Genomic DNA, 115,343 nt, shown 5'->3' with positions numbered 1-115,343 from the left:
GGAATTGGTGTTGGAGTTTTCTTTGCTGCATCCGGAGATCCCCAAAATAATCGCTGTCAGGAAAAGAACGGGAAAAAGAATAGTTCGTTTCATATCTTAATACATTTAGGAGTTAAAAAGACAACGGACAAATTACACTTTCAACTGATGGCCTTTTGATGGATAAGTAACAATGATGCACGCCGTTGTAACAAAATCAGAGGATTGGGAATTATGATCCGGAATTGGAGTTGTATCCTGAAGGGGAAACCCCGAACTTGGCTTTGAATATTTTCGAGAAATTGGAAAGGCTGCTATACCCAACAGAATAAGCTGCTTGTGATACCATTTCACCTTTTGCTAGAAGTTGTGCTGCTTTTTCCAGACGAAATTCCCGCATAAACTTATTTGCTGAGTGACCAAGCAAGGCGGTTATTTTTCGATGCACCTGCATCCGACTCATATTCATCTCGCGAGCTAACTCTCGAACGCCAAATTCTGATTCGTGAAATCTTTGTTCCATAACCTCCATTAAACGTAGTAGAAAATTTTCTTCTCCACTGAGAGTGGATGTTTTTCGGGGGTGAAGTTCGATGATCTTTTTGAATTTTTCACGAAGTAAAACTCTTTGCCTGAGAAGGTTTTTTATCCGGCTTAGTAATTCCTTCGAATGAAAGGGTTTTACAAGATAGTCATCAGCTCCGGTGTGTAACCCCTTCAATTTGCTTTCCATATCGGCCCGTGCCGTTAACAGGATTACCGGGATATGATTGGTCAATGGATCTGTTTTTATCTTTCTGGTTAATTCAAGTCCGCTTATTCCTGGCATCATGACATCACTGATGATCAGGTCCGGAATCAGATCTTTAGCTTGCTGGATTCCTGAATTGCCTTCATAAGCCAGGTGCACGTGATATTTTTCTTTCAATAACCGGACCAGTAAATCAGCCACTTCTACGTTATCTTCTATAAGGAGTAACTGGGGTTTGTTCTTGATATATATGGCCTTTTCTGTAGTTGGTTTCCGGGTAGAATCTGTGGATTTTAATGAAGATATAAGTTCTTTATCACTGCGATGGAGCGGAATATTTAATTCAAATATGCTCCCGAATTTTTCTGAACTTTGAAGGGAAATATGACCTTGGTGAAGTTCCACCAGCTCTCTGGTGATGGCGAGCCCAATTCCTGTTCCGGATCGATCATTCCCGGATTGGTAAAATCTTTCGAAGATGCTCTTGTGTTCTGTCTTAGGTATTCCGGGTCCCTGATCTGAAACTTGTACACGGAGGCTGCCTTTTGCATACGATGTATGGATTCTGATGATCGTTCCTTCACGCGTGAATTTTACGGCATTGGAAAGGATATTGTAGAATATTTTTTCGAGCGCATCCCGATCAAAATTGAGGTATAATGGTGTAAGGAGGCCCTCGTGATCTATGGACACATTCTTAGTCGCGGCCATAGGTGTGAACAAGGCAACCGACATTTTGAAAAATGCAGATATATCACCCGGTGCCGGGTGTAGCAAAAACTGTCCGGATTCCAATCTGGTTAGGTCCAATAATTGGTTGATCAGCCGGAGAAGGCGGTTCGTATGAGTATTCAAGATGGCCCAATCACTGTTATCTGCAGCTGGTAGATGGTTGTCGATCGTTCCTTTGATCAGTGTCAGTGGCGTGCGAAGTTCATGAGAAATATTTGTGAGTAATTTGGTCTTTAGGTCATCTATCGCCTTGATCTTCTCCGCTTCAATTTGGAGCAATTTTGTTTTTTCTGCATCGGCCTCTGCTTGGGCCCGGATCACTTTATTAGCACATAGCGCGGCTATGGTTTGCAGGAGTCGGAGATGTCGTTTTGTGAAAAAGTTTTTCTTTGAATGTTCAGAATCAATGACTCCGATAACGGTGTCGTTGTAGATCAACGGAACAGCTAACTCTGAAAAACGGAAAATATCGTCTTCAATATAGCGAGAATCTAAAGTGGTGTCTTCCACCAGTTGAGGTGTTCCAAATTTGGCTACGTGACCCACAATTCCTTCTCCGATTGGAATTTCTAAAGGGTTTTTAATTTTGAATGCATCAGGGTTTTTGGCTCCAAAGGCTGCTTTTTGAACCAAAACATTGTTATCCGCATCCACTAAGTAAATTACGCAATCCTCAAAACCCAGTCTGCTAATGCAGTTCTTTGCAACATCCCATAAAATTTCTTCGACCGTATTCTGACCAAATAACGAGGTCGAAAAGTAATTTATAGTATCTTCTATTTCCAAGCTGACGGAGATCATTTCTCTTGTTTTGTGCAATTGATTATTGTATAACCTGCGGTGAAACAGAGCAGCGATCGTGGATGCCACCACGGCAACACTCAGATTTCCATAGTAATACTTCAATTGGATTTGCGGACTGATTGATTGTGTCAATATGGAGTATTCCGTCCATTCCAGGAGAAGTAGAGTCATCAACGTGAGTGAGATGGCAAACATCATGCTCCACTTCTCCCGACTATGAAATACCAAAACACCACCGAACAACACCGGAAGAAGGATCAGTTGCTCACCGGCTGCCCGCCCAAAAGCGGAAGCAGATAGAAAAATGGCTAGGTGGATCAGGGTATAAAGCCAGAGTTTGGCAAAACGCGTCCGTCCGATCGTATTGAATATCATGGTGGCTGAAAATCCAAACATGAAAAATATATTCAGGTAGAAAAACAAACCTTCGTATACAAATAAATAACTGAAAGTAGCTAGTGTGGCCATCATCGCAAATATATTGACCATGGTCACCCGGATCGACTTTTCAAAACTTGACCCGGACACCGCTTTCGATGCGTTTGTGGGTGAAAATTTCATGATTGATTATTTAAAAAATGTCGTATCTGTACAAGACTAGATGTTATGGTAGTGTTACATTTAGGGTAATATATTTAATTAAAAGCTAAAATACCTTAAAACATGAAAAGATTAATTTGGACTCTAGTTATTGTTTTGGCTGGTTTGCCAGCGGTTATTGCTCAAATGGAAGAGAATGGGACGGTTTATATTGAACATCCTGCTATAGATGTCATAAAGAGCCTCGACCAGGCCGTGGTGGCCGGGGATTCCGCTAAAATAGCTGCGTTGCTGGCGGATGATTTCAATGGTTACAATGGGGTTTCCCGGACCCTTGACCAGAAAGGAACCACGAAGGAAAAGTATATTGCCGGCTTGTTGCGCTGGTCCCGGTTATTGGATTATTTTTCCATTTCTGATTTACACGGATCTTATCCGGATGCCATTCGGTACGAAAAGGACAACGATGATGATATCGTCTGGGTTCAAACCTGGGATATGGTCAAAGGCGTCCACAAAAAGACTGGTGTGAAACTCAATTCCTTGGGCCATCGTTTGTTTCAAATCACCAATGATAACAAGATCAAAACAGCTATCGGTTACTTCAATGAATCAATTTTCAAAGAAATAGGTGAAAGTTTTTCAACGCTTCCAAATGGCACAATCTATAAAAACCACCCCAATATTAATAGTGTGCGTAAGATGATGTACAGTCTGGAAAATGGAGATATAGAACATTCCTTAAGTTTTTATAGTCCGGAGGTCCAGTTTCATGACGTTAATGATGAAGATCCCGCTACAACGTTTTCATTGGGGGAGAAGAAAAATATTCTTGAAAATGTACTAAACTCTTTTGATATCACAGATATAGAGGTGGTAGGTTATCCCGATTATCTGGAGTACGACCTTAGTAATGGTCGGTCTGTCTTATCCTGGTGGAATATTCACATGACCCGAAAGTCGGATGATAAAAAGATCACACTTTTTATGCACCTTAATGATGACTTTGATGAGAATGGAAAGATTGTCAGAGAGATATCGTATTACAATCGGTCGTTGCTGGAGCAAGAGTAGTATACTAGGAAGTATCTGTACAGTAACTATTTTAGGTTCGAGCGGACTGATGACTTGCACCAGGTTTTGGAATAAATGAAGGTCCGGTATATTAAGAATTGATTAGGTGTGGTTTTTTCTATTAAATCAGGAATCGGCCACGCTTGGAATCAGGGACCGGAAATGATGGGTAAGCTTCGAGCTATTTAGAAAGCAGCACCATAAGTTCATGGGACAGTTCCCCGATGGCATCAGTCCTTTTACTGAACGCTGATAAATTGGATAATACAACAACACTGTTTCTGTTCTTGACATCAACGATCATGGACGAAGTATAACCGCCTGTCCCTCCATTGTGCCAGTACCATGCTGAGTCTTCTTTTCTAATGAGAATCCCCCAGCCCAATCCTTGCCGCATTTGGTCTGATACCTGATGGGTGGATGTTCTGGTCAGCGCCAGAGCTTTGTTTTCAGTATCAAATTGAGCTCTTGCAAACTTGGTGAGATCTTCCACACTTGATAAAATCCCCCCGGCACCTTGCAATACATTCATATCCCAATTGGAAACAATTTCACTCTGATCATTGATCCCTCTGATTAATTGGTCTTGTACTTTTCCTTGGATGGTCGTGGAATGAACCATCCCATATTTATTGAATATTTTGGTTTGCAGCAGATTTTCATAACTGGTATGTGCTACCGAACTTAAGAGGTACCCCATTAAACCCACTCCGAGGTTGGAATAGACATACTTTTTACCGGGTGGGGTGGATAATTCCATTTGACCGGACAGGTATAGAGTTAACTCTTCTTCGCCGTATGATTCATATGGATTGTTGGGATTTACCTTGCTGAGATCGAGATTTGTTGGCATTCTGGGTAATCCCGACGTGTGATTGGCCAACTGAATAAAGGCGATGCGTTGATCTTTATTAAGTTCGAAAGGGAGGTAGTCATTGATGTTGTCGTTCAGATGTAGCCCGTTATTTAATACAAATTCTGCCAACAAGGTACTGGTAAATACTTTTGTGATGGAACCAATTTCGAAAATAGCCTTTGAAAGATCACACATCAAAAGGGTGTCTTTGATTCTTCGTATGCCAAGATAGTGAACTGAATCATTTTTGACCAGGCCTATGGAAACTTGGGTGTCTTCAGGCAGCTGTGCTGCTTTTTCAAAGATGAGATCAATTGTCTGGGAAGAAAAGAAGGGATCGGGTGTGAGGGACTGGTCTACGTTCGGTTTACTTTGGCCAGTTAGATTAATTAAAAATGTCAGATGGAGAATAATCCATAAATAGTGATTCATGTTTATCTTTTATAGATCTTTATTAGCGCCGCATAAGTATGTTTTAAAAAAATATAACTATATTTATGCTGCCTAAATATAAATTACGCCCCATTTGACAAGTAAAATATTTATTTAAAATGATATTTAATTTGCTTTGTCAAATGTTAGTTTGTTTTTTACTGGTTGTGAATGAACGAACAGGCATCTAAGCTAAACAATACTAAACCCACAATGAAAGAACCAGCTACTTATTTTCCTGATGCCAGGCTTCAACGATTTATAGCTTGTTATGGAGTTCTTGAAGTACCTGCAGGGATTTCTGAACCATATTTTTCACCGCCCCTGGGGTTGAGCGGGATCATCATTCAGACCATATTCGATCACGAACCGATGCTGGCTCACATTGACGACCGTATTTTCTTTAAAGAAAGAGCGGTAGTAACAGGCCAGGTTACCAAGCCCGTGTATGGAACACTCCAGGGCAGAATGAAGGCGTTTTTAATATTTTTTACGCCCCTAGGAATGTATGAGCTTTTTGGAAATGATATGGCCGAATTGACAAACAAATCCATACCTCTCAAACAGTTTCTGGGTGAACCCACTTGTGCAACTTTAATCCAAAATTTAACCGCTGATCAGAGCACGGATCATCAGATAAAGATTTTGGATCAATTTTTCATAAAAACCAACCCGGCCGGGAAAAACTTTGAAAAGCTGAGGAAGGTCTTGAATTTTATTCATGAACGACAGGGTGGTGTCACCGTGCATGATCTCGAAGTAAACGGTTGTTATCACCGCAAAACCCTGGAACGTCATTTTCGTAAAATGGTTGGTCTTTCCCCAAAAGTTTATGCCCAAATTTACCGTTTCAAATCATTGATACAATTAATACAGAGCCAACCCGACATTACATGGACCCAGCTTGCTGATCAAGCAGGGTATTATGACCAATCACATATGTCCCGATATGTCAAAGAGTATCTTCAGGTTTCCCCGAACAGCCTGGTTCAGCTCGATATGGATTTTGTAAACTATTTGCTGTCCAGGTGAGAGTGGAAACATCCTTTTAGTTTTTCTTAATGACAGATATGTCTGTGGTTAGCGGGAGGCACGACTACCGTTATGTCCCGATGATTGATAAATCGGGTTTTCTGTGCCAGGTGCTGAGTTTTTTTTTTAAATGTCGCATTTGTACAAGAAATACTGTTATGTAAATGTTAATTTGCACAGTCAGTACAAGGTAGGGTCAACGGGTGTGCTTAAGCAATTGGATTGGAGCGATGATTTGATGGATAATGCGTCACTATACAATGAATTACATATGAATGCAACAAAAGATTTTAGTTCTGATCCGGTGAAAAAAGCGATTGATGAAAGAACTCGTGCTTTTGAAAATGCTATGGCTAACGCCGATGCAGCCGGGGTAGCTGATTGCTATACAGAAGATGGAGAATTTATGGCTCCGAACGGACCGGCTGTCAAAGGGAAAAATGCTATTGAGAAGACCATCGCAGAATACATTGACCAAGGATTTACACAGTATAAGGCCACGACTACGATCGTATATGGAGATGAAGGCGTGGTGGGGGTGCAGACGGAATACAACCTCAGTCAGGAAGGCGGCAAGAATAAAGACTTTGGTAAGTCGATCCAGCTTTGGAAGGAAGAAAAAGGTACCTGGAAAATATTCAGAGATTGCTTTAATTCAAATTTGCCAGAACAACCGCAATAGCTTTATCTGGTCACAATTTTTATACATTTCTTGTCCGTCGTTAGCATCAGTAATGCCGGATGGACCATTTGCCAACAGGCATTAACCTCTAATACAGCTCCATGCACCAAATACCCAAACACCATGCGGATCAATTTGCCCGGGATTTATTACACGCCCATTTAAATCTTAATGAAGAAAATCGCATTGGACTCCAGGGAGTCGGTGCAGAGAAACTGGAAGCTTTGTTTCTGGGGACACATGGAGGCAATGCGATCCATTTACACGATATGCTTGACCGGGCACTGCGGGGACATGTTGAATTTAGAAAGAATTATTTTCCGGACGACCCGGATTATCTTAACGAGACCATTCAAAATAGTCCGGCGTTTGAACGAACCATGCAAATGATGAAAGAGGAATACGACAAACTTATTGCACAATTGCAGGAGTCGGGTACCTTTTTTAGTATGCGTTCGATCGGACATATGTTATGGGATACTACACTTCCCGGAATAGCCGGGTATTTTGCCGCGCTTTTGTATAATCAGAATAATGTGGCTGCTGAAGCATCTCCTGTAACGACATTGATGGAGATGTATGTGGGGAACGATCTGTGTAAAATGCTGGGATATTCGGTGCAGCCGATTGGGCATGATTCAACTGAAGATGCCCTGCCGGATGACCTGATCACAGGGTGGGGGCACATCACCTGCGATGGTTCGGTGGCCAACCTGGAAGGATTGTGGATGGCGAGAAACTTAAAATTATATCCGGTCAGTGTTCGCGCTGCATTTCAAAATGAAGCAGTGTTTGAAAACGCTCAGAGCTTCCAGGTCACACTTGCCAATGGAAAAATGGAAACTCTTGCAACGCTTGATGATTGGGGTGTTCTCAATCTTTCTATCGATGGGGTGTTGGATATTCCTAAGCGTATAAGTACCGAATATGGGATTGAAATAGCTGCAATCAATGAGGCTATTTCTCATTATTCTGTCCAAGAGATTGGATATCTTCAGATATTGCAAAAATACCTTCCCGAGATCCAAGAATCTCCCGTGTCGATTTGTTCCGGAACTCGTCATTATTCCTGGCCCAAAGGAGCAGCTATATTAGGCATTGGCGCCGCAAATATGTGGAATATCCCGGTGGACTTAAAAGCGAGAATGGATATAAGTAAACTTCGGCAATCGCTGGAGCTGTGTCTTGAAAAAAAGATTCCGCTGATGAATGTGGTTGCCATAGTGGGTACCACGGAAGAAAGTGCCGTCGATCCACTGGCTGATATTCTGGAAATACGAAAAGAGTACCGGACGCGGGGCCTCGAATTTGCGCTTCATTGTGATGCCGCCTGGGGTGGGTATTACAAGACAATGTTGAACAGCCATGATGAAAGCAAATCCCATACTTTTACTCACATTAATGAATCCGAAATGGCTGCTCTACCGATGAGCGAATATGTAACCAATCAGTACAAGGTGCTTCAGGAGGCGGACTCCATCACCGTTGATCCCCATAAGTCTGGTTATGTACCATATCCCGCCGGCGCGCTGTGTTATCGTAATTCAGCGATGCGAAACCTCGTTTCTTTTACAGCGCCGGTGGTCTATCATGGCGGTGTAGATCCTACGGTAGGCGTGTATGGGGTGGAAGGGTCGAAACCCGGAGCTGCAGCCGCTGCTGTTTATTTGAGCCATAAAGTGATCCGGCCCAATGTGGATGGTTATGGTCAGCTTTCGGGTGAATGTTTCTTTAATGCCAAACGACTCTACGCCGCATTGGTTTGCTTGAATATTACCGATATTCCTTTTTTTGTGGTTCCGTTAGTTCCCATACCTGCCATACAAGAAGGGAGGTCTGAAGCAGAGGTAAAGCAACAATATGAGTTTATTCGAGACCGGATTGTTAATAAGACCAATCAGGAATTATTGGAAGATGAAGAGGCTTTTCAACTGTTCAAATTGCTTGGTGGGGATCAGACCATCATAACGTATTTGTATAATTATTACGACCGGGATGGGAAGCCGAATAGTGATATGGCCAAAGTGAACGAATTGAACAATAAAATTTACAGAAGGTTCAGCTATAAACCTTACGAGGATAATACGAAAAGCACGGAGCTCGTAGTCACTTCTTCCGCATTTAGTCGTCCGGTTGATGGCGATGTATTAATTGACAATTTACGCCAGCGGTTGGGTGTGGATACCCATGTGAATGCACCTGTTCATTTTCTCATATCTACGATTATGAATCCTTGGCTCAGCCACACCGTCGATGGGTCGTTTATACCTCAAATCATATCCATTATTATCAAGAATGTAACTCAAATTGCCGCAGAGATTGAGTCAGAATAACAGTATGTAAAAATAAATTAAACTAAAACAAAATATTTCCCTATATTAGGGATGCCCTAATTATTGAGGGATTTGGTTGTCAATGTCCGTTGTTTATTGAAATTTAGGGCCGTGAAATAGAAATTTATGAAAGCTAGATCAATCAAAGGAAAGTCAACCGCAGAACTAAAAGAGAACCTAACCAAGATCTTGTCCGTTCAGGAGCAGTCCGGGGAAGAGATGTTTCGGCCTACCCTGGCCATCGTATTCGCATCTAAAATCATGGATCGGGATGCCATTGCCACATTATTGGATGACAGGGATATTGAAATATTTGGTTGTACTACCAACGGAGAATTTATTGATGAAAAGACTGAGAAAGGATCAGCAGCCATACTTCTGCTCGATTTAGCCAAAGACTATTTTCAAATCTATTTTGAGGAATACCCGGATAAAAATTATAAAGAAGTTGCATCGGGCATTGCTCATAGAGCTAAATCTCAGTTTGGAGAACCCGCATTTTTATTGTCCATCAGTCATATGGAAGCAGACGGGGAAGAAATACTGCATGGATTTGAAGAAGTGATAGGTGAAGACGTGAATGTCTTTGGTGGTAGTGCAGGGGATGACTACGCCTTTGAAGAGACCTTCGTTTTTACCAATGATAAAGACAGTAATAATGGAATGGTTTGTCTGGCCCTGGACCAATCGAAAATAGAATTCAAAGGCATCGCCACCTGTGGATGGAAAGCTGTGGGAACCGAACGCACTGTGACCAGAAGTGAAGGCAACCATGTCTATACGGTAGATGACATCCCGGTGTTGGATATAACCACAAAATACGGTGGCCTGGAAAATATCACTCCTGAAAACGATAGCTTGCTTATGGAACTGGCCGCTAATTTTCCATTGCAACTGCAACGGGAGGAAGGAGATCCAGTCATGCGCCCTGGCTTGGTTGTAGATTGGTCCGATCATTCATTCTATACGGGCGGTACGGTACCTCAGGGGTCCAAAGTGCGATTTTCTTTGCCCCCGGATTTTGATGTGATGGAAAAAGTCGTTACCCATTTGGAAAAATTAAAAGCCCTGGAAATGCCATCGGCAGATGCACTGATCGTATTCAGTTGCGCCGGCAGGATATTGTCATTGGGACCTTTGATGACGGAAGAAATAGAAGGTGTCAAAAACGTGTGGAATGTGCCCATGGCCGGGATGTTTAGTAATGCAGAATTTGGGCGTGCCACAGGAGGAAACCTTGAATTGCATAATCTGACCACATGCTGTGTGGTTTTAAAAGAGAAAGCGGATTAGAACTTCAGATTGGCTGGTGTTCGTACAGATGGGAGTCAATCTCTGATCTCTTAATAAAGGAGGCGGAGTGCTGCCAGTTTTTATCGTCGTGCTGCTCGGCTTTATTCAAGACGCTGCTTTGCCCGTTTCCGCTCGTGCCATCCGATATACCGCTCGTCGGCCTAACACATAAACGGAGTTTATAAGTAATGAATCCCGAACTTGAAAGCATATTAAATTTTATTACATCATCAGACGGTATTTCAGCCTGTGAAAAAGAAAAACTGTCCGGATATTTAAATAAAGTGGACCGATCACTGGCTGTTTCTGAGTTCAAACTGGAACGGACTGAAAAAGTAAAACGGACTACTGCTATTCTTTTGGAAGAAACGATCGAAGAATTGGAACAAAAACAAAAGGCCGTTGAACAGCAAAATCGGGATCTTGAAATAGAGGCCGCGTTGGAACGAGTTCGGTCCAGGAGCATGGCCATGCAGACCAGTAGCGAGTTTGTTGAAGTATCTGAAGTGATGCTCAATGAAATTACCAGCCTTGGTATTAAAGCGCTTCGTACGGAGGTTTGCATCGTCGATCCCGATACAGAATCCATTGAAATATGGTCGGGGGCAGAACAAAATAGGAATACAGGGAATAAAGTCCTGGGGGTCCTGCCATGTGGTGTGCATCCGTTTTTTAATGGGATGGTTACCGCCTGGAAAGACCAAAGTCCTTATTTTATCCAAACCCGGTCGGGCGGTGAGGTGTCCGAATACTATGAAAATATAGCACCATATCTGTCCTGTGAACTGCCATCCGGATTCAGTGACCATGAAACTACCTCAGCGTTCCTTTATGCAGAAGGATCGCTTAATGTAGTTTCTCTTTTTCCGTTGACGAAGGAGGAATGTCATATTATGGTCCGGTTTGCCAATGTTTTTGGTCAGATATACCAACGGTTTATCGATCTTAAAAATGCAGAAGCCCAGTCCAAAGAAGCTGCGCGGCGTGCCTCTCTGGATCGGGTGCGTGGTCAGATAGCGTCCATGCGAACTACAACAGATCTGGGAAGAATTACGCCTCTAATATGGGATGAACTAACCACACTCGGTGTGCCCTTCATAAGATGTGGGGTTTTTATTATTGATGAGGACAAGCAAAATGTAGAAGTATATTTGTCAGCACCCAATGGGTTGTCACTGGGCACACTGAACATGGCTTTCGGATCCAACGCCCTGACCAATCATGCCGTGGCCGCATGGAAATTAAATGAAGTTTATCATACGCATTGGGAAGAAGAGGACTTTGTAGAATGGACAAATTACTTATTGGATATCGACCAGATAACCAGCGCTCAAGCTTATCAAGGAGCGGCTTCACCACCACCGTCTTTGGATTTGCACTTTATCCCTTTTTCGCAAGGTATGCTGTATGTCGGTAATACAAGTCCGCTTACTCAGGATGAAATCAACTTAAGCGATTCACTAGCGGAGGCATTTTCCATGGCGTATGCCAGGTATGAAGATTTTATAAAACTAGATGAAGCAAAACAAAACATAGAGAAAACACTGCATGATTTGAAAGCAGCTCAAAAGCAGTTGATTCAATCAGAGAAAATGGCCAGCCTGGGTGAACTAACCGCAGGGATTGCACATGAAATTAAAAATCCGCTCAATTTTGTTAATAATTTCAGCGAAGTGAGTAAGGAACTTCTCGAAGAGATGATTGAAGAACTTGATGACGGTCATCTGACTGAGGTGAAAGAGATCGCTGATGACGTCATGAGTAATTTGGATAAGATTATGCATCACGGACGTCGGGCTGATAGTATTGTTAAAGGCATGTTGCAACACAGCCGGACCAATTCTGGTGAGAAACTGGCGACCGATATTAATAATCTGGTTGATGAATACATTCGGCTGGCCTATCATGGGATGCGAGCCAAAGACAAATCTTTTAACGTATCCCTGGAAACTGATTATGATGATTCTATTGGTAAAATAGAAATTATTCCACAGGATATGGGGCGAGTGATCCTGAATCTGATTACCAATGCGTTCTATGCCTGTACAGAGAAGAACAAGCAGTTCAGGCGTATGTCGGATGGTTCAGAGGAACGTGTTCACACCAAGGAAAATCCCTATCAACCTACCGTAACTATCAGTACAAAATTATTCAACGCTCAATCAAGAAAGCCTGGAAGTAAGGCAAAGGGGAGGTTCCATGAAAATAACGGAGACTTTATAGAAATTGCGGTCTCTGACAACGGTCCGGGAATTCCTTCTCGAGTTCTCGATAAAATATTCCAACCATTTTTTACGACCAAACCCACCGGAGCGGGGACCGGCCTGGGACTTAGCCTGAGTTATGATATCGTAAAAGCTCATGAAGGTGAATTGAAAGTACAGACCGATGAGGCTCACGGGACCACGTTTATCATTCAATTACCTGTTAAAAAATTAGTTCGAAAAGAGACAGGGAAATGAAACGTCGAAATATTATTATTGATCCAGGATCAGGAAGTGGAAAAATCTACTAAACTGTGTAAATATTGTGTTAAATTTAAAGGTATGAACGCATCAATAGCTAAGCAACATTCCACCATATACGAGACCTTGGTTAGCGGACGATCGTCTTTAGGACTACCATTTGAGGCTGTGGTGGATTACGTGGCGGTTATTTGAGCTGGGTGCTTTATGCCTCTGATAAAACCGTTAGTTTTAAAATGGTAACAACGAAACTCAAAAGATTAATGGCATGACCAAGTTACTCGTAGTCGATGATGAAACGGATCTGGAAGTCTTGATCAAACAAAAATTCCGTAAACAAATTCGTGATAAAAAATACGAATTTTTGTTTGCTGTAAATGGAGTGGATGCCTTGAAAAAACTCGAGAACGAGCCCGATGTAGATGTCGTGTTAAGTGATATCAATATGCCCGAAATGGACGGCCTAACGCTGCTCAGTAAGCTCAATGAAACAAAACCGCTTCTTCGATCGGTGATTGTCTCTGCGTATGGGGATATGGAGAATATTCGTACCGCTATGAACCGCGGTGCTTTCGACTTTGTGACGAAGCCCATTAACTTTAAGGATCTGACTATTACCATCGAAAAAACGATTGAATATACCCGGCAAATCAAAAAAACATTACAGGCGATCAAAGAGAACAATATCCTCAAAATGTATGTCGACGAAAATGTTTTAAGCTTCATGGGGAGCAAGGAATATGAGTCTGTATTGTTGCGTAGCGAAACCATTGAGGCCACCGTCATGTTCATCGATGTGTGTGGCTTTACCAGGATAAGTGAAACAGCACCGCCGGACACTGTGGTGCATATGATCAATACCTACTTTGATGTGATGGTCAAGGAAATCATGGATCAGGATGGGTTTGTCGATAAATTTATCGGGGATGCGGTGATGGCTGTTTTTCGCGGAGATTACCATTTGGATAGAGCGGTCGACGCCGCCTTGTCCGTACGACATGAAATCAATAATTTGCCGAAAATAAAGGAACTGGAAGATTTTAAACCAAAAGTTTCCATTGGCATCAAAAGCGGCGAAATGATCTGTGGAAACATCGGCTCTGAAAGTCTTAAGCGTCTGGACTTTACGGTGATTGGGGACAGTGTCAATACAGCAGCACGTCTTCAGGATGCGGCAGAAGAAGCGCAAATACTAATATGTGAAGAATGTTACAATCAAATAAAAGAAGCTTTTAGATGTGAAAGAATAGGTGAGATCACTATGAAAAATAAATCGATACCACTCGTGGTCTATGAAGTTTTGGAATAAAATCTCTGAATATTTTCGATAAAAATGAATCAATATGACAATGGATGAAACACCAGGTCAAGAACCACTCGAAACCAGATTTACCGAAGAACTTGTCGATCATTATTGGGGGAGTATCAATTATTTGCAAGGCCTGATACGGGCCTCCGAGTTGAAAGCAGGATTGATCCTTTCCTTTTACGGCATTTTGCTTAATTTCGTGTACCAGAGCATGCGGATAGCTGAGGTGCATCATTCTGTACTGATTGTTCTTTACCTGTTGCTGGGTGGTTGGTTCATATGTACGGTAACTTCCATTTATTTTGCGATTCGTTGTTTTATTCCCCGGCTGGAAATCTCTTATGATAAGAATATCTTTTTCTTTAAGGATGTTATATCCCGGTTTGGGTCCATCAAGCAATTTTCAAAGACCTTTCACGAAATCAGCACTAATGAAGATGCTTTGTTTGATCAGTTGGGGCAACAGATTTATATTATTTCGAAAATCGCTGCGGTTAAGTTTAAGAACGTGCATCGATCACTCTTGTTCTTGGCTTATGGCTTAATTGCCCTGCTGCTTATCGTGGTGTACTATGCGATGGTGTCATTTTGAGGATGTATGTACTGGATCGATCGGCAGGAATGATGCTGCAAATACCATTTTTCTTACCTTTATCTATGTAGTTATTTTATTTGAGATTTCACCCGTCCCCGGGTGGTGAAACTGATAGCATATGAAACCTTACCACAGCATAAAATTTCTTTTCCTTATTTTCAGCATGATGGTGACCATGTCCGCTATGGCACACGTAAACCTCAAAAGTCCAAAAGGGGGAGAGACGCTTGATCCCGGTGCAACGGTTAAGATCGAATGGGAAGAAACGATAGCACAAGTCACCCAAAATTGGGATCTTTATTTTTCTACTGACGGGGGTAAGACCTATGAAGCTTTAAAACTGGATATTAATGTGAAGACGTTGGCCTATGATTGGATTGTTCCGTCCACCGCCACCAAGGAGGCCCGGATAAGGGTGGTGGAGGACAATGCCGGAGATGATTACAGTGATGAAAGTGGAGATTTTACCATTGCAGGAACTTCTACCGCATCGGAAAAGGTGCTGGAGCATATTGATATCACACTTTATCCCAATCCAGCCACGAACTATGTCCATATTAATACTTCTCAATCGGCACTCCCGATTGAAGATGTTTTGGTGTCAGAAAATTTGGGGCGAAAGGTAAGCGCACAGATATCTGTCCGGGAACATATCACAAACGAGTATTATTTAGCGGTGTCAAATTGGCCTCCCGGTATCTATTTTATATCTATTGTAGTGAGTAACGGCGTGGTAGTACGGAAATTGGTGATTCAGTAAAAACAAGAAGGATGCCCGATTTTAAGGCAGACTCTTATTCCATCCATCGAAATGGGATCAGAGTATGGTCATTCCAAATGATTTTCTATCTTTGACGCCAGTCAAAACCTATAATGTGAAGTCACATCTTGTTATCATTCCCACGTACAATGAAAAGGAGAATATTCGCTCCATCATATCCGCTGTAAAAGAATTGTCAGTTTCTTTTGATGTATTGGTCATCGATGACGGATCCCCCGATGGAACTGCAGATATAGTCCGTGATGTGCAGAAAGTCACGCCCGGGTTGCACTTGGAAGAAAGAACCGGGAAGCTTGGATTGGGTACGGCGTATATTCATGGATTTAAATGGGCATTGGCTCATAATTATGACTTTATTTATGAAATGGATGCGGATTTTTCACACAATCCGAAAGATCTGGTACGAATGGCTGGGGTGCTGACGCGTGATCAGGCTGATGTCGTAGTTGGCAGTCGATATGTGGAAGACGGTGGGGTCATTGACTGGCCTCGCAAACGACTGTGGCTGAGCAAGGGAGCCTCTTTTTATGTGCGGATGATTACGCGGATGCCTGTCCGCGATGTGACCGCGGGTTTTGTAGGGTACAAAAATGAAGTGCTGAGCGCGCTCAATCTGGATAAAATTCGATTCGTTGGGTATTCGTTTCAGATTGAAATGAAATTTGCCTCCTGGACGACCGGATTTAGAATCAAAGAGATTCCCATCCTATTTAAAGACCGGGAACTGGGAAAGTCAAAAATGTCTACCAACATTGTTCATGAAGCTATTTTTGGGGTTCTGAAAATGAAATTGGATTCTTTTACCAAAGATTACAAGGTGAATGAAAATGGCTGATGTTTGGGATCGCTTTGGTTTCTGATGCATTCATCCTTGGAGAGGAGCCTTCCGTTTACTCACCAAATGTAGGTTCTGGTCATTCGATGACAGTGGCACGGTTGTATATCGCTTCGCTCCATCAAAAGCGAATTGGGCGTCATCGGTCTGCCTGGCACTCCGACCAGAGCCCGCCTAGACTGTGAGAGGGCTCTGTCCCGAGGATAATGTATGGGTCAAAAGTCAAACGTCACTCAATAATGGGCTATGTAATATGCCCAATTTTGGGAATTAAGCAATTGATGTACTGGAAATTAGGCAGCATAAAAGATTGACGTGGTGAATAAAGCGGGTTAATCAGTCCTTCCTGGCATCTGCATCTGACTAGTTGGCATTAAAACCATTTGAATTCATAATTGCCGCCTATATTGCAAAATATACTTCGATTCGCTTCGTCAAAAACACTCGGTGTAACTCCAGTTATACCTCCGTTTTATTTCTCGACAATCTTTGAATATTTACAAAATTTTATACGGCATTATCAAATACATGTGGTATTAGTACCACGCCAGGCTGGTACATCCAAAGCCCTAATATACTCCGATCATGTATGCATAATGTAAGATTCTCCTCCGTTGATGTATTTACATTTATCTGTAGATGAGCATCTGGATAAACCTGTCTGCTGCCCCGCTATTCAATATTCAGCTCCAGGATAAAACAAAGTCACGATTTTCCCGCTGTGATCCCAGGGCGACCCATTTTACTCCAATTTTTCTCGCTTTCTCCATTTTATTTCAATTAGCATCCCACAATCTACCACTTTCATATTATGTAAAATGATATATATTAGAATGTATAAAATGCTGATAAACAGATAAAAATGTATAATAACTAATCTGTTTAACTAATTAGATTATAGTATGTTGTCAAAATGACTACATTTGTTGACGATTCTGGGGGAAGGAGTGGGAAATATATACTTTTTTTATATGTATCGTGTTAAAAGGTGGAGGAATGTGGGAGGAATCTTTACTTTTGAGTTACAAGCTTGAAATAAAATGTATGGTTCAGCTCTACGGTGAATATGAATGTCGTCTGGATGGCAAGGGTCGGTTGAAAATGCCGGCTCAGCTGCTCAAGCAATTGGGCGGACTCTCTCCGTCGACCTTCTTTGTGAATCGGGGGTTTGAGAAGTGCATTATGATGTATCCTGAAAAAGTTTGGGATAAAATCGTCGAAGGAATCAATGATCTGAATGTGTATCGCCAAAAGGATCGGAATTTTATCCGGTATTTTTTTCGAGGGGTAAACAGTGTAACTACAGACTCAGCTGATCGGGTATTAATCGGTAAAAACTTATTGCAATACGCAGATATTCAAAAAGATGCTGTTCTTTTTGCTTATCTGGATCGGATTGAGGTGTGGGACAAGGAGATTTATTATGGAATGTTGGATGCGGAGCCTGATGAATTTTCTCAGTTGGCTGAGCAGGTGCTGGGTGGTGCCGGACCGGATGAAAGCGAGCAGGAATGAGTCATTTTTCTGTACTTCGGGAAGAGGCTGTCAGCGGGCTGAGAATCCGGGAAGGTGGAGTGTATGTGGACGGAACGTTTGGAGCAGGAGGGCATAGTCGCGAAATTCTGGGCCAGTTGGGAGGCGGGGTGTTGTATGGATTTGATCAGGATTTGTCGGTATTGCAGGCGGCATACGATGACTCTCGATTGCGATTGCGGCATAACAATTTTGCAGACATGGTTGATGTGTTGAAGGCTGATGGTATTGGATCTGTGGATGGGGTTCTGGTGGATCTTGGCGTGTCGTCCATGCAGTTTGATCAGGGTGAACGTGGGTTTTCCTATCGGTTTTCGGCACCGCTTGATATGCGGATGAATCAGAACGCAGCACGTACAGCCAGACAGGTGTTGAATGATTATTCGATGGAGCAGTTGTGGTATATGTTTTCTGATTATGGAGAAATACGAAATTCCAAAAATTTGGCTGAAGCTGTGGTGGATGCCCGTAAGGTGCGACCGATCGAAACTACGCTGGATTTGGTGGCTATTGCGGAATCAAATGCCCGGGGGAGTAAGATGCGGTATCTGTCCCAGGTTTTTCAGGCTGTTCGTATTGAGGTGAATGATGAGATGGGGGTGTTGAAGAAATTTTTGAAACAACTTCCGGAGATAGTGGCCGTTGGGGGGCGGGTTGTAGTAATTTCGTTTCACTCATTGGAAGATCGGTTGGTGAAAAATTATTTGAAGCATGGGTCTTTTGACCGACAGGAGATAAAGGATAGTTATGGGAAGTCCATTCGTCATTGGCGAATGATAACCAAAAAGCCGGTGTTGCCGGATTCGGAAGAGGTTAAACAAAATAGTAGATCACGTAGTGCAAAAATGAGGATTGGAGAAAGATTGGGATAGATGAAATTGAAGCAAAGAAAAATATCAAGTAAAGTAGTGTATGAGTGGCTCGGAAATCATACGGTGTATGTGCTGTTTCTATTTGTGCTTTCTTTTGTGGCGATCATGAACTCACACATTGCTGAACAGAAGATTCGTAAAATCACCCACTTGAAAAAGGAAGTTAAGGAATTAAACTGGAAGTATCTGACGCTCAAAGCAGAGTGGATGAGCGAAGCTTCTTTGTCAAGCCTGGAAGGACGATTGGATGAAAATGCGATCGGGAAAGAAGGTTCAAAGCCAGTGATTATTAAATCCCGGAAAAAACGATGAGTATCCGAAAAGAAATATTGAGCCGGGCCTACATTACCTTCTATGTGTTGGTATTGGTTAGCGTGGTGATCATGGGGCAGGTCATAAAGATTGATACGGTGGAACGGGCTTATTGGATACAGCGTGGTGAAGATTATTCGATCCGCAAACAAAACGTAGAGGCTCAGCGCGGGAATATATATGCGGATGATGGAAGCTTGTTGGCGACCAGTATTCCTTATTTCGATATTCGGATTGATTTTGGATCAGAAGCTATGCGCGATGAGTATTTTAACCAGCATGTAGATTCGCTGAGTATTTATCTTCAGCGCGATATATGGCCAAAAAGAAGTGTAGCTCAGATCAAGCAAAAATTGGTTCGGGCGCGGAAGGATCGGGTGCGTTCCTTTTTAATAGCCCGCAATGCCGATTTTACGGTAGTGGAAAAAGTAAAGAAGTATCCATTGTTGTCCTTGGGCGGCTACAAAGGAGGATTGGTGCTGGAGCGCAAATCCAGTAGATTGAAGCCCTATGGAAATCTCGCGAGCCGTTCGATTGGTCGGATGGCGGGGGATCGAAAACCACTGGGACTCGAGATGTATTACGATGACTTGTTGGGGGGGAAAGACGGATTGCGTTATGTGCAGCGAATTGCCCGGGGAATTGATATACCGATACATGATCTGACCGAGATTGATGCACAGGAGGGCCATGATTTGCAAACATCCATAAATGTGAATTTGCAGGATATTGCAGAATACTCGCTGCGTCAGGTGTTGACTGAGCATGAGGCTGAGTGGGGGACTGCAATCGTTATGGAGGTGAAATCAGGCCATGTCAAAGCTATTGCAAATCTGGGGCAAACGGCTTCAGGCGGGTACTATGAAAATCTGAACTATGGGGTGGGTCGGTTGTATGAACTTGGTTCTACTTTTAAGTTGGCAACGATGCTTGCATTGTTTGAAGATCAGGATCTGGAATTGGATGACCCGGTTAGTTTGGGACCAGGATACATGCGGGTGGGATCCGGAATCATCCGGGATTCAGAAGGTCATCCATTTGATACTACAACGATCGAACATAATTTTGCTATATCTTCAAATGTGGGAATGGCCAAACTCGCCATTAAATATTTTAGAAGTGATGACGGGCCCGACCGTTTTTTTAAATACATGAAGCAATTTCATCTGAAATCTAAAACAGGTATTGAAATTCCCGGGGAGCCAGAGCCCGATATTTATTCCAAAGAAGAGCGAAAAAACATTCCCGGGAAGAAAGGAACGTGGAGCTCTGTGATGTCAATACCATATATGGCGCATGGGTATGAGTTGCGAACCACGCCACTGCAGATACTGGCTTTTTACAATGCGGTCGCGAATGACGGGTATTATGTGCCGCCCCGATTGGGTGAAAAAGTGATGAAGTCTGGGTCTCTGGTTCGGATGATCCATCCAAATATGAAATCAGTACGAATTGCGTCTGAATCATCGATAAAAAAAGCACAGCATCTACTAAAAGAAGTGGTGCTGAATGGAACTGGAAAAAATCTGATCAGTCCAGATTATAGTGTCGCTGGTAAGACTGGTACGACACGCATAAATTATGCTGATAAAGATGCCAAAAGAAAAAAATATATAGCGTCGTTTGTTGGGTACTTCCCGACGGATCAACCCAAATATTCTTGCATTGTGGTCGTCAATGATCCCAAAAAACATGCGTATTACGGCAGTAAAATTGCCGCACCTGTGTTTAAGGAGATTGTAGATTATTGCTATGCAACAGATCCTAACCTTATGAAGGTACTCAACGACAAGCCTATGCTCGCCTCTGCACAGATCCAACTGCCCGTTTACGAAGTCGGATATTCCAAAGACTTCGAAACCGTCTTTGGCTACTTAGGTCTCAAAACAAGAAAGTCCACAGAAAGCGAATGGACAGTGATCTTGCAGGATTCAACCGATTTTACCCTGGCACCTCGTGCTGTTCGAGAGAAGGCCATCCCAAATGTGGTGGGCATGGGCTTGAGAGACGCTTTATATTTATTGGAGAATCTGGATGTGCGAGTGGTTGTGCAGGGTACCGGTAAGGTGACCAGACAATCTATTGAGCCAGGATCTCCCATTAATAATAAAAAAATATTTTTAACGCTGGGATGACGAACCGCACTATAAAATCTATGTGCTCTGCCATCGGTTTCCTTCACGTCATTGGAGACGAAAGCAAGGAGATCAAGGGCATTGCTATAGATAGTCGTGAAGTGAAGTCGTCTTATGTTTTTATAGCAATAATCGGTACGGAAGTGGATGGAAATGCATATGTGGCACAAGCAGTCAATAATGGCGCCACCGTGGTCGTTTCCGAAAACGCACCGGACTTAACTGACCTCCCAGAAGCGGTCGCCTGGGTTCAGGTGGCTGATGCCCGCAAAGCAGCGTCTTCCATTTCAGAATGGTTTTATGGTTATCCGAGTCGTCAGCTGAAATTGATCGGAGTGACCGGAACTAACGGGAAGTCTAGTGTGGTGTATATGTTGCACCAGCTTTTTGGATACCTGGGATACCGGGCTGGGATGTTTTCGACCATTATCAACAAGAGTCATACTACCGAGTTGCCTGCCCGCCTTACGACGCCGGATCCCGTGTCGTTAAGTAAAGGATTGGCGGAAATGGTTGACCAGGGATGTGATTATGTATTTATGGAAGTCAGCTCTCATGCCCTCGATCAGAAAAGGGTGGAGGCGCTTGATTTTGATGGAGCCGTATTCACGAATATCACGCACGATCACCTGGATTATCACCTTACATTTAAAAATTATCGGGACGCCAAGAAATCGTTTTTTGACCGATTGAAGTCCGATGCCTTTGCGCTCGTTAATGAAGATGATCGCAATGGAATGTTTATGATTCAAAACACCCAGGCAAGGACACAGACCTTCGGGCTTCGATCCATGGCTGATTATACCTGTCAGATTTTGGAAATGGATTTGATTGCCATGACCATCCATTTGGATGGACAGGATGTATTGACTCGGATTACGGGGCGTTTCAATGCATACAATCTTTTGGCCGTATATGGTGTGGCTGATCTGTGCGGGATGAATAAAGTGGAAGTGTTGCAAGGGCTGTCTATGTTGCAGGAAGCACCCGGACGCTTTCAGCGGGTTAAACTTCCGGTAGAAATTGAGGCCGAAGCTCCTGTGGGGATTGTGGATTATGCACATACGCCGGATGCGGTAGAAAAGGTAACCCAGGCTGCTCAGGATATCATCGAGCACAATGGCCGGGTGATTATAGCTCTGGGATGTGGAGGGAACCGGGATCGGGATAAGCGACCGGCCATGGGTTGGGCTGCTGCCCAAAATGCCGATATCGCGGTGTTTACTTCGGACAATCCCAGAAATGAAAATCCACAGAAGATCATTGATGAGATGTATGATTCGTTGGATGCTCCATTGAAAGCCAAGGTGTTCAAAATCGTAGATCGCCGGGAAGCTATTCGATTGGCTGTATCATTGGCTCGAGCCGGTGATGTAGTCATTGTCGCCGGTAAGGGGCACGAACAGTATCAGGAGATTGATGGCGTTAAGAATCCATTTGATGACCGTGTAGAGCTGAAAAAAGCGCTGACGCAAAAAATAAAATGGTGATCTATGCTGTACGCCCTGTTTGAATATATCGAGACGCAGTTTGATTTACCGGGAGCCCGGTTGTTTCAGTATATCTCGTTCCGATCGGCCTTGGCAGTAATCATATCTTTGATCGTTACCCTGTTTTTTGGTAAAAAAATTATTCGGTTTTTAGCCCGGCAGCAGATTGGAGAATCAGTTAGGGATCTTGGATTGTCTGGTCAGAAATCCAAGGAAGGAACACCGACGATGGGAGGGGTGATTATTATCCTGGCCATCTTGGTGCCTACTTTATTGCTCGCTGATCTGTCCAATATCTACATTCAGCTTATGATATTCACGGTCGTATGGATGGGGTTGATCGGTTTCATAGATGACTACATTAAAGTTTTTCGAAAAAATAAAACTGGACTGAAAGGAAAGTTCAAGGTGATGGGGCAGATAATTCTGGGGTTGGTGGTTAGTATCACGATGATGACACAACAGGATATTACGGTTCGGATCGATAAAAAACTGGCCAAGCCTTCCCAGTTGGAGCAACAAAATACGACGTCTGCTGAATTTCAGGATAACGCCTACGTTGATGTGCACAATTATCTGACCAATGTTCCTTTCCTGAAAGAGAATCAACTGGATTACAGTCAGATTATACCGGTGAGTTCACACAGCCGCACCAATGCCGCATTAATTTTTATTCCGTTGGTTGTATTTATCATAATAGCGGTATCCAATGCCAGTAATCTGACCGATGGTCTGGACGGGTTGGCTACTGGTGTTTCGGCGATTATCGGCGCCACTTTGGGTATCTTTTCCTATGTGTCGGGAAATACAATTTTTGCCGAGTATCTGAATATATTTTACCTGCCTGCCACGGGCGAACTGGTGGTTTTTACAGCGTGCTTTGTTGGTGCTTGTGTTGGTTTTTTATGGTACAATGCCTATCCTGCCACCATTTTTATGGGAGATACCGGAAGTCTGACACTGGGTGCGATTATAGCCAGTATGTCCATATTGCTGCGAAAAGAATTGTTGATCCCGATCTTTTGCGGGATCTTTTTGGTGGAAGCATTGAGTGTGGTCTTGCAGGTGAGTTACTTCAAGTACACCAAGAAAAAATACGGCGAGGGACGACGTATATTTCAGATGTCTCCTTTGCATCACCATTATCAGAAGCTTGGGTATCACGAATCAAAAATTGTTTCCCGATTTTGGATTGTAGGAGTGATGCTTGCAGTGATAGCTGTTATAACCTTGAAAATAAGATGATTAAATCGGCCGTTTAGGCATATATTATTGATTATCAATATCTTTATTTTCCTAATAATGAAAGAAAAATGAATAAAAATAATTTTAAATATAAGATTTTTTTTATATTTGTTTAGTCAATAGAAGTAATGCGAAAACAATGACAAAATTTCTACTAAGGTTTCAATGGAATAGATTGTCCGTAGGGGCATAAAATTTGTCATTCAGGGCGCACCGAAGTGTTGCGCCCTGTTTTCCTATTCATGTTGACATTATTGAATTGAAAGAAAACTGTGATGACTTTTGTCCAAACAATTCTCAAAAATGCACGAGGCGACCGGTCGATCTGGATCGTATTTGGATTGTTGTGTCTCGCTTCGATGTTGGCCGTGTATTCTTCGGCCGGGATTATGGAATACCGGTTCGGTGGTTCTGGTGCGGGCTATCACATTATGAAACATTTTTTGGTCATTATGGCCGGGTGTTTTATTGTGTATGTGGTACATCAAATTCCATACCAGTTTTTCAGTGCCATTGCACCTTCCTTTCTGGTATTGACCATTGGGTTGCTGATACTGACGATGTTTGTGGGGGATGAGGTCAATGATGCCCGTCGTTGGTTATCCATTCCGTTGATCGGACTGACCTTTCAGACGAGTGATTTAGCCAAGGTGGCCATCATCTTGTTCTTAGCACGAAATATATCGACCAAACAGGCGGTCATCAAAGATTTTAAGACAGCTTTTATCCCTTTGTTGCTCCCCATAGTAGTGATCTGTATGTTGATTGCGCCAGCGGATTTGTCTTCGGCAATGATACTGTTTGCGACTTGTCTGGTGATGCTTTTTGTGGGTCGGATAAAAGTCAAGTATATTGGTCTGATATTCTTATGCGGAATTATCTGTCTGGCGCTCTTGGTTTTGGTGGGCCAGGTACTTCCGGACTTTACGCGATTTGATACCTGGATGAGTCGGATTAATGATTTTGTGATGGGCGAAGCAAGCCGGGATAATATTCAGGCAAAAATTGCTATCGCTCAGGGCGGCTGGCTTGGTCAGGGACCAGGAAACAGCATTCAGCGTAATTTTATAGCGTATCCCTATGCCGATTTTATCTTTGCGATCATATGTGAAGAGTACGGTGTGGTGGGTGCTTTCGGTATATTATTTTTGTATATACTGTTGTTGTTTCGATGTACAAAATTGTTGACCCGTTCTCGAAAAGCTTTCGGCGCCTTGTTGGCTTTTGGCTTGTGTATGAGTATCGTATTGCAGGCGCTGGCTAATATTGCGGTGTCTGTTCATCTGGTCCCGGCGACGGGCTTGACCCTCCCTATGGTTAGTATGGGAGGCACATCATTGTTTTTTACAGCATTGCAGTTTGGTATTATTCTGAGTGTGAGCCGGCAGGTTGAACGGGATGGAATTCATTTAAAAGAAAAAAGCGATGAAGATCATGATTAGTGGTGGCGGAACAGGGGGACACATTTTCCCGGCATTGGCGATAGCCGATGCGATCAATCGGTTGCATCCTTCGGCAAACTTTCTTTTTGTGGGTGCCCAGGGACGCATGGAAATGGAAAAAATACCGGCAGCTGGTTATCCGATTGAAGGACTGTGGATTTCAGGGTTCGATCGTCAGAAGATGTGGCGAAACTTTTCTTTTCCTTTTAAATTAGTGAGTAGCCTGGCCAAATCATATCGCTTGTTGAAAAAATTCAAACCCGATGCAGTCGTCGGCGTGGGTGGTTTTGCAAGTGGCCCGATCCTGGAGGTGGCTCATCGGATGGGAATCCCCACCCTGATTCAGGAGCAAAATTCGTATCCGGGGGTGACCAATAAGTTATTGGCCCGAAAGGTCAATCGGGTGTGCGTGGCTTTTGAGAAAATGGATGCCTATTTTCCAAATGAGAAAATCGTGATCAGTGGGAATCCGATTCGCCAATCTTTACTGGCGTCCAACTGGAGCCGGACTTCAGCGCGCAAGGATTTGGGGATTGCAGAGGACCAAAAAGTGGTTCTGGCATTGGGTGGTAGTCTGGGCGCACGAACTTTGAACCAAATGTTTGCTCAGAATACAGCGGCGATTGAAGCCCGGCCCAATATTTTTTATATCTGGCAGTATGGTGCATTGTATGAAGAAGAATACAGTCAATCTAAAACCGCCCAACTACCCAATGTGAAGGCGGTCAAATTTATAGATGATATGGCCAGAATGTATGCAGCTTCAGACCTGATCGTGGCACGGGCTGGAGCGTTAACTTTGACAGAGTTGGCTGCATTGGGTAAGGCCGCTCTTTTGATTCCCTCGCCAAATGTGGCGGAGGATCATCAGACCAAAAATGCCCGGCGGCTTACCGAATCTGCCGCCGCGGGGTTGTTAGAGGATAAGAACGCAGTTGATGGGGGTATTGACCGGATTCAAGAATTGGTCGGACAAAAAGAAGTTTTGGAAACATATGAGCGAAATATAAAATCATTTTACCGGGCCGATGCTGCAGAACGCATCGCCACAGAAGTTATTAAATTAGCCCAGGAAGCATGACAGATCGGAAGAAACATATCAACCGGTTGATCGGATTGGCTGCCTCAGTACTGGTTATTGCAGCAGTTGTCGGGTTGTATACCTCTTTTGGCTTTTTGGAAAAACGAAATCTGAGTGGCGTTGAATTCACCGTATTGGATCAATCCACAGAAAACAGTCTGTTGGATTCTGTAGACGTTCAGTATCCGTTGGCTGAATTGTATTCGGGTGGGTTGCAGAACATCGCTGTGGACTCTGTTTCGCTGGCTGACATTGAGGAAAAATATCGATCAAACCCTTTTGTGAAAGATTGCCGGACTTATATTGATAAACATTCTGTGCTGCAGATCGAGCTTGTGGAACGCATCCCTCAGCTTCGGATTTTAAGTCAAAACGGTGGTGATTACTACATTGATCGGGATGGGGTGGCTATGCCTGTCTCTGATCATTATACACCACGTACGATGTTGGCGACCGGAGCTATTCCATTATTGCCATTGGAGGAGAATGTGGATTCTAGCGCAGTGCATAAAGATCTGTTCCGGTTGGCGCAGGCGATCGAATCGGATCCGTTTATGACCAGTTTTGTCAGCGAGATCCACGTGAATAAAAAAGATGAAATACATTTGTATCCGTTGGTTGGGAATTTTACCATCCGTCTGAGTAAAACAAACGACCTGGATAAAAAATTTGAAAATTTGAAAATATTCCTGCGAGATGGTTTAAGCCGTCTTGGTTGGAACACATACAGTGAGTTGGTGATCGATTATGAGAATCAAATCATTGGAAAGAAAATCGTAAATCCGTGAAATATACACCTATGAAATCAAAAAATTACAAACCTGAAGATGTCGTTGTCGCCGTGGACATTGGCACGACCAAGGTCTGCGTTGTGGCCGGTGTCCAAAATGAGCATGGCAAGCTCGAGATTCTTGGACTGGGTCGTGTGGCCTGTGATGGTGTCATCCGTGGCGTAGTCTCAAACATTGAGAAAACCGTAAAGGCGATCCGGGAGGCCGTGCAAATTGTGGAACGACAGATTAAGGCTAAGATTAAAACGGTGCACGTAGGCATTGCCGGACAGCACATCAAGAGCCTGCATCACCATGGTATCCTGACCCGGGACAACGCACATGATGAGATCAGTCAGGAGGACATTGACAAATTGATCAATGATATGTACAAACTGGTGTTGCCTCCGGGGGATAAGATTTTGCATGTGATCCCTCAGGAGTATACGGTGGACAACGAACGGGGTATTACTGAACCCATTGGGATGTCTGGCATCCGTCTGGAAGGGAATTTTCACATCATCACAGGACAGATCACGGCCTCCAACAATATCCTGCGGTGCATCAAAAAAGCCGGGCTGGAGGTCGCCGATATTACTCTGGAACCCATTGCTTCGAGTACAGCCGTGCTCAACCAGGAAGAAAAAGAAGCCGGCATTGTGCTGGTCGACATTGGTGGTGGAACAACGGATTTGACGATATTTTACGAAGGCGTAGTGCGTCATACTGCGGTTATTCCATTTGGCGGCTATGTCGTGACGCGCGACGTCAAAGAAGGATGTACGATCATGAATTACCAGGCCGAAAAACTTAAGGTGAAGTTTGGGTCGGCATTGGCAGAGGAGGTATTGGAAAATAAAATTATCACGATCCCGGGACTGAAAGGTCGGGCACCGAAAGAGATTTCCGAGAAAAATCTGGCGCTGATCATCCAAGCCCGGATCGAGGAAATTCTCGAATACGTGATGTATGAAATCGAAAAATCGGGGTATCAGGACCGGTTGATTGGAGGAATTGTGTTGACCGGTGGCGGGTCCAAGCTCAAAAACATTGAGGAATTGGTGGAATACCATACGGGCATCCATACCAAGGTGACCTATCCGATCGAACACCTGGCACACGGATACATTAAAGATTTGAGCAGTCCGGTTTTCTCTACTTCGATCGGTTTGCTGCTCAGTGGCCTGCAAAACCGAAACTACGAATGTGCGATTGAAAAAGAGATCGAAGAAGAAACCGTTCCGCAGGAACAAGCAGCCCCGGCTTATACTGCTGCCCGTGAACACCGGGCAGAATCTCAGGAAAAGCAGGCCGGAAGATATGTCGAAGACTACGACGAATCCAGGGACGACGAGGAAGAGGAATCGCAGCGACCTGAAAGAGAGCCAGAGCTGCCGTCTTTTTGGAACAGAATGTTTCATAAAACCAAAGACTGGTTTGAAGCCAGTCCGGATTCGGATCTAAACTAAGGAGTCAACATTCAAAACAATTAAATTACGTCATTTTAAAAAGATAAATTATGGAGTTTGATATACCATCACGAGAAAAGTCAATTATTAAAGTCGTCGGTGTCGGAGGCGGTGGTTGTAACGCCGTCACACACATGTACCGGCAGGGGATCGTCGGCGTCGATTTTGCGTTGTGCAACACGGATCACCAGTCCATGGACCTGAGTCCGGTGCCCATTAAGATCCAGCTGGGACCAAACCTTACGGAAGGGCGAGGTGCCGGTTCCAAACCGGAGGTGGGTAAAAAAGCCTGCCTGGAATCTCTGGATGAAATTGAGTCCTTTATGGCCGATGGCACCAAAATGGTCTTTGTGACCGCCGGCATGGGTGGTGGAACAGGAACTGGTGCGGCCCCTATTATTGCCAAGACAGCCCGGGAGCAGGGAATTCTAACCGTTGGAATTGTGACCTTGCCGTTTAGTTTCGAAGGCAAATCAAGAATCCAATACGCCGAAGAAGGGTTGGCAGAGCTTACGGATAATGTAGATGCGTTGATCATCGTTTCCAACAATAAATTGCGAGAAATTTACGGAAACCTGCGGGTGTCCGATGCGTTTAGTCATGCGGACAACATTTTGACCACAGCGGCCAAAGGGATTGCAGAAATCATTACCGTTCCGGGGTATGTGAACGTGGATTTTGAGGATGTCAATACCGTCATGCGGGAAAGTGGCGTAGCCATTATGGGTATCGCAACCGGTGAGGGCGAAGACCGGGCAAGTGTAGCGGTTCGTGAAGCATTGGATTGTCCGCTTCTTGAGGAGAACGACATCCGTGGCGCAAAAGATATTTTATTGAATATTGCTTCCGGGACCAAGGAGATTACGATGGATGAGATCTTTGAGATTACAGAGCATGTTCAGGAAGCAGCAGGGAATGATACCAACCTGATCTGGGGGAACTGTTACGACGAATCGCTGGGTGAGCAAATCTGTGTGACCGTTATCGCGACCGGGTTTAACCGAGGTTCCTCAGACGAAAAAGAGGAAGAACCAGCCAATGAATCGGTACAGGCACCCAAAGCCCAGCCCACGCCGGTGAAAGCTGCCCCGGCCCCCGGGGAGATCGATTTTGAGGTTGCTACACACGACCATGCTTCCACGGTTATCTTCGATGAGAAGAAGGAACGACCTTCCATGGATGAAATTGCTGGAAATCACAATTCCATGAAAGAACCTTTCGTGGAGCAAAAGCCCGTTGCCCGGAAGAATGTGTCTATTAGTGAGCGATCCTTCAAACCATCCCGATTGGATGAGAAAAAAATGTATGCCCACAAAAATATCGTAGAGCTCGAAAATGTACCGGCTTACAAACGACGCCGGGTACACCTCGATGATCCGGTAGATTCGAGCCATGAGGAAGGGCCAAGCTGGACATACAATCAGGAAGATGATGAGCCGGAGATCAGACGCAACAGCCCGTATTTGCATGATAATGTGGACTAACACCCCACACATGACCGTTGCATTAGCTATATAAAGACAGGAGCTTTAGCTTCTCAAAAATCAGCGTAGTTGCTTTGGGATCTCGATAAAAATAAAATCACTTTGGGGATCAGTGCATGGCATTTCATTCCCGGGTGCAGATGAATTTCTTTCAATTCATATTGTATAAAGGTCATTGGCGTGTGCCAATGACCTTTTTTAATAGCTTGTCCATAAACCGTATGATTGTCTGGCTCACAAGGGATTTCCATTGACTTGGTGTTTCTACCTATGGGCCGTACCTGACCGCACGGAGGTGGTGGAAGAACCCACGCCGGATGTGTGGCAAGCTCTGTGGTCGGACCTGGTTGGGGGAGCGGCAGGAATTGCATGGATTAACATCTGCGAAAATATGAGTAATCTGCGGGAATTTAGTGGAAGAATCCACGCCTGATGTGTGGCATGCACTGTGGTCGGATCTGGTTGGGAGAGCGGCAGGAATTGCATGGATTAACATCTGCGAAAATATGAGTAATCTGCGGGAATTTAGTGGAAGAATCCACGCCTGATGCGGGACAATCTCTTTGGTGCGTATCGGGCGGGAGTAGCTTACACCTTTCCAACGGGGCGGTTTGCATTGGTAAATATCTGCCCCATCGGGACCACCATGTGGCGGGAAATACTGTATGTATTTCCTGTCATTCATTTTCAACCGGTGAATCGAATTGGCCGATGCGAAGTTGGTCCCTGTATGCCGTTTTCTTACCATAGCCTTATTGAATCCTTATCTCTCGAGGAATACGACCGTATCTATAGCGTGGTATGCTCCGAAAACCCCATATCCTCCGGTGATATTGGAATAGACCGGGCTTCGGGTCGCAAATGGTTCGTTGAAACTTTGTTCTGCCTCCTTTAATTCTTCGAAGAAAAGCATCATTCCTGAGGAGAAATGGCTGACCTTTACCGAAACAGCATTGATGTAAATGCCAGGCTCCCCGGGCTCAGGTCGGAGAAAAGTAGCCGTTTTAATCGACGTACTTAAGGTGTCCGGGCTGCTTTCTGTTGGCTTCAGGAGCGATCTGAATCTGAATATACCATAGATGGAATCGCGGGAGTTTTGGAAGGTCGTGCCGGAATCAATGGAATAAAACGTGGACACATCAAATCCATGGTATTTATTGATGGGGTTGGCCAACTCCAATCGTAAGACATTGGTCTCCGGTATCGTAGTAGTATCCTGGACGTATCGGACAGAAAGGATCTTGGGAACTGCGGGCAGCTGATCTGATCCTGATTCTAAGACCAGACGACCTGTCTTGTCTTTTACATGAATGGCGTAATTCTGCTCTGTTTCGAAGTCCATCGAATCCAATCTGTAATAGCCTTCACCTTTAGCCGATAATTGATGAGACGCCTGTCCGTTTCTGGTCAACCACACCTCCAGTTCCGGTAGGTCGGGAACGTCTTGTGCTTCCAGGGTGTCCCGGGGATGGGTGTAGCTGACCACCGCCTGGATGTCATGCTGTGACATAAACGCGTGGATGGACAAGGTGGGTTGATAGAGGGGTGCCCGATCGATATCTGAATAGAGTTCACAACTGATGAGGATAAGCGTTAGCAAGATGAAGGGAAAAAACCTTTTAATGAGATGCATAGTCACTGTTGATTTATAATTCAAATCCAAAATTGATCGAAGGAATGAGGGGAAAAACAGACCGGATTTTCCATTGGCCTCTTTGGCGAACCAGTGCATACGGATTCTTTTGAAAGTACGCATTGTAGACATTGATTCCGAACCATCTTCTTTTATTATTTTGGTCGGAAAGTCGTTCCTTTTTCAATCCGATATCCATCCGATGGTATGCGGGGAGGCGCTCGTTGTTGATTCCAGGCAAGGCTTCATAACTGGTTCCGGTGAGTGGGTTGGAGCGCACTTCTTCGTTGCTCCAGGTAATGGGTCTTCCGGTTTGGTAGGTCCATTGGAAAGATAATTGGAGGTCATGCTTCATGTGGTAAATAAATAGTGTGTTGATCAAATGTCTGTAGTCAAAATCACTGGGGAAGCTTTTCCCCTGATTGAGGGTAGGGAATGTAGATTTTGTTTGAGACCAGGTATAGGACAGAGAACCATGGAAGGGGTCTGACGTTTTTTGAACCATCATTTCCAACCCATAGCTTTTGGTCTCGCCATTGCTATGAAGGTGGTCCTGGAATTTCAGGATGTTCTGGATGTCGGACTGGGGTAAAAAGTATTTTAGAATATTATCTTGTTTTTTGTAAAAGGTTTCCACAGAAAAATTGTCGATTCCTTCGTCAAAGGTTCTGAAGTATCCCAGTGACCACTGATCCGATGTAGAGGGACGAATGTTTTGGTCCGAAGTCAGAAAGTTTTCGATGAAAAATCCCTCCAGGTTATAGGCGATCAGATGAACCGGCTGAGCCTGATGATTAAAGGAAGCATTTAAAGACGATCGTGGAGATAGATTCCATGTCAACATGCCTTTGGGTTCCGGGAGCCATTGGTTGAAGTTTTCGGATGAAAAATTTGAAAGTCGCAAGCCACCTTTCAGGATCAGGGAAGGAACCAGTTGGATTTCGGAATCGAAGAAGGTGGCGAAGGTGAAGGAAGGATCTTGTTTTATACGTCCGGTAAATGAATCTTCGGTCTCAGTCCATTGGGATTGGATCTGCTCCGTGCGGTCGAACCGAAACTGATACCCAATGTGTTCTGCTTCCAGTCCATAGCGGAATTTCATGTTTCCGGTGCCATAATAACGACCGGATGCCCTGGCTTTTACCGAATAGATGTCATTGTTGGACGCCCGGGCTGTATGTATGGTTGATATGATGTTTTGTTGAAAGTCTGTATCGGCATATTCATTGGTGCCCTTGAGGTAGTTACTGTGATCGGAATAACTCATATGAAATTGAAAGCTGTGCTGAACATTGCGGATCCAGTAGTAATTCAGGGAGGATGTCCAGTTTCGTAATCCATACTTTTTAATGCTTTCATTTGGCGCTTTATTGACGAATTCATAGCTGTGTCCCAGCTGTATATCACTACCATGGTATAGTGACCAGGATAGTCCCTGATTCTCATTGATTTGGTGATCGATCTTGGCATTGAGGTCATAAAAGGTGTATCCCGGAATATTCCCGTGCGTTTTATGATTGGCGATGCGGATCCGTCGGGGAAGAAAGATAAGATCAATAAAAGTCGTCCGTGCGCCTACGCTGAAGGAGGTCTGTCCATTGGTGGAGAGTGGCCCGGAGATGCTGGTTTTGGCAGTTAACAATCCGATGTCAACTTCTCCTTCGAAGTGATCTTTGTTGCCGTTCCGGGTGGACACATTGAGGACGGAGGACAGGCGTCCACCATAGGCAGAGGGCCAGTAGCTTTTATAAAAATCAACATTCTGAATAATTTCGGTGTGGAATAAGGAAATAAACCCACCCAGATGATTGATATTGAACAGCGTAGCGCCATCGTACAGGATAAGGTTTTGATCCTGTTGACCGCCCCGTACGAATAAGTGAGCGTATCCTTCCTTACCACCGGAAACGCCGGGTAGAAACCACAGGGATTTCAGTATGTCCGATTCCCCCGTGAGTCCCGGTACGCTGGTGAGGAACTTCATGGGAGTACTTTGCAGACCCTGAGCCGCCTTTTTGTGCAAGCTCTCCGATACGATGAGTGGAGCCAGCACCATTGGATTTAATGAAGCTTTGTAGCTGGACACCTTTTTCTCAATGATGATGGTCGTGTCCTTATACCCCAGGCAATGCACTTCCACAGAATCTCCGGATAGCCCGTGGATATGGATCAACCCCTGCTCATCGGCCAGTCCATACTGACCAGTGCGCTGATTCTGGGCAAGTGCCGCAGAAAGCACTTCTTTATCTTTTTCATCGGTAACCCTGATCTGGATATTCTGGGCTCGTACGAACGATAGTGAAGTATAAAAGACTATAGAATACGCCAAAATTAACGCTAATCTATAGGCAATACATTCTAACATAAACTTTTTAATTTTCTATTTTTAAATCAATAAAGGTTGTAACCTAGCTGTCATCGCCCAATCGTTGAAATACATCTTTTTATAGTCATATACTTTCGGTGAATTCTACTTGTTTTCTATGGATTCCATAAATAAGACATCCGCAGCATAAATCCATAGTCAGCATAGGTGCCAACCCCTACTTTTTTACCTTCCGAATCGATGTAATATTCATCAAAAAAACGCTCTTTCAAGGATTTAACGGCATTAGCCGTGATTACCAATCGCTTACCAACAGGAAAGAAGAGGCCGGCCTCTCCGACGGGAACGATTTTGGTGTAGTTCAAATACCGGCTTTTTTGATCAGAACCTGGAAGATCCACATAACCATCTGCGAGGTAAGACCCTCGGACACCCACTACCACTCCCATGAAATCAAATGCATTGTATTTTACTCGAAGCGGTATTTCGACGGTTCGGAGATGATGGACATATTGCTTTGATTTGTCCAGTGGTCTGCCGTTATTCACACCGGAAGAACCACCGCCAGCAAAGTCATAATATCCGATGCGACCTTAATACCCTTCCAGTCCGGTCTCAAGGGAGAGTCTTTTTAGTTTTCTAAAATTATAGGCCGTTTGAAAACCAAGATGAAGTTGCACACCGGATCGGTAATTATCATAAAATCCGTCCATAAATAGGGGGCCTCCGCCCACAGAGGAGCTATACCTGAAACGCTTGGTTTTAGCCGATTTCTGCGGGGGAAAATGGTCCATCTCTTTATCATCAAGCCTCGCCATAGCTATGGCTATACCTGCGTTTGCTTCTTCGACCTGAACCATTTTCTCACTCACATCGAACCGGCCAAACCAAGACGTCCCAGGTATGATGGATACTTGCCCCAAACTCGATGTTACCGTAAACAAGAATAAAATGAATCCTGTTGTTAAATGTAAATGCTTCATTTCTCAATTTTTATGTTTTAGTTTCTAACTTTTTCATTCCTTTCAAATCTTGCACAGCCTCTAAACCAAAAAGACGAAATTTGAAATTTCACCTGGAATACATTGAATTATGTGTTTTACCGCAATAAATAAACCGTTCCTACTTTTTGGATCGTTTCCTCCTCATTCCTTTTTTGAGTGGTAGCTGTCAATCGAAAGGTATATACACCAGGGGGCAATTCCTCGCCATCTGAACTTTGCCCGTCCCATTGCACTGATTGACCCAACTCCTGATAGACCATTCCGCCCCATTGATCATACACCTGGAACGACCCCAGTGACCATTTCCGGAACCGGCACTGATCGATGATCGTGAAGATGTCATTTCGGTTGTCTCCATTGGGCGAAAAAGCGTTGGGAAGATCCAGTTCACAATCACAGACTTTTTCTGAAACCTGATAGGTGAACTGATAGGTGCCGCAGGTGTTTTCCACGGAGAGCTGATATGTGCCCGGTTCACGGATCGGGATCACAGGGGAATTACCGCCATGGGACCACTGAACTCGCCCGGGGGCCGGTGATCCGAGAATAAGCTCCGAATCTGTGCAAAAAAAAGTATCGATCGTGGTGTGATTTGAAAAGTCATCCATATAAATCACAACGGTGGAATCCTCAAAAACGAGGGTGTCAATCGTGGCCTGTACCGTGTATTTGCCGCTCCGACTGACGCTGATGGTTGAATCCCGGTCTCCGGTGTTCCATTGATAGGTAGCATCATGAAACCCGGCATTCAGAACCGTTGTTTGAGATGCACAAAATAGCATGGTGTCCGGCAGTGGGTCAAAAGCCTCGATCAGTATATCGTCGATAAAAACATAGGCCAAATTGGGAACGGCAAGGGGACCAGGCTTGGTATATTTATAGTTTGACTCTTCATCCGATCTGAAATTCCCAATAATGGCGTATTTTTCACCCCCACGAGCGATGTACTTCCCCTGAACTTTGTACCAGCGATCATAATCCTCGAAGAAGGTGCCCTTACGCTCTATCTGGGCAGTGAATGGAAGGGTGGTAATGATATCTAGCTGGACTTTTTCGGGAGTTAAATACATCCCCGCTGCATCCGCCACTATATTGGGAAGTTGACGATTGTACTTTTTGGGGCTGATAAAATAACGCACATAATAAGCTTGATCCTTTATTAAAGGTATGTATAGTGGGGAAGCAATATAGGACTTTGACTCTGATTTTAGGTCTGACAGCAATGTTATTGACATCATTCCATTTCCGATTTTTGGGAATTTCCTATGTTGGTCCCCGGCAGGAAAAAATGGGATATTACCATTGCAAATATGATAGACATGACACTGGTAATCAGTAGGACAATACCAATATTGAACAAAATCATCCTTGGGTGGGGCTGAACAATTTCGTAATTGATTGAAATAGGGATCGGGGATGAGGTTTTGCCCGTATCCCTGAATTAAAAGCAGAATAAAGCCAAGTGTCAGATGTGATTTCAAAATAATTGGTTTTATCGCGTGCCCCGGGTACTGTTATTTAATGGTGAATTGGGTTTGTGGTTGGTTTATTTATATATAACGGGGGGGGGAGGTTATTGTTGGTTAAGTTTATAACTATTCAGAAATTAATCCCATCAATCATTATTTGTTTATAAGTGATCTTCTTAGGCTTTCGATTGGAGTGTTTATTTGGTTTAGTGATTTTGAAAGTAGTGCCTCGTCGTATAGATAAGACCGGCTCGGGGCAGACTCCCAAAAGCAAGATGCTTTTGCTACATTATTCCAATTGCGCTTAATATTGTTTCCTTATATTTACCCACCAAAATTCAATCCAATGAACTCCGAATCGGAAATTATAGACCGGTATGCTGCCATGGAACTGGACCCGGAAGCAGAAACCTATTTGCATACCCATGCCCGGCGCTTTGCCTACCTGTGGCGGATGGTACAGAAAGTTCGTTCAAATTTTGGCAATGGTCCGATCCGGGTCATGGACATCGGACCGAGCTTTTTTACCGATATCCTCCAAAGTAATCTGGAAGATGATGACCTCTATACATTGGGGTTTGCGCACGAAGCCAGCCGGGGCGGGCATTTTCCGCCGGTTATCAAAATAAACAAAGATCATTTTCATGCTTTTGATCTGAATGATGCCCAATATCCCGAGAAATGGATTGCGCCGCCCAAAATGGATATCGTCGTCATGGCCGAGGTACTCGAACACCTGTATACCAGTCCCGTACATGTCTTCCGGTTTATTGCTTCCATCATGAATCCGGGTGGCTTTCTGATTATCGGTACTCCGAATGCAGTGGCGCTTGAGCGTCGTCTGAGACTCCTGGCCGGATCCAATCCGTATGAAATGATACGGGAAACCCGGGATAATCCCGGCCATTTTCGCGAATATACGGTCCCTGAACTCCGGCAGATGGCCGATCAGGCGGGTTTGGAAACGGTTGATTTTGAGATAAAAAATTACTTTACGCGCAATACACGGGCCGGGGTATGGTATGATAAACTGGTGAGCCTTTTCTTACCGGCCAGCTTCCGGACAGGGATTAACATTATTTTTAAAAAGACGGATTGTTTTCTACCCATAGACCGTACCTGACGGAGGTGGGGGAAGAATCCTGCGGTGTAAGCCTGTTGAGAGAGAAAGGACGCTTACACCTTCTCAGCACTACCTGGACAGTTTGTAAGGGTAATCCTCTGCGAAAATCTGTCGTATCTGCGGGAACTACTGATTGTTATTTCCATATATCATTTGTCAACCCATAGACCATACCTGCCGGCACGGAGGTGGGGGAAGAATCCTGTGGTGTAAGTCGGGTGGGAAAGGGGAGACTTACACCTGTCCCCCAGCACGGTTTGCATGGATTAATATCTGCGAAAATCTGCGAGATCTGCGGGAAACATTCTGCGTCTTACCGTCTTTGCGAGAAATAAAGTAATCTTATTTCACCCGGAAATAACTCAACACCGGGAAGTGGTCCGAGTTAAAGTGTCCGTCGATCCAATGGCTCAAAATAGCGGTTTTCAGCACCTGAACATGGTCATTGGTAAATATATAATCAATGCGTTTGTCGTTTTGGGCATTGATGTTGAAGCCTTGAAAGGTGGTGGCTGGCCCAAAAGCGGGTACCCGGGAATGGGTGTAGGTGTCGTTAAACGCTTTGGACATGTGCTGAATCGGCTTGGAGTCCGGTGTGAGATTGAAGTCCCCCGAGATCAGAACCGGTTCTTTGGAGTTGGCCAGTTCGTGGACTTTTTTGATGATTAGTTCGACGCTTTTTTCACGGGCTTCTGTCCCCCGGTGATCAAAATGCGTATTGAAATACCAGATTTTATCTTTTTTTCCTTTCTTGTATTTAAAATGACCGTAGGTCACAATCCGGGGTAGAGCGGCATCCCATCCCTTCGATATTTTATCCGGTGTCTCGGAGAGCCAAAACGTTGAACCGGTCAGCAATTTCACCCGATCTTTGTGATAAAAGATAGCACTGTATTCACCCCGGGTCTTTCCATCATCCCGACCCACCCCGATATAAGCGTACTGTGGGAGCTGCTCATCCAGGTATTCCATCTGCGAATGCAAAGCTTCCTGAACGCCCAAAAAATCAGGTTCATAAAAAGCGATTTCCTGAACCAGGCTTTCTTTGCGATTGTCCCAGATGTCTTCGCCGTCATTGGCATTACTATTACGGAGGTTGTAGGTCATGACACTCCGATCCTGTGCCGTCAGTTCCGTATTGGTTCCCATAACGACAAGCATGGTGAGAAGTACTGGTAGGAAAACCAGCCGAGTTCTTATTTGATTTGTGACGTGATTCATACGAATATGATTGAATAGATTTTTGAAATCGAAAGGTGAATATACACTATTTGTCAAAATAAGCGGAATGTACAGCCGGGCTTTCTTCGGGCATGTGAGTGGATGTATTTACCTTCATCACCAGGATTGTCAAACCCTGGTGATGAGTTATTATGAAAATTAAGTCTATGTTTCGAAAGCCAAACAAATTGAGTCAATCCATTTCATGCTAAAAATATTTTAAGATATTTGTCAAAATATTAGGAGTTTGGAAGAGAAGGTTCAAATACCTATGTTCATATTATTTGATGTAAATACTAATTCATATACCTATGTGGCGAAATGAAATGATGCACCGGATAACCAAAGCAGACGGACCCGTTGATGTGGTCGTCATTGGTGGCGGAGCAACTGGTGTTGGGATCGCAGTAGATGCTGCCAGCCGGGGGTATTCGACGGTGTTGTTGGAGCGTGATGACTTTGCCAAGGGGACATCCAGCCGGAGTACCAAGTTGGTCCATGGTGGAGTTCGATACCTGGCACAGGGGAATGTTCGACTGGTGTTGGAAGCCTTGCGAGAGCGCGGCATCATGCGTAAAAATGCACCGGCACTGGTGCGGGATTTGCCCTTTGTAGTGCCGGCTTATCAGTGGTGGGAGATTCCATTTTATTACATCGGCCTGAAACTATATGATCTGCTTTCAGGAAAGCGGAGTCTGGGTCGTTCGACGTATATCTCTTCGTCATCGGTGGAGAAATTTTTACCGACCATTCGAAAAAAGGGGTTAAAAGGAGGAATTGTTTATTACGATGGACAGTTTGACGACAGTCGGATGGCGGTTTCACTGGCCAAAACAGCTGAGGAGCACGGTGCTGCGGTGCTGAACTATGCGGAGGTCAATCAAATTGATAAGGACGAAAAAGCAGATGTTTTTCATTTGAAGTTTAAAGATCACATTTCAGATCAGGAAATAGCTCTTTCTGCCAAAACGGTCTTCAATGCCACGGGGGTGTATGTGGACGATATTCTGGGGATGGAACAAGAGCAGACCCGGCCTTTGATTGCACCAAGCCGAGGTGCACACATCGTGGTAGATGGACGGTTCCTGAAAAGCCGACATGGCATTATGATTCCGAAGACGTCCGATGGACGTGTCCTTTTTGCCATTCCGTGGTACGACAAGACTTTAATCGGGACGACGGATGCACCTGTGGAGGAGACGAACAAGGAGCCGCAACCCTCGGACCAGGAAATTAACTTTATTCTGGAAACGGCTGATGCGTACATGACACCTTCTCCCAAGGCGTCTGACATCCAATCTGTATTTGCCGGATTACGCCCTTTGGCGGCCCCGGAAGAGTCCGGACATAAAACGAAAGAAATTTCCAGAGGGCATCGCGTGCTAACTTCACCGCATGGCATGATAACCATCATCGGGGGGAAGTGGACCACGTACCGGCGTATGGCCGAAGATGCCGTGGATGAAGCCATCAAACTCGGTCGACTTTCAGAAAAAACCTGTCGGACCGACCACCTCCCGGTTTGGGTATCCGCGTTGGATAAAAAATATGGTTTGGGCGAGGAAGGAAATGCTGAGGTTAAGGTTGAGTCTAAGGTGGAGGGGAATGAAATTGTGGTCGGATACCCGTGGACCGCCGGCGACGTGCGGTATATGATTCGGGAAGAGTATGCATTGACCATCGAAGATATTTTGAGTCGCCGGATGCGGTTGCTGGTCCTGGATGCAGACCGTGCGCTTAAAATAGCTCCGGAGATCGGAGCGATGTTGCAAGAAGAACTGGGATCGGAGGTGTATGATCTTAAAGCAGACTTAGATGCATTCAAAGCCCTGGCAAAAAAATACAGATGGAAAAGTCTATAGTCCTGAAAAAGTTTCTTACTTTAAATTTTTTTTGAAATTCACAGTTCTCACACTATTAGACGAACGGTTAGTAGTAAGAATCAAATAAATTTAATTTTATGTCAAAGAAATACATTTTAGCATTGGATCAGGGAACGACCTCATCCCGGGCGATCATTTTTAATCATTCCGGGGAGATCATTTCTGTCGCTCAAAAACCTTTTCAGCAATATTTTCCAAAAGCCGGGTGGGTAGAGCATGACGCTCAGGAGATCTGGTCGACACAGTCTTCGGTGGCTGCCGAGGTGGTGGCTCAAACCGATCTGGACGCCCAGGATATCGAAGCAATCGGAATCACCAACCAACGGGAAACCACGGTGGTATGGGACACGGAAACCCAACAGCCGATACATCGGGCGATCGTGTGGCAAGACCGCCGCACGTCGGATTACTGTGAAGAGCTTAAAGCAGCGGGGCATGCAGATATGATCCGGGACAAAACCGGGCTGATTATTGATGCCTATTTCTCAGCGACCAAATTAAAATGGATTCTGGACAATGTCGAAGGAGCCCGCGAAAAGGCCGCAGCCGGTCGGTTGAAGTTTGGTACGGTCGACTCGTGGCTGATATATAAGTTTACGAAGGGGGCCACGCATGCCACTGATATCACCAATGCATCCCGGACGATGCTTTACAATATCCATGACCAGTGCTGGGATCAGGAATTACTGGATCTGTTTGATATTCCGGCTGAGATGATGCCCGAAGTAAAATCCAATAGTGAGGTTTTTGGTGAAACAGCGAATACTCTTTTTCCCATTCCAATCACAGGGGTGGCTGGAGATCAGCAATCGGCTTTATTCGGACAGATGTGCCTGGAACGAGGGATGGCTAAGACAACCTACGGAACTGGCTGCTTTTTGGTGATGAATACCGGCGAAGAAGCGGTGCAGTCCGACAACAATCTATTGACTACGGTGGCCTGGAAATTGGACGATAAGGTGACCTATGCCCTGGAAGGAAGTGTGTTTATCGGTGGTGCTGCCATCCAGTGGTTGCGTGATGGCCTGGGATTATTAAGTGATGCGGCTGATTCTGAAGCGATGGCCACAGCGGTGGAAGACAATGACGGTGTGTATTTCGTCCCCGCTCTTTCGGGATTGGCTGCACCGTATTGGGATCAATTTGCCCGGGGTACATTGGTCGGGTTGACCCGGGGTACGACCAAGAATCACATTGTACGCGCGGCATTGGAGGGCATTGCGTACCAGGTAGCTGATGTTTTGAAAGCCATGGAGCAGGATATGCAAAGTGAAACCAAAGAGATGCGCGTAGATGGTGGAGCTGTAAAGAACAATTTTATGATGCAATTCCAGGCGGATATTCTTCGAAGTCAGGTGATTCGGCCGAAGGTCATGGAAACCACTGCCATGGGCGCTGCCTATCTGGCTGGTTTGGCTACGGGATATTGGAAAAGTATCGATGACATTCAAAGTCAGTGGCAGGTGGATCGGGAATTTGATCCGGAAATGGAATCGGAAGCTGCTGATCAATTATTAAAAAGATGGCATGCAGCCGTTGAACGATCCCGTGGATGGGAAAAAACAAATGAAAATTAAATTTTAAACCTACTATCTTATGACTCCATTTGTCGCCGAAATCATCGGAACATTTTTACTTATTTTACTTGGAAATGGCGTAGTTGCCAATGTAGTGTTAAAAGATACCAAAGGATCAGATTCAGGTTGGATCGTGATTACGACAGGGTGGGCCCTGGCTGTTTTTGTCGGTGTAGTGGTTGCCGGCCCCTATAGCGGTGCGCATATTAATCCGGCCGTCACGGTGGGGCTGGCTATTGCCGGTAAATTTGATTGGGGCCAGGTGCTACCATATATTGCCGGGCAAATGATCGGTGGGGGGCTCGGAGCGTTGTTTGTCTGGTTGTTCTATCGGATGCACTATCAGGCCACCACCAACATTCTTGGGATCCGGGCTACATTTTGTACCCATCCGGAGATTCGGAACAATGGAAATAATTTTCTGTCGGAATTAATTGGCACCTTTGTATTGGTCTTTGTGGTATTGTATATTACGGGAGCCAAATTGGAAGATCCAAATCAAACGCCGGTGGGACTCGGTTCCATTGGAGCCATTCCGGTCGCATTTTTGGTCTGGGCGATTGGATTGTCGCTGGGTGGCACCACGGGTTATGCCATTAATCCGGCACGGGATTTATCGCCGCGCATTGTCTATTCCTTGCTTTTTACCAAAAAAGAAGAATCAGCGGGCTGGGATTATGCCTGGATCCCGGTTGTCGGACCTCTGGTAGGTGCGGCCATCGCGGGTGGCTTTTATCTCGTATTTTAATAGAGTAGGGTAGGGGCCAATTATCGAAAGAGTATCCTATTGGGCTCGAGAAAATCTCTCAATCCGCCTAATTTACCACAACGACTTGATTTTCGAAGGGGGTGATCAAGAAAATCATTTAGTCATAATATATATATCCTAGATGTAAATAAAGGTTCCTTATTGGACATAAATTCAATCGACATTTTGTAGTATTTCGAAGTTCTTCCCTTTATTTTTACAAGACAATGCCTCCTGATTCTCGACAGTCTTTGTATAGCTGAAGAATCTTATCACGGTTAATTCACTACGCCTTTCTATTAGGATTTATACATCTCATCCCCGGAACAGGACCCTCGACCCGGAACCCCATCCAATGGTCGGAAGGGTTTTTAAGTAAAAAAAATGTCATCGAATCAAATCATTGGATAAACGCTGGTTTTAAGCGGAGGAAGGCAATAGTAGAAATGAAAAACCCCGGCTCCATGAGCCAGGGCTTGATGAGCGAAAGACGGGATTCGAACCCGCGACCCCGACCTTGGCAAGGTCGTGCTCTACCAGCTGAGCTACTTTCGCGTGTGCTATTTTTTGTAAGCGATGGCAAATATAAGAGTTATTTGGGAATCTCAAACCGAAATTCGATAATTTATTATTTTATTTCGGACGAGAAGTTTGTAATTAAGTGGGAAGGTATTAGATTTGCGACGGCATAAGATCCAGGGATAGAATAAATCCCCATTTAGCATGTCAAAGGACCAGGGTCTCATGCCGTATATATTTTCGCCCGGGTGGTGGAATTGGTAGACACGCAGGACTTAAAATCCTGTGACCATTGCGGTCGTGCGGGTTCAAGTCCCGCCCCGGGCACCTTTTTTCAAATCGATCATGATTTGGAATCCAGAATTAGGTCCATCAGGCATTTGAAAGATTGCTTTTATCCAATAAATGTTAATGGGTGCGGATCATTCATATTATTTGTATTTTAGGCGTTTTGAGGATCTCAAACCCGGAATACAATGAATGTAAAAAACACCTCAGCACTTTTCCATGTGAATCAGGTGCTTCTGTTTTTACTCCTTTTATTTACTTTGCTTTATTGGGGAAGCTCATTTCTCATACCCTTGGCACTGGGCAGCCTTCTTGCAATGTTGCTGGCCCCTTTTACCCGTCAATTGGAACGGTGGAAATTCCCACGACTGTTAGCATCTTTGGTAAGTGTCTTGTTGACTGTCAGCATCATTATAACGATATTCTCTATTTTAATTAATCAGTTGATATTGCTGGGGCGCGATCTGGGATCCTTAGAGGATCGACTTCCGACCATGTTGGAAAATGTGTACATCTATATATCAGACACCTTTGAATTGTCTAAAGAACAGCAGGAGGGGTATCTTAAAAATCAATTGAGCCTGGCCGCTGGTGGTATCACCAACTTTGCGACCCTTCTACTGCGTTCGCTGGGTGGCTACCTGGTGAATTTTATGATCGTGGTCACCTATTCAATTTTACTTTTGTTGTATCGGGGGCGTCTTAAAAATTTCATCATCCGGTTGGTTCGAGTCCAAAGTAAAGAAGGGGTGGGAGAGGCAACGCACATCGTTGAAAAGACCACACAGGTCGCCAGCTCTTATATTGCCGGTATATTTATCGTCGTGTTGATCCTATCTGTAGTCAATACAGCCGCTCTTTACTTTATTGGTATAAAGCACGCCTTGTTTTTCGGATTATTGGCGGGTTTGCTCAATCTGATTCCTTATATCGGTTCTGTGATGGGTAGTGTTTTTCCGGTACTATATGCATTGCTGACCCACGATACGGCTTCGGCCGCTTTCATAGCCGGTATTTATTTTTTCGTCATCCAAAATGTGGAAAGTTATATTTTGACCCCCAATATTGCTGGCGCAAAGGTCGACCTCAGCCCGCTGGCTACGATATTTGCTTTGCTTCTTGGTGGATTTATTTGGGGCGTAGCAGGGATGGTTGTCTTTGTTCCTCTATTGGGAATAGCCAAAGTCGTGTTTGACAACGTCGATGAATTGCACCCGTATGGCTATTTGATTAGCACCCGTTAATGTAATGGTTAGGGGATTTGTAGCGGGTTAGTTGGTATGAAGGGGTGAATTTTGAATTCGGTGGTGGTTTTTGTTTATAAGGTTTATAGGGTTGATAAAGTTTATGAGGTTTATGGGGTTGATAAAGGGAATTTTCGAAATTTGGAACTTTCAGCCGTTTGGAGTTAAGGCTCTGCCTGTTTGTGGTTTGGCGCCAACGGCGGGAGTATCCAACGAACAGCGAAGTCTACTTACCTTTGCGGAGCAGGTAGGCGCATCAGCGACGAATGACGACATTAAAGCGTAGCAATAACGCAAGAACACAGTAACCAGTAACCAGTAAGGAATAGCACAATAACAAAATAACCAAATAACCAGCAACCAATGGCTATTAATTTAATGCTTGTTTTTCTGGGCGGGGGAATTGGATCCGTACTTCGGTATTTGGTCGGGGTATGGGTATCTGGATGGACACCAATGAACTTTCCCTGGGGGACGTTTCTGGTCAATATAATCGGTTCATTGGTGATCGGAATTATCTATGGCTTGGTACTGTCTTCCAGCCAGACCGGGGAAATTCAAAAGCTCTTATTGATTACCGGATTTTGCGGAGGTTTCACTACTTTTTCTGCCTTTTCCTATGAAAACATGGCTTTACTCCAGATCGGAGCGTATGATCGATTTTTGCTCTATGCTTTATCCAGCGTTTTGCTCGGTCTCTTCATGGTTTTTGTCGGTTATAAATTAGCGAGTTGAACGTAAAATTGGTGTTTTTTTTACGCCCTGCTTTTAAACAAACGGTAAAATACGGTGTTCCACTAACTCTTATCTTATAATACACACCGTTGGTCTAAGAAATAGAATCAACCGAGTACGATTTATTAAATTTGCCAATTGTATAGCGACATTAACATTAAACCATTCAATAATGAACAAAGCAGCCTTTTCTTGTTTTTTACTTCTCTTTATATCCACTTTTGCGTTGGCGCAGTATCCGGGTGCCGGAGGTGCATCGAGCGGAAGTAATATTGTTGGTAAAATTACCGGTCAGATCATCGATAGTGCCAGTCAGACACCCGTAGAATTTGCAACCATTGCCTTGCGACGCAGTGGATTTGATAAAGATATTGACGGAACTATTTCTGATGAAAATGGGAATTTTGTCGTACCCAATATAAAACCGGGCACGTACGATGTGAGTATTTCATTTATCGGATATACGCCTCGAAAGGTGACGGACATTGAGTTGACTTTAAAATCCCCCGATGCAGATCTGGGGACTATACAGCTTCAAACCGATCAGGTGTTGCTTGAGACCGTGAAAGTCGAAGGGCAAAAGGCCTTGGTTGAGAATAAAGTAGACCGACTGGTATACAATGCCGAAAACGACGTATCGGTCAAAGGCGGAGACGCGGCCGATGTGCTTCGGAAAGTACCGATGCTCAACGTCGACATGAATGGCAATGTGTCCTTGCGGGGTTCGCAAAATCTAAAAATTTTGATAAATGGGAAACCGTCGGGGATATTCTCAGGATCTATCGCAGATGCGTTGAAAATGATACCGGCCGATGAAATCTCCAAAGTAGAGGTGATTACAACCCCGAGCGCCAAGTATGATGGCGAGGGTTCGGGCGGAATTATAAATATCATTACCAAGGAAAGCAAGGTACAGGGGATGAGTGGAAATGTCAACGCCACCCTGGGTACCCGGCAAAACAGAGCCGCTTTCAATATTTCAGGTGTCAAGCAGCGTTTTGGCATCAATGGAGGCGGGGGCGCTTTTTTTAGCTGGCCCCAGCAAGGGAAAAATATGTTCCTGCGAAAAGACGAAACTCCCTCGGGGACCCGAATTCTTCAGCAGGATGGCGTGAACACCTCATCGAGAATCGGTTTTCGGGGAAAATTGGGCGCATTCTATGACTTTAATGCTTTTAATTCCATCAATTCAACCATTTCTTTCCGTGGGTTTACCTCGGACCGGGATGGTGAGTTGGAATCGATGTTTGTAGACCCGGTCAATGATCTGGTAGAAAACTATAAACGATTTAATGAAGGGACGAATCTGCGTTCCGGTTTTGACTGGACTTCGGACTATACCAAGAAGTTTGATACAGAAGGTCATGAACTTGTGTTTGCCTTCCAACTGAACGGCGATCTGAGTAAAGACGACAAAGTGATTGAACGGTTGGGAGCAGACGTATCAAAGAATTACAAAGAAAAGAATAAAAATGATGGCGATAATTTTGAATCTACCTTTCAGATCGATTATACCAAACCATTTAGTGAAGCCATAAAACTGGAAACAGGGGCCAAAGGGGTGTTTCGAAACATCGACAGTAAGTATGATTTTAGAATTTTCAACCTGGACGAGAATCAGTATATCGTGGATCCCGAACGGACGGATGAGTTTCTCTACGGGCAGAATGTGTATGCGGGGTATGCATCCATGAATCTCAATTTTTGGGAAACCTGGTCAGCAGTCGTCGGTGCGCGGTATGAAGGGACCAATATAGATGGTGAATTTATTGATGGATCAGGTGCTTTCGATCAATCGTATGGTAATTTTTTACCCACGGTCATTTTATCCAAAAAGATCAAATTCAATACGATCAAGGCATCCTACACAGAGCGGATCCAGCGACCGAGCTTGTTTTACATCAACCCCTATCGTAATCAGGAAGACCGGAAGATTATTACAGAAGGAAACCCCTACCTGTCACCAGAACTAACCAGCCAGTACGAACTGGGTTATTCCACCTTTATCAAGGGGACCGTGATCAACTTCAGCACCTATTACAAGCGCACCCGGGATATTATTTCCAGTTATCTGCGTATTAACGATCAGGGAGTTTCAGTAAATACGTTTGAGAATGTGGGCAAGACCGATGTGTATGGAGCCAACCTGTTTACTTCGTTTTCGATTAGAAATAATCTGACCCTGCGTGGGAACCTGGATATTAACCAACACCATGTGGTGGAAGCCAGTGAAGAACTCAACGTAGAGGATGCCTACAGCAACTGGATTACCCGCATGTTTGTCAGTGCCACCTATAATTTTGGAAAAGGCTGGAAAGCCGAAGGGTTTATGTTTGGGAACTCGCAACGATGGTCGATCCAGGGACGATTGCCTTCATTTTCTATGATGAGCTTTGGGGTTCAAAAAGAAATCTTTGGGGAACGAGGTACAATTGGTCTGACGGTGACCGATCTGTTTAATAAAAGTAAATCATTCCGGTCCGAATTGGAAGGAGCTAACTTTACACAAGTGTCTGACTTTACCATACCGTTCCAGTCCTTTGGCGTGAGCTTTAGTTATCGGTTCGGAAACCTGGACTTTAAGCAACAGAATCGTCAGAGTGTGATCAAAAATGATGATGTGAAGGGAGGAGACAGTGGTCAGCAAGGGGGTGATCAGGGCGGTCAGTTCTGACCTGATTTTACTGAGCGTTTTAATTCGTATGGCTGGTAGGGATACGCATGCTTCCAGGGTTTTTTAACCAGTTGTCGATGTCATATCGTTTGGGCCTCCAAGAAAAAACCTCCGGAAAATTTAAATTCCCGGAGGTTTTTTTGTGCACATGCAATTAGGATTTAATCCTTAAGAAAGGCGTGTTTTTGTTCCTCATTGACCGTCGTGGCTTCTTCTACGATGTCATCGACAATGTCTGGGTTCAAGAGTGTCGAGGTATCACCCAATGTCGAGATATCTCCTTCTGCGATTTTACGTAATATACGACGCATGATCTTTCCACTTCGCGTTTTTGGCAATCCCGGCACTACTTGAATGATGTCCGGTTTTGCAATGGGTCCGATTTCTTTGCGGACCGTTTCATTGATCTCATCTTTGAAGGCCTGTTGGCTGTCTATGTCCCGTTCTGTAATTATATAGGCATAAATCCCTTGTCCTTTGATGTCGTGGGGAAAACCAACGACAGCTGATTCGACCACCCACGGGTGTTCGTTGATGGCATCTTCCAGTTCCGCAGTACCCAGCCGATGTCCGGAAACATTGATCACGTCATCGACCCGCCCAATGATTCGGTACCGGCCTTTGTTGTCTCGTTTGGCTGCATCCCCTGAAAAATAATACCCTTTGAAGGTCGAGAAATAGGTGTTGCGCATTCGATCGTGGTCTCCATAAAGTGTCCGAACGATGGAGGGCCAGGGAAATTTCATACAGAGTAAACCTTCTTCATGGGGTTCGGTGATCTCGTTTCCATCTTTATCCAGGATGATGGGCTGCACGCCGGGGAGTGGATTGGTGGCATACATCGGTCGAATATCGGTCACATGGGGGATTGGGGATATCAGAATGGATCCATTCTCTGTTTGCCACCAGGTGTCGACGAGTGGACATTTGCCTTTTCCAATATAAGTGTGGTACCACTTCCACGCTTCTTCGTTGATGGGTTCACCAACGGATCCGATCACTTTCAGCGAGTTCAGGGAATAACGGGCCACAGGTTCCAGGCCATTGGCCATGAGTGATCGGATGGCAGTAGGAGCGGTATAGAGTTGGTTCACCTGGTATTTATCTACGATCGCCCAGAAACGTCCTGCATCCGGCCAGGTCGGAATTCCTTCAAACATCAGTGTCGTTGCTCCGGCCAGAAGCGGGCCGTAAACGATGTAGGAATGACCGGTAATCCAACCGATATCTGCCGTACACCAGTATACGTCTTCATCTTCGTATTGAAAGACATTGAGAAAAGTATAGTATGTGCTCACCATGTACCCCGCCGTGGTATGAACCACTCCTTTGGGTTTTCCTGTACTTCCCGAAGTATAAAGTATAAAGAGTGGATCCTCCGCATCCATGGGTTCGGCCGGACAGTTGGCATCCACTTTTTCCATTTCATCGTCCCACCAGACGTCTCTGCCTTCTTTCATGTTGATAAACTTCTCCGTGCGCTTCAGGACAATGACTTTTTCTACACTGCTCGTCTTGGAAACTCCTTCATCTACTATACCTTTAATGTCAATCTCCTTGTTTCCGCGGAAGCTACCGTCTGTCGTCAGTACAATTTTACAACTGGAATCATTGATCCGGTCTGCGAGCGACTGAGCAGAGAAGCCCGCAAACACCACGGAATGAATGGCACCAATCCGCGTGCAGGCTAAAAGTGCTACAGCCAGGTGTGGAACCATCGGCATGTATATACACACCCGGTCTCCTTTTTCTATACCATTGGCCTTCAATACGTTGGCAAACTTGCATACTCGGTGATGAAGTTCTTTGTAGCTCCAGGCAATATTGTCATCATTGGGGTCATTGGGTTCCCAAAGAATAGCGGTCTTATCCGGCTGGGTCTCCAGGTAACGGTCCAGGCAGTTTTCAGCCATATTGATCTGACCGCCTTGAAACCACTTGATGTCCGGGGTCTCAAATTCCCATTCCAGGACCTTATCATAGGGTTTTTTCCAGTCAAATGTGTCCGCGATCTTGGCCCAAAATTGTTCCGGGTGATCCACGCTTTCCTGATAGGCCGCTTGATAATCCGCTTTGGATTTAATTCTGATGTCCTCCATTTCTTGTGTTATTGATTTTTATCTGAAAATTTTAATGAAGCGCTTAAGTTTGACAATTATTCTGTGATTTCCAAAATCTGGTCATCCTATTTCATGAAAGTGCCTCTTTTAATTGTGAAGCTTCAATTAAATCAGTCGAATTTTGTGGTTATTAAACTATCAATAGACTCCGCTTGCCCTGATTATTCTTTTGGTACCCGTATGCGCTGAACCATGGTTTTGATGTCTTCCGGCGGGGCCGGGGTGATATAGGTGATCAACAGTGTAACGACCAGGTTAAGGAGCATTCCGAGGGTGCCGATTCCTTTCGGGGAGATGCCGAACCAGTAATCTTCCGGCCCGCCATAGCCCAACACCGCAAAATATAAAATATAGGATGCTGTAAAAGCCAGACCAACGACCATGCCTGCCAGCGCTCCCTCCTTGTTGACCCGGGATGAGAATATGCCAAGCACAATAGCCGGGAAGAAAGAAGCTGCAGCCAACCCAAATGCAAACGCCACTACTTCTGCCACAAAGCCCGGGGGATTGATGCCCGCTATTCCGGAAATAATAACCGCCACCATAATTGAAATTCGGGCGGCCCATAGTTCATTCTTTTCCGTAATGTCCGGTTTGAGCCATTTTTTTAGTAAATCATGTGATATAGATGTAGAGATGACCAGCAGCAGGCCCGCTGCCGTCGATAAGGCCGCCGCTAATCCACCCGCCACCACTAAGCCGATCACCCAGGCCGGTAAACTCGCCATTTCGGGATTGGCCAGAACGATTATATCCGGGTCAATGGTAAGTTCGTTGCCGTTGAGTCCCTGAGCTTCCGCTTTCCGGACATATTGGGGATTTTGATCGTTGTAATATTGTATTTTCCCGTCCTGATTTAAATCGTTGAAGCTCAGAAGACCGGTGTGCTCCCAATCCGTAAACCAGTTGGGTGCTTCGCTGTATGGTTTTCCTTCCACTTCAGAGATCAGATTTGTTTTTGCAAAAACCGCTATCGCCGGGGCTGTGGTGTAAAGAATAGCGATAAAGACCAGCGCATACCCCGCTGATTTCCGAGCATCCTTGACACGGGGAACCGTAAAAAATCGGACGATAACATGCGGTAAGCCGGCCGTGCCCAGCATCAAAGCAGCGGTTACAAAAAACATATCGATTCGGTTGACGTCCGTCGATGTATAGGCTTTGAAGCCTAGGTCTGTATGAATCTGATCCAGACGATCCAGTAACCAGGCTCCGTCCGCTAGTTTTCCTCCGAGACCAAGCTGAGGAAGTGGATTGCCCGTCACAAACAGGGAGATAAAAATGGCCGGAACCAGATAAGCAAAAATTAGTACACAATATTGAGCGACCTGGGTGTAAGTGATTCCTTTCATTCCACCCAATACGGCATAAAACATGACGATGACGATACCGATCCCGACACCTACTTCAAATTTCACTTCCAGAAAACGGGCAAACGCGACACCTACTCCTTTCATCTGACCGACCGCATAGGTGAATGATACGAATAAGGCACAAATCACGGCAATGACTCGGGCGGTCTGACTGTAATATCGTTCTCCAATAAAATCCGGCACGGTAAATTTCCCGAATTTTCTTAAGTAAGGCGCCAGCAATAAAGCCAGCAAGACATAGCCGCCGGTCCAGCCCATGAGGTATTGGGAACCAATATACCCGGAAAAAGAAATGATGCCGGCCATGGATAAAAAGGAAGCCGCGGACATCCAGTCAGCCGCCGTCGCCATTCCATTGGCCAACGGAGAAACGCCGCCCCCCGCTACATAAAATTCTTTGGTCGAGCCCGCTTTGGACCAGATCGCTACTCCGATGTATATGGCAAACGTAAGTGCAACCAGGCCATAGGTCCAGATGTTCTCTATCATTTTATCGATTTTATAGGATTAATCTTCATTGACCTGGTATTTTCGATCCAGCCGGTTCATCAGCCAGACATAAATAAATATGATCAGGACAAAAATATAGATGGACCCTTGTTGTGCAAACCAAAACCCAAGCTTGTATCCTCCCAGACGAATTTGATTCAATTCCTCCACCCATATAATTCCAAATCCGAACGAAACGATAAACCATACTGACAAGAGTATGAGCAGGTAGGTTAAGTTTTCTTTCCAGTACTGTTTTTGATCTGGTTTAAGCATTTTTATGATTTGATTCTGTTAAGATCCAAGCGAAAAATATGAATTATTCCAACTAATTCCGTGATTTATATCAAAATATTTTATTATTTTTTAAGAATACACGTAATATCTGCAAGTTAGACATGGGGCCATCGGTAACGATACTCAGCCTTATCGAAAGAATGAACTCAAACATCATTTTTGATTTTAAATAAGGTTGCGCAATTACAATTAATCCTTCTTTTTCCGATAAGCTGATCTTCGCCGATACAGGTGGGAGAGTCTGCATAAGGTGAATAGCTTATAAAGATTCACTATAAGGTAAATGATTTATAGGCTAGGTTTATAAAATATTTGGCTTATATTTATAAAAATTGACAGACTATTTTTATCTTGAATTCATGTATGCAGTAATTACCGGAGATGTGGTGGGTTCGACCACCTCGCAGACACGAGGTGATCAAAACAAGTATGGCTTGTTGGACGAAAGTCTCACAACGGCGTTTGAGTCAATGATGACCCAGGGTTGGGTTTCGAAGGGGGACTTTACTTCATTTCGAGGAGACAGCTTTCAGGGGGTGTTACCAGCAGAACATGGACTTGAGGCAGTCCTTCTCATTAAGTCAGCGTTGAAAGGTGGCGTTACAGCCGATTTGAAAGCTGATCATGGACTGTCCTGGAGTTGTCGCTTGGGTATGGGGATAGGGGAGGTGACCTATCGGGCACCCCACGTCAGTAAGTCCAACGGGCCGGCATTCCATAGATCAGGACGACTTCTTGATGCAATGCCACGTGATCACTTTGTGGCGATGGCCTCCCCCTGGGATTCGGTGAACGAAGAACTGGAACTGATGTGTCGATATCTGGATATCATCATTGAACGGTTGTGGACCGTCAAATCGGCGCGTTCAGTGTATGTTCATCTGAAGGAAAACTATACACAACAAGAAATGGCGGATTTGTTTGGTATTTCACAACCGGCCCTGAGTCAGCGCATTCAAAGCGCAGAATGGGCTGTTCTGGAACAAACTATCCGTCGCTACCATTCGATCATTAATTTAAATCGCCAATGATACTACCTGATCTAAACCTGTTGGTCTTGTTGTTCGTCGCACATTTTATGGGAGATTTTACCTTTCAACCCCGGATGTGGGTAGACGGAAAAAGACGACGAAAATGGCGGAGCCCGTATTTGTATTATCATGCGCTGGTTCATATGTTATTGGCAACAGCTGCAATCGTCTGGAGCACTGGAAAATGGAGTTGGATTGGCGTGGCGGGGGCTGGTTTGATTGGGGTGGGGCATTTGGTGTTTGATGTGGCCAAAATAAATTATGTAAAATACATAGAGCGGGAGTGGAGCGATCTGGGGCTTCAACGAGGTCTGGTGTTTTTATGGGATCAGATCGGTCATTTTTGTGTGCTTTATCTCGTCGCTATATGGATGCAGAATGCCATGTGGATCGGAGGCGGATCATTGCAACTTACAAAAATTCTGATAGTTGCTTTGGGATATTATTTTGTATTATATCCTGCATCGACTTTCGTAGATCTCGCTACCCGGGACTGGCAGGATCATATGGAGTTCGATGATGCCGGAGTGGGATTGCCTCAAGCCGGAAGGGCGATCGGTCAATTGGAGCGGCTGTTGGCGCTGACTTTTATCCTGCTCGGACAGTACACAGCATTGGGCTTTCTCATTGGAGCGAAATCCATTTTTCGTTTTGGTGACTTGACGCGAGGTCTACAGCACAAAAAAACGGAGTATATCTTAATCGGAACTTTACTCAGTTTTTCGGTGGTACTTGTTGTAGGGCTGATTTTAAATTATTATTTATTAATGTAGCAAAGTGCTGAATTGGTTAAGCGCTGAATAAGAACGGTGGGTACCCCATGAATTCGAGGCTATCATACCGGCGCCGGACTCTGAGCTTCAGGTTTGTCCCGGACATTCCTTGGTTGGTAGAAAATTTTACCGAACCCGAGATTGTTTTATTTTCTTTATTTTTATTTTCAAATTAAGAAAGCACCTTCATGAAAATATATCTGTCAATAGCACTTCTTTGGATGGGTAGTGCCGCGCTTTCCGCACAGTCCATTTGGACCCTCGACCGGGCATTGAATCATGCCCGGGAACACAGTTTACTGATTTTACAAGCCCGGTATGATATTGCACGGGCGGAAGCAGACCTTCGTGCGATGCAGCAACAGCGAATTCCATCCTTGGGATTTTCCAGCAATCTGAGTAATAGCATTGGCCGGACTATTGATCCGACTACAAATACCTTTACAACGGAAAGTAATTACAACCAGAGCGCGAATTTCAACGCCGGCGTCCAGCTGTTCAATGGAGGACTTTTACACAACCGGATCAGAAATGCACAGCTGGGGAAACAAGTGGCTGCATTGGAAGTCGAAGCGACTGAAGAAGACGTGCTATTATCGGTTGTTAATCAATTTTTTCAAGCCTTGTTCGCGCGAGAAAATGTTGCATTGGCCTCAGCAAATCTGGAACTGCTCAAAAGTCAGGAGGAGCGAGCTACTGCAGAGGTTTCGGCTGGGTCAAAACCTGAAAATGAGTTGCTGGAGATTCAGGCAGAACTGGCTTTTTCGGAACAGCAATTGATCGAAGCTCAAAATCAGCAGGATTTGACCGAATTGCGTTTAAAGCAACTACTCCGATTACCTGTAGGAGAGGATATGGTGCTCGAATTGCCTCCGGCGGAAGATATTCAACCCGATCAGATTGATTTGCTTTCGATGCAAGATTTACGTGACCGGGCTATGGCCGTATCTCCTGCGTTGCAATCAGCAGATACCCGAGTAAAAAGCGCCGAAGTGGGAATACAAATCGCGCAGAGCCAATATTACCCCAGTCTGTCTCTGGGCGGGTCTCTGAGTACCAATTACTCTTCAGCGCGTCGAATGTCCATCAACACAGGGACCTCTATTATGAATCAAACTGTCTATTTGGATGGAAACCCCGTTACGGTGGGTTTTGAGAATCCGTCCTTTCGATTCGAGCCAATTCCTTACGGCGAACAGCTCCAGGACAACTGGGGCTTGGGTTTTGGTTTGCAGCTTTCGGTTCCCATTTATTCACAGGGGAGTACACGAGCCAGTGTCCAACAAGCTAAAATCAATCACCAGACAGCCCAAATTCAGAAAGAACAGCGGGTTCAACAATTTACACAGGAGCTTGAACAGACGATCACGGATCTGAAGTCCTCTCACCAGAGCTATATTGCTTCTCAGAAAACCATGAATGCATCCACACGTTTTTTTGAAAACATCGAACTAAGTTATAATGTCGGTGCGGCCACCAGTTTTGAATTGATCAATGCGCAAAATCGAAAAGAGGAGGCTGAGACAAACTACCTCATTGCCAAATACGAGTACCTGGCCCGAAAGCGAAGCTTGGAGATTTACCTAAAGCAGTCTGGTCAATGAAGGGTCTGGCATTTATTGTTTTTATAAAAAACTTTCAGTTGGGACGGGTCAAAACGCGGATCGCTGCTTCGCTTGGACAACAAAAGGCGTTGGAGATATACTATACTTTGGCAAAATTTACGGTCGAGGAATTAAAGAAAACGGGATTGCCGGTATATTTTTATTTTTCAGAGTACACGGATGAAGACTTTTTGGAGGGCCAGGGAATTAAATTAGATTCCGATCTTTATCATGCCAAGGTGCAGACTCCGGATGATTTGGGTACCCGAATGGCTGATGCTTTTGCTGAGGTTCTGCTGCAGCACAGCGGAGCACTTCTGTTGGGTACAGATTGTCCGTATTTCACCGCTTCCCAAATGATTCGGGCTATGAAAAAGCTCGATCACCCCGAAGCCGATATCGTTTTAGGGCCGGCGAAGGACGGGGGCTACTACGGACTGGGTATGAAAACGTCCCACGATGTGTTCTCCGAGGTATCTTGGTCCACCGAATTCGTTTTTTCCCAAACCATGCAGAAGATTCGAAATGCCAATCTTCGTCATATGCTCTTGCCGATGCTCAATGACCTGGACCATGCAGAAGATTGGGCGGAATTTACAATGAGTCCAATGGCTGATTATTTCTGGGAAGTGATTCGTTCCAGTTCTTCGGCTAATGATTCCATAGCGGGTGTGTAGTGAATTCCATGAAAATTGAGGGCTTTAGCGGCTTCTATATTTTCGATTCGATCATCGATGAATACAGATTCCTCAGGTTTTAGGCTGTACCGATTGAGGAGTAATTGGTAAATGGCTGGGTCGGGCTTGATGACACCTTCTTCGCCCGAAACCACCGCACCGTCAAAATCTCCAAAAAAGGGAAATAACTTCAATGCTATCGGGAAGGTTTCACGCGACCAGTTGGTCAAGGCGAATACCCGGTATTTATCGTTGGCCAGGTAATGTTGCATAACCTGTACATTGGCCCTAATTGATCCATCGAACATTTCTTCCCACCGATCGTAGTAAGCACGGATTTCAGAAGCGTAATTAGGAAACTCATTAATTTTGAGCCGGTTCGCTTCTGCTATGGAACGACCTCGGTCCTGTTCCAGGTTCCACTCATAGGTACAGACGGTCTCGAGAAATTCTACAGCTTTTTTCTCCTTTTTTAAAATCTTTCGGTACAGGTTGAGCGGATCCCAATGGACCAACACACCGCCCAAATCAAAAATAATATTTTTAATCATGCTCCTCGGTTTATAACCATCGTGGTCAATCTGCTTTCACAGATTTGGCGATTCTGCTCATCTCGGATGATGATTCGCCAAACCTGAATACTTCTGCCTATCCGAATGGGTTCCACTCGGCCCGTCACGATCCCTTCAGTTGCTGCTCGCAGATGATTTGCATTGATCTCGATACCTACTACAGCTTGCTGATCTGTGTTTTCCAACACCAGGACGCCTGCCACACTACCCAGTGTTTCGGCCATGGCCACCGAGGCACCACCATGCAATAAGCCCATAGGCTGGACGGTCCGGTGATCGACCGGCATGGTTGCTTCCAGGTAGTTGTCCCCTATACTTGTGAATTCTATTCCGATAGAGGCCCCCATTGTGTTCTCATTGAGTCGATTGAGGTGATCAATGGTAACCCTTTGTTTCCATATTGACATATTATTTTCTTATTTTGGCGCCAATATAAATAAATATTACCGAATGGAAATTTATCATAATCCGCGATGTCAAAAGTCACGTCAGACCTTGAAGATTTTGCAGGAATCAAAGACAGATTTTGAGATCCGTAAATATTTGGACGATCCGCCTTCCAAGGATGAATTGCAGCAAGTACTAGCAAAATTGGATATCAAGCCAATGGCTTTGATTCGCCAAAATGAAGATCTGTTCAAGAAAGAATACAAAGGTAAAGTCCTTAATGATGAGGAATGGATAGACGTCATGGTTAAGCATCCCCGGTTGATCGAACGACCCATTGTCATCCATGGAGATCGGGCTGTGATAGGCCGACCACCCGAGAATGTAAGGGCGTTACTGGTCGAGGAGGATTAGGATATAGTCTGTAGTCAGTAGTCTGTGTTCAGGGGTCCACGGTCTACGGTCTGCGGTCAGTGGTTTTTAGTCTTCCCTCACCAAACGAATTGCCAGCACTCCAAACGGAATCCCTGCAACCAACGGGTCCACGGTCAGTGGGATGCATCAATTATAAATGAGATTCTACCCAGTCTTGTAATATTCCGATGTCGTTGGAATTAATTTTTGTCCAACTGGTTTGATTTCTCAACCAGGTTAATTGCCGTTTGGCGTAATTTCGGCTGTGTTGTTTTATCTTATCTGTAGCTTCATCCAGGCCGACCTGATTGTCAAAATAGGGCAGGAGCTCCTGATAGCCTACAGACCGCATGGCCGGACAATCCTGATAGGGTAGTAAGGACCGGACCTCTTCGACCAGGCCTTTACCCATCATGTCATCCACCCGGTGATTGATCCGGTCATAGAGCTCCTTTCGGTCGTGATCAATTTGAAAATACCCTGAATCGTGTGGGTTTTTTAAGAGCGGTTGGGGTGTATAATCAAAGATGGAACGGCCGGTTTGATCTGCTACCTTGATGGCACGCAACACCCGGTGTGGATTGTGTATATCCCCTCGTATTGGGAAATTCGGATCCATCCGAACCAGTTCTTTCTGGATAAATTGAAAGCCTTTTATCTTTAGACTGTGATTCCATTTATGATTGATTTCCGGTGTAATCTCCGGTATGTCTGCCAAACCATTCATCAATGCTTTTATATAAAATCCGGTTCCGCCTGCAATAATTACCACCGGTTTGTGGACATGGGTATGCTCGATCAGGTGCGCTGCCCGTACGGCAAATTTTCCGGCTGAGAAACGTTCATGCGGCTCGAGAATATCAATCATTTCATAGTCGATCTGAGCTTGTACCTCGGGCGAAGGTTTGGCCGTTCCGATGTTAAAGTAACGGTAGATCTGACGGGAATCCGCAGATATTATTGGAACGTCATAGCGCCGTGCAATGTGTTCAGCCAGGGCCGATTTCCCGGAACCTGTGGGGCCGCTCAGGATCAATAAAGCCGGTATTCTTTCTTTTTCAACCAAAAAAATCTAAGTTTAGTAGTATATTAAATAGCAAATTTAGTTATTTCACCGGATGTTATACAGTATTTTAAGACCGACTACCCGTATCGTGTTGCGTGGGTATTATAAAAAACTCTTCGTAAACGGGCAACATCATATACCCAAGAACCAACCGGTTATTCTTGCAGTTAACCATCCTTCCGCATTTACGGAACCCTGTGTGCTGGCAACACACCTGGAAAGAGAACTTCACTTTTTAATCCGGGGTGATGTGATCAATCCTAAGGTAAAGTGGTTCTTTGATCAGACAAATCAGCTGCCAATATATCGCTTTCGGGATGGGTTTTCAAGTATGCGGCAGAATGAAAAACAATTTAGTTATTGTTTTGACTTGCTGGCTGAGTCTGGGTGCATCGTTATTTTCGCAGAAGGGAGTACCAAACATATAAAGCAGACGCGTCCCATCCAGAAGGGAGCAGCACGCATTGCATTTGGTGCACTACAAAACCGGGACATAGAAGATGTTTTGATTGTTCCGGTGGGGGTAAATTTCCAATCTTCACCACGCCCCCGTTCCATCGTTGCTGTGGAAATTGGACAACCCATTTCAACCCGGCAGTTTTATCCGCTTTATGAAGCAGAAGAACGAAAAGGACTCAATGCCATTACGCAGGAAATCTTTAATGGATTGAAACCACAAATGGTACACATCGAAGATAATGCACGTCTTGCACCAGCCGATGATCTTTTATTGTTTGCAGCACATGACCTGAATTATAAGACCTTGCCTGTAGCAGAATATGGTCATGACGTCTATTTTAACCGGATGGACGGGGTGGCACGGAGCATCAATCAAATGAATGCGACAGATTGGGAAAACAAGCAAGAACAGTTGGAAGAATACGTAAAACTTCTTGATTCACATCAATTATCCGATGCCGGAATGAACCCCGTGGAGCACGGTGGTTTATCCTGGCTACTCCTGACACCGTTGGCTATCATCGGTTGGATATTTCTCGGGCCAATTTATTGGATTGCTTTTTCCATTCAGAAACGTCTTAATCAAAAAGCGGAATACATTTCCGGATTCAGAATGGCGGGATTTTTACTTCTTGTGCCTGTTTTTATCATCCTCTGGATGGTGCTCTTTGGTGCTGTTTGGGGCTGGTGGGTTCTCATTTTTCCACTGGTGTTACCTCTTTTGTCATTGATAGGTGTCTGGTGGTTGGACGGATTTCAAACGTGGAAGCAAAGTATGAAGTGGAGTCGATTGCCTTCCAAACACCGTGAACAGATTTTGGATTTGCGTGAACGACTCATGGCACCGTTTTACGATGATTCGCCCAATTCCTGAGCTCTTTTGTATGCGGCCTGACTTCCATTGATTATTCCAGGCTTTAAGTGGTTCTGGTCATAGCACCGTAAAGCAGCCTCGGTGGTTCCTCCTCGGCTGGCTACTCGATCGATCCATTCACGGCATGACAAATCATTTTTGCTCAGCAGGTTGATCGCTCCATGAAAGGTTTGCCAAGTTAAAAGTTCGGCTTCAGCTTCAGAGAACCCCAGGTTTACTGCAGCTTCTATGATGGATTCCATAAAATAAAATACATAAGCGGGGCCACTTCCTGAGATCGCCGTTGCACTATCCAGCAGATGTTCATGATCGACATAAAGTGCCTTTCCGGTTGTGTTCAGTAAGTTTTGTACCATCGTCAATTCAGGGCGGGATACTTCTGTGGTGGATGTAAATACGGTCATACCATCACCGATTTGAGCGGGCAGATTAGGCATGGCACGAACGATTTTGTTGATATTCAAACCTTCCTGTAGAGTTTGGATGCGTACTCCGGCCATAATGGAAAGTACTAGGTGCTCTGGGTGTAGAAGGCCGCCAATCTCAGCGTACAGTAACGCTGCATCCTGGGGTTTGACGGCAAATATAATCAGATCAGCTTTTGGAACACATTCTTCAGGCGATTGATATATGGTTCCTGTGTTAAGTTTCTCGAGCCGCCGGATCTGACGAATTGATTTTTCCAAAATCATCAGATTTTCAGCCTGGACGATGTGGGAATGGAGAAAACTATGGATGTAGGTTTGCCCCATATTTCCTCCGCCAATAACTAATATTTTCATAGATGCTATTTGATGGATCCCCGATCAACTTTTAAGGTTCAAAACCAAGAAAAGTATTATATTGGGTTACCATAGTGTAAAAATTGATTGAATCCGATGTGGGTCAAATATACCTTGGTTTTTTTTATGAAATTAAATTTATTCAGCAACAAGGCGCTGAATAAAACAAAATTTCACTGAGAATATGCGGATTGTAACCTCTATTGTGTTGTGTATGTGGTGTGTCCTGGGTGATCCGGCTGCCTTGTTCTGTCAGGCGCATAAATCTGATCATACGTTGGTGGCATTGCCTATTGTATATTTTACACCGGAGACGAATTGGGCGTTTGGTGCCGGTGCGTCCTACACTTTTCATCTGGACAGTTTACATCACCGCCCGAGTACATTGCAATTGGGCGGCGTATATACACTACGCAACCAGGTGTTGGCATATTTTTCCTGGAATCTTTTTCATCCGGACAAGCGTTGGGAAATGAGTGGAGAACTTGGGTACTACCAATACGTTTATAAATACTGGGGGGGCGGGAACAAGCTAGCCCAATCCGATGCGGACAGTTACGAGGTGACATTTCCAAGGCTTCGAATTGCTCCGAAGTATATGTTATCCAGATATTGGCGTGTGGGCATAGCAGCGGATTTTAATAAATACTCCAATCTGAATCCAAGAAAAGGCGGGTTGTTGGAGCGCCAGCAAACGCTGGGAATTGATGGCGGATATGTCAATGGGGTGGGGCTCCAGATTCAATATGATCGTCGCGAACATACGATATTTCCAGTTCACGGGTGGTATGTGGCAGCAAAATCCATGCTTTACAGTCCCATCTGGGGATCGGACTATTCTTTTTCATCAGCACAGATCGATATTCGTAATTACCAAAATGTGGCCGGGGGTGTGATCTGGGCCAGTCAATTGTTGGGAAGCTTTCGAAGCGGTCCGGAAATTCCTTTTTACGACCTTTCATTACTAGGAGGATCAAAAATGATGCGGGGTTATTTCGAAGGACGTTATCGGGACGCCAATTTGTGGGCTATTCAGTCCGAATTTCGGATTCCTGCATGGAGGCGATTTTTTTTGGTGCCATTTGCTTCTGCTGGGGATGTGTTCAATTGGGAAGACTCTGGCCGTGCGATAAAATTCGCCGGTGGTCTGGGATTGCGCTATATTGTAGATCACACCAATCGGGTTAATATACGGGCTGATGTAGCTTATGGACAAAATTTTCAATTTTATCTTTCCATATTGGAAGCTTTTTAAATACATTGTCCGTTAAATATCTTACCCGTGGCATACAATACCCTGATTAGCATAGTGATTCCTGTATTCAATGAGGAAGAGTATATCGCAGACTGCCTTCGTCATCTGATGGCGTATGGGAAGGGAGCTGAGATTATCGTAGTGGATGGGGGAAGTGAAGATTCCACGGTTGCCATCGCACAAGAATTTCCGGTAAAAATATTTTCTTCAGAGAAGGGACGGGCGGTGCAGCTCAACCTGGGTGCCCGGAAGGCCACCCGGGATATATTGTATTTTTTGCATGCCGATACCCACCCGCCGGAGACCTTTGTGGAAGACATATACAGTAGTTTGTTGCAGGGGCATGTCGGCGGATGTTTTAAAGTGCGATACACCGACGGTCCCTGGCTTATGACACTGAATTCGTATTTGTCCAAATTTAAGATGAGTTGGTCGGGTGGTGGAGATCAGAGTTTGTTTATGTTTGCACACACCTTTGAAGAACTGGGCGGCTTTGATGACACATTGCAAATCATGGAAGACTTTGATTTGGTAGACCGATTGCAGAAGATGGGGACCTTTGACGTGGTGCCCAATGAGATCGTCGCAAGCAGTCGCAAATACCATGAGAACTCCTATGTCAAGGTTCAGTTGGCGAATGTACTCGTCTTCCAAATGTACCGTCTCGGTTATAGTCAGGAAATGTTAAAAAATACCTATCATAGAATGATTGACCGTTTACGTTAATCATCGGGTTTTGATCTATAAGTTGAGGTCGCTAATAGTACATGAAATAAATAATAACATAGATTATTTCAGAAATAAATAGCCGTTTTGGAACGAATTAATTATAGAATTTTGTTACTATAATAATTGGAATGCGGGTGCTACTGCCACTCTCCAATTGCTTATTTATGGATCTAAAATTAATTATCATGAAACGGTTATTCCTACTATTGCTTGTGCTGCAATTAACCATCCCTGCCTGGAATCAAACAGATAATACTTCGGATGAAGACGATGCAATTATGGCTGTCATCAAAAAAGAAACATTATCATTTTTTATGGGTGAATACGAAGATTGGAAGGACTGTTGGGCGCAAACCGATGATATTTATTTTGAATGGGTGCGTAGCAATGTACATCATTTCTATACCGACTGGAGCAAACTTGATCGGACATTGCGGCCAATTATCACGGAAAATGTGAGTAATAATGATGCATACTACGCAGAACGAACCGATGTAAAGATCATGCGCGATGGGGATATGGCCTGGGTGACTTACCGTCAGGATCTGAGTGGAGATAAATCCAATGAACAACGTGTGCTTGAAAAAATTGACGGCGCTTGGAAAATAATAATGGTCACGGTAGTCGCATCGGAAACCTTTCCTAAAATGGAATCCCAATAGGTTGTAGTCGTATTTCGGGTCGTCCTTTGACTTGAAAACGGGGTTTTTGAGTTTTGCTTCAGTATCACAAAAAGGGAAATTTCGAGCAATGTTTCTATGCTCTTTACTTGTTCTGATTAGATAATGGTTCATTTTGGAAGTATTAGATGATCGGGTACGCTAATCCCATTGAGTCAAGGGGCAGATAGCGGATGATTCCTGAATTTAGAATAGTGCCTCCTCATTGAGGGAGTATTGATAATTTATAATTTAATAGTCATATAATATGATGTAAGGCATCTACAAATATCGAATACAAAAAGCAGTCATATTGAGATTTGAACGGAAGTTTGTGACGATGAGAATCAAAGTATACGCTGGAATGGGCGGTGTTTATAGATCCACTGGTTGAGCGTCAACTATGGCTTGGGGATGCAAGGACAGCAAGTGGACTCCCGCTGTATTGAGCGGTTTAGCAAATCAGTAAATACTGCATCAAAAACATCTGCACACAGTCATTGTTACGAAAATAATAAAATATAATTGTGCAAACAATGTTAAAAAATTATAAAATGTCTGTGTGTTTAATTATATTAAGAGGGTCAATTATTTCATCACCTTATAAATGATAACTGTCATGGAGAAAAATATTATCAGACCTCGTATCTTTCACAAAAGAATTCGAACCGCTATTTTATTGGTCCTCCTGGTGTTTTTCGTATTGGGGATGTATGCGCTTGGTCAATCTTTGATTAACGGCCACAGCAGTAGATTTGATATCCGGGATTGGAGTTTTTTGTTTTGGTTTGTTTTGTGTGCTTTTATGATATTGGTGTATTGGGATCAGGAACAGAAAGCAAAGTACTATATCCGCTGGACAGATTCGGACTTGTACTATAAGCTGGATCCTGGCCCGGAACGTCGGCTGGATCTTTCGCAAGTCAAACGAGTCAACGCTAATTATTCCAAAGTTTTTTTCTATATGAAAGATGGATCGGTTAAGCTGGTAAATTTTTATTCGCTGGATCCCCGTTTTAAGGATGTTCAGAAAGCCATGAGTATTAATGAGAAGCTGGTTGTTTGAGGGTAACCCGATTTACTGACCACGTCAATCTATGCTGATGCATGATATGCAGTGCATTAGTTGCTTAACCCGCTTTATTCACCACGTCAATCTAGTATGATCCATAATATGCAATGAATCAATTGCTTAATTTCCAAAATTGGGCTAATTACATAGCCCAATTTTGGGTGACGTTTGACTTTTGATTCATACTGCTAGCCTCTGGGCAGAGCTCTGCCACAGCCACGGCGGGGACAGGTCGGTTCCCTCATCCTACCCACCCAAAATGAGGACATTTTGGTTCCAAATGCCATGGATTTTGCGAGTTAAGGAAATATGATAGCAGCATTAAGAAAGTAAAATAGGCAATAAAACATAGGCAATAATATGCAGGGGTTGCTGATTGACTTCAGCAACCTCTACTTTTTATTTTTTAAGTACTGTGCGGACACCGCTTGGATGACTAGACGGTCGGTTCCCAGCCGGGTTGGTATTCGCCTTTCCAGTATTTTTTAGCGTTTTTGGATTTAAGCGAGCCATCCTTGGCATTAACAATAACTTCTTCACCGGTTCGGTAGGACATATTGGCATAATGTGTCATATTGGTGCTGATGGCGCCTTCGGTAAGCGGTGAGTTTTGCTTCACTCCACGATCCCGGATCACTTGACCAAAGTTTATAATATGTTTTTCGGTCAGGCTTCCTCCACCTACCAGATTTTCGGTTTGTGTTGAACCAGACACCTCACTTTCTCTCCCTTCGCTTAGTTTTTTACCATCTGGATCATAGTGTACATAGCCCGATCTGGTCAGCATCATGGAACCTTCTGTCCCATAAATGAGGGCTCCACGACCAGTTCCCATTTTTGGAATTCCACTTCTGGAGTTACCATCCCATGTGATGGTTTTTCCGTCGGGGTACACCCAGTTTACTTTTAAGGTATCGTACATTTCCCAGTCGGAATCAGTGTATCGACCTTTCATTCCGTTGGAAATGACTTTCTCAGGGTGTTCCAGGTTCAGTGCCCATCGCGCTACATCGATTTCATGCGTTGCATTATTCCCTGTTTCTCCGGTACCGTATTTCCAGAACCAATGCCAATTGTAATGGACATAATTATCAAAATAGGGTTCCCGTACTGCAGATCCTTGCCAAAGTTCCCAGTCCAACCATTCCGGTACGCTCGTTTTTTTCCCATTACCGATTGATTTTCGATTGTTGGCATACCAGGTGTCGGCATGATAGACCTCCCCGATACGGCCATCCCGGATAAGTTGGATGCCTTCTATATTCTTAATAGAAGATCGTTGCTGGTTACCCATTTGAACCACCCGATGGTGTTTTTTAGCCGCTTTGATAAATTGTTCGCCTTCCCAGGGGTTGTGACTGGCTGGTTTTTCAACATAGACATGCTTCCCCGCCGCGCAGGCCAGGGTTCCGATCGGTGCGTGAAGATGATCTGGCGTAGCAATGACTACGGCATCAATATCCTTTTTCTCCAGTAGTTTTCTGAAATCCTTAATTCCTTCCGGTTTGTGATCTTGAGTCTCCATCACCGACTTTTTACATGCATCGATTGCCCTGGAATCCACATCACAAATGTAGTTCACCTGAAACCCGGGCAGTTTGGCAAAGGTGTTCGCCAGGTATTTTCCTCTGCTATTGACGCCGATGACTCCAACATGAATGGTGTCTGTGGGTGAAAATTTGCGGGATGCTTTCCAAAATACAGGGGTGATCATGTAAGCGCCGCCGCCATACGCCCCGGTTTTTATGAATTTTCTTCTTGAATTACTCATATTTCTGATTTCAAACTAAAAATGATTAAGGTAAGAATAAATTAGCTGTTAGTCAGGAATTATACCCGAAAGGTATTGGTTCTAAGCCGACTTCTTCCAGGAATGTTATCGTCGGGCTTGGTTGGGAGTATAGCCATAGCTTCATAAGGTTTTTGATGATCAAGAGCTGGTAAAAAAGAATCCGTCAATACGGTATTTGTGAATTGCAGCACTAGTTTATGGAATCATAATTATTATATAGGTATTATCTCGCTCTTCCATCCCTAACATGTACCTGAGCGCAAATAAAAGCTCGATTTGAGCTGGATTCAAAAGACCTCGGAGAGGTCATAACTTTATTAGCAGGAGGTTTTGCAGTTTTTATCTCGACTTTGGAGAAGTCGCAATGTCTAACCCGTAAAAGTCAAACCTCACCCAAAATTGGGCTACGCAATATGCCCAATTTAGGAATTTAAGCAATTGATTCACTGCGTATTATATCATTTGTATTCGATAATGCCGTATAAGAATATTTCGGAATATATCCGGCAATTAGGAATTCAAATGGTATTATGCATCATAACAGATTGACGTGATGAATAAAGCGGGCCAAGTATACATTACGACCTCTATGAGGTCGATATTTTGAAATTAAATGTTGCTAACATACTTCGACCTGCGCTGCAGGTCTGCTTGGAATCTACATTTAGAGCGCCAAACACATAGCTCAATAAGTCAGTGAACTTATAGGTAAAAAGATTATGAGCGCTGTAGGCTCGGAATACATCACGTTATAACATGGTCTTTTCAAAAAGACGTGCTGCCCTGGCAACAAGAACCAACCAGCCTATTCCCTGTATCAACCATTTGGCTTTTGATGATAAAGATATGTCAATAAAAGATGTCTTCCATGGTATAGTAGATATGAGTTCGTGCACTAGTTCTCTTCCATCATAGTCTGCAGTTCCTTCAGCTTCAGTAAACTCTCAATGGGGGAGAGGCTGTTGAGATCCAGTTGTGTCAACTCTTCTTTGAGTTTCATGGCGTTTTCATCTTTTATATCAAAAATCTGAAGCTGAAGGGCATTACCATTGTTTCCTTTTTTATCAATGTTTTTGATCTTACTCTTTTTAGAACGGGAAGGAGACTGTCCATCCTTGGCGGTGAGGTGGTGCCCTTCCATTTTGTGGAGAATCTCTTCTGCGCGACGGATAATTTCTTGGGGTAGTCCGGCCATTTGGGCCACATGAATCCCAAAGCTGTGTTCGCTTCCGCCGGGAACCAGTTTTCGCAAGAAGATAATCCGGTTGTCTATTTCTTTGGTCGACACGTGATAATTACGGATCCGGTCGTAAAGCTCTTCCAGCTGGTTTAATTCATGGTAGTGGGTTGCAAACAATGTTTTGGGTTGTGCAGTGGGGTGTTCGTGCAGGTATTCGGTCATGGACCAGGCGATGGAAATTCCGTCATAGGTGCTGGTCCCCCGACCGATTTCATCAAGTAAAATAAGACTGCGGGCAGAAAAATTGTTTATAATGTTAGCAGCTTCGATCATCTCTACCATAAAGGTGGATTCCCCTTTGGACAGGTTGTCGGAAGCACCCACCCGGGTAAACACCTTGTCCAATAACCCGATTTCGGCACTTTCTGCCGGCACGTAGCTTCCCATTTGAGCCATCAGACAGATGAGGGCGGTTTGGCGAAGAATGGCGGATTTACCGGACATATTGGGTCCGGTAATCATCAAGATTTGTTCGTCTTCATTGTGGAGATAGATGTCATTGGCGATGTATGATTCACCCGGCGGGAGTTGATGTTCAATAACCGGATGTCGGCCATTTTTAATCTTGATTCCCAAACCATCGGTCATTTCAGGTCGACCGTATTCATTTTTGAGGCTTACAATGGCAAATGCGATCAGGCAGTCTACCTGGGCGAGCATGTGGGCATTGGTGAGCAACGTTTTGAGGTATTTCTGAAGGTGATCGACCAGCTCGCCGTATAGTTTCTCTTCCAGTTCCAGGATTTTATCTTCGGCGCCGAGAATCTTGTCTTCGATGTCTTTGAGTTCCGAGGTAATGTATCGTTCCGAATTAGTCAGAGTTTGTTTTCGAACCCAGTTTTCGGGTACCAATCCTTTGTCTTTGTATTTGTTGGTGACCTCCAGGTAGTAACCAAATACATTGTTGAAGCCGATTTTAAGATTGGATATACCGGTATTGGTAATTTCCTCTTCTTGGATTTTCAGAAGGTGCTCCTGATTGTTCTCGATCAGACTTCTTAATTCATCCAATTCAGCACTGTATCCAGGTGCAATAACGCCGCCTTTGGACACGAGCGCCGGTGCATCCGGATTGAGTTGTTGAGTAATCCGATGCACGAGGTCTTCGCACGGATTGATTTGATCACGGATCACATTCATGAGGCTGACATCAATGACTTCAAGTTCTTTTCGCAGGTCAGGTAGTCCCGAAAGAGCCAGCCGGAGCTGGTTGATTTCACGTGGTGATATTTTGTAGGCAGCTATCCGGGAGGTGATTCGTTCCAGGTCTCCTATCCCTTTGAGGTATTCGCGGGACGATTCTCGAATACCTGCGTGATCGCGCAGCGCGGTCACAGTGTCAAGTCGCTTGTTGATTTCGGAAATATCGGTGAGCGGAAGGGCAATCCACCGCTTCATCATCCGAGATCCCATGGGGGATCGGCAGGTGTCGAGTACATCCAATAACGCAATTCCGGTTGGGTGGTTGCTTTGCAGCAATTCTAGATTGCGCATGGTAAATCGGTCCAACCAGACGGATTGTTCTTCCCGGATCCGTTGTATTTTTAGAATATGGCTGACGTCGTGCTGCTGGGCACTGTCCAGGTAGTGCATTGCTGCACCAGCAGCGATCTGGCCAAGATGCAGATCTTCCACCCCAAAACCCTTTAAATTCAGTGTTTTAAAGTGGTCCAATAATTTTTTCCGACCATAGTCCAGGGTGTAGACCCATTCGTCCACACCGTACGTGTAGAATTCATCGCCGATCCACTCCTGGATTTCTTTTTTGACTGCTTTGGAATATATAATTTCTGAAGGATGAAACGAATCCAATAGTTTTTCGATGTGCATCCGTTTGCCTTCTGATAGGTAAAATTCACCGGTCGAAATATCAAGAAAAGAAATCCCGTAATCATCTCCTGCCCGGTATATTGACGACAGAAAATTATTTGATTTGTTCTCCAGTAAGTGATCGTCCACAGCAATACCCGGCGTAATCAACTCGGTGACCCCGCGCTTTACTAATTTTTTCTCCTTGGACGGTTTTTCGAGCTGCTCACAAATGGCGACTCGAAACCCTGCTCGTATTAATTTGGGTAGATAAACATCCAGGCTGTGGTGGGGAAACCCGGCGAGCTCGATATCTGAACCTCCGTTGTTCCGTTTGGTAAGTACAATGCTCAATATATTGGCTGTCTGAACGGCATCCTCTCCAAATGTCTCATAGAAATCACCCACCCGAAAGAGCAGGATCGCATCCGGATATTTGGATTTGATCTGACTGTATTGGGTCATTAACGGGGTTTTCTTATTCTTTTTAGCCACGTATTGATTGTTTTTCTAATATTAAAAGTAATCCGTTTCCTCGCTTCGGATGTCTGGATGGAAACCACCCATCCACAACCTGTAAAGATACAAAGATTGGCATCAATATTATAAAAAACAAAGCGGGGATGATTTTGAGAGCCATTGGCCAGTTTGTCCATAAAATAATCAAAGATTGCATAATTTCATGGCCCAGCGTGCCCACCCGTTTGTAGTGGTATTCTTTATGGGCAATTCGATACCTTGCGTTTTCAATCCACTCATATAAATCCTTTTCTTTGATGGGGTTGTACTGCTCCTGTGCATCATCGTAGTGCCCATACTTACTTCGGATCCATTGGTAAAATTTATAATGGATTTTGGTTCGGATTGGGGTGTATAGAAGAACCTGCTGGCCGGGTGATTGGGTTTGCCCCATGAGATTCAGAACCTTTTCGGGACGGGGAAGGTACTGAAGCACGCCGATCATATAAATAAGGTCGACTTCAGGGCCACCGGACAGGTAAGCTTTTATATCTATGATTTCAAGATGGCAGTTAGTTATCCTCTTTTTATTGACCAGCTTTGTTAAAAATGCGATGTGATCTTTTAATTGATCTATCCCTGTAAAAGTGCAATCGGACCAACGCCTCGCCTGTGGGATAAGATATTGACCTTCTCCGCATCCTGCATCGAGAATCCGAAGTTGCCTTTTTGGACTGTTAATGATCAGTTTGCGGATCCATCGGTGACAGATTCTGGAACGTAAAAACAAAATTCTGGAAGCCACGTAGTGTATATAAATCAATCGCGGGAACCGTAGGAGCCAGATCGGGTAGTGGTGGTTTTCTGTGATGTCCCGGATGCGCATGAATGGATCAGAATTCAGATTTGTATATTTCAAATTTCGGAATAGCGGGGAGTATTATGATCTGCGGGAACTGTCCAACTAGCAAACAATTCACCAGCACTCATCGATCATCAACAATCCACCATTGACCATTAACCACTAATAATCCACCATCGACTATTGACAATTAACCATCATTCACCCCGGTATAATTAAACGGCGTGATGACCCTCATTTCATCTTTGATCGAGTCGGATACATCGAGTTCCGCGATGAAATTTGCAATCGTTTCTTCGGTTATTTTATCCCCTGTCCGTGTCAACGCTTTTAGTGCTTCGTAGGGTTTTGGATACCGTTCGCGACGAAGAATGTTTTGCAACGCTTCGGCTACAACAGCCCAATTGTTGGCCAAATCTTCATTCAGTGCTGCCTGATGGAGCGTGATTTTACCCAGTCCTTTTTCCAATGAAGAAACAGCGATCAGGGTATGTGCCAGGGGAACCCCGATGTTCCGGGTGACGGTACTGTCGGTCAGATCCCGCTGTAGTCTGGAAATGGGCAGTTTTTCTGCCAGGTGGTGAAATATAGCATTGGCCAGTCCCAGATTTCCTTCTGCATTTTCAAAATCGATGGGGTTCACTTTATGTGGCATCGCAGAAGAACCGACTTCACCGGCCACAATCCGCTGCTTGAAATAATCCTGAGAGATGTATTGCCAGATGTCTCTGCATAAATCAATCAATATCGTGTTGCAACGCCCTACCGTCTGAAAAGTGGCTGCCAGATCATCGTAGTTTTCGATTTGTGTCGTTCGGGATTGCCGTTCTATGTCGAGGTCGTTTTTGAGAAAATCATCGCCGAATTGAACCCAGTCGACTTCAGGAAATGTGACTTGATGAGCGTTGAAGTTTCCAGTGGCTCCACCAAACTTTCCTGAGATCTTCAGGTTTTTGAGATGATTGAGCTGGGTTTTCATCCGATAGCTAAACACCTGAATCTCTTTGCCCAGTCGGGTCGGACTGGCCGGCTGGCCGTGCGTTCGTGCCAACATGGGGACATCTTCCCATTCGCTTGATTTTTGATCCAGGATATCTATGATTCGTTCAAAACCTGGAATAATAACTTCTTCCAGTCCGTCTTTGACCATCATCGGCATGGCCGTGTTATTGATGTCCTGCGAAGTGAGCCCAAAATGAATGAACTCCTGCCAGTCAACCATATCGGTTTTTTGGAATTTTTCTTTGATCCAGTACTCGACTGCTTTTACATCGTGATTGGTCGTTCGTTCGATGCCTTTTATCTTTTCGGCTTCAGCCGGGGTGAACGATTCCACCCAGGATTCCAATTCCTGGATCTGTTCCGGACTAAGATCTGGCAACGCATCATGGGATACTTTGGATAAAGCAATAAAATATTTGATCTCGACGGTGACGCGGTATTTGATCAGGGCATATTCGGAGAAGTAATCCTGGAGTGCCTTCGTTTTTCCGGCGTAGCGACCATCAACTGGAGATATGTGCATTAAACTATTCGACATGTTCATTTTCATTTAATTGTTTGTTGTATTCTTCTTCCAGCCGCTTGAAGTAGTAGTAGGTCTCCAATTGACTTTGGATCCGAATATCATTTTCGTGGCGAATGTACGTGTTATCGCCCGTACCATCAATTTTTCGGGCCTTAACATTGTCACTCCATTGCAATTCCATGATTTCATCGATGGTCTGAAAAACCGCAGGATCATAAATGGGAATGGCAGTTTCGATCCGATAATTGAGGTTTCGGGTCATCCAGTCTGCGGAAGAAATATACATTTTTGGTTCGCCCTGATTATGAAATTTGAATACGCGAGCGTGTTCCAGGTATCGGTCTACGATGCTGATGGCGGTGATGTTTTCACTAAACCCTTTTTGGCCGGGGATCAGGCAACAAACTCCGCGTACGATCAGCCGAATAATGATTCCGGCTTCAGATGCTTTATAAAGCAGTTCGATCATTTCCGGATCCTGGATGCTGTTGACCTTTATAAAAATTTCTGCCGGTTTCCCCGATTTAGCCGCTTTGATCTCAGCCTCCACCATTTCAATAAGTTTGGATTTGAGATTAAACTGGCCCACCAATAAATGATCAAACTTTTGATTGGGCAAACGAACCGTTTCAAGAATGGAGAACAGCCGAGAAATTTCATTCGTGATGTCTTCTTGAGCGGTGAACAACCCAAAATCGCTGTACACTTTAGCGGTATCTTCATTGAAATTCCCGGTGCTGAGGTAGGTGTACAGGACGGGTTGGCCATCTTCAATCCGACGGACCAAAGCTGACTTGGAGTGTACTTTCAAGCCTGGAAAGCTGTAGTGAACTTTTACACCAGCCTTCTCCAGTTTTTCACCCCATCCGAGGTTCCGCTCTTCATCAAACCGAGCCTTTACCTCTATAAAGGCTGTCACATTTTTACCGGCTTTGGAGGCGTTCATTAAGGCTTCCATAATCCGGCTGTGTTCGGCTACCCGGTACTGGATGATTTTTATGTGTGTCACGTCCGGATCCACCGCAGCCGCTTCGAAAAATTGAACGACGGATTCATAGGAGTGATACGGGAACATGATGAGGTGATCTTGTTCATGGATGGTTGTAAAAATATCATCGCTGTCCATGATCGGGTGGTAATCCAGGGGAGGGAGCTGTTTGAGATTGAGGTGCTCCTTGTCGAATTCCGGAAAATTGAAGAAGTCAAAGTTGTTGTGATATCGGCCCTCTGGGATCAGGTCCAGCTCTTCGATGTGCATGACATCCTGCAGGTAATCGAGTAGTTTTTCCGGCATTTCCCGATCATAGACCAGCCGGGATGCCGGACCGATGTTTCGTTGGTTGAGACTTTTTTTGATTTTCTTGATCAGATCTCCCGAGAACTCATCGTCGATGTAAAGTTCCGCATCGCGGGTCAGTTTGATGGAATAGGTGTCCTGAATATCGTAACCGGGAAAAAGCCAGGAAATACTGTGACGGACGATGTCATCGAGAATGATGATGTCGTGGTGTCCCCGCTTGGAATGAGCCAGGGGGATAAACCGGTCCAGGTGATCTGACGGGACCTTGACGATGGCATATTGAGTTTTCCCCTTGTACTTACCTTCTTTTTCTTTCATATCCACCGCCAGGTATAGTTCGGCATTATTCAAAAAAGGACGAACTTTTTCTTTGAGCAGAACGACGGGTTGTACGTAGGGCAACATGTATTGATGAAAGTAATTTTCAACCTCCGTCTTCTGTGCATCGTTAAGATCCAACCGGCGAAGAATGTGTATGTCCTCATTTTCCAAATCCGGGACGATCTCTTCATCAAAAATCCGACTTACTTCTTTTTGTTGCTCGGTCACAATGTCCAGCATTTGATCGAGAATATCCTTCGTTTCAAGATGAAGTTCTTTCTTTTCTTTTTTACCCAATCGGATCAGGTTCCGGTGTTGGGAGACGCGTACCGCAAAGTACTCCCCGAGATTGGAGCTGTAGATCGCGAGAAATTTGATGCGTTCGTACAGCGGATTCAGGTGGTCTTTGGCTTCCTGCAGTACACGGGCATTGAAAGACAACCAACTAATATCCCGGTTGATCATGGGGTATTTTTTCATGAGTTTGTATTAAATTTTAAGGGAAAGTACGATAAACAGGTGATAATATAAATATTTCGGTGCCAAATAATTTTTTGAGCAGAATGCAAAACGCACTTCTTTTCAAAGCACTCTTTATCCTGAAAATACTTATAGAACCGTCTTACACAACTTGATGTTGGGTGGATAGCGTTTTGAATGCCGCTTCTGAAATGAATAAATCCAGACCTAATCCCTGGTTTTACAATGGCTAGTTGCGAATTTGCTTTAAATGAACGCTGCAATTATTTTTGAAATCATTACATAAACCAATTCTCCTTAAACAACCGGATCGCAATGGCCAGGAGTATAATTCCAAAAACTTTTCGTAAAACTTCGATGCCATTGCTGCCAATCTTTTTTTCGATCCATCCCGAAAATCGCAGTACGAGATAGACCAGGGCAATATTGATGGCAATACCGATCAAAATGTTGATGTTGTTGTATTGGGATTTTAGAGCCAGAATGGTGGTCAATGCACCGGCGCCGGCTATTAAGGGAAAAGCGATGGGTACAATGGAGCTGCTCGTACTTTCAGGTTCATCACGAAACAAATGAATACCCAGGATCATTTCAAGTCCGAGTAAAAATATAACGATCGATCCAGCTACTGCAAAAGAACCCACATCGACGCCAAATAAACTCAGCAATTTTACACCTGTGAACAGGAATATGACCATGATCACGAACGAAACAATGGAAGCTTTTCTCGCCTGGATTTTGATGCCTTTTTGTTTCATCGAGAGAATAATCGGCAACGACCCGATGATGTCAATCACGGAAAACATGACCAGGCTGATCGATAAAATGTCCTTGAAGTTGAGTTCCATATCCTGAAAATTTTGCGGGCGCAAAGGTCTGAATAATTAGTGGAATTCCCATACACGTTTTCACATTTTTAACGACCTGGCGTGTGCCGTCTGCCGCTAGGGTTGAAGTGCTGAACCTCCTGCGCCTGAAAGTTATATACTCAAGTTTCGGCTATAAAAAACAGCAGTGGTCAGTGTTTACCGTGCGACCTCTCTTGGGTCGAGATAAAGCCCTCCACCAGACCTAATATACTGTGACCCACGCTGTGGGTCGTCTTTTAAAAATTTTACACTGCCTTCACATACATTATTACCCATTAGAACCAACCTGCACCCAATGCTTCGCGGAATGGCCATGGAATACCAACCAGAATTAATACCAATGCGATAATATAAAAATTGAAGGCTACATTAAAAGGTTTTGGGGCCTTTTTGGAACGGGTGTAGCCCAAAGTGATCAACACAATCGCTATAATCATAATCAGAGAGTGCTCCACGGTAAAAAACCGGAACAGGGAGCTGCTCATGGTGGAACCCCCGAATTGGACCTTGGGACTCAGGAAGAAAAGAATCAATCCCAGTAGGAGTTGAATGTGGGTCAAAATAAAAGCAATCAAAACGGATTTCGTTTCTTTGATGTCACCAAATTTTCCGCGACGCCCAAAGGTCTGGAATAGAGCAATCAATAAGAACAGTAGCAACAACCAACGAAGACCTGAATGCGCTGAAACCATAATATTATAGAAGGAACTATTCATTTTTCATTAAATTTGGTGATCAAAGCCGCTAAGTTAGTTAATTTCTTTTCCATAATGAAACACACCACAGCCATAAATACCAAGAACTTTAATGATCTCATCGCCCAGTTGGATGGGGATGGCTACCAAGATTCGTTGCACCGGCATCTGTATGCCACAGATGCATCGATTTATCGTGAATTACCCCTTGGAGTGGTCTTTCCGAGACATAAAACAGACTGCCAGAAGATCGTCCAATGGGCGGATAAAAACAAGATTGCTCTGATCCCGCGAGCTGCCGGTACTTCATTGGCTGGTCAATGTGTGGGCGAGGGGCTGGTTGTTGATGTGTCTCGTTATATGACGGCTATCCTGGAGCTGAATAAAGAGGAAGGATGGGTTCGGGTAGAGCCTGGCGTTATCCGCGATGAACTGAATAACTATTTGGCACCTTTTGGGTGGTATTTTGGACCCAATACGTCCACCGCAAACCGCTGTATGATGGCCGGGATGGTGGGGAATAATTCCTGTGGCTCGACTTCCATCGAATTTGGAAATACCCGGGATCACGTGCTGTCCCTGGAAGTACTGCTTGCCAATGGGGAGTTCGCTGTGTTTCAGGATGAAGATCCCGGCAGTTATTTTAATGAACCAAATGGATCAAAACGGAAGGACCTCATAGGCCGGCAAATCATAAATTTGCTCCGGGAGGAAGGGATGGCTGACAAAATCGCCAAGGCCTACCCACATCCTGAGATCCATCGACGCAATCAAGGCTACGCGCTGGATATACTCCGACAGGCCGGCTACTTTGACCAAGGATCGGATGAACATTTTAATATGGCCAAATTACTTTGTGGTTCGGAAGGTACCCTGGCTTTTACCACCGAAATCGTTCTGAATCTGGTGCCATTGCCCGGGCAGGATGTGGCCGTGCTTTGTCCTCATTTTCATTCGGTCAATGAAGCCATGAAAGCCACGGTTACTGCGATGGAAGATTCTCCTTCCAAATGTGAATTGATGGACCGGACCATCCTGCATTGTGCGTGGGAAAATCCGGAACAATTAAAGAACAAGTTTTTTATTGAAGGGGATCCGGCTGCCGTCTTGATGATTGAATTTCGAGGTGATGAATCGGGTTCTGCGAAAGATAAAGCCGTGTTGATGGGTCAAAAGCTGGAGAAACATCAGATGGGGTACACCGCTACGCTCGTAGAGGGAAAGGACACAGACCGGGTCTGGAATCTTCGGGCGGCTGGATTGGGGGTGTTGTCGAACATAAAAGGCGATGCGAAACCCCTCGCATGCATTGAAGATACAGCGGTCCGGTTGGTCGATCTCCCGCAATACATTGCTGAATTTGAAGAAATATGCAAAGAACATCATCAGGAAGCGGTGTTTTATGCGCATGCCGGTGCCGGTGAATTGCATTTGCGACCAATCCTCAACCTGAAGACCCCGGAAGGGGTCAAAGGACTCCGGGATATCAGTACGGCCAGTGCACAACTCGTCAAAAAATACAAAGGCGTGCTCAGTGGTGAACACGGTGATGGCCGGGTACGTGCTGAATTTCTCCCCATGATGGTGGGCGATGAAATGTATGAAATTTGGCGTCGGGTCAAAGCCATCTGGGATCCCGATAATCTATTTAATCCTGGTAAAATCGTGGATGCACCACCCATGGACACAGCTTTGCGATACACCACCGATGAGCCTTCGTGGGACTATGAAACCTACTATAGTTTTCAGGCCGCGGGGGGGATGATGCGGGTCATCGAAAAATGCAATGGGACGGGGGATTGCCGGAAATTGGCCGAGACGGGTGGAACCATGTGTCCGAGCTATATGGCTACCCGTTATGAGAAAGATTCCACCCGGGGTCGGGCCAATGCGATGCGAGAATACATGAAAGGCGAGCAGGGTGTATTGTCTTTTGATTCTGAAGAAGTCATGGAGGTGTTGGATTTGTGTATTTCCTGCAAAGGATGTAAAAACGAATGTCCCTCCAATGTCGATATGACGAAGCTTAAATCGGAATACTACGCCCAATACTATAAATCGCATTCTCGGTCGATCCGGGATCACCTCATCCTAAAGTTTTATGATCTGTATCGATTTGCCTCCCATGTGCCTGGTTTGTCCAATATTGTCATCCGCAACCTATCCGGATTAATCAAAAAAATGGCCCGCTTTCATCCGGAACGATCCTTGCCGCCCGTATCTTCCGTGACTTGGAAAAAATGGATGAATCGGCACCAATCTGCTCTTCCGAAAACACAGAAGACCAAAGTTTATATTTTTATCGATGAGTTCATCGATGTGAATGAAGCACCGATTGGGATCAAAACGGTCCAACTCCTGGAGCAATTGGGGTATGAAGTTGTTCATCTTCAACACCCAGAGAGTGGGCGAGCAGCCTATTCCAAAGGGTTCTTGGAACAAGGAAGGCGTTTTGCACAACGCAATGTGGAAGTTTTTGCCTCGATCCTCGATGAGTCGGACGCTGTAATTGTTGGCGTCGAACCATCCGCTGTATTGAGCTTTCGCGATGAGTATCCGGAGATATTGCGGGATGAATGGCGCGAAAAAGCACGGAAATTGTCAACCCAAACCTGGACAGTGGAAGAGTTTTTACATCAGGAACTTATTCACGGACATATATCAGCGGATCAGTTTGATCAGGCACCTCGACAGATAGCCCTCCACCTGCACTGTCATTATAAAGCGATGGCAGAGAAGGAAGCAGTGGTTGCTTTGCTTTCGTTGCCCGAAAACCATCACGTGGAATACATTCCTTCCGGATGCTGTGGTATGGCTGGTTCTTTTGGGTTTGAAAAAGAACATTTCGAATTGTCCATGCAAATCGGAGAATTGGCCGTGTTTCCTGCTATGCGCGATTTGGGGAAGGAAACGATTCCGGTTGCTCAAGGGGTCAGTTGTCGCCATCAGGTACTCGACGGGGTCGGGGTGACGGCGCTGCATCCGGTGGAGGTGCTGTGGGAGGCTGTGAATAAAAGTTGATAGCATCAAGCAATAAGCTAAAAGGGGATAGCAGAGAAAATTAGACATCGAGGGCGAGATGCCAGGTTTATATATGAACCGATGTCTGACTGTCATCCCGCATGCGCCAAACCATAAACGGATGAACTGCAAACGCGTGAACATCACCTAGCCCCAATCTCAAAAGAGACGAAATTCTCAATCGCCTTCTTGTCTTTTACTCTATATTTGTATTTTGAAAATAAGACGTTTATTAAATTAATTAGCGAAAATAAAGATTCGTATTATGAAAATCGCGTATTCAGGCTGGTGTTCAATTTCTATTTTACTTATTGCATTACTGCTTGGGTTAGCAGGGTGCAACAGTTCATATCCTCCCACCGATCTATCTGCAGAACCTCTTATTCCTGTTCCCGTTTCTGTGACGTCTGACGGGAACTCTTTCCAGCTTCGACATGATGTGACGATTTTTGTAGAAGAAGGAAATGCTGACGTTGCAAACGCTGGCGAGTATCTGGCCAGGCTGCTGTTTCCAGCGACTGGTTTTGATTTGGAAGTAGAAGCTACGAAGCGGTCACCCGTCAAGGGTCACATCTATATGCATCTTGATCCTGCCGATTCAGAGCTGGGTAAAGAAGGTTATGAACTGAATATTTCTGATTCGGGTTTGGAGCTCAAGGCAGCCGAACCGGCGGGATTGATTATGGGGATAGCTACCATCCGCCAGTTGTTACCCAGTGCGATTGAGTCTTCTTCGGTGCAAGATAGCGCGTGGTTGATGCCCACCGGAGTGATTCGGGATTATCCGGAATATGCCTACCGGGGAGCCATGCTCGATGTAGCGCGTCATTTTTTTCCCGTGGAAGATGTGAAGCGGTTTATAGACTATTTGGCGATGTATAAATTTAATCGGCTTCATCTTCATTTGTCCGATGATCAAGGGTGGCGGATCGAAATCAAATCCTGGCCCAAATTGACCGAAATCGGAAGCAAATCCGAAGTTGGCGGCGGGGAAGGTGGATTTTATACGCAGGAAGAATATCGGGAATTGGTGGCGTATGCTGCGCAGCGGAACATCATGATCATTCCGGAAATAGATATGCCGGGACACACGAATGCGGCGCTGGCTTCCTATCCGGAGCTGAATTGTGATGGTCGGGCTACGGAATTGTACACTGGGATCGAAGTGGGATTCAGTACGTTGTGTACGAAAAAGGAAATCGTTTACGATTTTATTGGTGATGTGGTTCGTGAGTTGGCTGTGATGACGCCGGGCAAGTACATTCATATTGGCGGAGATGAATCACACGTGACACCCATGGAAGACTATATACCTTTTATAGAGCGGGTTCAAAAGATGGTGACGGATGCAGGAAAAACGGTCATCGGATGGGATGAAATAGCCAATGCGGAGTTGGCGCCCGATGCTGTGGTTCAATATTGGGCTCAAGCGGAGAATGCGCAAAAAGCCATTGATCAGGGGCGCAAAGTTATTATGTCACCAGCTACCCATGCGTATATGGATATGCAATACGATTCAACTTCGCGGATCGGTCTCCACTGGGCCGCGTATATTGAAGTTGACAAAGCCTATGATTGGGATCCCGCATCGATAGAGCCGTCCATTTCCCGGGATGATATCTTAGGCATTGAAGCGGCGTTGTGGACAGAAACTGTCACTAACATCGAAGATATTGATTATTTGGTTTTTCCTCGATTGCCCGGATACGGTGAGATCGGTTGGAGTCCTTCTGACAAACGAAACTGGTCCGACTATGCCAGGCGTTTGGGTGCACATCAGAATCGATTTGATGTACTGGGTATCCATTATTACCAGTCTCCCAAGGTGCAATGGAAATAAAATGGAGGTCAGATGCATGTTTTGACCTATTTTAACCCCAGGTTCTGAAATAGCCACAATTTTTATATGTTAAAAAAGATACGCAAAATTTGCATATAAATTCATGTGTTGATGGGCTGCTTAGAGATATATGTAAAGGCTGTTATGTGTATTTTGCTCGACAGGTTAGATTAATAGGTTTGATTCGTAATTCATATGTAAAATCGACAACGTAGGTTAAATTGGATCTATTAAAAACACCTGAAATAAGTGCTAATATTACATTAAAAATAATCTTGATGGTATCGTTTTTGTCTTAGTTTTTGCGGCATATGCATCCCCCTTAAAGGTGTCATATGACAATCCCTTATTAAACTAAACTAAGATTATGAGAATTATCTGTTTATTTCTTTTGTTTTATTCGTGTCAGTTGGATACTGAATTTAAAGATCTGACCCCTGAAAATGCTTTTACACCTGCGTTTTATTTCAACTCTCCCGAGTTCACCAAAGCGATGGATAATATTAGTGCAGCAGAGGTGGATACGGTTTTTAGTATTGAACGCCCGAAACACTTACTTCCCCCGCCACTACATGCGTTGGAAAGACGGTGGATGACCACAGATACCTTTGCTTTTGAGACAAAAGACTTCCAGAAGGTGCTCAATGTGATTATGCAGACCGCCGAATCACATCGGGATTCTATCATAACATCATTTGTTACTGCAGTACCTGAAGAGGTTTCATTGAATGGCCGGGCCGCCTATTCTGTCCCCGGTCAGTATTATCTGGTGCCGCAAAGCATTTCTACAGGAAAAAGAATCTTTCTGCAAATTTCCAGAACTAGGGCTGCTGGCAGCGGTTTTTGGAAAACCTGGTACTATACAGCCAATGGTCTTTGGTTGATCGGGGAAAAATTGCCGGTGGATCTGGAAAAAGATATCTCGTGACGTCTAGTGCTCTGTTTAATAAGTTATGTGGAATAATATTCAGGCCATTTTTGCGATAGCGAAGGTGTCAGAACATAGCCCTAGCTGGGGATGAGGTGAGGCTTTGCAACACAGGATAGCACAAAAAGGGACCAGAATTAACCATATTGATTTATGAAACGGGGCACTCGCTGCGAACAGGTCATGACTTTCTGCGTTTTAGTATTCGACAGATTGTATTGATGGTTTTTATTGGACTGTGTCTATGACTATGCAGGGTATGAATGAATCTACGATGGAGGACCAATCATGGTCTGCGTCCGGACTGAAATTTTACGTTAAGTACGTATTTTCAACGATTTTAATTTTGTCTTCGACTTTTTTACGGAGATCTATTTTGTATTGTTCCAGTTTGTCAGCGATGGTTTTATCGGTCATTCCCAGCATGGATGCGGCCAGGATGCCGGCATTTTTCGCTCCATCAAGCGCGACGGTTGCAACGGGAATTCCTCCGGGCATTTGAAGAATAGACAATACACTGTCCCAACCATCGATGCTATTGGAAGAAAGGATGGGCACCCCGATGACCGGTAAGGTGGTCAGGGAAGCGACCATGCCCGGTAAATGCGCAGCACCACCTGCTCCGGCGATAATTACCTTCAGCCCTCGTTGCCGGGCCGACCGGGCATACTCGATCATGCGATCCGGAGTACGGTGTGCAGAAACCACGGTCAGTTCAAATGGGATATGCATTGCATCCAAAAATTCAGCAGCTTGTTTCATCACCGGAAGATCCGAATCAGATCCCATGATAATACCAATCTCTTTACTCATGATGTGATCACTTTTAAAGTTTTTTTAATGTATTCTATTTTATCTTCTATTTCAATGCGGTCAGTACCGCAAACTGTCACATGGCCCATCTTTCGGTAGGGCCTGGTTTCTGGTTTACCGTAAATGTGAATATGTACATTATCCAATGCCAGAACATCCTCCATTCCATGGTACACCGGAATACCTGTGTAGTCCGGTTCCCCAAGTATATTGAGCATGGCGGCCGGTTGCAGTAATTTGGTATCTCCCAATGGTAGATTGAGCAGCCCTCTGAGGTGTTGTTCAAACTGATTGGTCACTGCATTTTCCAAAGTATGATGACCACTATTGTGGGGGCGGGGCGCTACCTCATTGATTAATATCTCATCATCCGTCGTCCAGAAAAATTCAATCGCCATGAGACCACTTATAGCATATTTTTGCATTGTATCATGAGCGATATTCATCAATTGGTCGTGAATTTTTTCAGGTATAGTGGCAGGTGCATATAAAAAATCAAGCATATTCTGATCATTAAAAACCATTTCGACCGGATCGTAGCATTGGATATCTCCGGCTTCATTTCGGGCCGTGACCACGGCCAATTCTTTTTTGATCTTTACTTTTCCTTCTACAATAGAAGGACCCTGCAGTAGCTTGTCAAGATCTTCAGGCTGATTTACCATCTGAACACCCCGGCCATCATAACCTTCTCCTCGGGTCTTTTGAACGAAGGGTAAAACCAGGGTACCATTACTTACTGCGGTTTTGATTTCTTCAGCATTATCATACCGATCAAAGGCTACCGTGGGCAGTTTATGCTTGCGGTAAAATTGGTTTTGAAGGTATTTGTCCTTGATGATCTCCAGAACCGCCGGCCTGGGATGAACTTTGGTGCCTTGGGCTTCCAGATCATACAGTGCCTGCAGGTTGACGTGCTCTATTTCAATGCCCAGGATATCCAAGTGGCCACCAAATGCCATAACATCTTCATAATTTTTAAAATCACCTGTCGTAAATTTCCAGCTATTAACTCCGGCTGGAAATTCGGGTTGTTGATCGAGTAAGGCCAAGGGCAGATTCCATTGGTTGGCGGTGTAGTTGAGCATTTTACCAAGTTGCCCCCCTCCCAGAATACCGATGCGGATTTCTTCCATTTTCATATCGACCGTATTATTTTTATGATAAATTCTTGCATTAAAAGATGCTCTGTTGCTGAAATTACTATATTCATACTGAACACGAATTGCTAGTACAAAAGTAAATAAACTTAAACGATATGTATAAAACAGCCTTGCGAAATGCTAAAATAGTCAATGAAGGCCAGATCACTGAAGGCGACGTTCTGATCATCGATGATCGGATTGAACGAGTTGGTCGCTTTGATGAAGAAGTAGATAAGGAGATTGATCTTCGTGGAGATTATCTGATACCGGGCGTGATTGATGATCAGGTTCACTTCCGCGAGCCAGGAATGACACACAAGGCATGCATAGCCTCCGAATCAAAAGCGGCTTTGGCCGGAGGGGTGACGAGTTTCATGGAAATGCCCAACACCAAACCACCTGCTTTGTCTCAGGAAAAACTGGAAGAAAAATATCAAATCGCTGCCCGGTCCAGCTTTACCAATTATTCCTTTTTTATGGGTGTCAGCAACGATAATTATGAGGAGGTAATGCGGACAGATGCTGAGACGGTATGTGGGTTGAAAATATTTATGGGCTCCAGTACAGGAAATATGTTAGTGGATGATGAACACCAGTTGAGCCGGATTTTCCGGGACACCCCCATGCTGATTGCTACACACTGTGAGGATGAGGAAACAGTACGTCAGAATACGCGTTTTTTTCAGGATATATATGGAGACCAGATACCGTTCGAATTACATCCCGATATTCGAAGCCGTCAGGCGTGCTACCTGAGCAGTTCTTTTGCCATTTCACTGGCCAAAAAACACCAAACCCGGCTACATATTTTACACATTACGACGGCGGAAGAAGTTCGTTTGTTTGACCATGCCACCCCTTTGAAAGACAAGAAAATAACCAGTGAAGTGTGCGTGCATCACCTGACCTATGACAGTGAAGATTATAAAGAAAAAGGGGGTTTGATTAAGTGCAATCCTGCAATCAAACGACCCCATGACCGACAAGCCTTGTGGGAAGGTTTGTTAAATGATCAGTTGGATATCATCGCCACAGACCATGCCCCACATACAGCCGCAGAGAAAGATAATCCTTATTTGAAATGTCCTTCCGGTCTTCCACTGGTCCAGCATACCCTGGTCCAAATGATGGAGCACCGAAAAGCAGGTAAAATATCACTGCCCGGTTTGGTTCACAAAATGAGCCACGCACCCGCCGTGTGCTTCAATATACAAGACCGTGGATTTATCCGGGAAGGATACAAGGCCGACCTTGTACAGATATCCGAAAAACAACCCTGGACGGTGGACACATCCAATATATTGTATAAATGTGGTTGGTCGCCCATGGAAGGAAAACGCTTCCATTCCAAAGTTATCCGGACCTTCATCAATGGGAACCTATCCTATGATCAGGGGCAATTCAGTGAACAGCTGGCAGGGCAACGATTGCTGTTTAACAATAGAAATTAGCGCGTCATCAATTCAGCGGACTTTGTGCCAGGCATCGATAAATCGGACACCTCAAATGAGTGGGGTTAAATTAGTTTTAAATCCAAGGTTGTTTTTTCGAGATCGTTAATATTTGTGTAATTTGGACGGAAATTAAATTGGTACGATTTATTAATTCAACAAATCATAAACTATGCGTAGCATCATAAAATTTTTATCCATTGGGATTATTCTCGGTGTGATAAGTTGCGGCGGATCCGGAAGTGAAGGATCAACTGACACCACGAGCACCAGCCAGCAAAAAACAGAACAAAAGGCTGAAAAAACCCAAGATGAACAGACGGTGGATCAATCCAATATTCCTGCCAGTCAACGGGTTGATCTTGAAAATAAGGGAATCGGCCCGGTCAAAAACGTGGAATTGGATGAAAAAATTGACCGGAAATTAGCGGTCAAGGGGAAGGAAATATACGACGTCAAATGCATCGCGTGCCACAACGTAGATACGAAGTTGATTGGTCCACCCCAGAAAGGTATCATGAAAAAAAGGACACCGGAGTGGGTGATGAACATGATCATGAACCCAACGGAAATGCTTGAAAAAGATCCGCTTGCAAAGGACTTGTTGGAAGAATATAACGGAACACCTATGTTGGATCAGAACATTACGAGAGAAGAGGCTCGAGCATTGGTCGAATACTTCCGTACGTTGTAAAAGTACGTTTATGCCCATAGATCATACTATGGGAATACCACGTAAATGGATACCCTGACTGGTTTTTTGCACGGCTACAGTAATAAGATTTTAACTGGTGCACAGATGAAAAAATAACCGGTCAGGGTATTTTTTTGCTTCGGGTGCAAAGTAGAATGTAGTTTGCTTTATTTACAATAGGTCCAGAATCGTCCCAGATTGCCTCAACGCAAATCGACCCCGTTCGTCGATTTTCAAGATAGCCGCTTCCAGTTCTGGATCATGCTCGAAGTAAAGAATATCTTCTTGTTCCACTAGTTCGTTGAGTAATCGTTCTTTTTCTTCCAGGGTTTTTAAGGGTTGCATATCGTAGGCCATGACATATGGTCGTCGGATGTGCCATCGACTTGGTAATAGATCGGCGCCATACCACACCCTTTTGTTTTGATCCGGCAGGGGAATATTCAGTAACATCATGGCTGTAGTGTGCCCGTCTACGTAGCGTATGTAGATATCCTCCATCCAGTGCACATCATCTTTTTGAACATCAATCATTTGCAGGAGGCCTTGTTCTTTAAGGGGAACAAAATTCTCCTTGAGGAAAGAGGCATCTTCTCGGGGATTGGATTGGTATGCCCAATCATAATGAACTTCATTGCTCCAATAGGTTGCATTGGGAAAAGTGGGCACGATAACTCCATCAGCATTTTTTTTCAGTGCGCCACCCACGTGATCAAAGTGAAAGTGTGTCAGAATTACGTCCGTAATCTCTTCTACATTAATACTCAATGCGGCTAATGACTCAGAAGCTTCCGGGCCATCCGCCGAGAATATAGAGCGGAATTTTTGGGGCTGCTTAAAGCCTATTCCAGTATCTACCAAAATCTTTTTGTGGCCGGTTTCGATCAGTAAACTTCGCATGGCCCACAAACACTGATTGTTTTCATCTGACGGATTGAGCTTATTCCATAGTACTTTTGGAACTACCCCAAACATGGGGCCTCCATCAAGTTTGAAATAGCCGGAAAGAACGGTGGTTAACTTCATGATTAATGTTTACTGTGCTTGCACTATTATTTGCTCGAAGACCGGAAGCCGATGGTTTGTTTCGTCTTTTTCTTTAATCGCTTTTCCAGAGCGATCATTTCCAGAGCTACTTCCGCTGACTCTTTCCCTTTATTCTCCTTGGAACCGTCCGACCGGGCTATGGCCTGTTCCTCGTTGTTGACGGTCAGGACACCAAAAACAAAGGGTTTCCCATACCGCAAATTGAGATTCATAATAGCACTGGTTACTCCTTGGTTAATAAACACATCATGATCAGTTTCTCCTTTGATAACACAGCCCAAACAGATGACCGCATCAGGTTGGATGGTATTTTCCAGGTGCAGCGCTCCGAGTGGTAATTCAAAACTGCCGGGCACCAGTTCGTGAAAAATATGCTCTTCCGGGACAGATAAATCCATCAATGCGGCTTTACACTCGGAAGCCATTTCATCTGTGATCCGATGGTTCCATTGAGATTGAACGATCCCTATTTTTAGTTTTTCGGGTTCATCAATATGGATCTGGGCGTTGGTTTTTCCTTTGATACTCATGTTTCAAATTTGTGTTGAGGTGAATAATCAACAAAAAAAGGCGGGTTTTTATGCCCGCCTTTAAGATATTAAAAGTTTGAAGTAGCGCAACTATTAGGACCTATTAATTCGTATTTTGAGCGTACTGAACATTGCTAATGTACTTTTCAATATTAAAACCATCCGGGCTTTCCGGATAATTTTCTTTGATTTTTTTATAGACCGCCAAAGCATCCTGATAGTCGCCTTCTTGTTCGTAAAGCATGCCCAGCTTCTTCAGGTAGTAGGGCGTCAGGTATTCATTGTCTCCTGCATTGCCCGCTTTTTTATAGTATTTGATCGCCTCATCGTATTCTTCTAGTTCCGAATAGGCATCACCAATAGCTCCGTTTTTGGTGATTGGGGTCAATTTCCCATCTGCTTTAAAGGCCTTTAAATAGGAGATAGCCGCCTCGTATTTACCGAGTTTTAGGTAAGAAATGCCCGCATAGTAGTTGGCCAGGTTTGCAGTCTCTGTGCCGCTGTACTCTTCTATAATATCCAGAAATCCCATATTGCCCGCGCCGGGACTCAGAAGGGCGTTTTCAAAAGAATCTCGCTCAAACTGCATCTCCGCGGTGTAAATCGCATTGGAGGCCTCGATCTCCCGGGGTTTTTGGTATAGATTGCTGTAAGCCAGGTAACCGACCACCCCTATGATGATCGCTCCGACAACTCCTGTAATAATCTTCTGGTTTTTCTCGAAGAAGTTCTCTGAGCTGGATTCTTGTTGTGGTATAGACATAAGTTTATATATTCAAAATTACCTTAAATACGAAAATTCAGGCAAAAGTATAAAATATCTTTATATATAACCCTATTCCAATAAATGATTATTCCAAAAAGACCAATTGCCCGCGTTCGAGGTCTGTGAAATCATTTTACACCCCAACATTTGGGGTGCTTTTTGATCTAGAAATAAAGTCACGAAAGAATTAGGTCAAGAATGGATAATCGTCTTCTACGTAGTTGTCATCATAAAGTTCTGATGGATCCGGATAGTCAGATTCTTCCGCGAATTTTACTGATTCCTCGATGATTTCTTTGATCTTACTTTTGATTTCTTTGATCTCATCTTCCGAAGCGATCTTTTCATCGATCATTTTCTTTTCAAGCATTTTAACCGGGTCTTTATCCTGGTAGGATTTCAACTCTTCTTTGGTTCGGTACTTTGCCGGATCTGAGACCGAATGGCCTTTGTACCGATAGGTTTCTATTTCGAGGAAATACGGTCCGTTTCCTTCCCGAATGGATTTGGATGCTTTCTTGAAGGCTCGGTGAACAGCTTCAGGATTCATGCCATCAACCGCTTCACTGGGAATATCAAATGCGTTTCCTATTTTATAAATATCGGTGAGACTGGAAGTCCTTTCCACGGAAGTTCCCATGGCATAGTTGTTGTTCTCGCAGATGTATAGCACAGGTAAATCCCATGTTTTTGCCATATTAAACGACTCGTATAGTGCACCTTGACGCGCTGCACCGTCCCCAAACATGACCACAGCAATGTTATCTGTACCTTTGTATTTTTCAGCAAATCCCATGCCTGTGCCGATTGGTATTTGTGCGCCTACGATTCCATTTCCTCCAAAGTATCGGTCTTCCTTAGAAAAAAAGTGCATGGAACCGCCTTTTCCCTTCACGATTCCCGTTTTCTTGCCGTACAGCTCGGCCATACATGCTTTCGCGCTAACACCTTTGGTCAGCGCAATGCCGTGTTGTCGGTATCCGGTCACCACCGCATCATCATCACGCAACCCAGTCGACATGCCGGCAGCAATGGCTTCCTGGCCGATGTACACATGAAGAAAGCCCCGGATGTTCTGCCGTCCGTATTCCATGAGTGATCGTTCTTCAAATCGTCGGATCAGTAGCATGAGTTCATACCATTTGAGATAAGTTTCTTTAGTGAATTCTTCCTTATCTTTGGATTTTGTATTTTTCTTGCTGTTCGTTGCCATAAAACTTGTTTATTTATTTTTATTCGACTTTCATTCTATTGCCTCACTAAAAGGAGTCTCAAAGATATAAAACTTAAAACACTAAAGACAAATGCAGAACACAAAATATATTTGCCTTGCAGATTGAACGACTCAAAGTAACGAATTTTAAAAATTATGGATGTGGTGATTTTGAATTCCATCCGCGGCTCAACCTCGTTTTAGGAGACAACGGGATGGGCAAAACCAACCTGCTTGATGCCATTTATTATCTCGCTTTTGGGAAAAGTTATTATTCCATAACGGATCGACAGTTGATTCGTTTTGATGCTGCAGATGGCAGTGATCCATTTTTTAGAATCGAAGGTGACACCACATCATCGGACCTCTTCGCCGTCACATATGCCCCATCCAAAGGCAAAACGATCTATCGGAACAAGGTAGAGTATGATCGCATTTCCGATCACATTGGTGAAATCCCCCTGGTCTCGGTTTTTCCGGAAGATATTTATATGATCCGGCATGGTTCAGCACTCCGTAGAAAATTTGTCGATGGAACCATCGGGCAGCTCGACCGGAATTATCTTCTGGCACTGGTTCAGTACAACAGAATTCTGAAACAGAAAAATGAATTGTTGAAAAACCGACGAATGTCTTGGCGTGATAAAACAATATTGTTGGATAAATACGATATTGAACTTCGACCACGAGTGGCAAAGATTGAGGCAGGCCGGATTGACTTTGTCAGGGAATTTGATCCATTGTTTTCGATTTATTATGAAAAGATCGCCCAACGCGACCATGAAAAAGCAGAAATGATTTATGCCCGATCGTTAAATTCCATGGACATTGGGGGAGAATTGAATGCAGCCCGTGCCGATGATGTCAACAAAGGAAGGGCCACAAAGGGGCCTCATAAAGATGATTTCCGGTTGTTATTGAATCAGAATAAAGCCAAGCAGTTTGCCAGTCAGGGGCAACAAAAGAGTCTCCTGTTTGCGTTAAAACTGGCTCAATTTGCCTATATTAAAAATGCACTTAAACAAAATCCGATATTAATGTTGGATGATTTCTTCGAAAAATTGGATCACCGTCGGATTGATCATGTCATGGGACTTCTAGCTTCAGAACATTCCGGCCAGATTTTTGTAACAGATACAGACGCTGACCGAATGATCGCGATGGCGGAACGGGCACATTTGGATTACAAGACGATTTATATATCGGGTGATCGATAACACTTCGTCTGTATTTCCGAGTTGGTAGACGGTTAACCGCAGACCGTAGGCAATAGAAGGTAGACAGCAGCAGACCTTGGGCAGCAGACGACAGACTGTAGCCAATGGGGCGCTCCTTACATTGACCGAATCCTTATGAATCCGGCAGGAATCAAATTCAATAATCTGAGATCAAAATTCTAAAATCAAAAAAGAAAACATGTCAAAAGAAGAGTCACGTAACCTCAAAAATATTCTTTCTTCAATCGCTAAAGATCCAAAATATTCAGGCAAACTTGATGAGAAAAAAATCGAGAAAATATGGCGGGAAACCAATCAACCATACGTGGTCGAACGCACGCAAAAAGTTGCTTTTAGAGATGGGAAATTACTTCTTTTTATCAATTCTGCCCCCCTGAAGCAAGAACTTTTTAATTCACGGGGCCAGATTCGTGACAAAGTAAACAAGGCTCTGGGTATGGATATCGTGAAGGAAATCGTAATTAGGTGATTATTAGTTATTGGTTATTCGTTATTTATTTTCAGTATGTGGGTATCGGTAATTAAGATGAATGGTTATATCATGCAACTTAAAACAGATGAAAATACATGACTTTAGGGATTTAAATGTCTGGAAGGAGGGGCGAGTGCTTAGGCGCAATGTGAGTAGTCTGACCAAACGATTTCCTCCAGCAGAGAAATTTAGATTGTCGGATCAAATGCTACGTGCTTCCAGGTCCTTTACTGCAAATATTGCTGAAGGATTTGGAAGATTTCATTATCAGGAAAATATTCAGTTTTGTCGAAGTGCAAGAGGTTCGGCAATTGAGCTTTTAGATCATTTTACTTGTGCATTGGATGAGGAATATATTACAGAAAAGGAGTTTTTACAATTTGAGCAACAGATACAAAAATGTGTAAAAATATTAAACGGCTATATTTCATATCTTAAAAAAGCCAAAGCAGCAGAATAGTTGCTAGTTCTTCGTTATCCCTGGTTCACTCAATGACTGATAACTAATAACTCAAAAACTGAGTAACCAATAACCCAATAACCCAATAACCAAAGCGCCCTAATTGCCTAGCTCGCTCTTCGCGCTGCCAATTGGTATGCTTTGAATGCATTGATGCGTTTACCGCTTACACTGAGTGTTTTGAAATCGACTTCTTCATCGGTTCCGGGTTTTATAACGGGTTCAGTAATTTCATCGCCCGATTCCATCAGAATCTCTTTGACTTCCTGGGCACTCAGTGAGGGGAAATTGGCTCTGATGATGGCGGCTACACCGGCCACTACCGGTGCTGCAAAACTGGTGCCGGAAGCAAATTTATATCCATCTCCGGGGGTTGCAGAATAAACTTGATGGCCGGGTGCGAAAATATCGACACTTTTTTGACCATAGTTTGAAAAACTGGCTACACTGTTTTGGTCCGATAATCGACCCAAAGCTCCCACTTCAATCCATCCTTTGGCGTATTTCTTACCACCGAAAAAGCCGCGTTTGGCATACAGGGCGGTCGGATAATTTTCTTCCACATCAATATCTTCGGATGAGTTTCCTGCTGCGTGAACCAGAAGCACATCTTTTTTCTCGGCATACCGGACGGCTTTATCCACGATGCGTTTGTCCGGAGAAATCCCTTTTCCAAAACTCATATTGATCACCTTGGCGCCGTTGTCGACCGCGTAGATGATGCCGTTGGCTACATCCTTGTCTCTTTCATCGCCATCGGGTACCACGCGAACGCCCATGATTTCAACCTGGTCAGAAATTCCTTTCATCCCAATATTGTTGTGTCGGTCTGCTCCGATGATTCCGGCGACAAAGGTACCATGAAAAGCATCCGGACCGGCGACGTCGGCATTCCCGTAATAGCGTTGGGTCTTGTTTTCATAATTGTCCTGTACGATGCTTCTGGGATCGAAGTCCGGGTTGTAACCGTATTTGAATTTGGATTCAAAATGCTTTTCCCCTTTTTCGATGTCATCCATGATGAATGATTCAAAAGCTTCGTAATTGCTAAAAGATTGACCGGTATTTTCTAGGATGTTTTCCAGCACAGCAAGCACCTGGGTGTGCTCATTGTTTTTTTCTTTTTTCATTTCATCTATGGTTGCCGTGCTGATTTCCCGTTTTTCGCCGACCACGGTTTGTGTCATCGCCAGGAAATTGTTGATAAATACTTTTTGCTGTTCTATTTCTTCGTACTGATTTTTGGCTTTTTCCATCTCTTCCTCTACTTTCTTTTTGTACGTCAGATATTTCGCATATTCTTTTTTCTCCTTTTTCTTGAGCTTTAACGGATCAACATCGGCATATTTTTGATGCAACCGTTTGTATTGACGCGTGATTTCGTAGGTGTCCTGATCTACATTTCTTCCATCGGGACCTCCGATAAAGTTCCATCCGTAGATATCATCTGCATAGCCATTGTGGTCATCATCCTGTGAATTGCCTGCGATTTCACCTTGATTGACCCACATGACACTTTTTAAGTCTTCGTGATCCGGCTCTACACCGCCGTCAATGACTGCAACGATGATTTTGTTATCAGGTGATTTGATCAGATTGTTTTCGTAAATTGGTGTTACATTGGCACCGTTCGTAGAATCTGTACCCAAAAGAAGCCACCCTTCATTCTGTGCGTTGGAAATAATAACAATGGATAAGAAAAATAAAATCGTTGAAATAATGGTTTTGAATGAGTAAATCATATAGGTTGAGTATTATTGAAATTCAGGTAATTGGCGCGAAAATACATTTTTTCCTACAAAACACCGGAATGTTATATAATATGTAACATATTTTAGCTTAACGTGCAAGATTATTCTATGAAGTTGTATGTTCGATTCTTCTTAACGATCATTGGTGTCGTTTTATTTTTTGCTCCCTCTGCTCGAACTCAAACTCTTGAGCTGGGGATAGGGCTCGGTATTTCGGCGTACAATGGTGATATTTTGCCCGATGCACTATCCTTTACGAAAACCTCTGCCCTGGCAGGGCAGGTGCAGATATCTTTCCATCTCAATGAACGTTGGAAAGCTCAGGTTTTTTATAACCGGGGACGCCTCAAGGGGGCAGATGCGGATTTTGGCCGGCACAACCGGAACTTATCCTTCGTGACGAACATCGATGAATTAGGAGTTCGCGGGATATTTAACCTGATTCGATTTGATCCCTATGGTGAGTCGGGGAGTCCATTTACGGCTTATGTGGGAACCGGACTGACCGTTTACCATTTTAATCCTTTTACGACGAACCTTCAGGGGCAAAAAGTGTTTCTGCAAGAAGTGGGAACGGCCGGTCAATACTTGCCCAATGAACAAGACCGACCCCGACCGTACAACTTGTTTCAGCTCGGAATACCCATTACCATGGGCGTCAGCTATGCAGTGACCCCCCAGCTAATTCTAGGCCTGGAGGTCGATTATCGGTGGCTCTTTACAGACTATATCGATGATATCGGTCCGGACCGATACCCTGATTTTGACAATCTATTGCTGAGCGGAGACCAGGCTGCTTTGCTGACCAATAGAGGATGGGAGAGTGTTTATGATCCCGACCAGGGAATCAATCCCATTGATGTCGCAAAAATGTATTATCAGGACAACAACCTCTCCTCGTCTTTTCGTTCGATTGGTCAGGGGAATGATGTGTTTGGTTTTATTTTATTCAAAATTTCATATATGCTGGAAGAGATATCTTTTGGTGGTAAATCGAAATTTGGGTGTTACTCTTTTTAGGAGAAAGGAGAAAGGGAAGCCGTGTTAATGGTGTTCGCCACATAAAGGTTTTTTGATTAAATAATTTCAGGAGAAATCTTCCTGTTGGGTATTACCATCTTATGAGTAACTTCATTGTTTGGGATTAATTTAAAATGCAAGCTTGGTATTAAAACGAGTACACATTTGACAGACATTCACCAACTTCTTAAAGAATACTGGGGGTTTAACACATTCCGGGAGCATCAGCTGGAAGCCATCGAATCGATCACGACAGGGCGCGATACGGTGGCCATCTTACCCACCGGTGGGGGGAAATCTCTGCTCTATCAATTGCCAGCCCTGCATATGGGGGGCGTGACCCTGGTGGTATCACCACTGATCGCTCTGATGGATGACCAGGTTCGTCAGCTCCGGAACCGGGGGATTGCTGCGTATGCCTGGCACAGCGGAAAGTCAACGCACGATCAACAGGTGATACTGCAAAATGTGATGCATGGAGATTCTGCGGTCCTCCTTTATGTGTCTCCGGAACGACTGGAAACAGAGACCTTCCTATCGTTTTGCGCTGAAATTAATATCCGATTGTTGGCCGTGGATGAAGCGCACTGCATCTCTCAGTGGGGCCATGATTTCCGGCCTGCCTACCGGAATATCAAGTCATTTCGCGAATCTCATCCTTCTGTACCGGCGATTGCACTGACGGCGACGGCGACGCCCCGGGTGGAAGAGGATATCATCGATCAACTTCACTTGACCCATCCGGCAATTTTTCGTCAATCGATCTATAAGCCCAATCTAAATCTCTATGTTTATGAAGAGACCGATAAGTATAAATTTATCATCCAACACGTCCGCAGCCTCTCGGGCAGTGGCATCATCTACATCCGGCACCGGAAAGGCACCGAAGAGATTGCGCGAATGCTTTCCAACTATGGATTGAACGGGATGTATTACCACGCCGGGGTCTCCCCAGAAGAACGGGCTATGATCCAGGAAAATTGGTTGAGTGGAGAATACCGCTTTGTCGTGGCCACCAATGCGTTTGGCATGGGGATCGATAAGCCCGATGTGCGGTGGATCATCCATATGGCGCCGGTCTCTACCGTTGAAGAATATTACCAGGAAACCGGACGTGCAGGCCGGGATGGGGATCCGTCCAAAGTCTATTTGCTGTGGAACGAAGAGGACTTCGAAGGAATGAAAAGCATATTGGATGTGGCCTATCCGGAGAAAAAGGTATTGGAGGTGTTGTTGCGCCGGTTTGTACATCACTTCCACATTCCCAGGGGAACGACCTTTGTCGAACAACGATTTAATATGACCGAATTGACCGAAGTGGCAGGGGCCTCGGCGTTTCAGATTCACAGTGCTTTTAGTCTTTTGAATAAGATGAACATTCTGGAATATCAGGAACCTGTATTGCAGGAGGCGCGGGTGACATTGATGATGAAACCCGACCAGATGGTCGAAATTCGGAATCAACATCCGCGCTTGTATGAAGTTGTCGATTATTGGGCGAGAACGGTGGACAATGCTTTTTGGACGGTCATCTCTGTGGATATGGATGAAATGGCTGAGGTGCTGATGGCTTCCCGGGAAGACCTTGTTCAGCGGTTGGAAGCACTACACCGGTATGGAATTGTTGATTACCAGCCTGAGGCGGAATATGGGGTGATTCGTTTCCCAGAGGGGCGGGGGCAACTGGAGAACATCCCGTATGATATGGCATTGGTCCGCGAACTCAAACAACGGCAGCTGACCGGACTGGACCAAATGCATGCTTTCGTGGCTGAGAAAAAATGCCGTTTCCGGTTTTTGCAAAGATATTTTGGGGAAGATACGGAGGCGTGGTGTACCCACTGTGATTTGTATTTTCAGGACGAGGCACTTCAGGGTGAAAACACATCGGCCCTGGCTTCTGAATTGATGACGAAGATACCGGATGAGGGTTTGAATCTGTCCGATTATGTGGTGGGGCAGACCAATGAATTTCAAGCCAAAGAAGTGGTGCGAAACCTATATCGCCGGCAGAAGATCAGATATTCCTCGGGAAAAATTTATAGAACACAATGAAACCTTCGGTATCCATCTGGACGACCTCGCAGTTAGCGTATGATCAGCGTATTCGGCGGATAATCAGTACGATAGAGTCCATCGGTGGAACAGTTGCGGTATGGGATCGAAAGACTGCGGCTTACCCTGAAGGAAAGATTGAACCCCGATGGAATCACGGGCCTGGCATGTACCTGGATTACAACCGGCGCATTGCCGGGTTGGTGAACCAGCACAAAACCGACCTGATCTATGCGGCTGATATCGATGTGATGCCGGGATTGATGTGGGGGTTGCGGGGAGGAGACGGGACTCCGCTTCTATTGGATCTGCACGAATGGTATCCAGAGGTCATTGAATTGGAAAAGAAGCCACTCAAACGAGCCCTATGGCGATGGGTGGAACGACGAAGTGTAGCGTTTGCCACCGCACATATGACGGTTAATCAGTCTCTGAAACGGATCTTTGAAGCGCAATACGGTCCATCGTTTACCGTGGTCCGTAATGTGCCGGAATTGTTGCCGAGTGTTGAAGTGAGTCCGGAAAAACGATTGGATGACAAGATATTGTATTATCAGGGAGCGCTCAACGAAGGCCGGGGCCTCGAAACGGCCGTGGAGAGTTTGCGGTATTTGCCCGGATGGCGGTTGTGGCTGGTGGGGGATGGGGAGGTGGTAGATCAGATTAAGAGAAAGGTAGAGGTTGAGGCTAAGGTTAAGGTTAAGGGTGAAGGTGAGGGTGGGGGGGCGGACAAGGAAGGATTGGAGGACAGGGTGGTGTTTTTTGGCCGTAAATCGCCTGTTGAGCTGCGGGAACTGGCGGGGCAGGCGACCGTGGGATTGAATCTGCTGAGTGGTTCGTCGAAAAGCTATTATTACAGTCTGGCCAACCGGTATTTTGATTATATCCATGCCGGATTACCGGCGATTCATATGGATTTTCCGGAGTATCAATCGCTGATGAAGGAAAACAGGGTGGGGGAGCTGGTTACGAGTTTATCTCCCAAAGTGTTGGCTGATGCGATCAGGAAGATGACTGGTGATAATATGCTGTATAACAGAATGATAGAACAGTGTCGTTCAGCCAGGGAAACGTATAACTGGCAGGAGGAATCTAAAGCATTGGTTGAGGTGTTGGAGGGGGTATCTGTTATTGGTTGAAAGGTTATTATGTTTTCGCGCCAATCAAATCGAGCCAGGTTTGGGAAAGTCGTGCTGGTAGAAGGAGTTTTGTGCGAGACGAGGATCGTACCATCGGGTGCTGTAATGTAACAAAAGCATCTTGCTTTTGGAAGTCTCGGAGCTGATGCCCCCGGGTGGAAGGAGCTTACCGCTTTTCAGCGGCACACTGCGTGACGCTTTGCGTTAAGCTCCTGCTCCTTGCAATTTGTTGAAATTTCTCTTGTCATTCTTCCCGAGAGCAGGAGCCTGCCTCAGGATGGGTTTAAATAAACTAACTGGGTCGGGTGCCGCTGGCCGATCATGCTAAGGCCACGCTGAAACGTAGCAAGCTGTGACAAGAACTGTCGGTGTTATGCCAGGAACGCCCCCGCGGACAATGCTCGAGAGATACCACCCAGCGAAGTCAGAGCCTGCCTTAGCCTTCACCTACCTTGCCGTGCTTCATCAGGCAGGCACAACAAGAAGACTCCTGCTCTGACTAAAGGAACGGAGCTGGAGCTTGGTTGTACCCAGGTAGCTGCCCGCTCGCAAACTATAGTCGCAATATTTAGGATCGGATTTTTCTTGTTGAGTATATCGGGTTTTTGTATTTTATTTTTGGATAAATTCAATAGAATAAGTAGTTTTAATCTAAAATGTATGGAGATGGAAAATCATGTCCTTCGAAAAAAATTGAATACTTACATAAATCAAGCCGACGCGGCAACTTTGGAAGCACTTTACACGCTATTAAAGCCGGATGATTCAGTGCAAAGGTCCGCCCATTGGGATGATCCTGATTTTCTTAAAAAACTAGAGGAGAGTGTGGAAGAGTATGAACAGTATCGTCACGATTTAAATACCTGGGAAATCATAAAAAATAGAATTAAATAAAAGTGTATGATCTCGTTTTTTCTTCCCGGGCTGAAGCTGAGTTTATAGAAGCTTTTTATTGGTATGAAGAACGAACTTCTGGTGTGGGTAGAAAATTTGAACAAATTGTAGATCAGCAACTCCAATTATTAAAAGAAAATCCCTTCCTGTTTCAAGAAATAAATAGTACCTATAGGGAATGTGTGCTTCCCGTTTTTCCTTTCGTAATTGTTTATAAGTGCTATCTTGAAAGAAATGAGATCATAATTCTTTCTATATTTCATGCAGCACAAAATCCAAAGGATAAATTCACGAAAAAGTAGTTGAGCGGAATTTCTATACCGCTTTACTGCAATGACAGTATAAGGATTTTAAAGTGATAATAGATCATAAGGAGTTGTATCGAAGCGAAAAGCACCCTGTCTGTCGCAGCCACGATCCTGCTCCACTGTAACAAAAGCACCGTACTTTTGAAAGTAATGTCAATTCCGGAGCTGGAAGCAATGTAGCAAAAGCATCTTGCTTTTGGAAGTATCAATCCCGGAGCCGTCTCGTCCATTAAGACGAGACGCCCTAATTCCTACTTCACCACCATCACTCCGCCAGCTATCGTTTCTACCACACCCTGCCCCGTCTCATACATCACCTGCACCATCACCACCCCCGGCGGAAGATCTGCCCAGATCGAGGCTTCCACTTCACCACCCTGCACCCTGTAAAGCTCCCCGCCCCATTTATCGAAGATCCTGATTTCGATCACTCTGATATCACAAGACGAAAACACTTCCAGGTTATCATTGATCCCCTCGCCATTGGGTGTGATGGCATTGGGGATGGAGACGGTGCATTTTTCATTGCAGTCATCACCTGGGACGATCATATAAGAATTCTCCGTTTCACAAGACCCGATCGAAACCCTAAATCGGTAATCTCCATAGTCATCGATGGTCCGATCAGAGCCGGGAGTCCCGTCTGACCAAGAAAATTCCATCCCCTTTGCTTCCGGAAGGTGGAGCATAAGTACAGAATCCTGGCACCAGGAAAATGCTTTAGAAAAGTCAGTGGTCTGGGGATCCCATTCTACCACTTCGATCTCTTTATCTATGATACAGTCCTCCCTGAACCCCCGAAATGTGTATGTTCCTTCAGACAAGAATGCAATGGAATCATATTTATGGTACATCTTTTCGTTCATCAGAAGCGAATCCAACCGTCCTACCTCTACACTTTTTCCCTCCTCCTTACAAATGAATAAAGTATCCGTATACCAGCTTTCCAGGAGAATGCCACCGGATGTTTCATACAGGGTTAAGGTATCGCGATATACACAGCCATCTTTTACAGCTTTTACCCATAATGGCCAGTGATCGTCCTGCTGAATTTCCGTGGACCAGGTCGTATCTCCGTTCCACCAGAGGATAGAGTCGTATCCCTGGTGCGGCAGTTTAGCCAGTCCGGCTATTTCCGTACCCCGGCAAATCGTATAATGCCGCTTAAGTCCCAGTTTTCGATCCTCTTCCATTTTTATAGTAAAAACAGCTGTGTCGAGACATCCGCCTCCGGCGGACTCCACGATATACCGATATTCCCCGTCCGGATCTTTCCCCGGGATGAACAGCGTATTCCCACTGGAGAGGCCCGGCTCAAACCATCCACCATTCCGGTCGGCTGAAGAAGTCATATTTTTCCGCAGATCGATAAAATCGGGCGCACCACAGTATTCTACTATAGTATCGCGGCCTGCGAGGGTCTCTGTACCTATGAGCTGGAAGACGCTCCACGATGGAGTAGAATCTCCCGCTATATAACTCGTGATCACTACGGTGCGTTCATAGGACTCATTTTGGGACCAATCCGGTTCGTACCGCACACTCCGAAGAAAGTCCGATATTTTTTTAGTGTCTGTGCCGTGTGGATTGTGCCAGGTCCAGCGTTTTGGTCCCGTTTTTTGCAGGCTTTCAGAAGCGCTTATCTCTTCATACATCGGTGCCGGTTCACCGAAAGACTTGATCCGGAAAGAAATAGAATCAATCGCTTGATCGCATATTCGATATGATATGTCGTCATCTGCGATCCGCCCAACCGGATGACACGGTGTTAAGGTATCATAGAATCCACCGGTCATATGGCCCGATGAATTGTCGGCATCCATATCAACCAGATAGCCATTGTGCCGGAAATTGTCAGTACTCCCGATGCCAGTAACCACTTCCTTCATTTTTTCTTTACAAATTTTATCCAATGTACCGGCACCAAAATCAATTTGACCAAAAAATCCCTTAAAGTTCTCATCATTCCTTTTCCTGGTGTATGCCTGTCCGATATAGTTGGGCGCTATACAATTATCATAATACTTGGTAACGCCTGCCATAGCATATTCTATCTTATTGCTATTAAATTCAAGGAGCGTGTCGACGATGCCGGTTTCTAAATCCAAAGTCCAAAGGTATCGACTTGTCCAATCTTGATTTATACCATCCAATATTAAATGCTCTGTGTCGTAAAAGCCCCAGGCAAATAATAGCTTCCCTTCGGGACCAAACCGATATTGAGGCGATAATCTGTTTTGATATAAATTGTAATCCAAAAAATAATTTCCACCACTACTGACGATCATCCTCCCCTCCTCATTAATAGCCAGCGTGGCCAGAAACTCATACTTCTCCGGAGTACGTATCAAATGTTCAGCCTTGCCGGTGTTCAAGTCGAGCTCCAGAATATCATAATAGGTCGAGGCGTATAATTTTCCATTAGGATGAAAGGCCAAGCCATGGAGTAAATCCACCTTTTGCTCTCTCGAGGGGATATAGGGTAACTCCTCTATTTGGCAGGTGGCCAGATCCAACTTATACAACTTGAACTGGGTTCCCAGGTATATGTCTTGAGTAAATCCCGGAATTGGGACAGTTAATAAGATCACGATCAATATTCTGATCATTTCCATATCCTAAATTATTGAATGATGACCTATTTTACGATCTTCCGGTGAAATGACAAGCCTTTATCACCCCATCCCTGTAAGAAATACACGCCGGAAGGATAATCGGTAAATTCGACATAATGACGATTGATTCCTTTCACCATCATCCAGGTGTTGGAATGAATCACCCTGCCCTGAACATCTATCAATTGGATATCTACAGCTTGATTTTGATCAGATATTACAGTGGTATTTAATCGATTATTCACTGGGTTCGGATAGAATTGATTGGTCTGAACAAGGGTATTATCGAAACGATCGGATCCCGATACTTCCACCGATACATCGGATACGTTTCTATAATCTCCGTCCACAATTTCAATGGAAGTGGTATGTAGTTGACTTTGCTTGAAAAAGGTGACTGTATTCCTGGGAACGATCGAAAGTTCAATGAATGATTGTTTATTCACTGAACGTTTTTCGCCTGGTTCAGAAGCCACATGCATCATTCGAAATTCTCCATTCCCAATCCGGTAATCCTTTTTGGAAAGTCCCGGTATATCCGACCGGACATTGACTATTTTTATTTCGTTTTCATCATACCCTAGAAACCACTGCATCCCGGCCAAACCGTTCGGATTATTAATGTTCAACCGAACCTTTGAAATTTCTTTGTCTACTAGATCAACATATATTTCCTCCGTATTCAGAAGAGCGGGAGGAGAACAAAAGTTCCAGCAGTAATAACAATTACTCGCATTCACATCCCCTTTCTTTATCACACGAAAAGAAAACAAATTGTTCACGGTTCCACTGTCACTTGGATTGCCATAGACTGATATAAGATCGCCTGGACCATGACTATAGTTATATAAAACACTACTTTGAGAAGTAGCTTCAAAATTGCCTTTATCTGTATTCTGTATGACCATCCAATACCCACCTGACGGCCACAATGTTGGATTTAAATTGGCTTGTTGCCACATATTCACGTCATTCGTATCCACCACACCATTATTATTTGCGTCAGCAGCCACAAATTCATAATTGTCAAAGGTTAATGTTTTATTGATAAATCTTTGTATGTTAATAATATCTGCAACAGACATACCCTGTCCGTTGGAAGGAGCAGCCACATATAAATCAAAATTATTCTCACCCATTTGATAGTGATAGGCAATGTCCATTTCAGCAATACCGTAATCACAACCCGAATATTCAGAATTAATATTTAAATAAGCACTACCGATCGATTTATTTTCAATATTTAGCATAAGTCCCTCCACACCCTTTGCTCCATTGAAATGTTCCCCCTGGAATACCAGTCGAGGTGCAATCGTAACGGTGTCAACTCCTATTGGTTGTGCTATTGAAAAATTGGATAGGAGTGAGAAAACAAATGCAAAAATAATAAAACATATATCACTGTAAGTATCTTTCATATACGAGAAGATTGGAATCGGAATGGGGATAACTTTAAGTGGCTGATGTATGGTTATCTTAGTTCTCATGATTTTTAAATTTTATTTGTTATGTTACAGGTATCCACTTCGGGCGGAAAAATATCCTGCGTCAACTTTATGACATAATACAGGCATTGGGCTACCATCTGTAGCCTATCAAAAATGTTTTTATCTTTCCTGCTGCTCACCGCAAGTGGTCGACCAATAAGGCAAAAACGGATTTTTTCAGGATAGATTAGCATTGGTCAATATAACATTATTTTATGGTCAGAAAAAATTTTATTTGTTAATTTTACAGGAATGACTAAATTTTAACAACATCAGCTAAAAGCAGAATGTCATCTTCTAAAATTTATATAGTTTAGCAGAGTAATTGAGCACTTATTGTATTATTATACACCGTGACTGATCAACTTAGCCATTGTGTCTCATTTATCTGATAACATATGGATTTTATAAGTAAGATACCACTCCGGAGCGTAGCAGGCAGTGACAGACTGTAGCTACTTTTAGCGTACCGCGGGAGCGGCACACCGCGTGACGCTTTGCGTTAAGCTCAGCTCCTTGCAATTTGTTGAAGCTTGTCTTGTCATTCTGCCCGAGAGCAGGAGCTCTCGCTTCCCCGGAGGTTTACATCCTTTGATTGTGCTTTTCGTATACCTTTGTTCAATCGGTGCGCTTTCGGCGTCCCCGGTCGGCAGTCCATTCACCCACCCAGCCGATACGACAATACCATACTCCCACGTCCCCCAATTTTCTGGCCGCTCTCTTAATAACCTTCTTTCGAATGAAAAACACGTTTATCGTGATGCGCTACCGCATACTGAGCGGAGATCGTTACATCCTCCCAGGAAGATTGGGCTTGAGAGATGGAAGTAAAAATCAATATCACTACGATAATCAAAATGCTGTTTTTCATATCTATTTTTTTCTATTTAATGACGATAAATAGTTTCCATAATATAGCATCCTTATATCCGATCCTCTTCTAATACTTTTTTCACATCCACTTTCGGAAGTATCTTCGCAACCGGCTGATCCGTAGTATAGCCTGGCATCAGCGAACTTATTGACTGACCTTCTCCCAATATGGTTGTTCTTACCTGGGCTGTCAATAATAATTGGAGGGTATATTCGCGATCTTGTCCCCAGTCAAAATACTTTACCGGCTTATTACCGTCCAAATCAAAAACCCAGAACCCGGAGCTGTCCGGATAAAAATACTTTGATCTGAAAACCGGAATGAAATAATCATGGATCCTGCCTATGAAGTGGTAGGACCATTCATAGGAAGACTGGTCCTGAAGGACCTGCCTGGAGCGTAGATCATATTTTACGACATGTTGCATTCCAACAATCCCCTCGCCACCATTTATTGCAAAATGACCCTCTTCGTCTATGGCCATTCCGGGTACGGTTCCTGCGTCGCTGTAAAACACTGATCCATCCTCTATGATTTTAGAGGACCGGGAAGTAAAATCGTATTGCAGTAAATAATTGTGGGTAATTATATACATCCTGCTATCCGGATGAAAGTTAATATCAAATGCAATCGAACCCACATCTATATCATCGGGTAGAGTGATGGGATCCAAAGATGCGCAGTTGCTCAAATCAGTCCTGGATATGGTTTGCGGATTCAGGAAGGTTACATAATACACCTCCTGTCCCACGAGATGGGATAGGACCCCGAAGTGTAAAACCAATAAAAGGTACCGGCGAATCACGCTGTGTTTTATATATATTGTTGTTATTTAATTCAAGGTTTGATCTTTGGCTTCTGGTCAGCTATTTTTATGATTAATTGATCTAGTGCTGAAACTAATTCTCGTTCAAAACACTCCAAATTTTCTTTATGAATGTTTGTCTTGGGGCATGATAGACCATCTTTATCTCATATAAAAATATAATTAGTTAAAGTTTGTGGGTGAAGTGAAATTGTCGTATTATTTTAACTGTTTTGATTTTGAATACTTCTTATAATTCTTATTGTAACATATAAGATGACGATTTCGTTATATTATAAAATATGGATGGTTTTTACGGAGCAGATTTAACAGATCTCCACTTGTCCGCCGAAGCCTGCAAAGCGAAGGAGGAAGATCTGTCAAATCTTAGTTTTGTATATGACCTTTTTTTCATGTGAGTTCCACATGATGTAATAATACATCGGCTGCTAAAATGTAACAAAAGCACCATGTCTGCCTCAGGCATGATCCTGCTTTTGGAAATAATTCAATTCCGGAGCAATCCCCAAATTGTTGGGGGACGGTTCCTTTTGATTCCAGAACCACAATGCGACACTCATTTACCCCGAAGCATTCCTTTTTTACCTGTGCATGCCTGACGACCCCGGTAATTTTCGAGGTAAAATGCTTCCGGCTTTCAAACTCTTAATTACTTTTGTGCACGAAACAAAGAAAGATTTTTGAGTCAGGATATTTCATATAGGAAGATTCTATTTCTGGCCCTCCCCATCATGGTGGGGAGTATCGTGCAGAATGCCATTGCCATGATGGACAGCCTTTTTCTCTTTTACCAGGGAGAAGATGACTTTGCGGCTATTGGTTTTGTCAGTGCCTTTTATTTGATCATCGTTTCCATTGGATACGGATTTTCCAGAGGGGGTCAGATTATTATGGCCCGGCAGGATGGGGGACAGCAGTTGCGCCGGATCGGGATCACCTTCAATACCAATCTGATCATGCTTTTCATGCTGGCCATCCTGTTCTTCGTCGTGGTTCGGTATGTTTCTCCCTGGTTTCTGAAATTTCTGATGAGCAATGAGAATATCTATGAAAAAAGTGTGACCTATCTTCAGTACCGATCCTATGGGGTGTTTACCGGTTTTCTTGGCCTGGGGATGATCTCGCTGTATACCGGGGTGTCCAATACGAAGTTTCTTGTTTTCGCTACGGTGATCCTGCTCGGTACGAATATGTTCTTTAACTATGGGCTCATCTTTGGCAACTTTGGGATGCCGCCGCTCGGTATCGGCGGTGCTGCGATCGCCAGTAATATTTCTGAACTCGCCGGGTTGCTGAGTTTTGCACTGCACATTGTTGTGAGTAAAGACTTTAGAAAGTATCAAATTCCGTCCAAGGTATGGATCAATTCCAGAATCAGTAAAGACATTCTCAAAATATCCATGCCACTGGTGCTGCAATCCACGGCCGGCGTGGCAAGTTGGTTTGTCCTGTTTGCCCTGGTGGAGAATATGGGAGAGCGGGAACTGGCCATATCCAATCTGGCCCGGATATTTTACCTCCTGCTCAGTATACCGTTGTGGGGTTTTTCCGTGGCCGTCAATACCATGGTGAGCAATGCCATGGGCTCCCGCCGGTACAGTAATGTACTCGCTATTGTAAAAAGAACGTCGATTCTCACTTTTGGAATTACCATGGTGGTCGCCATTCCGGTTCTGTTGTTTCCGGCATTTTTTGTGGAACCGCTGCTGAATCCCGATCAGATGGTCGTTCTGTACCAATCCAAGGGGGTACTTCGCATCGTGTTGGGGATTCTCGTCTTTTATATCCTGGGAACGATTATTTTCCAGGGATTGATCGGGACAGGAAAGGTCCTTTTGTCCCTGACCATTCAGGTGATCTGTGTAGCCTTTTATGTGGTTCTTTTGATCGTCGGCGTCAAGGGGATGGGGCTCGGGCTCGAAGCGGCCTGGTCCTTGGAGATCCTGTATTGGATTGCAGTCTATGTGATTAATATGGTGTATTTTAGGTATTATTTTAATAAGTAATAAGAAAGCTCAAAGCTCAAAGCTCAAAGCTCAAAGCTCAAAGGTGAAAGGTGAAAGAGGAAAGGTGAAATGGGAAAGGATTTTAGTTGGAATAATTGAATTAATAGTCATATATTTAATGTCCACATTCTTTTAACCCATGAGAAATTTTAGAAATCTGGATATTTGAAAAAGAAGTTTTGAGCTGGTTAAACGGGTTTATATTTTAACGAATCAACTGCCAGATTCCGAGAAATATGGGTTAAGAAGTCAAGTGAACAGAGCTTCAGTTTCGATACCCTCAAATATTGCTGAAGGATGCGGAAGATGTTCAGATAAAGATCTACAAAGGTTTTTGTCCATTTCTCTTGGATCCGCGTTCGAATTGGAAACTCAGTTATTGCTGATGATGGAGTTATATCATATACCTGAAACAGATAATGCACTAGCTGAAGTTAAGGAAGTTCAAAGAATGATATCCGGGTACAGTAAATACCTCAGTGTCAAAACTTGAAATCTTGGATCTCTCTTTCACCTAACCCCTAACAGCGAAGCGTCCTTTCCCCTTTCCCCTTTTACCAAGTTTTCCACAATTTGTGAAAAGCCACATTTCATTAGTATCGGAAAAGCCGTATTTTTGTATCCATGCGCTTATCGAGAATAGAGATGAAGGGTTTCAAGAGCTTTGCCGATGAGACCCATATACTTTTTACAGACGACATTATAGGAATTGTCGGCCCCAATGGGTCGGGCAAAAGTAATATCGTTGATGCTGTGCGTTGGGTACTTGGGGAACAAAGCAGCCGGGAACTGCGACTTGAGAGCATGGGGGATGTGATCTTCAACGGATCACGGGCCAAAAAAGCGGGCAAGGTGGCCCGGGTATCACTCACTTTTGAAAATACGAAAAATCTCCTTCCGACCGAGTACACAGAAATTACTTTGACGCGAAAGTTGTATCGCTCCGGAGAAAGTGAATACCAGATCAATGATGTGAAATGCCGGCTAAAAGACATCAAAGCGCTCTTTATGGATTCCGGTATCGGGTCCAATTCATACGCCATCATAGCACTCGGGATGGTGGATGACATCCTGGCCGATAAGGAGAATGCCCGCCGAATGATGTTTGAAGAAGCGGCCGGGATTTCGAAGTATAAAGAACGTAAGAAAGAAACCCTCAACAAGCTTCGACATACCGAAGAGGATTTGGACCGGATCGAAGACCTCGTTTTTGAAATTGAGAAAAACCTCAAATCCTTCGAACGGCAAGCGCGCCGGACCAAGCGGTTTTACGAAATCAAAAATGAATACAAGGAATTGAGTACCGCGCTGGCATCAATCCAGCTGCACCACCATCGGAAAGAGAAAAAAGAGACAGCCGCAAAACTCGAGAAAGAAATGGATCGCATCCGACAGCTGGAGACGTCGATCACGCAGAAAGAAGCAGAAATAGAAACGGTCAAAAAAGCCAATACAGATCAGGAAATTGCCTTGTCTCAATCTCAAAAAGGAATCAATCAGCTGGCAGCTAAAATAAGAAACACCGAAGAAAATCTCCGGATCGATAAACAACAACTTGATTTTCGAAGCAAAGAAAGAAGCGAACACGACAACCGCATCACGACCTTGCAAGGTGAGGAAAAAGAGCTGGCCGAAAAGCGTAAGCGGTACGATGAAAAGGCGGCGCAGGAAGAAGCCACTCATCGAAAAATGAAGAACGAATGGGAAAAAGCTTCCGAAGAGCTCAATGCACTTAAAGAAAAATACGAAAACAGTAAAGCGTCTTTTGATAGTCAATACGCGGACATACGAGAACTGGAGAAAATAACGGCCCATCTGGAGAAATCCATCGCCATCAGTGAATCACGACAGGAAACCTATGTGCACGATCAGCAGCGTCTGGAAGGATCAATCAAAGAAATTAAAAGGGCACTGGAGGGGAGACAGGGAGAAGTGGAGAAACTGGTCAACGAAGAGAAAAAATGGGTGGCCAAAATCGATCAACTGGAGGAAGAGATCTTTCAGAAACAATCTGAAAAAGAAAACCTGGAGAACAAGGAGGAGTCGATTGTCAAGGTTTTGCAACGATTGAATCGTCAGCTGGATGCAAAGACCAATGAACGCAAGCTGCTCATCGAATTTATGCGCAAAATGGAAGGGTTTCCCGAGAGCATCAAATTCCTGTCGCGCAATAAATCCTGGAAGGGGAGGGGCATAATTCTGTCGGACCTGTTGTCCGCAGAGCCGCCCTATCGTGGATTGTTGGAATCTTTTCTCGATCAGTACTTGAATTATTTTGTGGTACAATCGGTCGATGATGCGGTGGAAGCGATCCGGTTGTTGAGTGAATCGGACAAGGGCAGAGGGCAATTTTTTATCCTGGATGAACTGGATGGTTCCGTGAAAGATACACCAGATGCTGACGATGGTGAAGAACGGGCACTCGACCTGGTGTCTTATGATCCAAAATATGATCCGCTCTTTCGAAGCCTGCTAAAAAACGTCTATTTCGCGGAGTCCGGAACAGAAGATCAATGGTCTGGAAATCCTGAGAAAGTTATTCTTGGGAAAGACGGCCGGATTCAACGTGCTAAAGGAATGATGACCGGGGGTGTAGTTAATTTGTTTGAAGGCAGCAAACTGGGGCGCCAACAACAGATCGATCAGCTGGAAAATGAAATCGAAGAAATTCAGCAAAAAATACAAAATTGTGAGGAGGAATTGGATCAACTCAATGATCGAATATCAGAACTCGACACGACTAAAATCGAAGAAAATCTTCGTTCCTGGACCAATGAAGTCAATGGGGTGCGATCGCGGCAAATGAAGATCACCACGACGATGGAAATTGAAGAAAAATCCCTCGAAAAAGAGAAGAATAACCTCCGTGAACTCATCACAGCCATCGAGATGGACGCGAAAGAGTGGGGAATGCAGAAGGAAAAATGGAAGAAGCTTCAGACGGAATTAAATGAAAAACAGAAGCAATTGGCAGATAAGGACACGCTGTACCGTTCCTTATCCGACCAATACAACGCCTTGCGCCAGGAATACAACCAATTTCATATCAAAGTCGTGCAACAGGAAAATTTGCTTGAAACGGTGCACCGGGAGCAGGAAGTGATTTCCGAGAAAGAGAATTCGCTCAAAAAGGAGTTGTCCCACTCTGTTCGTAAGGTGGAAGAATCAGAAGAGGCCATCGAAAAACTTCAATTATCGATCAAACAGTACGAAAAAAGCTTACTAAAGGACATGGAGACTCGGAAATCAAAGGAAGCCCTTCTCAATGATGCCGAGCGCGACTATTACAAAGCACGGTCTGCTGTGGGTGAACTGGAGGCGGAAGTGAAATCTCTGAATCAGCAATACCGCAATTCGCAGTCCCTGGTGAATGGATGGAAGGACACCATGAATTCCATCAAATTTGCCATTTCCCGTATCATTGAACGAATGCAAATAGAGTTTGAAATCGGTGATCAGGACATCCCGGATGAGGTCGATTCCACGATGCTGGAAAAACGGGATGACCTGGAGCAGAAAAGTGAAAAACTGAAGAACCGCATTCAAAATTATGGGGAAATTAATCCACTGGCCGTAGAAGCTTTTGATGAAATCAAAGAACGCTATGACAACATTGTACAGCAGCGCGATGATGTGATTGATGCACGGAAACAGCTCATAGAAACGATCGACGAAATCGAGACGACAGCTACGCAGAAATTTATGGATGCGTTCAATCAGGTGCGGGAGAACTTCATCGAGGTGTTTCGCCGATTGTTCACCGAAGACGATACCTGCGATCTGATCTTACTCGATGCTGAGAACCCCCTCGAATCGAAAATTGAGATCGTCGCCAAACCCAAAGGGAAAAAGCCCAAATCGATCAGCCAGTTGTCCGGTGGAGAAAAGACGCTGACAGCAACCGCTTTATTATTTGCTTTGTATCTGTTGAAACCCGCTCCTTTCTGTATTTTCGATGAAGTGGATGCACCACTGGATGATGCCAATATCTACAAGTTCAACCGGATCATCAAAGAATTTTCGAAGGAGTCCCAGTTTGTGATTGTTACCCACAATAAGCTCACCATGGAAGCCGTCGATGTGATCTATGGAGTATTTATGGAGGATACCGGGGTGTCCAAAGTGGCGGCGGTTGACTTCCGGCATTTGGAGGAAATATCGGAATTGGCGACCACAGGATAGTATGTATATGTACACTTGGTTGCGGGGTGTTGGCCGTTGGGTGTTAGTCCGACTGGCAATCAATTTCTAAAAACCAAACCACAAACAATACCAGCAACCCTTAACAAACCCTAGAAAAGCTATACAAACCACAAAACTCAAGAATTAGCTCTAAACTAAAGAACCAAACCACAAACAATACCAGCGTCCCACTAGCTAAAGCGAAGCGTCCCAAAGCCCCACAGGGCGTCCCAATACTCTATTGACAAAGGATAATTATCGGGTCTGTTTGAATGGTGTTGCTGACATGACCGGCGCGATCCCGGATGTAAATTTCATAGCGGAGCGTATCTGTCGGATAAGCCAGCGAAGCCTGGCACGGGGGAGTCCCATCGGGAAATATACAGCAGGTCGTGTAGATCGTCACGGTGATTTCACCCCTTACGCCACGTTGCGCTCCTTCAGGTGGAAGTTCTGGTAATCGGTATTTGCTGGCCACAAACTGATCTCGGTTGTCGCGGATAAAAATATTGAGGCTGTCCTTATCGCCCAGATCTCCGTCTCCATCGGTGAATGAAAAGGTCACCCGGATGGAGTCGGTATTGAAGCTGTTCTGGACCATCTGATTTCCGTCCATAGATACAAACTCGATCTCCGGCTCAATGGGGAAGTCAGGTCGGGTGACGCAGCTGGTTATAGCATATACGACGAGGGGTAATACCCAAAAAATGAAATGATGGTTTATGCGCATAGTAACTCCTGCTGCTTTACGTAGTTTGGTTCCAAAATAAGCAATCTTTAGAGAAAGAACGGAAATAGAACGTAATTTGTTTTTATGCAGAATTCCATTTCTGGGAGATGTTTCAGGAATTCATGGGGTTTATCTGAGGTGTCAAATTGGAAGCTCAAGGTTTTATATTCCCTTTTTGTTTCACGGAATTACTGTGTGGCTTCATAAAATAATTGTCAAATGAAATCACAAGATTTGTGATGTTTGTGAAATACATTCTATTGCTTCAGCTGTTAAGAATATTTTCTTTTATAATTATCTGATAAATAAGGTGTTAAAAATATGCATATTTTAGCATGCTTCAGGAGTATTCTACTGTGATACCTATACCCATAAAAAAAAATAATACAATGGACACACTTCATAATTCACAATACTTTTTCTCAGAAGAAGATCAAAAACAACTCATCGATCTGCAGCCCTCCCTGGACCAATTGGGGTATTTCCCGCGGGAAGCACTAGAGGTGATTACCCAAAATCAGCATTTTCATCTTTTTGTTCCCCAAGAACGGGGCGGATTGGGATGTAGCCTGACCACGGGAATGCGCATCATTGAAGCCTATTCGCGCATAGAGGGGAATCTGGGGTGGATCGTACAGATCGGTGCGGGCGGTGGTGTGTTTGCTGCTTATCTAGAGGAAGCGGTGGCCAGGTCTTTTTTAGGTAGACCGGATCAGGTGATTGCCGGCTCGGATTATGCCGGAGGAAAGGCTGTTTCGGTTCCGGGAGGGTACAAAGTGTCTGGTGCCTGGAAGTATGCCAGCGGATCGTTGCATGCGACGGCTTTTACCGCTAATTGCCGGATCGTGAAAGATCCGAATGATATCCGTGTCAAAGCGGTCATCGTACCTGCTGAGCAGGTTACGGTCATCAAGGACTGGAATGCCATGGGAATGCGCGCCACTGACAGTCATTCATTCCGAATCAACGATGTTTTTGTACCCGAAAAACATGCCTTTACCGTGGCTCCGGATCAATTATTAATCGAGAATCGGTTGCTGCAACTGCCTTTTATGCTCTATGCCCGGGCCTTGTTTGTCCCGGTATTGATTGGCACGACATTCCGGTATCTGAATCTGTACAGAGATTATGTAGTCCGCAGAAATTTTTCGTTAGATTCACGATCGGCAGTTGCTGCAGATCATCTGGAGAAGACCTGGCAAGCTTCCCGAAATGATCTGTATCAATACGCTGAAAAAATATGGCATTCCGCTGAAATAAAAGAAGTCGATAAAGAAACTGAAAAGCAATTTTCCCGACAGTGTATCCAGATAACTGATCGTTTGTTGATTAGCATCGATCAGTGTCATCGGCATACAGGAATGGAAGGGATTCGAATGAATTCGCAAATCAATGCTACATACCGGAATATCAAAACAGCGGCAGCACATTTTCTTTTAAGTCCCGGTTCATTGTGAAAAATCAAACCACTTACCTGTTGTCTTGTCCATACTTAGGTTCTTAAATATACCATAAGGTCAATTCATTGTTGACAGTCTCCAGTTATATGGCGATATTGCGATTGTCAAGATAAAATAAAATATGGCAGATTATGATTGGTACTCTCTTAAGATGTTTTACGGTGGTTATAGTTGTGGTGATTTTTGGAACGAATGGGCATGCCCAGGATTTGCCCAACCGGGAACTCGGTATTCGATTGACCGGTCTGGAAGATTTTGATTTTGTCTATAAAAAGGAAAACCGGATCGATCAGTATTATCGGCATAGATTGGGATTGGTCAATGTCGGAGTGACTGGGAATTCAAACAGCTCGACGTGGAATTTGGGATTAGGGTATGCGTTTGGCATCGAAAACAGAAGAGCAATCAATGAAAAATTGAAATTTATCCATGGATTGGAACCTCGGGTGTCGTTCGCTTATGGCTCTGTTGGAAATCAGGTCAACACCTGGGCATACCAGATCGGTCTGGGCTATGTTTTGGGTTTTCAGTATGACTTTGCGGAATCATTTTATGTGAATATTGAAACCATTCCGGCACTAACCTTTCGACAGGAAAAAAGGAATGATGACCAGACGAATTACAGTTTCAATGCGGGGTTTAGTTCCAATGCCGTGGCTCTGACGCTGGCGTACCGGTTTTGATCAAAACGGCGTATATAGCCCGATCTAGGGTCGATAGATCATAGCCAGGGTCTTGAGACTCTGGAGAATAACAAAGGATCTTCTCTGGTATCGGGATCGTATCAAGTATGACTTACCGATCTTGCGTATTTTTTACATCTAACGAGATTGGCCGGTCAATCCGCTCTTCCAAAGCAATAAGGGTTTCTGTGCGTTGGATTCCGCTTATCGCTTGTATTTTTTCACTGAGAAGTTTCCGCAGATCATCGGTGTCCTTGCAGATAATTTTGGTGAATATACTGTAATTACCGGTGGTGTAGTAGGCATTGACTACCTCCGGGATCTGGTTAATCTGACGGATAACATCTTCATACAAACTGCTTTTTTCCAGGAAAATACCAATAAAGGAAATGATATCGTATCCAAGCTTTGCTTCGTCGACCTCTAGTCGGGCTCCTTTAACAATGCCAACTTCTTCCAGTTTTTTCATGCGAACATGGACGGTGCCTCCGGATACCTGAAGCTGCTTGGCGATATCTGTATATGCCATTTTAGCATCAGTCATCAATATCGACAATATTTGCCGGTCCAAATCGTCTAATTCATGTATCTTTGCCATAGGATTGGTGTTGTCAAAGCCATTAAATTAAAATAAAATTAATAAAAGGCTATAAAATTTGCGAAAATATTAATTTTTAGTTGAATTGAAACAATTCTTGATACGATACAACCTTTCTGTTTTTCTGCTTTTTGCCGGCATTCTCTTGTTGGGGATTTTGGGGATGGAGCGGATACCTTCGACTGAGCTATCTAAGCTTCGTTTAAATCAGTTAAGCAAAATCCGCTTAGATACGAGTCAGGAGTTGACCCCAATGATGATGCTGGGAAAAGTTGCAGTACGTGATTTTTTTATACCCACCGATTCTGGATATGTGTATATGGGAGGAATTTTTGACGC

93 protein-coding genes, 2 tRNA genes and 1 pseudogene (2 of these 96 running past the window's edge) are annotated in these 115,343 nt (G+C 44.4%); 59 read left to right on the top strand and 37 right to left on the bottom strand.

Annotation, left to right across the window (positions count from 1 at the left end; translation table 11 throughout):
* Both KUV50_RS05425 and KUV50_RS05420 read right to left on the bottom strand, forming a co-directional pair.
* A protein-coding gene (locus tag KUV50_RS05425; RefSeq protein WP_222579084.1) for a hypothetical protein crosses the window boundary here: on the bottom strand, nt 1-93 show its start. It extends 327 nt beyond the left edge of the window; the window shows 93 of its 420 coding nt (coding positions 1-93); the start codon lies at nt 91-93; the stop codon falls past the left edge of the window.
* 118 nt (nt 94-211) lie between these two features.
* A complete protein-coding gene (locus tag KUV50_RS05420) occupies nt 212-2,827 on the bottom strand; it encodes an ATP-binding protein (RefSeq protein WP_222579083.1) in 2,616 nt (871 codons plus the stop codon).
* A gap of 102 nt (nt 2,828-2,929) precedes the next feature.
* Here KUV50_RS05420 and KUV50_RS05415 point away from each other — a divergent pair, with 102 nt between their 5' ends.
* Nucleotides 2,930-3,880 (top strand): nuclear transport factor 2 family protein, encoded by a 951-nt coding sequence (locus tag KUV50_RS05415; protein WP_222579082.1) that lies wholly within the window; start codon nt 2,930-2,932, stop codon nt 3,878-3,880.
* A 181-nt stretch (nt 3,881-4,061) separates the two neighbouring features.
* On the opposite strand, the gene KUV50_RS05410 is transcribed toward KUV50_RS05415, so the two are convergent.
* Nucleotides 4,062-5,168 (bottom strand): serine hydrolase domain-containing protein, encoded by a 1,107-nt coding sequence (locus KUV50_RS05410; RefSeq protein WP_222579081.1) that lies wholly within the window; start codon nt 5,166-5,168, stop codon nt 4,062-4,064.
* A 213-nt stretch (nt 5,169-5,381) separates the two neighbouring features.
* Here KUV50_RS05410 and KUV50_RS05405 point away from each other — a divergent pair, with 213 nt between their 5' ends.
* The 21 genes from KUV50_RS05405 to KUV50_RS05305 all read left to right on the top strand — a co-directional run bounded on the left by KUV50_RS05405 (nt 5,382) and on the right by KUV50_RS05305 (nt 30,759).
* Nucleotides 5,382-6,200, top strand: coding sequence for a helix-turn-helix domain-containing protein (locus tag KUV50_RS05405; RefSeq protein ID WP_222579080.1), 819 nt, complete (start codon nt 5,382-5,384; stop codon nt 6,198-6,200).
* A 139-nt stretch (nt 6,201-6,339) separates the two neighbouring features.
* Nucleotides 6,340-6,882, top strand: a complete 543-nt coding sequence (locus tag KUV50_RS05400) for a YybH family protein (protein WP_222579079.1) — start codon at nt 6,340-6,342, stop codon at nt 6,880-6,882.
* 101 nt (nt 6,883-6,983) lie between these two features.
* Nucleotides 6,984-9,215 carry a pyridoxal phosphate-dependent decarboxylase family protein gene (locus KUV50_RS05395; protein ID WP_222579078.1) on the top strand — a complete coding sequence of 744 codons (2,232 nt, stop codon included), beginning with the start codon at nt 6,984-6,986 and terminating at the stop codon, nt 9,213-9,215.
* 126 nt (nt 9,216-9,341) lie between these two features.
* Nucleotides 9,342-10,508: an FIST signal transduction protein gene (locus KUV50_RS05390; RefSeq protein WP_222579077.1), complete on the top strand. Its 1,167-nt coding sequence runs from the start codon at nt 9,342-9,344 to the stop codon at nt 10,506-10,508.
* A 188-nt stretch (nt 10,509-10,696) separates the two neighbouring features.
* Nucleotides 10,697-12,970, top strand: coding sequence for a sensor histidine kinase (locus KUV50_RS05385; protein WP_222579076.1), 2,274 nt, complete (start codon nt 10,697-10,699; stop codon nt 12,968-12,970).
* 271 nt (nt 12,971-13,241) lie between these two features.
* A complete protein-coding gene (locus tag KUV50_RS05380; RefSeq protein WP_222579075.1) occupies nt 13,242-14,282 on the top strand; it encodes a response regulator in 1,041 nt (346 codons plus the stop codon).
* Between the two features lie 34 nt (nt 14,283-14,316).
* Nucleotides 14,317-14,874 carry a Pycsar system effector family protein gene (locus KUV50_RS05375; protein ID WP_222579074.1) on the top strand — a complete coding sequence of 186 codons (558 nt, stop codon included), beginning with the start codon at nt 14,317-14,319 and terminating at the stop codon, nt 14,872-14,874.
* A 121-nt stretch (nt 14,875-14,995) separates the two neighbouring features.
* A complete protein-coding gene (locus KUV50_RS05370) occupies nt 14,996-15,637 on the top strand; it encodes a T9SS type A sorting domain-containing protein (protein WP_222579073.1) in 642 nt (213 codons plus the stop codon).
* Between the two features lie 115 nt (nt 15,638-15,752).
* Nucleotides 15,753-16,493: a polyprenol monophosphomannose synthase gene (locus KUV50_RS05365; RefSeq protein ID WP_315899938.1), complete on the top strand. Its 741-nt coding sequence runs from the start codon at nt 15,753-15,755 to the stop codon at nt 16,491-16,493.
* 1,044 nt (nt 16,494-17,537) lie between these two features.
* A complete protein-coding gene (mraZ, locus tag KUV50_RS05360; protein WP_222579071.1) occupies nt 17,538-18,008 on the top strand; it encodes a division/cell wall cluster transcriptional repressor MraZ in 471 nt (156 codons plus the stop codon).
* A complete protein-coding gene (gene rsmH / locus KUV50_RS05355) occupies nt 18,005-18,898 on the top strand; it encodes a 16S rRNA (cytosine(1402)-N(4))-methyltransferase RsmH (RefSeq protein ID WP_222579070.1) in 894 nt (297 codons plus the stop codon). Before mraZ ends, rsmH begins: the two co-directional genes overlap by 4 nt.
* Nucleotides 18,899-19,210: an FtsL-like putative cell division protein gene (locus tag KUV50_RS05350; protein ID WP_222579069.1), complete on the top strand. Its 312-nt coding sequence runs from the start codon at nt 18,899-18,901 to the stop codon at nt 19,208-19,210. It begins immediately after the preceding gene.
* The gene (locus tag KUV50_RS05345; protein WP_222579068.1) at nt 19,207-21,345 is read left to right on the top strand and encodes a penicillin-binding protein; all 2,139 of its coding nucleotides are present in this window, start codon (nt 19,207-19,209) and stop codon (nt 21,343-21,345) included. Before KUV50_RS05350 ends, KUV50_RS05345 begins: the two co-directional genes overlap by 4 nt.
* Nucleotides 21,346-21,365: 20 nt before the next feature.
* Complete coding sequence (locus KUV50_RS05340; RefSeq protein WP_222579067.1) at nt 21,366-22,835, top strand: UDP-N-acetylmuramoyl-L-alanyl-D-glutamate--2,6-diaminopimelate ligase; 1,470 nt, start codon at nt 21,366-21,368, stop codon at nt 22,833-22,835.
* A 3-nt stretch (nt 22,836-22,838) separates the two neighbouring features.
* Entirely contained in the window at nt 22,839-24,080 is a 1,242-nt protein-coding gene (gene mraY, locus KUV50_RS05335; protein WP_222579066.1) for a phospho-N-acetylmuramoyl-pentapeptide-transferase, read from the top strand.
* Nucleotides 24,081-24,355: 275 nt separating this feature from the next.
* Nucleotides 24,356-25,522, top strand: a complete 1,167-nt coding sequence (locus KUV50_RS05330) for an FtsW/RodA/SpoVE family cell cycle protein (RefSeq protein WP_222579065.1) — start codon at nt 24,356-24,358, stop codon at nt 25,520-25,522.
* Complete coding sequence (murG, locus tag KUV50_RS05325) at nt 25,506-26,603, top strand: undecaprenyldiphospho-muramoylpentapeptide beta-N-acetylglucosaminyltransferase (protein ID WP_222579064.1); 1,098 nt, start codon at nt 25,506-25,508, stop codon at nt 26,601-26,603. The genes KUV50_RS05330 and murG overlap by 17 nt, the downstream gene beginning before the upstream one ends.
* Nucleotides 26,600-27,391, top strand: a complete 792-nt coding sequence (locus KUV50_RS05320; RefSeq protein ID WP_222579063.1) for a cell division protein FtsQ/DivIB — start codon at nt 26,600-26,602, stop codon at nt 27,389-27,391. The genes murG and KUV50_RS05320 overlap by 4 nt, the downstream gene beginning before the upstream one ends.
* Before the next feature lie 11 nt (nt 27,392-27,402).
* Nucleotides 27,403-28,842, top strand: a complete 1,440-nt coding sequence (gene ftsA, locus KUV50_RS05315) for a cell division protein FtsA (protein ID WP_222579062.1) — start codon at nt 27,403-27,405, stop codon at nt 28,840-28,842.
* Nucleotides 28,843-28,892: 50 nt separating this feature from the next.
* Nucleotides 28,893-30,326, top strand: coding sequence for a cell division protein FtsZ (gene ftsZ / locus KUV50_RS05310; RefSeq protein WP_222579061.1), 1,434 nt, complete (start codon nt 28,893-28,895; stop codon nt 30,324-30,326).
* Nucleotides 30,327-30,576: 250 nt separating this feature from the next.
* Nucleotides 30,577-30,759 (top strand): hypothetical protein, encoded by a 183-nt coding sequence (locus KUV50_RS05305; protein ID WP_222579060.1) that lies wholly within the window; start codon nt 30,577-30,579, stop codon nt 30,757-30,759.
* A 330-nt stretch (nt 30,760-31,089) separates the two neighbouring features.
* Here the strand turns inward: KUV50_RS05305 and KUV50_RS05300 are convergent, their stop codons facing one another.
* From KUV50_RS05300 to KUV50_RS05280, 5 genes are all read right to left on the bottom strand, one after another.
* Complete coding sequence (locus KUV50_RS05300; RefSeq protein ID WP_222579059.1) at nt 31,090-31,959, bottom strand: DUF4249 family protein; 870 nt, start codon at nt 31,957-31,959, stop codon at nt 31,090-31,092.
* 13 nt (nt 31,960-31,972) lie between these two features.
* On the bottom strand, nt 31,973-34,324 hold the full coding sequence (locus KUV50_RS05295) for a TonB-dependent receptor plug domain-containing protein (protein ID WP_222579058.1): 2,352 nt from the start codon (nt 34,322-34,324) through the stop codon (nt 31,973-31,975).
* Between the two features lie 116 nt (nt 34,325-34,440).
* Nucleotides 34,441-34,833, bottom strand: a complete 393-nt coding sequence (locus KUV50_RS05290; RefSeq protein WP_222579057.1) for a hypothetical protein — start codon at nt 34,831-34,833, stop codon at nt 34,441-34,443.
* Nucleotides 34,834-34,878: 45 nt separating this feature from the next.
* Nucleotides 34,879-35,268, bottom strand: a complete 390-nt coding sequence (locus KUV50_RS05285; protein WP_222579056.1) for a hypothetical protein — start codon at nt 35,266-35,268, stop codon at nt 34,879-34,881.
* A 116-nt stretch (nt 35,269-35,384) separates the two neighbouring features.
* On the bottom strand, nt 35,385-36,527 hold the full coding sequence (locus KUV50_RS05280; RefSeq protein WP_222579055.1) for a gliding motility-associated C-terminal domain-containing protein: 1,143 nt from the start codon (nt 36,525-36,527) through the stop codon (nt 35,385-35,387).
* A gap of 577 nt (nt 36,528-37,104) precedes the next feature.
* On the opposite strand from KUV50_RS05280, the gene KUV50_RS05275 reads away from it, so the two are divergent.
* The gene (locus KUV50_RS05275) at nt 37,105-37,881 is read left to right on the top strand and encodes a methyltransferase domain-containing protein (RefSeq protein ID WP_222579054.1); all 777 of its coding nucleotides are present in this window, start codon (nt 37,105-37,107) and stop codon (nt 37,879-37,881) included.
* A 342-nt stretch (nt 37,882-38,223) separates the two neighbouring features.
* Here KUV50_RS05275 and KUV50_RS05270 read toward each other — a convergent pair whose 3' ends face one another.
* Complete coding sequence (locus KUV50_RS05270; RefSeq protein WP_222579053.1) at nt 38,224-39,102, bottom strand: endonuclease/exonuclease/phosphatase family protein; 879 nt, start codon at nt 39,100-39,102, stop codon at nt 38,224-38,226.
* Between the two features lie 311 nt (nt 39,103-39,413).
* On the opposite strand from KUV50_RS05270, the gene KUV50_RS05265 reads away from it, so the two are divergent.
* From KUV50_RS05265 to KUV50_RS05255, 3 genes are all read left to right on the top strand, one after another.
* The gene (locus KUV50_RS05265; protein ID WP_222579052.1) at nt 39,414-40,964 is read left to right on the top strand and encodes a glycerol-3-phosphate dehydrogenase/oxidase; all 1,551 of its coding nucleotides are present in this window, start codon (nt 39,414-39,416) and stop codon (nt 40,962-40,964) included.
* Nucleotides 40,965-41,062: 98 nt separating this feature from the next.
* Nucleotides 41,063-42,562 carry a glycerol kinase GlpK gene (gene glpK, locus KUV50_RS05260; protein ID WP_222579051.1) on the top strand — a complete coding sequence of 500 codons (1,500 nt, stop codon included), beginning with the start codon at nt 41,063-41,065 and terminating at the stop codon, nt 42,560-42,562.
* A 19-nt stretch (nt 42,563-42,581) separates the two neighbouring features.
* Entirely contained in the window at nt 42,582-43,310 is a 729-nt protein-coding gene (locus KUV50_RS05255; RefSeq protein ID WP_222579050.1) for an MIP/aquaporin family protein, read from the top strand.
* A gap of 482 nt (nt 43,311-43,792) precedes the next feature.
* Here the strand turns inward: KUV50_RS05255 and KUV50_RS05250 are convergent.
* Nucleotides 43,793-43,865 (bottom strand) — tRNA-Gly (locus KUV50_RS05250).
* A 206-nt stretch (nt 43,866-44,071) separates the two neighbouring features.
* On the opposite strand from KUV50_RS05250, the gene KUV50_RS05245 reads away from it, so the two are divergent.
* From KUV50_RS05245 to KUV50_RS05230, 4 genes are all read left to right on the top strand, one after another.
* A tRNA-Leu gene (locus tag KUV50_RS05245) sits at nt 44,072-44,156 on the top strand.
* Between the two features lie 149 nt (nt 44,157-44,305).
* Nucleotides 44,306-45,361, top strand: coding sequence for an AI-2E family transporter (locus KUV50_RS05240; RefSeq protein WP_222579049.1), 1,056 nt, complete (start codon nt 44,306-44,308; stop codon nt 45,359-45,361).
* 363 nt (nt 45,362-45,724) lie between these two features.
* Nucleotides 45,725-46,096 carry a fluoride efflux transporter CrcB gene (gene crcB, locus KUV50_RS05235; protein ID WP_222579048.1) on the top strand — a complete coding sequence of 124 codons (372 nt, stop codon included), beginning with the start codon at nt 45,725-45,727 and terminating at the stop codon, nt 46,094-46,096.
* Between the two features lie 172 nt (nt 46,097-46,268).
* Nucleotides 46,269-48,770, top strand: coding sequence for a TonB-dependent receptor domain-containing protein (locus KUV50_RS05230; protein WP_222579047.1), 2,502 nt, complete (start codon nt 46,269-46,271; stop codon nt 48,768-48,770).
* 161 nt (nt 48,771-48,931) lie between these two features.
* Here the strand turns inward: KUV50_RS05230 and acs are convergent, their stop codons facing one another.
* The 3 genes from acs to KUV50_RS05215 all read right to left on the bottom strand — a co-directional run bounded on the left by acs (nt 48,932) and on the right by KUV50_RS05215 (nt 53,028).
* A complete protein-coding gene (acs, locus tag KUV50_RS05225) occupies nt 48,932-50,869 on the bottom strand; it encodes an acetate--CoA ligase (RefSeq protein WP_222579046.1) in 1,938 nt (645 codons plus the stop codon).
* A 182-nt stretch (nt 50,870-51,051) separates the two neighbouring features.
* Nucleotides 51,052-52,752, bottom strand: coding sequence for a sodium:solute symporter family protein (locus KUV50_RS05220; RefSeq protein WP_222579045.1), 1,701 nt, complete (start codon nt 52,750-52,752; stop codon nt 51,052-51,054).
* Between the two features lie 18 nt (nt 52,753-52,770).
* On the bottom strand, nt 52,771-53,028 hold the full coding sequence (locus tag KUV50_RS05215) for a DUF4212 domain-containing protein (protein ID WP_222579044.1): 258 nt from the start codon (nt 53,026-53,028) through the stop codon (nt 52,771-52,773).
* A 380-nt stretch (nt 53,029-53,408) separates the two neighbouring features.
* Between KUV50_RS05215 and KUV50_RS05210 the strand changes: the two genes are divergently transcribed.
* The 4 genes from KUV50_RS05210 (at nt 53,409) to KUV50_RS05195 (ending at nt 57,134) form a co-directional block, all read left to right on the top strand.
* Nucleotides 53,409-54,080: a hypothetical protein gene (locus KUV50_RS05210; protein ID WP_222579043.1), complete on the top strand. Its 672-nt coding sequence runs from the start codon at nt 53,409-53,411 to the stop codon at nt 54,078-54,080.
* Nucleotides 54,077-54,853: a DUF3307 domain-containing protein gene (locus KUV50_RS05205; RefSeq protein WP_222579042.1), complete on the top strand. Its 777-nt coding sequence runs from the start codon at nt 54,077-54,079 to the stop codon at nt 54,851-54,853. The genes KUV50_RS05210 and KUV50_RS05205 overlap by 4 nt, the downstream gene beginning before the upstream one ends.
* 188 nt (nt 54,854-55,041) lie before the next feature.
* Entirely contained in the window at nt 55,042-56,457 is a 1,416-nt protein-coding gene (locus KUV50_RS05200) for a TolC family protein (protein ID WP_222579041.1), read from the top strand.
* Nucleotides 56,454-57,134 (top strand): TIGR04282 family arsenosugar biosynthesis glycosyltransferase, encoded by a 681-nt coding sequence (locus tag KUV50_RS05195; RefSeq protein ID WP_222579040.1) that lies wholly within the window; start codon nt 56,454-56,456, stop codon nt 57,132-57,134. Before KUV50_RS05200 ends, KUV50_RS05195 begins: the two co-directional genes overlap by 4 nt.
* Here KUV50_RS05195 and KUV50_RS05190 read toward each other — a convergent pair.
* Both KUV50_RS05190 and KUV50_RS05185 read right to left on the bottom strand, forming a co-directional pair.
* Nucleotides 57,074-57,685, bottom strand: a complete 612-nt coding sequence (locus KUV50_RS05190) for an HAD family hydrolase (protein WP_222579039.1) — start codon at nt 57,683-57,685, stop codon at nt 57,074-57,076. The two genes, KUV50_RS05195 and KUV50_RS05190, sit on opposite strands and share 61 nt — an antisense overlap.
* The gene (locus tag KUV50_RS05185) at nt 57,682-58,113 is read right to left on the bottom strand and encodes a hotdog fold thioesterase (protein ID WP_222579038.1); all 432 of its coding nucleotides are present in this window, start codon (nt 58,111-58,113) and stop codon (nt 57,682-57,684) included. Before KUV50_RS05185 ends, KUV50_RS05190 begins: the two co-directional genes overlap by 4 nt.
* Before the next feature lie 43 nt (nt 58,114-58,156).
* Here KUV50_RS05185 and arsC point away from each other — a divergent pair, with 43 nt between their 5' ends.
* Nucleotides 58,157-58,507 carry an arsenate reductase (glutaredoxin) gene (arsC, locus tag KUV50_RS05180; protein WP_222579037.1) on the top strand — a complete coding sequence of 117 codons (351 nt, stop codon included), beginning with the start codon at nt 58,157-58,159 and terminating at the stop codon, nt 58,505-58,507.
* A 151-nt stretch (nt 58,508-58,658) separates the two neighbouring features.
* On the opposite strand, the gene miaA is transcribed toward arsC, so the two are convergent.
* Entirely contained in the window at nt 58,659-59,573 is a 915-nt protein-coding gene (miaA, locus tag KUV50_RS05175; protein ID WP_222579036.1) for a tRNA (adenosine(37)-N6)-dimethylallyltransferase MiaA, read from the bottom strand.
* 52 nt (nt 59,574-59,625) lie between these two features.
* Between miaA and KUV50_RS05170 the strand changes: the two genes are divergently transcribed.
* Complete coding sequence (locus KUV50_RS05170; RefSeq protein WP_222579035.1) at nt 59,626-60,906, top strand: 1-acyl-sn-glycerol-3-phosphate acyltransferase; 1,281 nt, start codon at nt 59,626-59,628, stop codon at nt 60,904-60,906.
* Here KUV50_RS05170 and proC read toward each other — a convergent pair.
* A complete protein-coding gene (proC, locus tag KUV50_RS05165; RefSeq protein WP_222579034.1) occupies nt 60,882-61,688 on the bottom strand; it encodes a pyrroline-5-carboxylate reductase in 807 nt (268 codons plus the stop codon). The genes KUV50_RS05170 and proC overlap by 25 nt on opposite strands.
* 184 nt (nt 61,689-61,872) lie before the next feature.
* Here proC and KUV50_RS05160 point away from each other — a divergent pair, with 184 nt between their 5' ends.
* From KUV50_RS05160 to KUV50_RS05145, 4 genes are all read left to right on the top strand, one after another.
* Entirely contained in the window at nt 61,873-62,943 is a 1,071-nt protein-coding gene (locus KUV50_RS05160) for a BamA/TamA family outer membrane protein (protein ID WP_222579033.1), read from the top strand.
* A gap of 27 nt (nt 62,944-62,970) precedes the next feature.
* Nucleotides 62,971-63,669, top strand: a complete 699-nt coding sequence (locus KUV50_RS05155) for a TIGR04283 family arsenosugar biosynthesis glycosyltransferase (protein ID WP_222579032.1) — start codon at nt 62,971-62,973, stop codon at nt 63,667-63,669.
* A 188-nt stretch (nt 63,670-63,857) separates the two neighbouring features.
* A complete protein-coding gene (locus KUV50_RS05150) occupies nt 63,858-64,334 on the top strand; it encodes a nuclear transport factor 2 family protein (RefSeq protein ID WP_222579031.1) in 477 nt (158 codons plus the stop codon).
* Nucleotides 64,335-64,950: 616 nt separating this feature from the next.
* Nucleotides 64,951-65,397 (top strand): hypothetical protein, encoded by a 447-nt coding sequence (locus KUV50_RS05145; protein WP_222579030.1) that lies wholly within the window; start codon nt 64,951-64,953, stop codon nt 65,395-65,397.
* Between the two features lie 442 nt (nt 65,398-65,839).
* Here the strand turns inward: KUV50_RS05145 and KUV50_RS05140 are convergent, their stop codons facing one another.
* From KUV50_RS05140 to KUV50_RS05110, 7 genes are all read right to left on the bottom strand, one after another.
* Nucleotides 65,840-67,174 carry a Gfo/Idh/MocA family protein gene (locus KUV50_RS05140; RefSeq protein WP_222579029.1) on the bottom strand — a complete coding sequence of 445 codons (1,335 nt, stop codon included), beginning with the start codon at nt 67,172-67,174 and terminating at the stop codon, nt 65,840-65,842.
* Between the two features lie 916 nt (nt 67,175-68,090).
* The gene (gene mutS, locus KUV50_RS05135; RefSeq protein WP_222579192.1) at nt 68,091-70,709 is read right to left on the bottom strand and encodes a DNA mismatch repair protein MutS; all 2,619 of its coding nucleotides are present in this window, start codon (nt 70,707-70,709) and stop codon (nt 68,091-68,093) included.
* 22 nt (nt 70,710-70,731) lie between these two features.
* A complete protein-coding gene (locus KUV50_RS05130; RefSeq protein ID WP_222579028.1) occupies nt 70,732-71,622 on the bottom strand; it encodes a class I SAM-dependent methyltransferase in 891 nt (296 codons plus the stop codon).
* Nucleotides 71,623-71,755: 133 nt separating this feature from the next.
* On the bottom strand, nt 71,756-73,105 hold the full coding sequence (gene purB / locus KUV50_RS05125; RefSeq protein ID WP_222579027.1) for an adenylosuccinate lyase: 1,350 nt from the start codon (nt 73,103-73,105) through the stop codon (nt 71,756-71,758).
* The gene (gene ppk1 / locus KUV50_RS05120; protein ID WP_222579026.1) at nt 73,095-75,194 is read right to left on the bottom strand and encodes a polyphosphate kinase 1; all 2,100 of its coding nucleotides are present in this window, start codon (nt 75,192-75,194) and stop codon (nt 73,095-73,097) included. The genes purB and ppk1 overlap by 11 nt, the downstream gene beginning before the upstream one ends.
* Nucleotides 75,195-75,472: 278 nt before the next feature.
* A complete protein-coding gene (locus KUV50_RS05115; protein WP_222579025.1) occupies nt 75,473-76,042 on the bottom strand; it encodes a MarC family protein in 570 nt (189 codons plus the stop codon).
* 296 nt (nt 76,043-76,338) lie between these two features.
* Entirely contained in the window at nt 76,339-76,779 is a 441-nt protein-coding gene (locus KUV50_RS05110) for a cytochrome B (RefSeq protein ID WP_261395007.1), read from the bottom strand.
* A 54-nt stretch (nt 76,780-76,833) separates the two neighbouring features.
* On the opposite strand from KUV50_RS05110, the gene KUV50_RS05105 reads away from it, so the two are divergent.
* From KUV50_RS05105 to KUV50_RS05095, 3 genes are all read left to right on the top strand, one after another.
* Nucleotides 76,834-79,779 carry an FAD-binding and (Fe-S)-binding domain-containing protein gene (locus tag KUV50_RS05105; protein WP_222579024.1) on the top strand — a complete coding sequence of 982 codons (2,946 nt, stop codon included), beginning with the start codon at nt 76,834-76,836 and terminating at the stop codon, nt 79,777-79,779.
* Between the two features lie 265 nt (nt 79,780-80,044).
* Nucleotides 80,045-81,619, top strand: a complete 1,575-nt coding sequence (locus tag KUV50_RS05100) for a beta-N-acetylhexosaminidase (RefSeq protein ID WP_222579023.1) — start codon at nt 80,045-80,047, stop codon at nt 81,617-81,619.
* A gap of 367 nt (nt 81,620-81,986) precedes the next feature.
* Entirely contained in the window at nt 81,987-82,547 is a 561-nt protein-coding gene (locus tag KUV50_RS05095; protein WP_222579022.1) for a hypothetical protein, read from the top strand.
* A 312-nt stretch (nt 82,548-82,859) separates the two neighbouring features.
* Here the strand turns inward: KUV50_RS05095 and purE are convergent, their stop codons facing one another.
* Together purE and KUV50_RS05085 are read right to left on the bottom strand one after the other, a co-directional pair.
* Nucleotides 82,860-83,360, bottom strand: a complete 501-nt coding sequence (purE, locus tag KUV50_RS05090) for a 5-(carboxyamino)imidazole ribonucleotide mutase (protein WP_222579021.1) — start codon at nt 83,358-83,360, stop codon at nt 82,860-82,862.
* Complete coding sequence (locus KUV50_RS05085; RefSeq protein WP_222579020.1) at nt 83,357-84,502, bottom strand: 5-(carboxyamino)imidazole ribonucleotide synthase; 1,146 nt, start codon at nt 84,500-84,502, stop codon at nt 83,357-83,359. Before KUV50_RS05085 ends, purE begins: the two co-directional genes overlap by 4 nt.
* A gap of 116 nt (nt 84,503-84,618) precedes the next feature.
* On the opposite strand from KUV50_RS05085, the gene KUV50_RS05080 reads away from it, so the two are divergent.
* Both KUV50_RS05080 and KUV50_RS05075 read left to right on the top strand, forming a co-directional pair.
* Nucleotides 84,619-85,956: a dihydroorotase gene (locus KUV50_RS05080; RefSeq protein ID WP_222579019.1), complete on the top strand. Its 1,338-nt coding sequence runs from the start codon at nt 84,619-84,621 to the stop codon at nt 85,954-85,956.
* Between the two features lie 172 nt (nt 85,957-86,128).
* Nucleotides 86,129-86,650, top strand: coding sequence for a c-type cytochrome (locus KUV50_RS05075; RefSeq protein ID WP_222579018.1), 522 nt, complete (start codon nt 86,129-86,131; stop codon nt 86,648-86,650).
* A 171-nt stretch (nt 86,651-86,821) separates the two neighbouring features.
* Here KUV50_RS05075 and KUV50_RS05070 read toward each other — a convergent pair whose 3' ends face one another.
* From KUV50_RS05070 to pdhA, 4 genes are all read right to left on the bottom strand, one after another.
* A complete protein-coding gene (locus KUV50_RS05070) occupies nt 86,822-87,676 on the bottom strand; it encodes an MBL fold metallo-hydrolase (protein WP_222579017.1) in 855 nt (284 codons plus the stop codon).
* Nucleotides 87,677-87,702: 26 nt separating this feature from the next.
* Nucleotides 87,703-88,227: a 6,7-dimethyl-8-ribityllumazine synthase gene (ribH, locus tag KUV50_RS05065; RefSeq protein ID WP_222579016.1), complete on the bottom strand. Its 525-nt coding sequence runs from the start codon at nt 88,225-88,227 to the stop codon at nt 87,703-87,705.
* Between the two features lie 103 nt (nt 88,228-88,330).
* Entirely contained in the window at nt 88,331-88,990 is a 660-nt protein-coding gene (locus KUV50_RS05060) for a YfgM family protein (protein ID WP_222579015.1), read from the bottom strand.
* A gap of 190 nt (nt 88,991-89,180) precedes the next feature.
* Nucleotides 89,181-90,206: a pyruvate dehydrogenase (acetyl-transferring) E1 component subunit alpha gene (gene pdhA, locus KUV50_RS05055; RefSeq protein ID WP_222579014.1), complete on the bottom strand. Its 1,026-nt coding sequence runs from the start codon at nt 90,204-90,206 to the stop codon at nt 89,181-89,183.
* A 116-nt stretch (nt 90,207-90,322) separates the two neighbouring features.
* Here pdhA and recF point away from each other — a divergent pair, with 116 nt between their 5' ends.
* From recF to KUV50_RS05040, 3 genes are all read left to right on the top strand, one after another.
* Entirely contained in the window at nt 90,323-91,423 is a 1,101-nt protein-coding gene (recF, locus tag KUV50_RS05050) for a DNA replication/repair protein RecF (RefSeq protein ID WP_222579013.1), read from the top strand.
* Nucleotides 91,424-91,622: 199 nt separating this feature from the next.
* The gene (locus KUV50_RS05045) at nt 91,623-91,913 is read left to right on the top strand and encodes a DUF721 domain-containing protein (protein WP_222579012.1); all 291 of its coding nucleotides are present in this window, start codon (nt 91,623-91,625) and stop codon (nt 91,911-91,913) included.
* An 88-nt stretch (nt 91,914-92,001) separates the two neighbouring features.
* A complete protein-coding gene (locus KUV50_RS05040; protein WP_222579011.1) occupies nt 92,002-92,376 on the top strand; it encodes a four helix bundle protein in 375 nt (124 codons plus the stop codon).
* A gap of 107 nt (nt 92,377-92,483) precedes the next feature.
* Here the strand turns inward: KUV50_RS05040 and KUV50_RS05035 are convergent, their stop codons facing one another.
* Nucleotides 92,484-94,118, bottom strand: coding sequence for a S8 family serine peptidase (locus tag KUV50_RS05035; protein WP_222579010.1), 1,635 nt, complete (start codon nt 94,116-94,118; stop codon nt 92,484-92,486).
* A 117-nt stretch (nt 94,119-94,235) separates the two neighbouring features.
* Between KUV50_RS05035 and KUV50_RS05030 the strand changes: the two genes are divergently transcribed.
* From KUV50_RS05030 to KUV50_RS05010, 5 genes are all read left to right on the top strand, one after another.
* The gene (locus KUV50_RS05030) at nt 94,236-95,147 is read left to right on the top strand and encodes a DUF6089 family protein (protein WP_222579009.1); all 912 of its coding nucleotides are present in this window, start codon (nt 94,236-94,238) and stop codon (nt 95,145-95,147) included.
* 165 nt (nt 95,148-95,312) lie between these two features.
* Nucleotides 95,313-97,202 carry an ATP-dependent DNA helicase RecQ gene (locus KUV50_RS05025; protein ID WP_222579008.1) on the top strand — a complete coding sequence of 630 codons (1,890 nt, stop codon included), beginning with the start codon at nt 95,313-95,315 and terminating at the stop codon, nt 97,200-97,202.
* On the top strand, nt 97,199-98,341 hold the full coding sequence (locus KUV50_RS05020; protein ID WP_222579007.1) for a glycosyltransferase: 1,143 nt from the start codon (nt 97,199-97,201) through the stop codon (nt 98,339-98,341). The genes KUV50_RS05025 and KUV50_RS05020 overlap by 4 nt, the downstream gene beginning before the upstream one ends.
* 666 nt (nt 98,342-99,007) lie before the next feature.
* Nucleotides 99,008-99,235 carry a hypothetical protein gene (locus KUV50_RS05015; RefSeq protein ID WP_222579006.1) on the top strand — a complete coding sequence of 76 codons (228 nt, stop codon included), beginning with the start codon at nt 99,008-99,010 and terminating at the stop codon, nt 99,233-99,235.
* 2 nt (nt 99,236-99,237) lie between these two features.
* Nucleotides 99,238-99,537, top strand: a complete 300-nt coding sequence (locus tag KUV50_RS05010) for a type II toxin-antitoxin system RelE/ParE family toxin (protein ID WP_222579005.1) — start codon at nt 99,238-99,240, stop codon at nt 99,535-99,537.
* Nucleotides 99,538-99,794: 257 nt separating this feature from the next.
* Here the strand turns inward: KUV50_RS05010 and KUV50_RS05005 are convergent, their stop codons facing one another.
* The 4 genes from KUV50_RS05005 to KUV50_RS04990 form a co-directional block, all read right to left on the bottom strand.
* On the bottom strand, nt 99,795-102,158 hold the full coding sequence (locus tag KUV50_RS05005; protein ID WP_222579004.1) for a gliding motility-associated C-terminal domain-containing protein: 2,364 nt from the start codon (nt 102,156-102,158) through the stop codon (nt 99,795-99,797).
* Nucleotides 102,159-102,181: 23 nt separating this feature from the next.
* Complete coding sequence (locus tag KUV50_RS05000; protein WP_222579003.1) at nt 102,182-103,645, bottom strand: T9SS type A sorting domain-containing protein; 1,464 nt, start codon at nt 103,643-103,645, stop codon at nt 102,182-102,184.
* Nucleotides 103,646-104,366: 721 nt separating this feature from the next.
* Nucleotides 104,367-104,516, bottom strand: a complete 150-nt coding sequence (locus tag KUV50_RS04995; RefSeq protein ID WP_222579002.1) for a hypothetical protein — start codon at nt 104,514-104,516, stop codon at nt 104,367-104,369.
* Nucleotides 104,517-104,568: 52 nt separating this feature from the next.
* Nucleotides 104,569-105,324, bottom strand: a complete 756-nt coding sequence (locus tag KUV50_RS04990) for a hypothetical protein (RefSeq protein ID WP_222579001.1) — start codon at nt 105,322-105,324, stop codon at nt 104,569-104,571.
* Nucleotides 105,325-106,025: 701 nt separating this feature from the next.
* Here KUV50_RS04990 and KUV50_RS04985 point away from each other — a divergent pair.
* The 3 genes and pseudogenes from KUV50_RS04985 to smc all read left to right on the top strand — a co-directional run bounded on the left by KUV50_RS04985 (nt 106,026) and on the right by smc (nt 111,533).
* Complete coding sequence (locus KUV50_RS04985; protein ID WP_222579000.1) at nt 106,026-107,351, top strand: MATE family efflux transporter; 1,326 nt, start codon at nt 106,026-106,028, stop codon at nt 107,349-107,351.
* Between the two features lie 181 nt (nt 107,352-107,532).
* A pseudogene (locus tag KUV50_RS19690) lies at nt 107,533-107,844 on the top strand (four helix bundle protein); the annotation flags it as partial.
* A 131-nt stretch (nt 107,845-107,975) separates the two neighbouring features.
* On the top strand, nt 107,976-111,533 hold the full coding sequence (smc, locus tag KUV50_RS04975) for a chromosome segregation protein SMC (RefSeq protein WP_261395004.1): 3,558 nt from the start codon (nt 107,976-107,978) through the stop codon (nt 111,531-111,533).
* 238 nt (nt 111,534-111,771) lie between these two features.
* Here smc and KUV50_RS04970 read toward each other — a convergent pair whose 3' ends face one another.
* Entirely contained in the window at nt 111,772-112,263 is a 492-nt protein-coding gene (locus KUV50_RS04970) for a hypothetical protein (RefSeq protein WP_222578998.1), read from the bottom strand.
* A gap of 389 nt (nt 112,264-112,652) precedes the next feature.
* Here KUV50_RS04970 and KUV50_RS04965 point away from each other — a divergent pair, with 389 nt between their 5' ends.
* Both KUV50_RS04965 and KUV50_RS04960 read left to right on the top strand, forming a co-directional pair.
* Entirely contained in the window at nt 112,653-113,720 is a 1,068-nt protein-coding gene (locus tag KUV50_RS04965) for an acyl-CoA dehydrogenase family protein (protein ID WP_222578997.1), read from the top strand.
* A 134-nt stretch (nt 113,721-113,854) separates the two neighbouring features.
* Nucleotides 113,855-114,406: a hypothetical protein gene (locus KUV50_RS04960; RefSeq protein WP_222578996.1), complete on the top strand. Its 552-nt coding sequence runs from the start codon at nt 113,855-113,857 to the stop codon at nt 114,404-114,406.
* A 112-nt stretch (nt 114,407-114,518) separates the two neighbouring features.
* Here the strand turns inward: KUV50_RS04960 and KUV50_RS04955 are convergent, their stop codons facing one another.
* Nucleotides 114,519-115,004, bottom strand: a complete 486-nt coding sequence (locus tag KUV50_RS04955; protein ID WP_222578995.1) for an Lrp/AsnC ligand binding domain-containing protein — start codon at nt 115,002-115,004, stop codon at nt 114,519-114,521.
* Between the two features lie 85 nt (nt 115,005-115,089).
* Between KUV50_RS04955 and KUV50_RS04950 the strand changes: the two genes are divergently transcribed.
* Nucleotides 115,090-115,343, top strand: partial view of a hypothetical protein gene (locus KUV50_RS04950; RefSeq protein ID WP_222578994.1) — the beginning only. It continues 703 nt past the right edge of the window; only the first 254 of its 957 coding nucleotides appear in the window; it begins with the start codon at nt 115,090-115,092; the stop codon falls past the right edge of the window.

Source organism: Membranihabitans marinus (genome assembly GCF_019802045.1).
Classification (GTDB): domain Bacteria; phylum Bacteroidota; class Bacteroidia; order Chitinophagales; family Saprospiraceae; genus Membranihabitans; species Membranihabitans marinus_A.
The sequence above is the reverse complement of the archived record's forward strand: the minus strand, read 5'-3'. Positions and strand labels throughout refer to the sequence as shown.

Coding starts and splice junctions, on each gene's coding strand:
- KUV50_RS05380 (WP_222579075.1), top strand. CDS start 13,242: ATGACCAAGTTACTCGTAGTCGATGATGAAACGGATCTGGAAGTCTTG.
- ppk1 (WP_222579026.1), bottom strand. CDS start 75,194: ATGAAAAAATACCCCATGATCAACCGGGATATTAGTTGGTTGTCTTTC.
- ribH (WP_222579016.1), bottom strand. CDS start 88,227: ATGAGTATCAAAGGAAAAACCAACGCCCAGATCCATATTGATGAACCC.
- KUV50_RS05145 (WP_222579030.1), top strand. CDS start 64,951: ATGGAGAAAAATATTATCAGACCTCGTATCTTTCACAAAAGAATTCGA.
- mraZ (WP_222579071.1), top strand. CDS start 17,538: ATGGTTCAGCTCTACGGTGAATATGAATGTCGTCTGGATGGCAAGGGT.
- KUV50_RS05070 (WP_222579017.1), bottom strand. CDS start 87,676: ATGAAGTTAACCACCGTTCTTTCCGGCTATTTCAAACTTGATGGAGGC.
- KUV50_RS05140 (WP_222579029.1), bottom strand. CDS start 67,174: ATGAGTAATTCAAGAAGAAAATTCATAAAAACCGGGGCGTATGGCGGC.
- KUV50_RS05075 (WP_222579018.1), top strand. CDS start 86,129: ATGCGTAGCATCATAAAATTTTTATCCATTGGGATTATTCTCGGTGTG.
- murG (WP_222579064.1), top strand. CDS start 25,506: ATGAAGATCATGATTAGTGGTGGCGGAACAGGGGGACACATTTTCCCG.
- mraY (WP_222579066.1), top strand. CDS start 22,839: ATGCTGTACGCCCTGTTTGAATATATCGAGACGCAGTTTGATTTACCG.
- KUV50_RS05220 (WP_222579045.1), bottom strand. CDS start 52,752: ATGATAGAGAACATCTGGACCTATGGCCTGGTTGCACTTACGTTTGCC.
- KUV50_RS05285 (WP_222579056.1), bottom strand. CDS start 35,268: ATGAAGCATTTACATTTAACAACAGGATTCATTTTATTCTTGTTTACG.
- KUV50_RS05080 (WP_222579019.1), top strand. CDS start 84,619: ATGTATAAAACAGCCTTGCGAAATGCTAAAATAGTCAATGAAGGCCAG.
- KUV50_RS05350 (WP_222579069.1), top strand. CDS start 18,899: ATGAAATTGAAGCAAAGAAAAATATCAAGTAAAGTAGTGTATGAGTGG.
- KUV50_RS05170 (WP_222579035.1), top strand. CDS start 59,626: ATGTTATACAGTATTTTAAGACCGACTACCCGTATCGTGTTGCGTGGG.
- KUV50_RS05040 (WP_222579011.1), top strand. CDS start 92,002: ATGAAAATACATGACTTTAGGGATTTAAATGTCTGGAAGGAGGGGCGA.
- KUV50_RS05390 (WP_222579077.1), top strand. CDS start 9,342: ATGAAAGCTAGATCAATCAAAGGAAAGTCAACCGCAGAACTAAAAGAG.
- KUV50_RS05020 (WP_222579007.1), top strand. CDS start 97,199: ATGAAACCTTCGGTATCCATCTGGACGACCTCGCAGTTAGCGTATGAT.
- KUV50_RS04970 (WP_222578998.1), bottom strand. CDS start 112,263: ATGCGCATAAACCATCATTTCATTTTTTGGGTATTACCCCTCGTCGTA.
- KUV50_RS05185 (WP_222579038.1), bottom strand. CDS start 58,113: ATGTCAATATGGAAACAAAGGGTTACCATTGATCACCTCAATCGACTC.
- pdhA (WP_222579014.1), bottom strand. CDS start 90,206: ATGGCAACGAACAGCAAGAAAAATACAAAATCCAAAGATAAGGAAGAA.
- KUV50_RS05320 (WP_222579063.1), top strand. CDS start 26,600: ATGACAGATCGGAAGAAACATATCAACCGGTTGATCGGATTGGCTGCC.
- arsC (WP_222579037.1), top strand. CDS start 58,157: ATGGAAATTTATCATAATCCGCGATGTCAAAAGTCACGTCAGACCTTG.
- KUV50_RS04960 (WP_222578996.1), top strand. CDS start 113,855: ATGATTGGTACTCTCTTAAGATGTTTTACGGTGGTTATAGTTGTGGTG.
- KUV50_RS05100 (WP_222579023.1), top strand. CDS start 80,045: ATGAAAATCGCGTATTCAGGCTGGTGTTCAATTTCTATTTTACTTATT.
- KUV50_RS05330 (WP_222579065.1), top strand. CDS start 24,356: ATGACTTTTGTCCAAACAATTCTCAAAAATGCACGAGGCGACCGGTCG.
- KUV50_RS05410 (WP_222579081.1), bottom strand. CDS start 5,168: ATGAATCACTATTTATGGATTATTCTCCATCTGACATTTTTAATTAAT.
- KUV50_RS05210 (WP_222579043.1), top strand. CDS start 53,409: ATGTATGCAGTAATTACCGGAGATGTGGTGGGTTCGACCACCTCGCAG.
- ftsZ (WP_222579061.1), top strand. CDS start 28,893: ATGGAGTTTGATATACCATCACGAGAAAAGTCAATTATTAAAGTCGTC.
- KUV50_RS05370 (WP_222579073.1), top strand. CDS start 14,996: ATGAAACCTTACCACAGCATAAAATTTCTTTTCCTTATTTTCAGCATG.
- KUV50_RS05265 (WP_222579052.1), top strand. CDS start 39,414: ATGTGGCGAAATGAAATGATGCACCGGATAACCAAAGCAGACGGACCC.
- KUV50_RS05280 (WP_222579055.1), bottom strand. CDS start 36,527: ATGATGTCAATAACATTGCTGTCAGACCTAAAATCAGAGTCAAAGTCC.
- KUV50_RS05095 (WP_222579022.1), top strand. CDS start 81,987: ATGAGAATTATCTGTTTATTTCTTTTGTTTTATTCGTGTCAGTTGGAT.
- KUV50_RS05150 (WP_222579031.1), top strand. CDS start 63,858: ATGAAACGGTTATTCCTACTATTGCTTGTGCTGCAATTAACCATCCCT.
- KUV50_RS05375 (WP_222579074.1), top strand. CDS start 14,317: ATGACAATGGATGAAACACCAGGTCAAGAACCACTCGAAACCAGATTT.
- KUV50_RS05000 (WP_222579003.1), bottom strand. CDS start 103,645: ATGAGAACTAAGATAACCATACATCAGCCACTTAAAGTTATCCCCATT.
- rsmH (WP_222579070.1), top strand. CDS start 18,005: ATGAGTCATTTTTCTGTACTTCGGGAAGAGGCTGTCAGCGGGCTGAGA.
- KUV50_RS04955 (WP_222578995.1), bottom strand. CDS start 115,004: ATGGCAAAGATACATGAATTAGACGATTTGGACCGGCAAATATTGTCG.
- KUV50_RS05345 (WP_222579068.1), top strand. CDS start 19,207: ATGAGTATCCGAAAAGAAATATTGAGCCGGGCCTACATTACCTTCTAT.
- KUV50_RS05270 (WP_222579053.1), bottom strand. CDS start 39,102: ATGAATCACGTCACAAATCAAATAAGAACTCGGCTGGTTTTCCTACCA.
- KUV50_RS05190 (WP_222579039.1), bottom strand. CDS start 57,685: ATGATTAAAAATATTATTTTTGATTTGGGCGGTGTGTTGGTCCATTGG.
- acs (WP_222579046.1), bottom strand. CDS start 50,869: ATGGAGGACATCAGAATTAAATCCAAAGCGGATTATCAAGCGGCCTAT.
- KUV50_RS05195 (WP_222579040.1), top strand. CDS start 56,454: ATGAAGGGTCTGGCATTTATTGTTTTTATAAAAAACTTTCAGTTGGGA.
- KUV50_RS05405 (WP_222579080.1), top strand. CDS start 5,382: ATGAAAGAACCAGCTACTTATTTTCCTGATGCCAGGCTTCAACGATTT.
- KUV50_RS05105 (WP_222579024.1), top strand. CDS start 76,834: ATGAAACACACCACAGCCATAAATACCAAGAACTTTAATGATCTCATC.
- KUV50_RS05240 (WP_222579049.1), top strand. CDS start 44,306: ATGAATGTAAAAAACACCTCAGCACTTTTCCATGTGAATCAGGTGCTT.
- KUV50_RS04995 (WP_222579002.1), bottom strand. CDS start 104,516: ATGAAAAACAGCATTTTGATTATCGTAGTGATATTGATTTTTACTTCC.
- KUV50_RS05395 (WP_222579078.1), top strand. CDS start 6,984: ATGCACCAAATACCCAAACACCATGCGGATCAATTTGCCCGGGATTTA.
- KUV50_RS05295 (WP_222579058.1), bottom strand. CDS start 34,324: ATGTTAGAATGTATTGCCTATAGATTAGCGTTAATTTTGGCGTATTCT.
- KUV50_RS05205 (WP_222579042.1), top strand. CDS start 54,077: ATGATACTACCTGATCTAAACCTGTTGGTCTTGTTGTTCGTCGCACAT.
- KUV50_RS05060 (WP_222579015.1), bottom strand. CDS start 88,990: ATGTCTATACCACAACAAGAATCCAGCTCAGAGAACTTCTTCGAGAAA.
- KUV50_RS04965 (WP_222578997.1), top strand. CDS start 112,653: ATGGACACACTTCATAATTCACAATACTTTTTCTCAGAAGAAGATCAA.
- proC (WP_222579034.1), bottom strand. CDS start 61,688: ATGAAAATATTAGTTATTGGCGGAGGAAATATGGGGCAAACCTACATC.
- KUV50_RS05045 (WP_222579012.1), top strand. CDS start 91,623: ATGTCAAAAGAAGAGTCACGTAACCTCAAAAATATTCTTTCTTCAATC.
- KUV50_RS05200 (WP_222579041.1), top strand. CDS start 55,042: ATGAAAATATATCTGTCAATAGCACTTCTTTGGATGGGTAGTGCCGCG.
- purE (WP_222579021.1), bottom strand. CDS start 83,360: ATGAGTAAAGAGATTGGTATTATCATGGGATCTGATTCGGATCTTCCG.
- KUV50_RS05035 (WP_222579010.1), bottom strand. CDS start 94,118: ATGATTTACTCATTCAAAACCATTATTTCAACGATTTTATTTTTCTTA.
- KUV50_RS05015 (WP_222579006.1), top strand. CDS start 99,008: ATGGAAAATCATGTCCTTCGAAAAAAATTGAATACTTACATAAATCAA.
- KUV50_RS05340 (WP_222579067.1), top strand. CDS start 21,366: ATGTGCTCTGCCATCGGTTTCCTTCACGTCATTGGAGACGAAAGCAAG.
- KUV50_RS05005 (WP_222579004.1), bottom strand. CDS start 102,158: ATGGAAATGATCAGAATATTGATCGTGATCTTATTAACTGTCCCAATT.
- KUV50_RS05085 (WP_222579020.1), bottom strand. CDS start 84,502: ATGAAAATGGAAGAAATCCGCATCGGTATTCTGGGAGGGGGGCAACTT.
- KUV50_RS05275 (WP_222579054.1), top strand. CDS start 37,105: ATGAACTCCGAATCGGAAATTATAGACCGGTATGCTGCCATGGAACTG.
- ftsA (WP_222579062.1), top strand. CDS start 27,403: ATGAAATCAAAAAATTACAAACCTGAAGATGTCGTTGTCGCCGTGGAC.
- KUV50_RS05160 (WP_222579033.1), top strand. CDS start 61,873: ATGCGGATTGTAACCTCTATTGTGTTGTGTATGTGGTGTGTCCTGGGT.
- mutS (WP_222579192.1), bottom strand. CDS start 70,709: ATGACCCAATACAGTCAGATCAAATCCAAATATCCGGATGCGATCCTG.
- KUV50_RS05385 (WP_222579076.1), top strand. CDS start 10,697: ATGAATCCCGAACTTGAAAGCATATTAAATTTTATTACATCATCAGAC.
- KUV50_RS05230 (WP_222579047.1), top strand. CDS start 46,269: ATGAACAAAGCAGCCTTTTCTTGTTTTTTACTTCTCTTTATATCCACT.
- KUV50_RS05115 (WP_222579025.1), bottom strand. CDS start 76,042: ATGGAACTCAACTTCAAGGACATTTTATCGATCAGCCTGGTCATGTTT.
- KUV50_RS05420 (WP_222579083.1), bottom strand. CDS start 2,827: ATGAAATTTTCACCCACAAACGCATCGAAAGCGGTGTCCGGGTCAAGT.
- KUV50_RS05415 (WP_222579082.1), top strand. CDS start 2,930: ATGAAAAGATTAATTTGGACTCTAGTTATTGTTTTGGCTGGTTTGCCA.
- crcB (WP_222579048.1), top strand. CDS start 45,725: ATGGCTATTAATTTAATGCTTGTTTTTCTGGGCGGGGGAATTGGATCC.
- KUV50_RS05030 (WP_222579009.1), top strand. CDS start 94,236: ATGAAGTTGTATGTTCGATTCTTCTTAACGATCATTGGTGTCGTTTTA.
- KUV50_RS05300 (WP_222579059.1), bottom strand. CDS start 31,959: ATGCATCTCATTAAAAGGTTTTTTCCCTTCATCTTGCTAACGCTTATC.
- purB (WP_222579027.1), bottom strand. CDS start 73,105: ATGTCGAATAGTTTAATGCACATATCTCCAGTTGATGGTCGCTACGCC.
- glpK (WP_222579051.1), top strand. CDS start 41,063: ATGTCAAAGAAATACATTTTAGCATTGGATCAGGGAACGACCTCATCC.
- KUV50_RS05215 (WP_222579044.1), bottom strand. CDS start 53,028: ATGCTTAAACCAGATCAAAAACAGTACTGGAAAGAAAACTTAACCTAC.
- KUV50_RS05255 (WP_222579050.1), top strand. CDS start 42,582: ATGACTCCATTTGTCGCCGAAATCATCGGAACATTTTTACTTATTTTA.
- KUV50_RS05110 (WP_261395007.1), bottom strand. CDS start 76,779: ATGAATAGTTCCTTCTATAATATTATGGTTTCAGCGCATTCAGGTCTT.
- smc (WP_261395004.1), top strand. CDS start 107,976: ATGCGCTTATCGAGAATAGAGATGAAGGGTTTCAAGAGCTTTGCCGAT.